General features: G+C 57.3%; 105 protein-coding genes (1 of these 105 only partly in view). 53 read left to right on the top strand and 52 right to left on the bottom strand.

Annotation, left to right across the window (positions count from 1 at the left end):
• From ACR0BU_RS19990 to parC, 3 genes are all read right to left on the bottom strand, one after another.
• On the bottom strand, positions 1-91 hold a 91-nt coding region (locus ACR0BU_RS19990), incomplete at its 3' end, for a GTP-binding protein (protein ID WP_036223564.1).
• A gap of 116 nt (positions 92-207) precedes the next feature.
• A complete protein-coding gene (locus tag ACR0BU_RS19985) occupies positions 208-795 on the bottom strand; it encodes a hypothetical protein (RefSeq protein ID WP_480738696.1) in 588 nt (195 codons plus the stop codon).
• A gap of 97 nt (positions 796-892) precedes the next feature.
• Positions 893-3,241 carry a DNA topoisomerase IV subunit A gene (parC, locus tag ACR0BU_RS19980; RefSeq protein WP_480738694.1) on the bottom strand — a complete coding sequence of 783 codons (2,349 nt, stop codon included), beginning with the start codon at positions 3,239-3,241 and terminating at the stop codon, positions 893-895.
• Positions 3,242-3,442: 201 nt separating this feature from the next.
• Here parC and ACR0BU_RS19975 point away from each other — a divergent pair, with 201 nt between their 5' ends.
• From ACR0BU_RS19975 to ACR0BU_RS19950, 6 genes are all read left to right on the top strand, one after another.
• Positions 3,443-4,072 carry an SH3 domain-containing protein gene (locus ACR0BU_RS19975; RefSeq protein ID WP_480738693.1) on the top strand — a complete coding sequence of 210 codons (630 nt, stop codon included), beginning with the start codon at positions 3,443-3,445 and terminating at the stop codon, positions 4,070-4,072.
• A 69-nt stretch (positions 4,073-4,141) separates the two neighbouring features.
• Positions 4,142-4,969 (top strand): SDR family NAD(P)-dependent oxidoreductase, encoded by an 828-nt coding sequence (locus tag ACR0BU_RS19970; protein ID WP_299083453.1) that lies wholly within the window; start codon positions 4,142-4,144, stop codon positions 4,967-4,969.
• A gap of 81 nt (positions 4,970-5,050) precedes the next feature.
• The gene (locus tag ACR0BU_RS19965; RefSeq protein ID WP_298937060.1) at positions 5,051-5,251 is read left to right on the top strand and encodes a twin transmembrane helix small protein; all 201 of its coding nucleotides are present in this window, start codon (positions 5,051-5,053) and stop codon (positions 5,249-5,251) included.
• 3 nt (positions 5,252-5,254) lie between these two features.
• Positions 5,255-5,827 carry a cob(I)yrinic acid a,c-diamide adenosyltransferase gene (locus tag ACR0BU_RS19960; protein WP_298937061.1) on the top strand — a complete coding sequence of 191 codons (573 nt, stop codon included), beginning with the start codon at positions 5,255-5,257 and terminating at the stop codon, positions 5,825-5,827.
• A gap of 200 nt (positions 5,828-6,027) precedes the next feature.
• Complete coding sequence (locus ACR0BU_RS19955; RefSeq protein WP_480738691.1) at positions 6,028-6,786, top strand: electron transfer flavoprotein subunit beta/FixA family protein; 759 nt, start codon at positions 6,028-6,030, stop codon at positions 6,784-6,786.
• Positions 6,786-7,715 (top strand): electron transfer flavoprotein subunit alpha/FixB family protein, encoded by a 930-nt coding sequence (locus tag ACR0BU_RS19950; RefSeq protein ID WP_480738690.1) that lies wholly within the window; start codon positions 6,786-6,788, stop codon positions 7,713-7,715. The genes ACR0BU_RS19955 and ACR0BU_RS19950 overlap by 1 nt, the downstream gene beginning before the upstream one ends.
• 50 nt (positions 7,716-7,765) lie before the next feature.
• Here ACR0BU_RS19950 and ACR0BU_RS19945 read toward each other — a convergent pair whose 3' ends face one another.
• On the bottom strand, positions 7,766-8,575 hold the full coding sequence (locus ACR0BU_RS19945) for a DUF6473 family protein (protein WP_480738688.1): 810 nt from the start codon (positions 8,573-8,575) through the stop codon (positions 7,766-7,768).
• A 163-nt stretch (positions 8,576-8,738) separates the two neighbouring features.
• On the opposite strand from ACR0BU_RS19945, the gene ACR0BU_RS19940 reads away from it, so the two are divergent.
• Positions 8,739-9,614, top strand: a complete 876-nt coding sequence (locus ACR0BU_RS19940) for a 3-hydroxybutyryl-CoA dehydrogenase (protein ID WP_298937065.1) — start codon at positions 8,739-8,741, stop codon at positions 9,612-9,614.
• Between the two features lie 51 nt (positions 9,615-9,665).
• Here the strand turns inward: ACR0BU_RS19940 and ACR0BU_RS19935 are convergent, their stop codons facing one another.
• From ACR0BU_RS19935 to ACR0BU_RS19900, 8 genes are read right to left on the bottom strand one after another with little or no spacing between them, the layout of a single operon-like run.
• On the bottom strand, positions 9,666-10,565 hold the full coding sequence (locus ACR0BU_RS19935) for a lysophospholipid acyltransferase family protein (protein ID WP_298937066.1): 900 nt from the start codon (positions 10,563-10,565) through the stop codon (positions 9,666-9,668).
• Between the two features lie 39 nt (positions 10,566-10,604).
• The gene (locus tag ACR0BU_RS19930; RefSeq protein ID WP_298937067.1) at positions 10,605-10,874 is read right to left on the bottom strand and encodes an HPr family phosphocarrier protein; all 270 of its coding nucleotides are present in this window, start codon (positions 10,872-10,874) and stop codon (positions 10,605-10,607) included.
• Positions 10,875-10,890: 16 nt separating this feature from the next.
• Complete coding sequence (locus tag ACR0BU_RS19925; protein ID WP_298937068.1) at positions 10,891-11,283, bottom strand: PTS sugar transporter subunit IIA; 393 nt, start codon at positions 11,281-11,283, stop codon at positions 10,891-10,893.
• Positions 11,280-12,161 carry an RNase adapter RapZ gene (gene rapZ / locus ACR0BU_RS19920; RefSeq protein ID WP_480738686.1) on the bottom strand — a complete coding sequence of 294 codons (882 nt, stop codon included), beginning with the start codon at positions 12,159-12,161 and terminating at the stop codon, positions 11,280-11,282. The genes ACR0BU_RS19925 and rapZ overlap by 4 nt, the downstream gene beginning before the upstream one ends.
• Positions 12,158-12,628, bottom strand: coding sequence for an HPr kinase/phosphorylase (locus ACR0BU_RS19915; RefSeq protein WP_480738685.1), 471 nt, complete (start codon positions 12,626-12,628; stop codon positions 12,158-12,160). The genes rapZ and ACR0BU_RS19915 overlap by 4 nt, the downstream gene beginning before the upstream one ends.
• 4 nt (positions 12,629-12,632) lie before the next feature.
• The gene (locus ACR0BU_RS19910; RefSeq protein WP_299083468.1) at positions 12,633-14,351 is read right to left on the bottom strand and encodes a sensor histidine kinase; all 1,719 of its coding nucleotides are present in this window, start codon (positions 14,349-14,351) and stop codon (positions 12,633-12,635) included.
• Positions 14,352-14,383: 32 nt separating this feature from the next.
• Entirely contained in the window at positions 14,384-15,088 is a 705-nt protein-coding gene (locus ACR0BU_RS19905) for a response regulator transcription factor (RefSeq protein ID WP_298937072.1), read from the bottom strand.
• A 21-nt stretch (positions 15,089-15,109) separates the two neighbouring features.
• Positions 15,110-15,385, bottom strand: coding sequence for a hypothetical protein (locus ACR0BU_RS19900; protein ID WP_299083471.1), 276 nt, complete (start codon positions 15,383-15,385; stop codon positions 15,110-15,112).
• A 50-nt stretch (positions 15,386-15,435) separates the two neighbouring features.
• Between ACR0BU_RS19900 and ACR0BU_RS19895 the strand changes: the two genes are divergently transcribed.
• The 3 genes from ACR0BU_RS19895 to ACR0BU_RS19885 all read left to right on the top strand — a co-directional run bounded on the left by ACR0BU_RS19895 (position 15,436) and on the right by ACR0BU_RS19885 (position 18,269).
• Positions 15,436-17,034 carry a phosphoenolpyruvate carboxykinase gene (locus tag ACR0BU_RS19895; protein ID WP_480738684.1) on the top strand — a complete coding sequence of 533 codons (1,599 nt, stop codon included), beginning with the start codon at positions 15,436-15,438 and terminating at the stop codon, positions 17,032-17,034.
• A 368-nt stretch (positions 17,035-17,402) separates the two neighbouring features.
• Positions 17,403-17,693, top strand: a complete 291-nt coding sequence (locus tag ACR0BU_RS19890) for a hypothetical protein (RefSeq protein ID WP_299083475.1) — start codon at positions 17,403-17,405, stop codon at positions 17,691-17,693.
• A gap of 33 nt (positions 17,694-17,726) precedes the next feature.
• On the top strand, positions 17,727-18,269 hold the full coding sequence (locus tag ACR0BU_RS19885) for a hypothetical protein (RefSeq protein WP_480738683.1): 543 nt from the start codon (positions 17,727-17,729) through the stop codon (positions 18,267-18,269).
• A 4-nt stretch (positions 18,270-18,273) separates the two neighbouring features.
• Here the strand turns inward: ACR0BU_RS19885 and ACR0BU_RS19880 are convergent, their stop codons facing one another.
• Positions 18,274-19,038: a sulfite exporter TauE/SafE family protein gene (locus ACR0BU_RS19880; RefSeq protein ID WP_480738681.1), complete on the bottom strand. Its 765-nt coding sequence runs from the start codon at positions 19,036-19,038 to the stop codon at positions 18,274-18,276.
• A gap of 144 nt (positions 19,039-19,182) precedes the next feature.
• Here ACR0BU_RS19880 and ACR0BU_RS19875 point away from each other — a divergent pair, with 144 nt between their 5' ends.
• Entirely contained in the window at positions 19,183-20,874 is a 1,692-nt protein-coding gene (locus ACR0BU_RS19875) for an acyl-CoA dehydrogenase family protein (protein WP_480738680.1), read from the top strand.
• A 242-nt stretch (positions 20,875-21,116) separates the two neighbouring features.
• On the opposite strand, the gene ACR0BU_RS19870 is transcribed toward ACR0BU_RS19875, so the two are convergent.
• On the bottom strand, positions 21,117-22,343 hold the full coding sequence (locus ACR0BU_RS19870; RefSeq protein WP_480738678.1) for a hypothetical protein: 1,227 nt from the start codon (positions 22,341-22,343) through the stop codon (positions 21,117-21,119).
• A 265-nt stretch (positions 22,344-22,608) separates the two neighbouring features.
• On the opposite strand from ACR0BU_RS19870, the gene ACR0BU_RS19865 reads away from it, so the two are divergent.
• Positions 22,609-23,001 carry an META domain-containing protein gene (locus ACR0BU_RS19865; RefSeq protein WP_480738677.1) on the top strand — a complete coding sequence of 131 codons (393 nt, stop codon included), beginning with the start codon at positions 22,609-22,611 and terminating at the stop codon, positions 22,999-23,001.
• On the opposite strand, the gene recO is transcribed toward ACR0BU_RS19865, so the two are convergent.
• A complete protein-coding gene (gene recO, locus ACR0BU_RS19860; protein ID WP_480738675.1) occupies positions 22,985-23,710 on the bottom strand; it encodes a DNA repair protein RecO in 726 nt (241 codons plus the stop codon). The genes ACR0BU_RS19865 and recO overlap by 17 nt on opposite strands.
• A 116-nt stretch (positions 23,711-23,826) precedes the next feature.
• Here recO and ACR0BU_RS19855 point away from each other — a divergent pair, with 116 nt between their 5' ends.
• Entirely contained in the window at positions 23,827-24,243 is a 417-nt protein-coding gene (locus tag ACR0BU_RS19855) for a hypothetical protein (protein ID WP_480738674.1), read from the top strand.
• A 48-nt stretch (positions 24,244-24,291) separates the two neighbouring features.
• Here the strand turns inward: ACR0BU_RS19855 and ACR0BU_RS19850 are convergent, their stop codons facing one another.
• Both ACR0BU_RS19850 and era read right to left on the bottom strand, forming a co-directional pair.
• On the bottom strand, positions 24,292-24,621 hold the full coding sequence (locus ACR0BU_RS19850) for a DUF1491 family protein (protein WP_480738673.1): 330 nt from the start codon (positions 24,619-24,621) through the stop codon (positions 24,292-24,294).
• Positions 24,618-25,526, bottom strand: coding sequence for a GTPase Era (gene era, locus ACR0BU_RS19845; RefSeq protein WP_298937084.1), 909 nt, complete (start codon positions 25,524-25,526; stop codon positions 24,618-24,620). Before era ends, ACR0BU_RS19850 begins: the two co-directional genes overlap by 4 nt.
• Positions 25,527-25,684: 158 nt before the next feature.
• On the opposite strand from era, the gene ACR0BU_RS19840 reads away from it, so the two are divergent.
• On the top strand, positions 25,685-27,061 hold the full coding sequence (locus ACR0BU_RS19840) for a multicopper oxidase family protein (protein WP_480738671.1): 1,377 nt from the start codon (positions 25,685-25,687) through the stop codon (positions 27,059-27,061).
• A 33-nt stretch (positions 27,062-27,094) separates the two neighbouring features.
• Here ACR0BU_RS19840 and ACR0BU_RS19835 read toward each other — a convergent pair whose 3' ends face one another.
• The 10 genes from ACR0BU_RS19835 to folK all read right to left on the bottom strand — a co-directional run bounded on the left by ACR0BU_RS19835 (position 27,095) and on the right by folK (position 35,448).
• Entirely contained in the window at positions 27,095-27,571 is a 477-nt protein-coding gene (locus ACR0BU_RS19835; RefSeq protein ID WP_480738670.1) for a hypothetical protein, read from the bottom strand.
• Between the two features lie 152 nt (positions 27,572-27,723).
• Positions 27,724-28,401 (bottom strand): ribonuclease III, encoded by a 678-nt coding sequence (gene rnc, locus ACR0BU_RS19830; protein WP_298937087.1) that lies wholly within the window; start codon positions 28,399-28,401, stop codon positions 27,724-27,726.
• Positions 28,398-29,237, bottom strand: coding sequence for a signal peptidase I (gene lepB, locus ACR0BU_RS19825; RefSeq protein WP_480738668.1), 840 nt, complete (start codon positions 29,235-29,237; stop codon positions 28,398-28,400). The genes rnc and lepB overlap by 4 nt, the downstream gene beginning before the upstream one ends.
• A gap of 59 nt (positions 29,238-29,296) precedes the next feature.
• Entirely contained in the window at positions 29,297-29,716 is a 420-nt protein-coding gene (acpS, locus tag ACR0BU_RS19820) for a holo-ACP synthase (RefSeq protein ID WP_480738667.1), read from the bottom strand.
• A 482-nt stretch (positions 29,717-30,198) separates the two neighbouring features.
• Positions 30,199-30,822 (bottom strand): LysE family translocator, encoded by a 624-nt coding sequence (locus ACR0BU_RS19815; protein WP_480738665.1) that lies wholly within the window; start codon positions 30,820-30,822, stop codon positions 30,199-30,201.
• The gene (locus tag ACR0BU_RS19810; RefSeq protein WP_298937091.1) at positions 30,819-31,565 is read right to left on the bottom strand and encodes a pyridoxine 5'-phosphate synthase; all 747 of its coding nucleotides are present in this window, start codon (positions 31,563-31,565) and stop codon (positions 30,819-30,821) included. The genes ACR0BU_RS19815 and ACR0BU_RS19810 overlap by 4 nt, the downstream gene beginning before the upstream one ends.
• Positions 31,558-32,256: a DUF2062 domain-containing protein gene (locus ACR0BU_RS19805; RefSeq protein ID WP_480738664.1), complete on the bottom strand. Its 699-nt coding sequence runs from the start codon at positions 32,254-32,256 to the stop codon at positions 31,558-31,560. The genes ACR0BU_RS19810 and ACR0BU_RS19805 overlap by 8 nt, the downstream gene beginning before the upstream one ends.
• Before the next feature lie 16 nt (positions 32,257-32,272).
• A complete protein-coding gene (locus tag ACR0BU_RS19800) occupies positions 32,273-34,405 on the bottom strand; it encodes a RelA/SpoT family protein (RefSeq protein WP_298937093.1) in 2,133 nt (710 codons plus the stop codon).
• A 25-nt stretch (positions 34,406-34,430) separates the two neighbouring features.
• Positions 34,431-34,784: a DNA-directed RNA polymerase subunit omega gene (gene rpoZ, locus ACR0BU_RS19795; protein ID WP_085824454.1), complete on the bottom strand. Its 354-nt coding sequence runs from the start codon at positions 34,782-34,784 to the stop codon at positions 34,431-34,433.
• 94 nt (positions 34,785-34,878) lie between these two features.
• A complete protein-coding gene (gene folK, locus ACR0BU_RS19790; protein WP_299083512.1) occupies positions 34,879-35,448 on the bottom strand; it encodes a 2-amino-4-hydroxy-6-hydroxymethyldihydropteridine diphosphokinase in 570 nt (189 codons plus the stop codon).
• Between the two features lie 136 nt (positions 35,449-35,584).
• Here folK and ACR0BU_RS19785 point away from each other — a divergent pair, with 136 nt between their 5' ends.
• The 7 genes from ACR0BU_RS19785 to ACR0BU_RS19755 all read left to right on the top strand — a co-directional run bounded on the left by ACR0BU_RS19785 (position 35,585) and on the right by ACR0BU_RS19755 (position 40,075).
• Positions 35,585-36,160 carry a LabA-like NYN domain-containing protein gene (locus ACR0BU_RS19785; RefSeq protein WP_120634425.1) on the top strand — a complete coding sequence of 192 codons (576 nt, stop codon included), beginning with the start codon at positions 35,585-35,587 and terminating at the stop codon, positions 36,158-36,160.
• A gap of 190 nt (positions 36,161-36,350) precedes the next feature.
• The gene (gene ispH, locus ACR0BU_RS19780) at positions 36,351-37,301 is read left to right on the top strand and encodes a 4-hydroxy-3-methylbut-2-enyl diphosphate reductase (RefSeq protein ID WP_480738662.1); all 951 of its coding nucleotides are present in this window, start codon (positions 36,351-36,353) and stop codon (positions 37,299-37,301) included.
• The gene (locus ACR0BU_RS19775; protein ID WP_480738660.1) at positions 37,298-37,750 is read left to right on the top strand and encodes a DUF3429 domain-containing protein; all 453 of its coding nucleotides are present in this window, start codon (positions 37,298-37,300) and stop codon (positions 37,748-37,750) included. Before ispH ends, ACR0BU_RS19775 begins: the two co-directional genes overlap by 4 nt.
• Positions 37,747-38,340, top strand: coding sequence for a class I SAM-dependent methyltransferase (locus tag ACR0BU_RS19770; RefSeq protein ID WP_480738658.1), 594 nt, complete (start codon positions 37,747-37,749; stop codon positions 38,338-38,340). The genes ACR0BU_RS19775 and ACR0BU_RS19770 overlap by 4 nt, the downstream gene beginning before the upstream one ends.
• Entirely contained in the window at positions 38,333-38,800 is a 468-nt protein-coding gene (gene rnhA / locus ACR0BU_RS19765) for a ribonuclease HI (RefSeq protein ID WP_120634429.1), read from the top strand. Before ACR0BU_RS19770 ends, rnhA begins: the two co-directional genes overlap by 8 nt.
• Positions 38,797-39,420, top strand: a complete 624-nt coding sequence (locus ACR0BU_RS19760) for a trimeric intracellular cation channel family protein (RefSeq protein WP_300071894.1) — start codon at positions 38,797-38,799, stop codon at positions 39,418-39,420. Before rnhA ends, ACR0BU_RS19760 begins: the two co-directional genes overlap by 4 nt.
• Positions 39,421-39,472: 52 nt before the next feature.
• On the top strand, positions 39,473-40,075 hold the full coding sequence (locus ACR0BU_RS19755; RefSeq protein WP_480738656.1) for a COG3904 family protein: 603 nt from the start codon (positions 39,473-39,475) through the stop codon (positions 40,073-40,075).
• A 10-nt stretch (positions 40,076-40,085) separates the two neighbouring features.
• Here ACR0BU_RS19755 and ACR0BU_RS19750 read toward each other — a convergent pair whose 3' ends face one another.
• From ACR0BU_RS19750 to def (ACR0BU_RS19730), 5 genes are read right to left on the bottom strand one after another with little or no spacing between them, the layout of a single operon-like run.
• Positions 40,086-40,322, bottom strand: coding sequence for a GlsB/YeaQ/YmgE family stress response membrane protein (locus tag ACR0BU_RS19750; protein WP_120634432.1), 237 nt, complete (start codon positions 40,320-40,322; stop codon positions 40,086-40,088).
• Between the two features lies 1 nt (position 40,323).
• Entirely contained in the window at positions 40,324-40,560 is a 237-nt protein-coding gene (locus tag ACR0BU_RS19745) for a hypothetical protein (protein WP_298937105.1), read from the bottom strand.
• Positions 40,561-40,566: 6 nt separating this feature from the next.
• Positions 40,567-41,481 (bottom strand): methionyl-tRNA formyltransferase, encoded by a 915-nt coding sequence (gene fmt / locus ACR0BU_RS19740; RefSeq protein ID WP_480738655.1) that lies wholly within the window; start codon positions 41,479-41,481, stop codon positions 40,567-40,569.
• Between the two features lie 23 nt (positions 41,482-41,504).
• The gene (gene def, locus ACR0BU_RS19735; RefSeq protein ID WP_299083537.1) at positions 41,505-41,999 is read right to left on the bottom strand and encodes a peptide deformylase; all 495 of its coding nucleotides are present in this window, start codon (positions 41,997-41,999) and stop codon (positions 41,505-41,507) included.
• Positions 41,996-42,514, bottom strand: a complete 519-nt coding sequence (gene def, locus ACR0BU_RS19730) for a peptide deformylase (protein ID WP_298937108.1) — start codon at positions 42,512-42,514, stop codon at positions 41,996-41,998. The genes def (ACR0BU_RS19735) and def (ACR0BU_RS19730) overlap by 4 nt, the downstream gene beginning before the upstream one ends.
• A 94-nt stretch (positions 42,515-42,608) precedes the next feature.
• Between def (ACR0BU_RS19730) and ACR0BU_RS19725 the strand changes: the two genes are divergently transcribed.
• A complete protein-coding gene (locus ACR0BU_RS19725; RefSeq protein ID WP_480738653.1) occupies positions 42,609-43,781 on the top strand; it encodes a MalY/PatB family protein in 1,173 nt (390 codons plus the stop codon).
• A 3-nt stretch (positions 43,782-43,784) separates the two neighbouring features.
• Positions 43,785-44,312 carry a L,D-transpeptidase family protein gene (locus ACR0BU_RS19720; RefSeq protein WP_299083543.1) on the top strand — a complete coding sequence of 176 codons (528 nt, stop codon included), beginning with the start codon at positions 43,785-43,787 and terminating at the stop codon, positions 44,310-44,312.
• Here ACR0BU_RS19720 and ACR0BU_RS19715 read toward each other — a convergent pair.
• Positions 44,309-44,662 carry a hypothetical protein gene (locus ACR0BU_RS19715; protein ID WP_298937111.1) on the bottom strand — a complete coding sequence of 118 codons (354 nt, stop codon included), beginning with the start codon at positions 44,660-44,662 and terminating at the stop codon, positions 44,309-44,311. The genes ACR0BU_RS19720 and ACR0BU_RS19715 overlap by 4 nt on opposite strands.
• Positions 44,663-44,873: 211 nt before the next feature.
• Here ACR0BU_RS19715 and ACR0BU_RS19710 point away from each other — a divergent pair, with 211 nt between their 5' ends.
• Positions 44,874-45,863 (top strand): glutathione S-transferase family protein, encoded by a 990-nt coding sequence (locus ACR0BU_RS19710; protein ID WP_299083546.1) that lies wholly within the window; start codon positions 44,874-44,876, stop codon positions 45,861-45,863.
• On the opposite strand, the gene ACR0BU_RS19705 is transcribed toward ACR0BU_RS19710, so the two are convergent.
• The gene (locus tag ACR0BU_RS19705; protein WP_298937113.1) at positions 45,845-46,207 is read right to left on the bottom strand and encodes a response regulator transcription factor; all 363 of its coding nucleotides are present in this window, start codon (positions 46,205-46,207) and stop codon (positions 45,845-45,847) included. The genes ACR0BU_RS19710 and ACR0BU_RS19705 overlap by 19 nt on opposite strands.
• 184 nt (positions 46,208-46,391) lie before the next feature.
• Between ACR0BU_RS19705 and ACR0BU_RS19700 the strand changes: the two genes are divergently transcribed.
• From ACR0BU_RS19700 to ACR0BU_RS19690, 3 genes are read left to right on the top strand one after another with little or no spacing between them, the layout of a single operon-like run.
• Positions 46,392-47,351 (top strand): threonine-phosphate decarboxylase, encoded by a 960-nt coding sequence (locus tag ACR0BU_RS19700; RefSeq protein WP_480738651.1) that lies wholly within the window; start codon positions 46,392-46,394, stop codon positions 47,349-47,351.
• Positions 47,348-48,268 (top strand): adenosylcobinamide-phosphate synthase CbiB, encoded by a 921-nt coding sequence (gene cbiB / locus ACR0BU_RS19695; RefSeq protein WP_480738649.1) that lies wholly within the window; start codon positions 47,348-47,350, stop codon positions 48,266-48,268. The genes ACR0BU_RS19700 and cbiB overlap by 4 nt, the downstream gene beginning before the upstream one ends.
• A gap of 14 nt (positions 48,269-48,282) precedes the next feature.
• Complete coding sequence (locus ACR0BU_RS19690; RefSeq protein ID WP_300071876.1) at positions 48,283-49,446, top strand: lytic murein transglycosylase; 1,164 nt, start codon at positions 48,283-48,285, stop codon at positions 49,444-49,446.
• 3 nt (positions 49,447-49,449) lie between these two features.
• Here the strand turns inward: ACR0BU_RS19690 and ACR0BU_RS19685 are convergent, their stop codons facing one another.
• From ACR0BU_RS19685 to ACR0BU_RS19665, 5 genes are all read right to left on the bottom strand, one after another.
• Positions 49,450-50,247 (bottom strand): class II glutamine amidotransferase, encoded by a 798-nt coding sequence (locus ACR0BU_RS19685; RefSeq protein ID WP_480738647.1) that lies wholly within the window; start codon positions 50,245-50,247, stop codon positions 49,450-49,452.
• Between the two features lie 133 nt (positions 50,248-50,380).
• The gene (locus tag ACR0BU_RS19680) at positions 50,381-50,731 is read right to left on the bottom strand and encodes a hypothetical protein (RefSeq protein WP_480738645.1); all 351 of its coding nucleotides are present in this window, start codon (positions 50,729-50,731) and stop codon (positions 50,381-50,383) included.
• A 54-nt stretch (positions 50,732-50,785) separates the two neighbouring features.
• Complete coding sequence (locus ACR0BU_RS19675) at positions 50,786-54,241, bottom strand: chromosome segregation SMC family protein (RefSeq protein WP_480738643.1); 3,456 nt, start codon at positions 54,239-54,241, stop codon at positions 50,786-50,788.
• A gap of 137 nt (positions 54,242-54,378) precedes the next feature.
• Complete coding sequence (locus tag ACR0BU_RS19670) at positions 54,379-54,786, bottom strand: hypothetical protein (protein WP_480738641.1); 408 nt, start codon at positions 54,784-54,786, stop codon at positions 54,379-54,381.
• 58 nt (positions 54,787-54,844) lie between these two features.
• The gene (locus ACR0BU_RS19665) at positions 54,845-56,044 is read right to left on the bottom strand and encodes an aminotransferase-like domain-containing protein (protein ID WP_480738640.1); all 1,200 of its coding nucleotides are present in this window, start codon (positions 56,042-56,044) and stop codon (positions 54,845-54,847) included.
• Positions 56,045-56,195: 151 nt separating this feature from the next.
• Here ACR0BU_RS19665 and ACR0BU_RS19660 point away from each other — a divergent pair, with 151 nt between their 5' ends.
• Positions 56,196-56,966 carry a FadR/GntR family transcriptional regulator gene (locus tag ACR0BU_RS19660; RefSeq protein ID WP_300071865.1) on the top strand — a complete coding sequence of 257 codons (771 nt, stop codon included), beginning with the start codon at positions 56,196-56,198 and terminating at the stop codon, positions 56,964-56,966.
• Positions 56,967-57,115: 149 nt separating this feature from the next.
• Here ACR0BU_RS19660 and ACR0BU_RS19655 read toward each other — a convergent pair whose 3' ends face one another.
• From ACR0BU_RS19655 to ACR0BU_RS19635, 5 genes are all read right to left on the bottom strand, one after another.
• Positions 57,116-57,676, bottom strand: coding sequence for a F0F1 ATP synthase subunit B (locus ACR0BU_RS19655; protein ID WP_298937123.1), 561 nt, complete (start codon positions 57,674-57,676; stop codon positions 57,116-57,118).
• Positions 57,677-57,681: 5 nt separating this feature from the next.
• Positions 57,682-58,233: a F0F1 ATP synthase subunit B' gene (locus ACR0BU_RS19650; protein WP_298937124.1), complete on the bottom strand. Its 552-nt coding sequence runs from the start codon at positions 58,231-58,233 to the stop codon at positions 57,682-57,684.
• Between the two features lie 86 nt (positions 58,234-58,319).
• Positions 58,320-58,544 carry a F0F1 ATP synthase subunit C gene (locus tag ACR0BU_RS19645; RefSeq protein ID WP_005981269.1) on the bottom strand — a complete coding sequence of 75 codons (225 nt, stop codon included), beginning with the start codon at positions 58,542-58,544 and terminating at the stop codon, positions 58,320-58,322.
• A gap of 48 nt (positions 58,545-58,592) precedes the next feature.
• Entirely contained in the window at positions 58,593-59,351 is a 759-nt protein-coding gene (locus tag ACR0BU_RS19640) for a F0F1 ATP synthase subunit A (protein WP_298937125.1), read from the bottom strand.
• Positions 59,352-59,353: 2 nt separating this feature from the next.
• Positions 59,354-59,686 (bottom strand): AtpZ/AtpI family protein, encoded by a 333-nt coding sequence (locus ACR0BU_RS19635; RefSeq protein ID WP_298937126.1) that lies wholly within the window; start codon positions 59,684-59,686, stop codon positions 59,354-59,356.
• A 232-nt stretch (positions 59,687-59,918) separates the two neighbouring features.
• Between ACR0BU_RS19635 and ACR0BU_RS19630 the strand changes: the two genes are divergently transcribed.
• The gene (locus ACR0BU_RS19630; protein ID WP_298937127.1) at positions 59,919-60,254 is read left to right on the top strand and encodes an ArsR/SmtB family transcription factor; all 336 of its coding nucleotides are present in this window, start codon (positions 59,919-59,921) and stop codon (positions 60,252-60,254) included.
• 7 nt (positions 60,255-60,261) lie between these two features.
• Here ACR0BU_RS19630 and ACR0BU_RS19625 read toward each other — a convergent pair whose 3' ends face one another.
• The 4 genes from ACR0BU_RS19625 to ACR0BU_RS19610 form a co-directional block, all read right to left on the bottom strand.
• Positions 60,262-60,675 (bottom strand): universal stress protein, encoded by a 414-nt coding sequence (locus ACR0BU_RS19625; protein ID WP_299892287.1) that lies wholly within the window; start codon positions 60,673-60,675, stop codon positions 60,262-60,264.
• 96 nt (positions 60,676-60,771) lie between these two features.
• Positions 60,772-61,050 (bottom strand): hypothetical protein, encoded by a 279-nt coding sequence (locus tag ACR0BU_RS19620; RefSeq protein WP_298937129.1) that lies wholly within the window; start codon positions 61,048-61,050, stop codon positions 60,772-60,774.
• 81 nt (positions 61,051-61,131) lie between these two features.
• Positions 61,132-62,046 carry a DMT family transporter gene (locus ACR0BU_RS19615; protein WP_480738637.1) on the bottom strand — a complete coding sequence of 305 codons (915 nt, stop codon included), beginning with the start codon at positions 62,044-62,046 and terminating at the stop codon, positions 61,132-61,134.
• Positions 62,043-62,921 carry a LysR family transcriptional regulator gene (locus tag ACR0BU_RS19610; RefSeq protein ID WP_298937131.1) on the bottom strand — a complete coding sequence of 293 codons (879 nt, stop codon included), beginning with the start codon at positions 62,919-62,921 and terminating at the stop codon, positions 62,043-62,045. Before ACR0BU_RS19610 ends, ACR0BU_RS19615 begins: the two co-directional genes overlap by 4 nt.
• Positions 62,922-63,042: 121 nt before the next feature.
• Here ACR0BU_RS19610 and ACR0BU_RS19605 point away from each other — a divergent pair, with 121 nt between their 5' ends.
• Positions 63,043-63,624 carry an FMN-dependent NADH-azoreductase gene (locus ACR0BU_RS19605; RefSeq protein ID WP_298937132.1) on the top strand — a complete coding sequence of 194 codons (582 nt, stop codon included), beginning with the start codon at positions 63,043-63,045 and terminating at the stop codon, positions 63,622-63,624.
• A 74-nt stretch (positions 63,625-63,698) separates the two neighbouring features.
• The gene (locus tag ACR0BU_RS19600) at positions 63,699-64,442 is read left to right on the top strand and encodes an aspartate/glutamate racemase family protein (RefSeq protein WP_298937133.1); all 744 of its coding nucleotides are present in this window, start codon (positions 63,699-63,701) and stop codon (positions 64,440-64,442) included.
• Positions 64,443-64,450: 8 nt separating this feature from the next.
• Here ACR0BU_RS19600 and ACR0BU_RS19595 read toward each other — a convergent pair whose 3' ends face one another.
• On the bottom strand, positions 64,451-64,981 hold the full coding sequence (locus tag ACR0BU_RS19595) for a prolyl-tRNA synthetase associated domain-containing protein (RefSeq protein ID WP_480738634.1): 531 nt from the start codon (positions 64,979-64,981) through the stop codon (positions 64,451-64,453).
• An 88-nt stretch (positions 64,982-65,069) separates the two neighbouring features.
• Between ACR0BU_RS19595 and ACR0BU_RS19590 the strand changes: the two genes are divergently transcribed.
• The 13 genes from ACR0BU_RS19590 to trmD all read left to right on the top strand — a co-directional run bounded on the left by ACR0BU_RS19590 (position 65,070) and on the right by trmD (position 73,113).
• Complete coding sequence (locus ACR0BU_RS19590) at positions 65,070-65,588, top strand: hypothetical protein (RefSeq protein ID WP_480738632.1); 519 nt, start codon at positions 65,070-65,072, stop codon at positions 65,586-65,588.
• 162 nt (positions 65,589-65,750) lie between these two features.
• A complete protein-coding gene (ffh, locus tag ACR0BU_RS19585; RefSeq protein WP_480738631.1) occupies positions 65,751-67,256 on the top strand; it encodes a signal recognition particle protein in 1,506 nt (501 codons plus the stop codon).
• Positions 67,253-67,810: a GNAT family N-acetyltransferase gene (locus tag ACR0BU_RS19580; RefSeq protein ID WP_480738629.1), complete on the top strand. Its 558-nt coding sequence runs from the start codon at positions 67,253-67,255 to the stop codon at positions 67,808-67,810. Before ffh ends, ACR0BU_RS19580 begins: the two co-directional genes overlap by 4 nt.
• Positions 67,811-67,818: 8 nt before the next feature.
• A complete protein-coding gene (locus ACR0BU_RS19575; protein WP_480738628.1) occupies positions 67,819-68,358 on the top strand; it encodes a GNAT family N-acetyltransferase in 540 nt (179 codons plus the stop codon).
• Entirely contained in the window at positions 68,355-68,882 is a 528-nt protein-coding gene (locus ACR0BU_RS19570) for a GNAT family N-acetyltransferase (RefSeq protein ID WP_480738627.1), read from the top strand. The genes ACR0BU_RS19575 and ACR0BU_RS19570 overlap by 4 nt, the downstream gene beginning before the upstream one ends.
• Positions 68,882-69,439 carry a GNAT family N-acetyltransferase gene (locus ACR0BU_RS19565; protein WP_480738626.1) on the top strand — a complete coding sequence of 186 codons (558 nt, stop codon included), beginning with the start codon at positions 68,882-68,884 and terminating at the stop codon, positions 69,437-69,439. Before ACR0BU_RS19570 ends, ACR0BU_RS19565 begins: the two co-directional genes overlap by 1 nt.
• Positions 69,436-69,732 carry a chorismate mutase gene (locus ACR0BU_RS19560; RefSeq protein ID WP_298937139.1) on the top strand — a complete coding sequence of 99 codons (297 nt, stop codon included), beginning with the start codon at positions 69,436-69,438 and terminating at the stop codon, positions 69,730-69,732. The genes ACR0BU_RS19565 and ACR0BU_RS19560 overlap by 4 nt, the downstream gene beginning before the upstream one ends.
• Positions 69,733-69,802: 70 nt before the next feature.
• Positions 69,803-70,192: a 30S ribosomal protein S16 gene (gene rpsP, locus ACR0BU_RS19555; protein ID WP_298937140.1), complete on the top strand. Its 390-nt coding sequence runs from the start codon at positions 69,803-69,805 to the stop codon at positions 70,190-70,192.
• Positions 70,193-70,204: 12 nt separating this feature from the next.
• A complete protein-coding gene (gene bluB, locus ACR0BU_RS19550; protein ID WP_480738624.1) occupies positions 70,205-70,840 on the top strand; it encodes a 5,6-dimethylbenzimidazole synthase in 636 nt (211 codons plus the stop codon).
• A gap of 6 nt (positions 70,841-70,846) precedes the next feature.
• Positions 70,847-70,996 (top strand): hypothetical protein, encoded by a 150-nt coding sequence (locus tag ACR0BU_RS19545; protein ID WP_298937142.1) that lies wholly within the window; start codon positions 70,847-70,849, stop codon positions 70,994-70,996.
• Entirely contained in the window at positions 70,989-71,492 is a 504-nt protein-coding gene (gene rimM, locus ACR0BU_RS19540) for a ribosome maturation factor RimM (protein WP_480738622.1), read from the top strand. Before ACR0BU_RS19545 ends, rimM begins: the two co-directional genes overlap by 8 nt.
• A complete protein-coding gene (locus ACR0BU_RS19535; RefSeq protein ID WP_480738620.1) occupies positions 71,492-72,307 on the top strand; it encodes a hypothetical protein in 816 nt (271 codons plus the stop codon). The genes rimM and ACR0BU_RS19535 overlap by 1 nt, the downstream gene beginning before the upstream one ends.
• Complete coding sequence (gene trmD, locus ACR0BU_RS19530) at positions 72,304-73,113, top strand: tRNA (guanosine(37)-N1)-methyltransferase TrmD (RefSeq protein ID WP_480738619.1); 810 nt, start codon at positions 72,304-72,306, stop codon at positions 73,111-73,113. Before ACR0BU_RS19535 ends, trmD begins: the two co-directional genes overlap by 4 nt.
• Before the next feature lie 115 nt (positions 73,114-73,228).
• On the opposite strand, the gene ACR0BU_RS19525 is transcribed toward trmD, so the two are convergent.
• Complete coding sequence (locus ACR0BU_RS19525; protein ID WP_298937146.1) at positions 73,229-74,032, bottom strand: glycoside hydrolase family 25 protein; 804 nt, start codon at positions 74,030-74,032, stop codon at positions 73,229-73,231.
• Between the two features lie 380 nt (positions 74,033-74,412).
• On the opposite strand from ACR0BU_RS19525, the gene rplS reads away from it, so the two are divergent.
• The 3 genes from rplS (at position 74,413) to ACR0BU_RS19510 (ending at position 76,839) form a co-directional block, all read left to right on the top strand.
• Complete coding sequence (gene rplS, locus ACR0BU_RS19520; protein ID WP_120634534.1) at positions 74,413-74,796, top strand: 50S ribosomal protein L19; 384 nt, start codon at positions 74,413-74,415, stop codon at positions 74,794-74,796.
• A gap of 11 nt (positions 74,797-74,807) precedes the next feature.
• Positions 74,808-75,029, top strand: a complete 222-nt coding sequence (gene rpmE / locus ACR0BU_RS19515; protein ID WP_170636256.1) for a 50S ribosomal protein L31 — start codon at positions 74,808-74,810, stop codon at positions 75,027-75,029.
• A 1,000-nt stretch (positions 75,030-76,029) separates the two neighbouring features.
• A complete protein-coding gene (locus ACR0BU_RS19510; RefSeq protein WP_298937147.1) occupies positions 76,030-76,839 on the top strand; it encodes a division plane positioning ATPase MipZ in 810 nt (269 codons plus the stop codon).
• On the opposite strand, the gene ACR0BU_RS19505 is transcribed toward ACR0BU_RS19510, so the two are convergent.
• Together ACR0BU_RS19505 and ACR0BU_RS19500 are read right to left on the bottom strand one after the other, a co-directional pair.
• The gene (locus ACR0BU_RS19505; RefSeq protein WP_480755756.1) at positions 76,836-78,092 is read right to left on the bottom strand and encodes an adenylate/guanylate cyclase domain-containing protein; all 1,257 of its coding nucleotides are present in this window, start codon (positions 78,090-78,092) and stop codon (positions 76,836-76,838) included. The genes ACR0BU_RS19510 and ACR0BU_RS19505 overlap by 4 nt on opposite strands.
• 39 nt (positions 78,093-78,131) lie before the next feature.
• The gene (locus ACR0BU_RS19500; RefSeq protein ID WP_480738617.1) at positions 78,132-78,584 is read right to left on the bottom strand and encodes a MarR family winged helix-turn-helix transcriptional regulator; all 453 of its coding nucleotides are present in this window, start codon (positions 78,582-78,584) and stop codon (positions 78,132-78,134) included.
• Between the two features lie 57 nt (positions 78,585-78,641).
• Between ACR0BU_RS19500 and hmgA the strand changes: the two genes are divergently transcribed.
• The 6 genes from hmgA to maiA form a co-directional block, all read left to right on the top strand.
• Positions 78,642-79,997: a homogentisate 1,2-dioxygenase gene (gene hmgA, locus ACR0BU_RS19495; protein WP_480738615.1), complete on the top strand. Its 1,356-nt coding sequence runs from the start codon at positions 78,642-78,644 to the stop codon at positions 79,995-79,997.
• 30 nt (positions 79,998-80,027) lie between these two features.
• On the top strand, positions 80,028-81,284 hold the full coding sequence (gene fahA / locus ACR0BU_RS19490) for a fumarylacetoacetase (RefSeq protein ID WP_300071829.1): 1,257 nt from the start codon (positions 80,028-80,030) through the stop codon (positions 81,282-81,284).
• A gap of 63 nt (positions 81,285-81,347) precedes the next feature.
• Complete coding sequence (locus ACR0BU_RS19485) at positions 81,348-82,298, top strand: MBL fold metallo-hydrolase (protein WP_480738613.1); 951 nt, start codon at positions 81,348-81,350, stop codon at positions 82,296-82,298.
• Between the two features lie 134 nt (positions 82,299-82,432).
• A complete protein-coding gene (locus tag ACR0BU_RS19480) occupies positions 82,433-84,043 on the top strand; it encodes an FAD-dependent oxidoreductase (protein WP_480738612.1) in 1,611 nt (536 codons plus the stop codon).
• Positions 84,044-84,048: 5 nt separating this feature from the next.
• The gene (locus ACR0BU_RS19475; RefSeq protein ID WP_480738610.1) at positions 84,049-84,246 is read left to right on the top strand and encodes a DUF2783 domain-containing protein; all 198 of its coding nucleotides are present in this window, start codon (positions 84,049-84,051) and stop codon (positions 84,244-84,246) included.
• An 11-nt stretch (positions 84,247-84,257) separates the two neighbouring features.
• Positions 84,258-84,259, top strand: partial view of a maleylacetoacetate isomerase gene (maiA, locus tag ACR0BU_RS19470; protein WP_480738608.1) — a 2-nt sliver only. Its footprint extends 637 nt past the window's final position; just 2 of its 639 coding nucleotides fall inside the window; only part of the start codon is in view: it crosses the right edge, with 2 bases visible at positions 84,258-84,259; its stop codon lies off the right edge, out of view.

Below are 84,259 nucleotides of genomic sequence, written 5' to 3'. Positions count from 1 at the left end.
CTGCGGTCAGCGTGGTCTTGCCGTGGTCAACGTGGCCAATCGTTCCAATGTTGACGTGCGGCTTATTACGCTCAAACTTTTCCTTTGCCATTCCTCAGGCGCCCTTTTGCGATTTGGGGGACCCGTGGTCCCGTAAGTTACATCTGCGCGCGCGAGATATTTGGTTCACAGGGGAAAATCAAGCACATCTGAGTGAAAAGCCGCAGCTCATGCCGGATTTTGCGCGACCTCGGCAGAATCCAGCGGCTGGATCGGGTCCGGGCGCTTGTCAAACCAGCCATTTTCCAGATGTTCTTCGGCCAACCACTCTTCGATAGCGTCAGCAACTTTCAACGAAAGTCCGCTCAACTGCTCTTCTTTGGTTCTGACCCTGCCTGATCCGATAAGAGCGGTTTCTTTAGTAGTGTCCTCCAGAACAGTGAACTGTTTTTCTTTGGCCAAGAATTTTTTCGTGTCGTAGTCGTAGACGTTCACAAGAACGATCGCAGCACTTCTTGGATTATAAATAACGATTCCCGGCGGACCTAACATGTAGCCTTCAAGGCTAATACCGACAATGTAACTTTGTGACCCCTCATACCTTCCTAAACGCAGGTCAATGGCCTGTTCTAAAGCGTCGGTCCATTCTTGTGAAGTAGCATCACGCGAAATCGGACCTTGCTTGGCCTTGTCTGCGAAGGAAACAATTTTGACGAGACGGAACTCACCCAGCGATTCAGGCTCTTCATAAACCTGCGTCTGGGTACATGCACCCATCAGGGCAAATGCGGTAATCAGAGTCAGAATGCGCAACATTTTCTCTTCTCGATAGGCCTGTTTTTATTGGGTGTAGCCCACTGATACGGTTTGTGCCAAGCCGTATCGGCGGAAATACACGTCTTCTGAAACACGATCAGGTGAATTTATAGTCTCGCGGGAACCCATACGGTGCCTTTTTCCCGACACTTGCACGTTTGGCCAGCCATGGGCTCAAGTCCGCTTCGTGCCGCGTTTTGTCTCCGCCCATGGACCATCTCAGGCCGTCTTCCCAGCTAAAGGTTGTCAGGTCAGACAGGCCGCCATCCAATTCCAGCGTGCCCTGACGTCCGCGTGCCATATTGTACTTTTGCAAGCGCACGCCTTTGCCACGGGTCATCTCGGGCAGATCCTCGATCGGGAAGACCAGAAACTTTCCGTTCTCCGAAACGACCGCCACATGGTCACCATCGACGGGCTTGCAGATCATGGCTGTTTCACTGTCTTTGACATTCAGCACCTGCTTGCCGTTGCGGGTCTGGGCGAGGACGTCATCCTCGGGCACCATGAACCCGTTGCCAGCATCCGAGGCAACCAGCAGCTTGCGCCCGGGCTTGTGGATCATGATGTCAATGATCTGCGCTTCATTTGGCAGATCGACCATCAGGCGCAGTGGTTCGCCCATACCCCGACCGCCGGGCAGGTTGGCGGCGCTGATAGTGTAGAACCGCCCGTTCGAGGCGAACACCAGCAGGCGGTCCGTCGTTTCGGCGTGGAATATGAACCGCGGGCCGTCGCCATCTTTGAACTTCAGTTCGCGGGTCAGGTCTATGTGGCCCGTCATGGCACGAATCCAGCCCATCTGAGAACAGACAACTGTGATCGGCTCCCGATCGATCATCGCCTCAAGCGGCACCTCTTCAACCTCGCCCGCTTCGGCAAATCGGGTGCGGCGGGCACCGCCTTCGTAGTCTTTGCCGAAGGTCTTTTTGGTTTCTTTCAATTGCTCGGCGATCTTGGCCCATTGCAGGGTGTCATCGGCCAACAGATCTTCGAGATTGGCCCGTTCTTCCATCAACGCGTCGCGCTCGCGGATCAACTCCATCTCTTCCAGACGACGCAGGCTGCGCAGGCGCATGTTGAGAATCGCGTCGACCTGAACCTCGGACAACTCCCCCTCGCCCAGCGCGGGAGAAACATAGTCGGCCTCGTTGGTGGCACGGACGTGGCCGATACCCCAGTTCTCACGCATCAACGCGTCTTTGGGGTCGTCGTCGTAACGGATGATATCGATCACACGGTCCAGATTCAGGAAGGCGACGATAAAGCCTTCCAACACTTCCAGCCGATGATCGATCTTGGCCATCCGGTGACGGGACCGACGCAGCAATACTTCTTGCCGGTGATCAAGGAAGGCGCGTAGCACTTCCTTCATCGAGCAGACCTTCGGCGTTACGCCGTCGATCAACACGTTCATGTTCAGGCTGAACCGCACCTCTAGATCCGAGTTGCGATAGAGCATGCCCATCAGCACCTCGGGGTCGACGTTCTTGGAACGCGGTTCAATGATCAGACGAATGTCATCAGCGGATTCGTCGCGGACGTCGGCGAGGATCGGAATTTTCTTGGTCTGGATCAGTTCCGCGATCTTTTCGATCAGCTTGGACTTCTGAACCTGATAAGGGATCTCGGTGACGATGATCTGCCACTGACCACGACCAAGATCTTCGACCTCATACTTACAACGCAGGCGGAACGAGCCGCGCCCGGTGCGATAAGCTTGTGCGATGTTTTCGGGTGGTTCGACGATGATACCGCCAGTCGGGAAATCCGGACCGGGAACATAGTTCAGCAAAGTATCGTCACGGGCATCGGGCACTTTGATCAGATGCAGACAAGCGTCACACAGTTCGGCAATATTGTGTGGCGGGATATTAGTGGCCATGCCAACCGCAATTCCGCTGGAGCCATTGGCCAGCAGGTTCGGGAATTGCGCGGGCAAAACAACCGGCTCGGTCAGCGTACCATCATAGTTGTCACGAAAATCGACGGCATCCTCGTTCAGACCCTCAAGCAAGGCCTCGGCCACGATGGTCATCCGTGCTTCGGTATAGCGCGAGGCCGCCGGATTATCGCCGTCGATATTGCCGAAGTTCCCTTGCCCATCAACCAGTGGGTAGCGAACGTTAAAATCCTGCGCAAGACGTGCCATGGCATCGTAGATCGCCGCGTCCCCGTGCGGGTGATAGTTACCCATAACATCGCCCGAAATTTTGGCTGATTTGCGGAATCCACCTGCCGCGCTGAGTCGCAATTCGCGCATCGCATAGAGGATTCGCCGGTGAACCGGTTTCAGGCCATCCCGTGCATCGGGCAACGCGCGGTGCATAATCGTGGACAGCGCATAGGTCAGATACCGTTCGCCAATTGCTCGGCGCAGCGGTTCAGCCACCTCACCCCCATTGTCGGGGGCCTCCATGTTGGGGTCGTCGATCGTGTCATTCATAGATGATGTGATACGACGCTAGGCCGCCTGGGTAAAGCAAGCAGCGCACATTTTGCTGGGGACAAGTCGCGCTTTTTGCAACAGGGGGAGGCAAGTTCCAGATTTCCCCGGTTTTTCGACTCGGCTATCAAAATATGGTAAGATTTCATCAATTGAATGGCTGCTTTTTTTTGATGTTACGATTGCCTCTGGGGGAGCGACATGACGCGCCTTATACTTGTTACCTTTGCCATGCTTGGCTGGACCTTTTACGTGATGAGCGGTGGTCCCGATTTTGAACCACGCGGAATACGCACAGCCCAACCTGATCGGGTTGCATCGGTGTCCATAGCGGCTCCGAAAAAAGTCGTTGCAGCGCCTGTTGATGAGTTGGTGACACGGACCGCATTGAAAACGACCGACATAATCCCTCCGCTTCTCGAACCTGAACCTGCTTTAAACGAGACTGAGACCAAGGCTTTGCTCTCACAGGTCGCTGCAGGTTTGAAAGCCAATCCTTCCTTGTTCAACGATGAGAATGTCACTCTGACGCTGGCGTCTTTGGAGGAGGGCGTGAGTGCAATGCAGCAGGTCGCAACGGATGCCGACCCCCAAACGCCTGCATTGCCGGAACTGGTTGAGGTGACGAAAGACATCCGCGAGGTTTCGGGGACACGGGTGAACATGCGCGACGGACCGGGAACAATTTATCCAATCATCGGCAAAGCCAGAATCGGCCAGCAGGTCGAGGTTCTTGGTGAATCGGGCACTGGCTGGTTGCGGCTTCGCGTGTTGCCCGGGCAACAGGTTGGATGGATTTCCGCCTCACTCATCAGAAAAACCGCGAACTAACGTCTGGGTGTCATTGCCCTGCGCCAAACCTCGCCATAGCTTTTGGCAAGGATGACGCTCGGGGAAAACATGCAGAAATCGATTCTAATTACTGGCTGCTCGTCTGGTATCGGTCTTGACGCAGCACACGGCATGCGTGCACGAGGTTGGCGTGTGTTTGCGTCCTGTCGCCAACAGCGCGATTGTGATCGGTTGCGGGCCCAAGGGTTCGAAAGCCCCAGAATCGACTACACGGACGCCGACAGCATTTCCTCAGGTTTTTCAGAAGTTCTCGCTGCGACGGGGGGGACTTTGGACGCTCTCTTCAACAACGGAGCACATGGATTGCCCGGCGCAGTCGAGGACGTGCCGACCGAGGGGCTAAGGTATATTTTTGAATCCAATGTCTTTGGTTGGCACGAACTGACACGTCAGGTCATTCCCGTCATGCGGGCACAGGGATATGGGCGCATCGTGCAGTGCTCATCGGTTCTGGGGTTGGTGGCCTTTCCCTGGCGAGGTGCTTATGTCGCCACCAAATACGCTATCGAAGGCCTGACCGATACCATGCGGCTGGAACTGCGCGACACCGGCATCAAAGTTGTCCTAATCGAACCTGGTCCGATCACGTCGAAACTTCGGGAAAAGGCAATTCCACTGTTCGAAAAGTTCATCGATTGGGAAAACTCGGCCCTGAAGGCAAAATACGAAACCTCGTTGCTCAATCGTTTGTATAAAGACTCGGGTCCGGATAGGTTCGAACTCCCCGCTGCGGCCGTCACCGACAAGCTGGCCCATGCCGTCGAAGCGCGAAATCCTAAATCCCGCTACTACGTAACAACCCCGACCTATATCGCCGGGTATTTACGCCGAATCCTACCCACCAAAGCCATCGACCGCATCCTTTCGGACGTCTGAGACGATTTTACCAGTTCGCTTTTTGACGGCGTGACGCTAGATGAGGCGCAATGTAACAAAAAACGCGGACGGTGACTTGTTATGGACCTATTGATGGTCGTTTTGCTACTGGCCATGGCAGCGGTTGTTGTCGTGTTGACCATGGGCATCGCGAATTTCGGCAAAAGCGGAATGGAAGCCGCAAAGAAAAGCAACAAGATGATGCGGCTGCGTATCCTCTTTCAATTCATTGCCGTAGTTCTGATCATGCTCTTCGTCTATCTGCGCGGACAAGGGGGCTAGCAAATGGTCGTTCTCAACAAGATTTACACGCGAACCGGCGATGACGGCAAAACAGCCCTGGGTAACGGTGAGCGGGTTGCGAAGTATTCCGGTCGTGTCGCCGGTTACGGCACTGTGGATGAGCTGAACGCCTTTGTCGGCGTGGCGCGTTCCGAAGCAGACGGAGATGTCGAAGCAGCGCTCTCACTTATACAAAACGACCTGTTCGACCTTGGCGCGGATCTGTGCCGTCCTGACATGGACAAGGATGCAGAGGCTGACTATCCGCCGCTCCGCATCGCTCCGGCACAGATCGACCGGCTGGAATCTGAAATCGACGTCATGAACGAAGTGCTAGAACCACTCCGCAGCTTCATTTTGCCGGGCGGCTCGCGCCTGGCCGCCCATTTGCATGTGTGCCGAACTGTATCACGTCGGGCTGAACGGTTGGTTGTGGAATTGTCTAATATGGAGCCGGTCAATCCAGTGGCGGTCAAATACCTCAACCGCCTGAGTGACTGGTTCTTTGTGGCCGCACGGTGCGCCAATGAAAACGGGACCGCAGATGTCTTGTGGGTGCCCGGAGCAAACCGCTGACGCAGGTATTGCGCTCAAAGGACATGATTGCCCAATCGATTGAAATGACCCGGTGTCAAAAACCACAAAACGCGACGTCTCAAAGCTATGACGTGACGATTTTGCTCTGTTGTGAACGCTGCAGAAACGCTATTGAGACCGGCGAGAGCATTGGTGGAGTCGCTCCGCGGCTTACCGTTTTTTGAGGAGAAAGCGCTAAAATGAAGGTACTCGTGCCTGTCAAACGCGTGATTGACTATAATGTGAAGGTTCGCGTCAAAGCGGACGGTAGCGGTGTTGATCTCGCCAATGTCAAAATGTCGATGAACCCATTCGACGAGATTGCAGTTGAAGAAGCGATCCGACTGAAAGAAGCGGGCAAGGCCGACGAGGTTGTTGCTGTTTCGATCGGCGTAAAGCAATCGCAGGAAACGCTGCGCACGGCGCTGGCCATGGGCGCAGACCGCGCCATTCTGGTGATTGCCGCTGACGACGTCCATCAGGATATTGAGCCTTTGGCCGTTGCCAAAATCCTCGCCAAAGTGGTCGAGGAAGAGCAGCCGGGCATCGTTCTGGCGGGCAAGCAGGCGATCGACAACGACATGAACGCCACCGGTCAGATGCTGTCGGCCCTGCTGGGTTGGTCGCAAGGCACCTTCGCGTCCGAGTTGGACATCGAAGGCGACAGCGCCAAGATTACCCGTGAAGTTGACGGCGGCCTGCAGACCATCAGCGTCAAGATGCCAACCATCGTAACGGTTGACCTGCGTCTGAACGAGCCGCGCTATGCGTCGCTGCCGAACATCATGAAGGCGAAGAAAAAGCCGCTGGATGAGAAAACCGCTGCCGATTGCGGCGTCGATGTCACGCCGCGTCTGGAAGTCGTCAAGACCGAAGAACCGCCGGCACGCGCCGCAGGTATCATCGTGGGCTCGGTCGATGAGCTGGTCGGGAAACTCAAAGAAGCGGGGGCTGTGTAATGGCTGTTCTTCTTCTCGCAGAGGTTAACAATGGCGAACTGGCGATGGACGCCACCGCCAAGGCCGTCAACGCTGCACAGGCATTGGGCGATGTGACTGTACTGGCCGCAGGCGGTTCCGCGTCCGCAGCCGGCGAGGCCGCTGCCAAGATCGATGGCGTGTCCAAGGTTCTGGTGGCCGAAGATGCGTCGCTGGGCCACCGCTTGGCGGAATCAACCGCAGCGCTGATCGTAGGTCTGGCTGACGGTTATGAACACATCGTCGCCCCTGCCACCACCGATGCCAAAAACGTCATGCCGCGCGTTGCCGCGTTGCTGGACGTGATGATCGTCTCGGATGCCTCCGGCGTGGTTGACGGCTCGACTTTCGAGCGTCCGATCTATGCGGGCAACGCAATCCAGACCGTGAAGTCAAACGACGCCAAGAAAGTCATCACCATCCGGACCGCAAGCTTTGACGCTGCTGGCGAAGGTGGCTCGGCTGCGGTTGAGACCATCTCGGTTGGCGACGACCCCGGACTTTCCGAATGGGTCGAGGATAAGGTTGCTGAAAGCGACCGCCCCGAACTGACCTCGGCTGGCGTGGTTGTCTCGGGCGGTCGTGGTGTCGGCTCGGAAGATGACTTCAAACTGATCGAAACGCTGGCCGACAAGCTTGGCGCCGCTGTTGGTGCCTCACGCGCGGCGGTCGACTCGGGCTATGCGCCGAACGACTGGCAGGTGGGTCAGACCGGTAAAGTGGTCGCCCCTGACCTGTATGTCGCCGTCGGCATCTCGGGCGCAATCCAGCACCTTGCTGGTATGAAGGACTCGAAAGTTATCGTCGCGATCAACAAAGACGAAGAAGCACCGATCTTCCAGGTTGCCGATTTCGGACTAGTTGCAGACCTGTTCCAGGCCGTGCCAGAGCTGACAGAAAAGCTCGGCTAAGCCAAAGCGTCGAACTGAATTTGAAGGGCCCGCCGATTGGCGGGCCTTTTTCAATTCAGATCCAGCAACACTGGCAGCACCGCATCGGCAATCGCCCTATGGCCAGAAGGACCGATCATGTGCGCTGCCATCGGCACTTGCAACGTGCCGAACAGCATATCTTCAAGCTCATCCGACTCTCCTGCCACACATACAGCTCGCTGGATGACACCGGCACAGTTAGGTCTAAGCTGATCTATCATTGCGTCCTCCACCGGTATCATTTCTTGTTCGTGCGTGTGATCACGCTGTACCCGCAGGCACAGCAGCGCGACCGGAGGTACGATGCGCCCCAGCAGCGACTGAAGGTTCCGAACCCATCCCGCGCGCAACTCCTGTGCTATTAAATCAAACCGAGCGTCTGATTTCGCGTGTAGCTTTCCTAACAGGTGGCGCACAAAATGAACTTCGGTGAAGTCCTCCTCAGGGTACAGGTCTACCAGATCCTGCATCGGTTCAAGAAATCGATCGTTTCGACGGGAATGAACACGATAAAACCGGTTCGATTGATAAGAAACGCAAGGCGCTTGCAGCACACAAAGCTGAGACCGGTTGATCAGATCCAACAACCCCTGATCCCGCGACATCGCCTCGACCCCGCAAAACAGACTGCCAAAGTTTGCACATGTCTCACCAAGTCTCGCCTCCAGCACGGCTGGGAACGGGGTTTCCACAAAACGCCCGAAGGTTTCATCCCCGCCCACGCATGCCACATATGGCTTGGCCAGCGCAGACGCCGGACCCCGGAACCAACGCTTTGATCCAGCGTATTGACACACTGCATCTTCGTGCCCGCAAGGACCCGCCTGATGATAGCTCATATCGCTCACCCAAATATTCACCCGATTGCCATATTGCTGTCTCAGGTATTGAGAAATTCCTAATGTGCGCATTTGAAGCAAATTCCGCAGGCCTGATGCCCTTGCCGCCTGCCCCGATCTGCCGATAGTGTCGCCGTAACGCGCAGGGCAAAGGCAGCTGAACATGGAAGTGAAATCGGTCGGAGTGATTGGCGCAGGCCAAATGGGCAACGGGATCGCCCATGTCTTGGCGCTGGCGGAATACGACGTTCTGCTGAACGATGTCAGCCAGGACGCGCTGGACAGCGCCATTGCCACCATCGAGGGCAATCTGGCGCGTCAGGCGTCGCGCGGCAAGATCTCTGACGACGCCATGCAAGCGGCCCTAAAGCGGATCAACACAACGCTAGAGCTGCCACAACTGGGTCAAACCGATCTGGTGATCGAGGCGGCCACCGAACGTGAGGCAATCAAGCAGGCGATATTCGAAGATATCCAGCCGCATCTCCTGCCACATACGATTTTGACGTCGAATACCTCGTCTATTTCAATCACACGCCTTGCCAGCCGCACAGACCGACCCGAGCGTTTCATGGGATTTCATTTCATGAACCCCGTCCCCGTCATGCAACTGGTCGAGCTGATCCGCGGTATTGCGACAGATGAAGAGACGTTTAAAGCCTGCAAAACCGTTGTGGATCGACTTGGCAAAACGGCCGCAAGTGCCGAAGACTTTCCCGCCTTCATCGTAAACCGCATCTTGATGCCGATGATCAACGAAGCGGTCTACACGCTTTATGAAGGCGTCGGAAACGTGCAGTCGATCGATCAATCGATGAAACTCGGCGCAAATCATCCTATGGGGCCACTAGAGCTGGCTGACTTCATTGGCCTGGACACCTGTCTGGCGATCATGAACGTCCTGCACGAAGGTCTGGCGGATACCAAATATCGACCGTGCCCGCTTTTGACCAAGTATGTCGAGGCAGGGTGGCTTGGACGCAAGACCGAACGAGGGTTCTACGACTATCGCGGCGAGCATCCTGTTCCGACGCGCTAGCATAAAGGAAACACCGTCAGCGCGGCATTTGCATCAAGACTGAGGTGGGGGTTAGGGCTTAAGCGACTTGCCCAGAGACAAAGTGTGCTGCCTGAGCCATGTCATAAAGCCGCGAGGATCGCGCTCCAGCAACTCCATGTCGCTGTCCGCAACAGGCTCTCCGATGACCGGCGATTGCGGCTTGTTGCACGAGCGCACGATTTCGTGCAGCAACAGGCCCTGTCTCAGGATGGGGGACACGCGGTTTGCGATCTGATACCAGCGAGAGTTTCTGCCGGGGAAGAAAATCGGAACCACCTGCGCGCCGGATCGTCGGATCATCTTGGCCGTAAAGACATTCCATTCCTGCTCGATCGCCGGGCCAAACCAGTCTTCCGAAGACATCACCACCCCAGACGGAAACAGCGCCACAACGCCCCCCTGTTTCAGGTGTTCCATCGCCTTGCTGCGCATTTCCAGCATCTTTGCCTGCGCTTCAGGGTCATGTGGAAACGGGACCGGGATCATGAATGACGTTGCGGCTTCGTCCAGCCCGGTCAGAACCGAACGGGTCAAAATTCGGTAATCGTTGCGAACCTGTCCGATCAATTCCGCCAGGATCATTCCGTCGACCATCCCATGCGGGTGATTGGCTACAACAACAACAGGTCCTGCCTTCGGGATGCGGGCAATTTGTTCCTGCGGCGTGGTCAGGTCGATGCCCATGATCTTAAGCGCACCGCCCCAGAACCTTTGGCCCCGATAGTATTCGTTCTTCTTCTCGAACTTATTGACCATTCGCAGAATGGTCAGCTTGCCGGTGCACCACTCGATGGCCCGAATGGCTGTTGAAGTCCAGACATCGTCGAACGAGTTCGCATAGGTCAGAGTCCTACGATCGTAGATCTCACCCTGATCTGCGGTCCCATCCACCACCGGGCTTGTCTTGGTCTCGTGCGTTGTTTCCGCCAATTCCTGGTCTTCCCGTTCTTCCTGTCCCAACGGGGCGGCTTAGAACCCCTCTCCGAACTTGTCGCTCACGAGGGTCTCCAGAGCTTCCGCCAATGCCTCAGCATCCGGTCCGGACGTCTCGACGTCAATAGTGGTTCCGCGCGATGCTGCCAACATCAAAAGGCCCATGATGCTGTCGCCGGATGCAGAAAGTCCGCCTTTCGACACCTCGGCATGCGCGTCAAAACCCTCGACCACTTCGACCAACTTGGCCGAGGCACGCGCGTGCAGGCCTTTTTCGTTTACAATTTTCAAGCTTCGGTTGGTCATTTCAGTGAATCCGGTACTAGTCCAATGTCACATTTTGCGCATTGATGTATTTCCGTCCAGCCTCCATCGCCTGCCGAACGGCTTCGGCGACCGGAAGGTGGCGGCTTTTGGCCAATTTGATCAACATTGGCAGGTTTGCACCATAAAGGATTCGACGATCCTGTGGGGCACAGGCCCGCAAGCTGAGGTTCGACGGGCTGCCACCAAAAAGATCGGTTACGATGACGACACCGTCGCCAATATCCACCTGATCGGCCGCGCGGCTGATTTCAGCCTGTTTTTCATCGCGGTCGTGATCTGCTTCGATCGCAATTGCCAAAAGGCCTGGCTGAGGCCCGACCACATGTTGCATGGCGGCCAAATACTCCTGAGCCAGCCCCCCATGCGCTACGATCACAATCCCGATCAACCCGGCCTCACATTCAACGATCGACGTTCCATCTCGCGGTGTCTAACTGCCACCTGCTGCCCCCCTTCTGCAAGAGCTTTCGCAACCGCTTCGGCCATAGCAACAGATCGGTGTTGACCGCCAGTACAACCGAACGCCACTGACAGATGCGCCTTACCTTCCGCACGAAAGGCAGGCAACAAGAGCGTCACCAAATCTACGACACGGTCAAAAAACGGTTCATAGTTTGTATCGGACTGCACATAGTGCGCCACATCCGGGTTTCGACCGTCCGCCGCACGTAACTCGGGACGCCAATACGGATTTGCCAAGAACCGGCAGTCGAAAACCATATCAAGACTGCGTGGAAGGCCGCGTTTATACGAAAAGGATTCAACGGATATCGCCAAATGACGGCCACCCTTTGGGGCAAACCATCGCTCGACCTCTTCCCGCAATTGGTGGACATTCAAGGCTGTGGTGTCGATCAACGTATCCGCAATCTCGCGAATAGGCGTCAGCAGCTCCTTTTCGGTTCGCACGCCGGTTTCCGGACCCGCGTCTTTGGACACAGGGTGCCGCCTGCGGGTTTCCGAGAAGCGACGCAGCAGGACGTCGTCACTGCAATCCAGATATAGCACCGTCAGGTCGTATTGCTTCATGCGACCCAGCTTTTCCGCCAGTTCTATGAACCCCACTGTCGAGAAATCACGGTTGCGCGCATCGATCCCCAGCGCCATGGGACGGTCGCTTTCTGCTCCATCCAACAAACGGGACAACAAGCCCATGGGCAGGTTGTCAATTGCCTCGAACCCAAGGTCTTCCAACACGTGAATTGCAGTTGAACGGCCTGCTCCGGATGGGCCGGTCACCAACACGATCTGACTTTGCGATATCATTTACTCGGCCATTCCGGGTCAACGCGTCCCATTTTCAACAATTGGATCAGAGCTGCGGGCAAATTGGGGACACCAGCGCCGCGAAGCAATGGCACAGTTTGCCCCAGTAACTGGATGGTGATCGGCTCTGGCAGGCGCGCATCTTCGGTTTGACCCAGATCGACGACATAGTGAACCGTAGCTGATCCGGCGGAGCTAGCGTGTAAAAGCCCGATTCCGCGCGCTTCAACCAAACCGCTGATGTTCTGCACGGTCATTGCTGTGACCTTTCCCCGCTCCAAACGCAGATCAACCCGGTCGTCTGCAATAAACTCTGCCCCAAAGGCCATCATTTGCAGCGTCAAAGCGGATTTTCCTGTCCCCGGGACCCCGACAACAAGAAGACCCCGACCTGCAACAGCGACACAGCTTGCATGAACGCGGGCACTGTCCTGGTTCATCGCGTCTGACAAGCTACTGGTTTTCATGAGCTTAGACTGGCAACCCCACCACAAAGCGAGCACCCAGCGGATCCGAAGTGATATCAGCCTCGGTCGGCCGGATGTTTTCGGCCCAGATCACGCCTCCATGCGCCTCGACAATCTGTTTCGAAATTGCCAGTCCCAGCCCCGAGTTGTTTCCGAAATGCTCTTCCGGCCGTTCCGAGTAGAACCGCTTGAACACTTTGGTCAAAGCCTGTTCGGGGATACCAGGGCCGGTATCTTCAACCACGACCAGAACACGGTTGTCGCGCTGGCGCACCCAAACCCGGATGGCATCGCTTTCCTCGCAGAAGGAAATCGCATTGGTGATCAGATTGACAAAGACCTGAGCCAAACGCGCTTCAAGCCCTTGAACAACAATCGGCTCGGACGGCAGGTCAGTGATATAGTCAATTCCCTGGGACCGGGCATCCTCTCCCAGATACTGACCGATGTTGCCAAGCAGTTTGAGCAGGTCAAAGGGTTGTTCTTCTTCCTTGACCAACTCGGCATCCAGACGCGACGCGTTAGAGATATCACTCACCAGTCGATCCAGCCGACGCACATCATGTTCAATCACGCCCAGCAGCTTTTCACGCTGATCGTCGCGCTTGACCATACGCATCGTGCCGACGGCAGATTGCAAGCTCGCAAGCGGGTTCTTGATTTCATGCGCCACATCAGCTGCAAACTGCTCATTTGCATCAATGCGATTGTAAAGCGCGGTCACCATGCCACGCAGAGCACGGCTGAGGCGGCCAATTTCATCGGGCCTACCACTAAGATCCGGGATCCGGATACGGCCCGGATTAACACCGGTACCCCGGTCTTTGCCCATCTCGGCAGCAGAGGCCAGATCTGCCAAAGGGTTGGCGATCGTCGAGGCAAGAACCAGGCTGAGGCCTACGGACACAAGCAAGGCAACAACAAACATCTGCAGAATGCGTTCTTGTTCCCGCCGGGCCAGTGCATCGATCTCTCCAGCAGGGCCGGAAATGGCGACGGCGCCCGCAGGAATACCTTCGTACAGGATGGGGGCGGCGGCAACGATCACCGTATCGCCCGCATCGTCCTGCACAGCCTGCACCTGATTTTGGCCCAACAATGCCTGAGGGACTATGGTCTGAACACGTTGTGCCAGGGTTGGTGCCTCTCCGGTCGAAGACCAGTTGAAAATCTGTGATATCCCAGTCCAGACAGCGTTCAACCCATCGCTGATTACGGTACTACCAGTTTGCACGTCAGAGTCTGAGCGCAGCAGAACCGGCATTTCTGATGCCGGCGGCGCGCCACGCGTCCAGCCAATCAGGGTACCATCGGCATCATAGACGAAGACTTCGCCGCCTTCGGGCAAGCTCAGGCCAGCAAGGGTGTCTTTGACATCCAAATCTCCGGCATTTTGTTGACTTTGAAGCGCGCCCTGACGCATCTGAGTTTCAAAAACGTTGCTGACCAGCTGCGCATCACCGATCAAGTTGCGCGCCGTTTGCTGGACTTGTTCCTTTCGGGAATCGTCCAGATACAGCAACCCCGTCACCAGGATTACGAGAGCAATCAGGTTGAAGGTGATAATTTTGCGAGCCAAGGGAGAGCCGCGCAGGGAAAACAAGTTCCTGCGAGATCGTTTCTCACGAAGCTCTGCCGATTCGGGGTCTTGCGGGATAACCCAGTCATCCCCCAGAACGACGTCACCGTCGCGTGGTTCTCTGGCTTGTTCGGTGTCGCGCACGGGACCCCATTACCTCTTGCAGGCGGCCGCGCCTATTCTTCGTTGTATCTGTACCCGATGCCGTACAGAGTTTCGATCGCCGAAAACTCTGAGTCAGCAGCGCGCATCTTCTTGCGCAGGCGTTTGATGTGGCTGTCGATAGTACGGTCATCCACATAGACCTGATCATCATACGCGACATCCATCAATTGGTCACGGCTTTTGACAAAGCCCGGACGCTGCGCAAGCGCTTGCAGCAAAAGGAACTCGGTGACGGTCAAAGACACATCTGCGCCTTTCCAGCTGACCGCATGACGCAGTGGGTCCATCCGCAGTTCGCCGCGCTCCATCACCTTGGTATCGCCGGTCGTGGCCACCGCGGCATCTCCGCTTGTGGCTTCCTGCCGACGCAGAAGGGCGCGGATGCGCTCGACCAACAGACGTTGTGAGAACGGCTTTTTGACATAGTCATCCGCGCCCATGCGCAGACCCAGAACCTCGTCGATCTCATCATCCTTCGAGGTCAGAAAGATCACTGGCATCTGCGTTTTCTGACGCAGACGCTGCAACAGGTCCATACCATCCATGCGCGGCATTTTGATATCGAGAACGGCCATGTCCGGCAGCTTCTTGTTGAACGCATCCAACGCCGCTTGTCCGTCATTATACGTTTCGACCTCGAAACCTTCGGCTTCAAGCGTCATGGAAACGGACGTCAGAATGTTTCTATCGTCGTCCACCAGTGCAATCTTTGACATCGGGTTCGCCCCTATTCCTGCTCACTCACGCAATAATTCGACTATTTGTAAGGTATTGTTGGCGATTTTGCGCCAGCGAATCAATCCGTAACTGCGAATCGTGCCTTTGTTGCGGCAGGGATGCGGCAAAATTGCCTTGCTTCCCGCAAAAATACGCCCGGTTCTCCGGCAGGAAATTCTTGATGGCGCTAAACCTGTACTTGGTTGCGCTAACTGCGCCAAACCGTCCTGTTCATGCCCCAAAAGACCGTGATAAGACGCGCCTATCCGCCGGTTTTCCCCGGCAAACTGCCCCAAGAGCGCAGTCGGCCCAAATCGCCGCCGCGCCGCCACAGGAGAAGAAACGCATGACATCTGGACGGGTTAACCCGCAATTCCGCCTCGAGGATCAGGGCATCGAGGGTCTGGGCAATGTCTATTACAACTTCATGGAACCGGCGCTAATCGAACAAGCTCTGAAGCGCGGCGAGGGGACGCTCGGCAATGGCGGAGCTTTTCTAGTTTCGACCGGCAAATTCACTGGTCGATCCCCCAAAGACAAGCATGTGGTCAAAACCGACAGCGTTGCAGACAGCATCTGGTGGGAAAACAACGCCGCGATGACCCCGGAAGGGTTCGACGCGCTCTATGTCGACATGGTCGAGCATATGAAGGGTCGTGACTATTTTGTGCAGGATCTCGTTGGCGGGGCCGATCCGGCTTATTCAATAAACGTGCGGATGGTCACAGAACTGGCCTGGCACAATCTGTTTATTCGTCACCTGCTACGCCGCCCGGATCGCGAAGATCTGGACGATTTCACAGCAGATTTCACCGTCATCAACTGCCCAAGCTTTCAGGCCAACCCAAAAAAGCATGGTTGCCGCAGCGAAACGGTGATTGCGATGAACTTCGATCGCAAGTTGATCCTGATTGGCGGAACCGAATATGCGGGCGAGAACAAGAAATCCGTATTCACCCTGCTGAACTACATGCTGCCCGAAAAAGGCGTGATGCCGATGCATTGCTCAGCCAATCACGCGGTTGGCAACCCGGTCGATACGGCCGTGTTCTTTGGCCTGTCCGGCACAGGCAAGACCACACTCTCTGCCGACCCCGCGCGCACTTTGATTGGGGATGACGAACATGGCTGGTCGGATCGCGGTACGTTCAACTTTGAAGGTGGCTGCTATGCCAAGACCATCAACCTGAATGCCGAGGCAGAGCCTGAGATCTACGCGACCACATCCAAATTCGGTACAGTAATCGAAAACATGGTGTTCGATCCCGAAACCAAAGAATTGGATTTCGATGACGACTCGCTGACCGCTAACATGCGTTGTGCGTATCCGCTGGAGTACATCTCGAACGCCTCCGGCAGTGCATTGGGTGGTCATCCCAAGAACATCATCATGCTGACCTGCGATGCTTTTGGTGTATTGCCTCCGATTGCGCGGCTGACCCCGGCGCAGGCGATGTATCACTTCCTGTCTGGCTTTACTTCGAAGGTCGCGGGCACCGAGCGTGGTGTTACAGAACCGCAGCCAACCTTCTCAACCTGCTTTGGCGCGCCTTTCATGCCGCGCCGCCCCGAAGCCTACGGTAACCTGCTGCGCGACAAAATCGCTCAGCACGGCGCGACCTGTTGGCTGGTCAATACCGGTTGGACCGGTGGTGCCTATGGTGTTGGCAGCCGGATGCCCATCAAAGCGACCCGCGCTTTGCTGACTGCCGCGCTGGAGGGATCGCTACGCGATGCCGAATTCCGTAAGGATGCGAATTTTGGATTTGACGTTCCTGTTTCGGTTCCCGGTGTCCCCGAAGTTCTGCTAGACCCACGTCGCACCTGGGATGATCAGGCCGCGTTCGACAAACAAGCCGAGAAGCTGGTTCAGATGTTTGCGGAGAATTTCGAACAATATGTCCCGTTTATTGACGAGGACATCAAAGCCGTCGCAATCGGTTAGAATAAAAAAAGGGGCGCTGACGCCCCTTTTTCGCTGCTGCGCGCGCCGAGCTTATGCGATCTCCTTAAAGTTGTTTAATCGCATTTGCGTGTACAAATTCGTTGTCGTGAACGATCCCTTCAGGTATTTCTTTTAGTCATTGCAACTAAAAAGCCCGGCGCAATTGCACCGGGCCAAAACTGAAAATACCTTTGGGCAGCTCATGCGCATTCACTCACAACGGCGGTTTGAGCAACCTAATCAGAAGACTAGTCTAATAGGATGGGGATAAGTGTCAATATGAGATTAGCTGAGCATTTGCCGGTTCAGCACGTTTCACATGGTCGCATGGGGTGCGATGCAAGACACTAAAAACAACGGTTATGTATATGTCAGAAATCTCGAAGCTCACAGAACTACGTAAACTGATGCAGAGCATGGAGCGTACGCTCGGTCTGGAAAAACTCTCTCCGGTTGAGCGTGATATTTATTACGCAGCGGAAGAACTGTCGAAAGCTGACCAGGAAGTGCGCACGTTTGGTCTGATCGAACACACGCTGGTCCAAAGCGTCTCACGGCCGACTTTCTTTCGCGCTTTGAAATCGCTGGTCGAACAGGGGTATCTGTCTCAAAGCGGCAGCGCGAACCGGGGGCGCTACGTCGTAAATGCCCCCCAGTGATGTTGTGCCCCGGCGCAACGGCGGCTGATCCCCGTGCGCAAGTGGGCCTCTGAAACCTTTTTCGCGTCCTTGGCGTATGTTGTCGTGTCGATCCTCACGTTCGAGGTTCTGATGCCGCTTCAGAACGTCTTCTTTCCCGAGTATCCAAGTCGCGCCAGCCTGCTGTTTCTGCCTCACGGCGTCAGGGTTCTGACGGCATGGCTATTGGGATGGCGAGCAATCTTCGCGCTATTGCCCGGGGTATTCTTGGTGTTTGCGTATCTGGGCGGATCAGATGTCTTTCTACCAAGTCGCCTGATGGCAATTGCTATTGCTGTCATAACAGCTCCGACCATCTTTTATCTGCTGAAATGGATCGGATGGGACTTGTTTCCACGCTCGGACCGGCAGCCTTGTTGGTCCTGCATTATGTGTGTCGGGGTCATAACGTCGATACTTATGTCAGGACTGACCAATCTCGCGTTTGGCAGTGCGACCGCCGAGTACGTCGCCTTTCTGATCGGAGATATCTCAGGGCTGTTCTTCCTGATGCTGGGTGTGTATTTCGCATTCCGCTTTGCAGATCGTCGCGCATAGCGCGCTATCCCATCAGGCCTCGCCGCAATAGGTTTAGGCCTGCGACAAGCAAAACAATCAACGTGGCCTTCCGAAAAACGGCCTGATCGATCCGATCCTGCAGCCGCAAACCCACCCACATACCTACCAATGCTGGTGCAACAAGTACGGCAGAGAACGGTGCTGTTTCGGGACGCAACACCCCAGATCCCAGATGCGCGATCGCCAAAGCGATCGAGCCCAACCCATAGATAACGCCCTGCGTACGCATTTGTTCCAATTTGGGGGTGCCCAAGGCCGTCAGGTAAGCAACGGTTGGAGGCCCCCAAACGCCAGACATGCCTCCGACAAAACCTGCCACGGCGCCGATGATCGCTTCGATCCTTGCTGAAGTTGCGCGCAGCGTCAGCTTAAGGCCAAGGACTTGAATCATCGCAAAGATCGAAACCGGGACGCCAATCATCAGCAGAAATGTGGACGCAGGTACCAGTGCAACCAGTTGCGCCCCGCCCAGTAGGAAAATCAGTCCAACTATCAGAAAGACGCGGAACCGCCGGATCGACGCGTAGGCAGCTTTCGTGCCTTCGCGCAGCGCCTGAAAACCGTTGGTGACCAATGTTGGTAGGATCAATCCTGCCAGAGCCAGTTCCGGAGGCAGAAACATGCTGAGCCCGGATATCATGACCATTGGCATAGCGAACCCTACTATGCCTTTGATCCAACCCGCGGCAAAAGCGACCACCAAAGACAGCGCCACGTCCAGCGGAGAGAGTATGGAAAACAATGTCATGGCTCCTAGATAGCATTCCGGTGAATTTCTGCAGCGCAAAAACGACTAAGCAACTTTTGAACTTTTTCGCGGCGTAATTCGTATTTTTGTTGCGCTGCACGTGCAGCATGATATGACCAGACGACCCAGAAAAGGACGTGATTCATGGCCCATGACGGACAGGATATGACCCAGATGACGACAGCAGCGATTTTGCCTAATCTGCTGGATTTGACACGGGCCGCTGCGCCTGCGGTCGAAGCCGTGTTTGAACAGGCTCGCAATTCTGTGCGTGACATGGTCACCGCTGATGGCCGTGTGTCTGGCGCGTTGATTGAGGCCAACCAGACAGCCGCGCATGGGCTTGCCTGGCTGGCCACCTACGCTCAATCGCTAACTCAGATGCAACGCTGGGCCGAGGCTTTGGAAGCCGACAGCAAGTTCGGCGAGACTGAGCAATTGCTTCATCAGATAGCGTTTGGTGAGTATTTGCACCAGGTTGCCGGCGGCATTCCGATGAACCAGGGTGAGCTTGTCCGCCTTCAGGATCTGGGGCTTGGCTGGGACGCCCTGTCGGGCTTCCAGTGCACCGAGGTACAGACCTTGATGGCGCAGGCCAACTCTCAGGCTGCACGCACCCGTTTGGTCGAACTGATGCAGGACCAATCCGGTGCCACCATGTTCGGCGCATCCGGTTTGGATGAAGAACTTGAGATGATCCGCGATCAGTTCCGGCGCTATGCCGTTGAAAAGGTTGAACCCTATGCACATGATTGGCACCTGAAGGACGAGTTGATCCCGATTGAAGTCATCAAAGAACTGGCCGAGATGGGTGTGTTCGGTCTGACCATCCCTGAAGAATTCGGCGGCTTTGGCCTGTCCAAAGCCTCGATGTGTGTTGTGTCCGAAGAACTGTCGCGCGGCTACATCGGCGTAGGTTCGCTGGGCACCCGGTCCGAGATCGCAGCGGAACTGATCATTGCGGGCGGCACAGACGCACAAAAGGAAAGCTGGCTTCCGAAGCTGGCCAGCGCGGAAATCCTGCCCACAGCAGTGTTTACCGAACCCAATACGGGATCTGACCTTGGCAGCTTGCGCACCCGCGCCGTCAAGGACGAGAATGGCGATTACCAGATCACCGGCAACAAGACCTGGATCACCCATGCCGCCCGCACCCACGTAATGACGCTGCTGGCGCGGACCAATCCGGACAGCGCGGACCATCGTGGATTATCGATGTTTCTTGCCGAAAAGACGCCCGGAAGCAACGAAGACCCCTTCCCGACCCCCGGCATGACCGGCGGTGAAATCGAAGTACTAGGCTATCGCGGCATGAAAGAATACGAGCTGGGTTTTGATGGCTTCAAAGTCAAAGGCGAGAACCTGCTGGGCGGCGAAGAGGGCAAAGGTTTCAAGCAATTGATGGAAACCTTTGAATCCGCCCGCATCCAAACGGCCGCCCGCGCCATTGGCGTGGCGCAAAGCGCGTTGGATATCGCCATGCAATACGCAGAAGACCGCAAGCAGTTTGGTAAGTCGCTGATCAGCTTCCCGCGTGTGTCGGGCAAGCTGGCGATGATGGCGGTGGAAATCATGATCGCACGACAGCTAACCTACTTCTCGGCCTGGGAAAAAGATAACGGGCACCGCTGTGACCTTGAGGCCGGGATGGCCAAACTTCTGGGGGCACGCGTCGCATGGGCCGCAGCGGACAATGGGTTGCAGATTCACGGTGGCAATGGATTTGCACTGGAATACAAAATCAGCCGCGTTTTATGTGACGCGCGCATCCTGAACATTTTCGAAGGGGCTGCCGAAATTCAGGCTCAGGTCATCGCACGACGTTTGCTGAGCTGATCTGAAACGGTATCCTTGTTTCCCCGACTGGACCCGGCCACGTGCCGGGTCTTTTTCTTGAATTGTACATGCGCCGAACAGTGCATCTTTCGTGTTGTAAAACTTTTTCGGGTCGGTTCCGAAATGCCTGCTGCGCAACTCAGGTTATGCTGCGCATGCAAAACGTGGGCGTTCAAAGGCGAAGGGCTAAACAAGACGTTACCTGCCCGTAAACGCAACAATCGCGGGTAAACTCCGGTGTCTTACTGACCGATCTCGACCGCATTACCACATTCGGCGATCGCCTCGACCACCACCGGCAGCATCCTATCGGCCACCAGTTTTGACCCCTCGGGCGTCAGATGGGTGTAGTCTACGTATAGCGACTTGTCCTGATGTGCAGGACCCGCGATTTGCGCAACATCTGTGAACGGGATACCTGCTTGTTCGAACAGGGCCGGAAATTCCGGGCGGGAGCGTATCATGATCTCTTCCCGGCCCGGCACGTATTTTTCGCGCGTAATCTGGGCAATCTCGCGATCCGCCGGGCTAAGGTGATCGGTATTTTCGAACACGACTTCGGGCTGAAGAAACACGTGGTAACAGAATCCATGGTAGTCGCTGAAGGCGTCCATCAACTTGTAGTTGCGTAAAAAGCCGATCTGGGCGGCCTCGGCCACTTCAGCCGGAAAATCCCGTTCCAAAGCAGCGGCGTCTCCTGAGACGTTATAGCGCGGCGCTTCGTAACGATCATAAAGGCCCTGCGTCAGTTTCGAGACCAGTTTGAACGTATAGGAGTACTCGGCTGGTGCCCGTAAGAACGCATATGTCGCAAAGAAAGGCTTTCGTTCGTTCAGGGCATCAACCATGCGGGCCGATGAATACCCATAGCTCTGGATTGGGTTCTTAACCCCGACATTGTAGAAGTCATTGTGCCCGTCCAGAAACACGATCATGTCCGGCTCGTATTCGTACAGCGTTTCATAGAAATACAAAACGTGTTGAAAACTGTGATAAGCCGCCACGCCGGCGTTGATCACTTCGATGTTTACGCCGGGCATCTCATCCTGCAGCTGCGCGCGCAGATCCTGTTCCAGGAAATGCGAAACCGTTTCCTGATTTGTCAGGGTTGGATGCTCGGGGTAGACGCTGCCTTGCGAGCCGATTGCATAGGCAGTCGACCCACCCATAAGGAAAATGCGGTATGTGTCTTGTGGCTTGGGCAGCGCGACGGACGTATCCCGCCGAAACCCCTGATCCGAGTGAATCCGTTCTCCACCCGTGTCAAAGTCGCGGCGATAATCGGGGTTCAGTTCATGCCCCCGGATCGAGGAATAGAGATGCCGTTCTGCCCGGCCGCCCAGCGCGTTGTCAAAGACATGGACTACAGCGACATAAGACAAAAGTTCGATCAGCAGGGCCAAAAAGACCACGTAGATCAGGATCATGAGGGCCTTGACGATAGGTCGGGTCTGGCCAGTTTTGCTCACGTCATCACTCTGCGTTAGGGACAAAACAATCTCCACTCATAAAAAACGCATTTCTGCGTAGATACTAAATATAAGCTACCCCAATTGGGGTAAATCAACTCAGAGAAAAAGCCGGTTGTAATGCCGGTTCACTATGTCGATTTGCGACCTTACGTCAACTATGGGCCGCGTCACGGTTCGTTGTTTCGACCTATGCCTTGACCTGGCGCGATAAGCAGGCCTAAACGCAATCACCCATTATGTCTGATCCGCAAGGTTTATCACGATGCTGCGCTTTGCCTTTTTGCTGCCTTTTTTGGGATTCGCGCAATGCGACCGGGATGAAAGCGTCGCTGCGTATGGGGCCGCAGATCAAACATGGGCGCTGCAGGAAATCGATGGCGTGCCTTATGACGCAACCGCGCTGATACGGTTTCCAGAAGAGGGCCGGATCGAAGGGAACGCGCCATGCAACACGTACAGCGCGACGTTGAACGCACCTTATCCCTGGTTCGAACTGCAGGATCTAACCGCCACTCGCGCCGCCTGTGCCGGGCTTGAGGCTGAAGGGTTCTATTTTGCTGCGTTGATGGCGATGACCCAGTCCGAAGTGTCAGGCGACGTGATGATCCTGCGCAATGAGGATGGGCACGAAATGGTGTTCAGAGCCGTCGAGTAAGCTGATCCACAAAGCGGGCGCGCGCCTCGGGCAATGGGTTATTGCCCAGCGAGGTTGCGACGCGATGTGTCAGGAAATAGCCGGTCGTCTGTAACGCTTCGATAATCTCGGCATCCGGGGCGTCGCCTTTGCCGCGCAGACACGGCGGCAGCGCAAGCAGCTTGTCCGCCCATTCCCCGGCCCCCTGGGCGCTAACGGCACGCCCGGACTTGGGTGAGACATAGATCAACCCGTCGGTCACTCCGGTCACTGCGCATGTATGCAGATCCAGACCAAACCCCAGCTCTTCCAGCAGCGCCAGTTCCCAGCGCAAGTAGGCCAGTGGCCAGATCTCATTCTGACCCAGAAGGTCCATCAACTGTTCGGTCTTATTGTAGATCGCCGGGTGCGGTTCACGTTCGGGTAGGCAAAACGCCAGCAGCGCCACCACTGCGTTCAGCCCCGCCAGCGCCAACCGTCCCGAAAACGCCGCCGCAGCGCGGGACCTGAGCGGTTCCACCTGAAACGTGCCAATATGTTCCTCAAGCCGCGCGCGCCAAAGCACATCCAACTGCGCTCCGGGCTGCAGGATCGGCGCAATCTTGCGACTGGTCCCCCCGCGCACAACACCGGCATGGCGACCGTGGCCTTCGGTAAAGACCTCAATAATCGCAGCTGTTTCGCCGTGGCGGCGAGAGGTCAGAAGGATACCGTGATCGCGCCAGTCCAAGAGCTAGACTTCCCCTAAATTCCAAACAATTCTTGGGTTTTCAACACCTTTGGGTTGCATCGCGAATTCCCGTGTGGATAACCTGTCACAGATCAAACTAAAGAACGAATAGAGACGTGGAAAGATTTAAGAAGATTTTTGGCTGGGTGTTGAAAGCCTTCGGCGCAATGGCTCTATTGTTCATCTTGTTTATCGTAGGTGTGTATTTCTTCAGTCGCCAAGAGCGAGCATTGGCGCGAGAGTTTCTTCTACTCGCAGGTCAAGAAAACTACGAATCTGCGTTCGAGTTAACGTCCAATGAAATGAGAAACGTTTATCCGCTGCAAATGTTGAAATCTCAGTTCGAAACGATACAACCGTACACAAGTGTTTCTTTCAACAACGTCCATATTGGAAGTGGTAAGACCACATTGTCTGGCACCGCCACTACGGACGAAAACTGCGTCAGCTTGATCACATTCGTTATTGAGGACGACCGAATCTCAACTTTCCAGATCGACAACCCTTGTCTCGTTGATCAAGTCGCCGCGTGATTCACAGCTTTTTAGACGCTCCCTGTTTACGTGTTTTGGAGAAGCGTGCTAGCCTAATCCCTCATCGTCGAGCAGATGCCGCCCCCGTCGATCTTCCACCTCAATAACCCACAGGTCGGGGTCAAAGCTGCGCTGGCGCTGGATGGCGGCGTCTACATCCGCCTCTGGGCCGTTGGAGAGTTCGACCCATTTGCGGTCGCCGCTCATCAGGTCGAAACTGCGTTGGAACGCCACCGCCTGACCGTCCAGCGTGTTAAGCTTGACCAGCACAGCGCCCGCGGTTTCGTCGCCATGGGTCACGACAAAGGCCGGGATGTCCTGAAATCGCAGGCGCGCCAGATAGGCATGGACCCAGAAATCAGCTGTCAGCCGCGTCATGCGTTGCCGTCTTTGAAATCCAGACCCATTTCCGAATAGCGCTCGGATTCCTCCAGCCAGTTGGGCCGGACTTTGACCTGCAGGAACAGGTGGATTTTACGGTCGAGAAACTCTTCCAGTTCCGCCCGCGCCGCTTGGCTGACCGCCTTGATCGTCTCGCCCTTTTTGCCCAGCACGATGCCTTTGTGGCCGTCGCGCATGACATAGATGATCTGGTCGATTTTGGCGGAACCGTCCTTGCGCTCTTCCCAGCTCTCGGTTTCGACCGTCAGCTGGTAGGGCAGTTCCTGATGCAGGCGCAGGGTCAGTTTCTCGCGCGTCATCTCAGCGGCGATCATGCGCAAGGGCAGATCGGCGATCTGATCTTCGGGGTAGAGCCATGGGCCTTGAGGCAGTTGCGAGGCCAGCCATTTGCGCAGGTCATCAACGCCATGGCCCTTTTCGGCTGAGATCATGAAAGTTTCAGCAAAGGGATAGCGTGTATTCAGGTCGCTGGTCAGGGCCAACAACACTTCGGATTGAACCTTGTCGATCTTGTTGATCGCCAGCGCGATTTTACGGCCCTGCCCGATCTCTTCCAGACCTTCGAGGATGCGCTCGACCCCTTCAGTGATGCCACGATGGGCCTCGACCATCAGCACGACGACATCGGCATCGGCGGCCCCGCCCCACGCGGCGGCGACCATGGCACGGTCCAGGCGGCGTCGGGGTTTGAACAGGCCGGGAGTATCGACGAAGACCAGTTGCGCGTCGCCCTCCATCGCAACACCACGGATGCGAGTACGAGTGGTTTGCACCTTATGCGTCACGATCGAGACCTTGGCCCCGACCATGCGGTTCAAAAGGGTGGATTTGCCTGCGTTGGGCTCTCCGATCAGGGCGATAAATCCGGCACGTGTGGTCATGTGTGTTGCGATCCTGTTTGCAAGTGCGCACCCCTATAGCAGAAAGGGGCTGCGGGCCAGAGGGATTTGTCGCATTGCGGCCATGCATACAAGGTGGCAGGACAGCGAAGCGCCACGCCAAAACCAGCCAGGCGACCATCCAATCCGTGAGGCGAGATATGAAACGTCGAGAGTTTCTTTTGGGCAGCGGTGCCGCTGCGGGAGCGCTGGGTCTGAGCGGGTTCGGTCTGGTGGCCGGGACGCAAGAACTGGTAATTCAGCCAGCCAGTTTTGCGCTTAGGGATCAGGTCACGGATGGCATGGTCAGCCTGTCGTCAGGCGCGCCTCCTCCGGTTCTGTATGGACGTCAGGGTGAGGTGATGCGGTTGTCGGTGCGCAATACGCTGACCGATTACACGGCGATGCATTGGCACGGGCTGCGGATCGCCAATGAGATGGACGGCGTGCCTTATCTAACCCAGGTGCCGATGGGTCAAAACGAGGTTTTTCAGTACGAATTCACGCCACCCGATGCAGGCACCTACTGGTATCACCCCCATTGCATGACGATGGAGCAGATGGCCCACGGGTTGACTGGCGTGATGGTGATTGCCGAACCCGACGACCCCGGCTTTGACAGCGAACAGGTGATCAATCTGCGCGATTTCCGGCTGGATGATGATGGCGCATTTCTACCCGCCTATACGCAACGGGGTGCGGCCCGCGCGGGAACATTTGGCAATGTCCACACCGCCAACTGGTTGCAACAGCCAGTCTATGACCACGCTGCCGGTGGGCTGGTCCGCCTGCGTGTGGTCAACACCGACACGACCCGGATTTACAAACTGCATCTTGAGGGGGCCGAGGCTCGGATCATCGCCTGGGATGGGCACCCGGCCGACGTAGAAATTCCCCTGCCCAGCGCTGACACACCGCTGCTCGTTGGCTCCGGTCAACGGGTGGATTTTGCGGTGGCGATGCCTGAAGGCGAAGGTCAGACCGTCGCGCTAATGGCGAAACTGCCGGGTCAACCGCTCCGCGCCATGGCGCGGTTGCGCGCAGTTGGCGCGACCGTTGCGCGAAATCTGCGTGACTTGAAGCCCCTACCCGTCAACCCGGTTGCAAAACCCGATCTGGCCAATGCGGAACTGCATGAGTTCGTCTTTGGCTGGACGCCTGAAGGTGGCGTTCCTAACAACGGCTTCTGTGGCTCGCTCGGTTACAATTTTTGGTCGATCAATCGCAAACCGTGGCCGGGGGATGCAGCACAGGGCGTGGGCCCTTTGGCGACGCTGGAGCTGGGCAAAACCTATGTTCTGAGGTTGCGGAATGAATCGCCAAACTTGCATCCGATCCACCTGCACGGGCTAGCCTTTGTGCCCCTGAGGTCAAATCAACGCCAATTGCCGCCCCAGATGACGGATACGATGTTGCTGCTAAAAGACGAGGTGGTCGAGATTGCCCTGGTTGCCGACAATCCGGGCGATTGGGCGTTTCATTGCCATGTGATCGAGCATCAGAAAGCCGGCCTGACCGGGTTTATTCGGGTTGTTTGAAGGGCGGATTGCGCCCCTCAAACTAATCAAGTGTCAGGTTTCCCGGCGGGTGATCAGGCGCAGGATTGCAACCAGTACGATGCCGTAAAGCACATGACCAATCAGCGCGACCCAAGTAATCCCGGTGAAGTTCAAAAACGGCGGTAGGCCCGAGAAGGTGGTAACGCCGCCGATTGCGAATACCCATAATCCGGCCCCGTAAAGCGCCGAGGCCAGGAACCAATGCACCGGACCCACTACGAGCGTCCAGATAGGTTTGAAGACATAGGCCCATCCCATCGGGTAGCCAATCAGACCCACGATGTAGAAATGGACAAAGAACCCGAGAAAGGCACTGCTTGGCAGCCCGAGGCTGGACAACAGACTCTGTGCCAGACCTTCGGGCGACAGATTTGCCCAGCCGATAGAAGGGCTAAGGACCTGGCCCCAGAAATCAAATGCCATTGTGGCGAAAAACCCGGCGATAAACAAAAGCCCGATATAGGTTACACTCAGTCTGCTTTTTTCCATTGAACCGCTCTCAATAACCTCAATTCGTAAACTCTGATCGGGCTTAGTGCGGCCGGGTCAAAGCAAGTCTGCAGTACATAAAAAGACAGCCAGATTTTGCCAGAATTATCAATGAAGTGTTACATATTTTACAATGCAGTGCCGGTCGCGCGTCAACTAAGACGTTCTAGCAAAGCCTTCGCCGCCGCCTGTTCCGCCTGCCGTTTCGATCCGGCGGTGGCCTGTGCCTCGGTGCCGTCTTGCAGGCGGGCCGCGATGGTGAAGACAGGCGCGTGGTCGGGGCCGCTGCGTTTGACTTCAACATAGCTGGGTGGCTTCTGGCCGCGGGCCTGCGCCCATTCCTGCAACGAGGTTTTGGCGTCGCGGGCGTCGGCCTCGACACTGTGGACCCGATCGCCCCAAAGGGCGAGGATCACGTCGCGCGCTGCTTCGAAATCAGCGTCGCGGTAGATGGCGGCAATCACCGCCTCCATCGCATCGCCCAACAGCGCCTGTTTGCGGCGTCCTCCCGAGAGCATCTCGGACCGGCCCAGTTTCAGCACCGCTCCCAGATCGATCTGCAAAGCCACATCGGCGCAGGCTTCCTTGCGGACCAACGCATTGAAGCGCGGGGCCAGCTGGCCTTCGGATGCCTTTTTGTCCGCCTCAAGCAAGGCGGTCGCCATCACAAGTCCCAACACTCGATCGCCCAGAAACTCCAACCGCTGATTGTCGGGCCGAGTGGACGAAGAGACTGAGCCGTGGGTCAATGCCCGCAGAAGCAACTCGGGGTTGGCGAACTCATACCCAAGCCGCTGCTGGAACGCTTTTATCTCGGCCGATAGCTTCAATTGACTGCCTTGAAGAACCGATCTCCGCGCCAGGTCCAGAAGAACAGCATCGAGCGGCCAGCGGATGAGAACATGATCCGATCGGCGCGACCGATCAGGTTTTCATATGGCACATAGCCAACCCCTCCGGCGGATTGCGGCAGGCGGCTGTCGGCAGAATTATCGCGGTTGTCGCCCATGAAGAAGTAGTTGCCTTCCGGCACGGTATAGACGCCGGTGTTGTCCGATCCCTGATTGTGGATGTTCAGAACATCGTATGAAACGCCATTGGGCAGCGTTTCGATCATGCGGGATTTCTCACAGATGCCCCCGTTCCCCACCGGGCCGTTTTCGCATCGTGGTCGCAGACCCTGAGGACCTTGCGGAGCGGCAACCTCAGTAAACACGCCATCGGGCTGCTGTGGAACCGGTGTTCCGTTCAGAATGATCTGCCCCTCTCGCACCTGAATGCGATCCCCCGGCAGGCCGATCAGCCGTTTGATGTAGTCCCGCCCGGTGACCGGGTGGCGGAACACGATCACATCGCCGCGTTCGGGATCGCCGCCCCAAATGCGCGTATTGTCTTCGCCTGGCAGCCAGCCGCAGATACCTTCCGCATCAATGTTCAGGCCGATGCTGGGCATGACCATGCTGGGGCAAGATGCGTAGGAGTAGCCATAGGCCATTTTGTTGACGAACAGGAAATCCCCAATCAACAGGGTTTGCTTCATTGATCCGGAGGGAATCCAGAATGGCTGGAAGAACAGCGTGCGGAAAACACCCGCGATCAGCAGGGCGTAGACGATGGTCTTGATCGTCTCCCAGACGGCATTTCCGGATTTGGCTTCCTCGGCCATACTGCTCTCTCCAGTCTTTGCTTGGTTGGGGTGCTACATGCGGGTCGGGTGGGGGCAAGTCAAGGCCGTGCGGCGCCATCTTGCAGTGGTCGCGCCTCGATCACGACAAAGGCCTGCGCCCAGGGGTGATCATCGGTCAGAGTGACGTGGATGATCGCCTCGTACCCGTCCGGGGTCATTTCCTTCAAACGCTCGGCAGCCCAGCCAGTCACATGCATCATCGGCTGGCCGGTGCGGAGGTTGGTGACAGACATGTCTTTCCACGCGATCCCCATGGCAAGGCCTGTGCCCAACGCCTTGGAACACGCCTCTTTCGCGGCCCAGCGCTTGGCGTAGGTGCCGGCCGTGTCGGCACGACGTTCGGCCTTGCTCTGTTCAATATCGGTGAAGACACGGTTGCGAAACCGATCGCCGAAGCGGTCAAGCGTGCCTTGGATGCGCTCAATATTTGCGAGGTCCGTGCCGATGCCGAGGATCATGTTCCCTGCTCTACTTTGCGTGAGTGCATGCTGTATCCTCGACCAACACCGAAGACAAAAGCGTAGCGGCACAAAAACAAGGAAATACCCAAACTGATCAAGAGCTCAAAGCACCATAGAACGACTTGTTCTGACAAGTGCCAACGTTGGGGTGAGACTGTCAGATTATAGAACAAAGCACAGACAAGTACTGCAAAAAAAGTGGTCAAAACCATCTTACGCGCGAGAATCCAACTCTTCTCTGGCGGGCCGCATTTGAAACCTCTACGACCGATATCAAATCCATACACCAAAGCAGCCACCACAATCGAAAAGATCAGCGAGGATAACCTTGTGGGCCATTCAAACCACAGAAATGCTCTCGCCATGTTCAGAAAGACATAGGTCATTAGAACGATGCTCAGAAACAGAGGGCGATGCAATCCAACTTGCTTGTCTCGTGAAAACAAATTCTTCACCCAAAATCCCTCAGCTAGGATCGCTTAAGACAACCGCACCGTCAGAATCTTGTAACTTGCCAACCCAAAGAACCCGGCAAAGGCGAAATCGAACCAGCGGCGGGTGCGGCGGTAGGTTTGGACCATGCGCGCGGACGAAAACAGAAAAGCGTAGCCGATGAAGATCAGCAACGATCCTGCGTAGAGTAAGCCAAAATAGCCCAGCAACATCGCGAGGCTAGCGTCATTGGGGGCGACGATGGCGTAGATCGAGCCCCAGCTGAGGATCGCCTTTGGGTTGGTCAGGTGAATGGCCGCCCCTTTGGCAAAGATGGTTGGCAGCGACCCGGTGATCGGGTTGCCCAATGCCACGTCATCCGAGGTCAGAGCGCGGCGCAGCGCCTTGAGGGCCAACCAACCCAGATAGGCAACGCCGATGTAGCGGATCACTTCGAATACCCAGACATTGGCCAGCATGATCGCCGACAGGCCCAGCGCGGCGGCAATGCCCCACGCGGCGGACCCGGCACAGATGCCCAGCGCAAAAGCCAAACCAGCGGTGCGGCCTTCATTCATGGCTGTTCCGGCGATGCCCATAGTTGCAGGACCCGGCGAGCCGCCAGCCAAGAGCCAGGCGATCCAGATCGCGACAAACCCAGAGGTGATCATGCCCGCGCCTCATCCATCAGGCGACGCATTTCGGCCATGGCCGGGGTGAGGCCCAGAAAGATCGCCTCCCCAATCAGGAAGTGGCCGATATTCAACTCGCGCACTTCGGGAAAGGCCGCAACGGGCTTGACCGTATCATAGGTCAGGCCATGGCCCGCGTGCACCTCAAGACCCAGAGAATGACCAAATGTCGACATCTCGCGCAGCGACTCCAGCTCGCGCGCGGCATCTTCCATGCGGCCCTCGGCATGAGCGTCGCAATAGGCGCCGGTATGCAGTTCAATCACCTCGGCCCCGATGCGATGGGCGGCTTCGATCTGACGCTTGTCAGCGGCGATGAAGATTGAGACGCGGCAACCAACCTCACGCAGGGGCGCGATGAAATGTGCTAGCTTGTTTTCCTCGCGCGCGACCTCCAGCCCGCCCTCGGTCGTGCGTTCCTCTCGCTTTTCGGGAACGATGCAGACAGCGTGCGGTTTGTGGCGCAGGGCGATCTTCTGCATTTCTTCAGTTGCGGCCATTTCAAAATTCAAAGGCACCGACAGAACCTCCATCAGCCCGTCGATATCGGCGTCCGAGATATGGCGGCGGTCTTCGCGCAGATGCGCTGTGATGCCGTCTGCCCCTGCTTCTTCGGCCAGTTTCGCCGCGCGCAACGGATCGGGGTATGCCCCGCCACGCGCATTGCGCACCGTCGCCACATGATCAATGTTCACGCCCAGACGAAGATGGTTGTCAGACATCACCCGATTCCTTTTTTCGGTTTTGTCCCGAACCTAGAGCGTTTGAGTCGGGAACGGCAGCCTTAGCTTCGGCCAAACGTTTGATTTGTTCGAACTTCGCCTTGATCTTGGCGCGGCGGCGATTCTGATAGGTGCGGATCAACGGCAGGCTGAGATAGCCGCAGATCAAACCTGCTATGATCCCCGGGATGACGCCGCCCACCAAATAGGGGAAAAATACATCGTCATAAAACCGGCTGAGACCATGCCAATCCGCTTCGCGTCCCGTGAACACGGCGATGCAATTGTCTTTGAGATCGCCCATTGCATCGGCAAACTTGCCCATCAGCCCATGCGTGTCGCCCTTGCGGAAACGGGTGCCCAAAAGGAAATGTCCGGTCTGCAGGCTGACGACGCCGATGGGGACGTAGGTCAGCGGATTGCCGAAGAACGTACCGCTGAGCGCCGCCAGAATATTGCCGTTCAGCAGACGCGCCAACACGGCGGCGACCACGAAATGGAGCCCGTAAAACGGGGTAAACGCAGCAAAGACCCCTGCCCCGATTCCGCGCGCGATCCGGTCAGGTGAATCCGGCAGCCGGCGAACGCGGTGTTTGACATAGTGAAAGGCGCGGGTCCAACCACCACGCGGATAGACAAATTCAGATGCGACCTGGACGGGTGAGCGTCGATCTCGGCGCTTGAAAACCACTCCTGATCACCCCTTCTCAGCCAGCCGCAACTGCGGTTTTTGCGCGGTCCCGATACCTTTCGACCGCGGCAACGTCGCTTTCAGCCTCTAGCATCAGCATCAGAGAATGAAGCTGTTCCAGATCGCGCAGTTCGACGTTGATCATCAGTCGGTAAAAATCCGGTTTCCGATCCACGAATTCGAGGTTGGAGATATTGGCCTTTTTCTCGCCTATCAATGTACAAATTCGCCCCAATACACCGGCATCGTTGCCAATGGTCAGGTCCAGCGTGGCGCCGTAGACTGCCGGGTGCGTTCCAGAGTGCCAGTGCAGATCGACCCACCGCTCGGGCTCGTTCTCGAATTCAGACAGGCGGTCGCAATCGATGGCGTGCACAACCACACCTTTGCCACGGTAGGTAATCCCCACTATGCGTTCACCCGGCACCGGTTGACAACAAGGCGCGCGATCAAAGCTCTGCCCTGGTTCCAGACCAATCACGGCGCGGCGTAACGGGATGGCATCGCCTTCATCCTTGGCGAGCTCTGGATACACCGCCTCGACCACCTCATGGGCGGTCAGTTCGGCACTGCCCAACCGGGCCAGCAGTTCCTGACGGTCCGTAAGTCGCAGATGTTTTGCTGCAGTATCCAGCGCCTTGTCGGTTGCTTTGCGCCCAACGTTCTCGAACCCAGCGCGGGCCAGTTCCTTGCCCAGTTTGATAAAACGTTCCCGATCAACTTCGCGCAGGGCACGGCGAATGGCAGTGCGAGCCTTGCCGGTCACGGCGATCTCAAGCCAACTGACCTGAGGCGTTTGCCCGTCTGCGGTAATGATATCGACCGACTGACCGTTCTTGAGCCGTGTCCACAAGGGCACGCGGATGCCATCCACTTTGGCGCCAACACAGGCATGGCCGATGCGTGTGTGAATGGCATATGCAAAGTCAATGGGTGTGGCACCACGCGGTTGCTTGACCACATCCCCTTTCGGCGTGAAGCAAAACACCTGATCCGAATACATCTCAAGCTTGACGGCCTCGAGGAAATCTTCGTGGTCTTCTTCGTTGTCGAACTGCTCGGTCAGGTTGGAAATCCACTTTGCCGGATCCACGGCAAACGGGTTTTCTGAGCGTACACCGTCGCGGTACGACCAATGCGCCGCGACCCCGGTTTCGGCCACGTCATGCATCTGACGGGTGCGGATCTGAACTTCAACCCGTTTGCCGTCACGCCCCGACACTGTGGTGTGAATCGAGCGATAGCCGTTCGATTTCGGCTGGCTTATATAGTCCTTGAACCGCCCGGGCACGGCGCGCCAGCGCTGATGGATTGCGCCGAGGGTACGATAACAGTCTTCCTCGGTCTGGGTGATGATGCGGAACCCGTAGATGTCAGACAGGCGCGAGAAGCCCTGATCTTTTTCCTGCATCTTGCGCCAGATTGAATATGGCTTTTTGGCACGCCCAAATACCTCAGCTTCGATCCCGACCTTTTCAAGTTCATGCCGCATGTCGCCGGTGATGCGATGGATCACATCGCCGGTTTCTCGTTGCAGCGTGATGAAACGGCGGATGATCGATTGGCGCCCTTCTGGATTGAGAACGCGGAACGCGAGGTCTTCAAGCTCTTCCCGCATCCATTGCATACCCATACGGCCAGCAAGTGGCGCATAGATATCCATGGTTTCACGCGCTTTGATCACCTGCTTTTCCGGTCGCATGGCCTTGATGGTGCGCATGTTGTGCAAACGGTCGGCCAGCTTGACCAGGATGACCCGCAAATCCTTGGACATGGCCATGAACAATTTGCGGAAGTTCTCGGCTTGCTTGGTCTCGCGACTGGACAGCTGCAAGTTGGTCAGTTTGGTGACACCATCGACCAGTTTGGCGACCTCTTCGCCGAACAGTTCTGACACTTTGCCATAGTTGGCTTTGGTGTCTTCGATTGTGTCGTGAAGCAGCGCGGTAATAATCGTGGCATCATCCAGACGCTGTTCGGTCAGGATGGCGGCAACGGCAACGGGATGGGTAAAATAGGGCTCGCCTGAGTGGCGGAACTGCCCGTCATGCATCTGCCGGCCAAACTCATAGGCCTTTGCGATACGATCAGCATTGGTCTTGGGGTTGTAGTTGCGGACCAGCGCAATCAGATCTTCAGCAGAAATCATCCGGTCCGCACCTTCGTCTTGGGGCTTACCCCTGGCCCTGAGCCTCCATCAATGCGCGCAGGAGCTTTTCTTCGGACATGTCGTCATCGGCAGGCTTGTCCGATTCCGCACCCATAAGCAGCGCCATCTGATCTTCTTCAGGCTCGTCAACCTCGATCTGGGTCTGGTTGGCCTCAATCAGGCGTTCGCGCAGATCATCTGCGCTTTGGGTCTCGTCGGCGATTTCACGCAGCGACACGACGGGGTTTTTATCGTTGTCACGGTCAACGGTGATCGGGCCACCGGCGGAAATCTCGCGCGCACGATGGGCGGCAAGCATTACCAGTTCGAACCGGTTTGGAACCTTGTCTACGCAATCTTCAACCGTTACGCGGGCCATCGGGCGCTCTCCGTTACTGAATCCGTGTCAGGAAGAGGTTTATCTAAGGCCGATTGCACGCCTTGACAAGCAAGAAATGCTGCAAATGCGCGGATCACAGAGGCGTGACTGAAACAACATCTTCGGCAGGCAGCATAGCGACCATCTCGGTCACTGTGCGACCTAGCACCGGATGGCGCCAATCGGGTGCCACATCCGCCATCGGAACCAGCACAAACGCCCGGTCCTGAAGACGCGGATGCGGCAGGATCAACTGATCTGGCGCTTGCTGCCGCTGATCCTGTGGTGAAAGGGTCAGCCAATGGTCAAATTCGTTACGATCGGGCAACACAGTGTCACCCCAAGCGACCAAGTCCAAATCAAGCGTGCGCATGCCCCATCGCTGTATCCGCTCGCGCCCGAATTGGAGCTCGATCTCGTGCAGAATCTGAAGCAGGTCAGCGGGTGCTTTGTTCGAACTGAGCAGGGCGGCTGCATTTACATAGTCCGGACCGGCACCAGCCGGAAAGCACGGGGTCGCAAAAAACCGGCTGACCGCACGAATCAGCACACCCTTGGCAGACAAAGCGTCCAGAGCCCTCTGAAGTGTCACTTTGGGTCCGTTTCCACTCAGATTGAGATTTGCGCCCAGCGCGAGCACGGCTTCGGGCAACGAATCGCTCATTAAACCTCCTTTGTTAACCAAATTGGACACTTGCGATACACAACAAATGCCCTAATTATAGGCTTACCAGTGCGTCCGGAATTTCACTCACTCACCAAAGTCGCGACGTGTTGGATTATACCGGAAGGGACTATTTATGTTTTATAAGGACGAACGGCTAGCGCTGTTCATTGATGGCTCGAATCTTTACGCTGCGGCAAAAGCACTCGGTTTTGATATAGACTACAAACTTCTGCGGCAGGAATTCATGCGCCGCGGCAAGTTGCTGCGAGCCTTCTACTATACTGCGCTACTGGAAAACGACGAGTATTCTCCGATCCGCCCTCTGGTTGACTGGCTGCATTACAACGGCTTCACCATGGTGACGAAACCGGCCAAAGAATACACCGACAGCATGGGGCGTCGGAAGGTCAAAGGAAACATGGATATCGAACTGACTGTCGATGCCATGGAACTAGCACCGCGCGTCGATCATATCGTGCTGTTTTCGGGTGATGGGGATTTCCGCCCGTTGATTGCAAGCCTGCAGCGTCAGGGCGTGCGTGTATCGGTCGTTTCAACCATCCGCAGCCAGCCGCCGATGATTTCGGACGAGCTGCGCCGCCAAGCCGACAACTTCATCGAGCTGGAAGACCTGCGTGACGTCGTAGGACGCCCGCCGCGCGAGATGCCGGCTGAACCGCGCAGCGTCGCAGTGGCCAGCGGCAGCTGATCTGACGATCAAAACGGGATGGGGACGAAATTCGCGCGGTCAGGACAATTGATCCTGACCGCGCTTCTTTAACTATAAACAGGTGCTCAAACATCGTCGGGCTACCATCGATTCATGTCAGATCAATGACGCGGTCCTGTCTGGACCAAGGCTGGGAAAAGACTTACCTGTGGCCTAAGGAGACAGCGACATGAGCAAGCCGCCACTGACACTTTACTTGGCCGCACCGCGCGGGTTCTGCGCAGGCGTGGACCGTGCCATCAAAATCGTCGAGATGGCCCTGCAAAAATGGGGCGCGCCGGTCTATGTGCGCCATGAGATCGTGCACAACAAATTCGTCGTTGACGGGTTGCGCGCCAAAGGTGCCGTCTTTGTCGAAGAGCTGGACGAATGCCCCAATAACCGACCGGTGATCTTTTCCGCCCACGGGGTGCCTAAATCGGTTCCCGCAGAAGCCGCTCAGCGCGAGATGATTTATGTGGACGCGACCTGCCCATTGGTCTCGAAAGTCCATGTCGAAGCACAGCGTCACGCCGATGCCGGGTTACAGATGATCATGATCGGTCACAAAGGCCATCCGGAAACGGTTGGCACGATGGGCCAGCTGCCGGATGGCGAAGTGCTGCTGGTCGAGACTGTGGACGACGTGGCCCATGTTCAGGTGCGAAACCCCGCGAAGCTCGCCTTTGTTACACAGACAACGCTATCGATCGATGACACCAAGGACATCATCGCCGCGCTTGAGGCGCGGTTCCCGGCCATTGTCGGACCGCACAAAGAAGACATCTGCTATGCAACGACCAACCGGCAGGAGGCTGTCAAAGAGGTCGCTCCAAAATCCGACGCTTTGCTCGTGGTCGGGGCCCCAAATTCATCCAACTCGCGCCGACTGGTCGAAGTCGCATCGCGCGCCGGGTGCACCTACGCGCAACTGGTTCAACGTGCGACAGAGATTGACTGGCGCGCGCTGGAAGGGATTTCGAGCATTGCGATCACAGCTGGCGCATCCGCCCCCGAAATTTTGGTAAATGAAGTCATCGAGGCTTTCAGCGATCACTACGACGTCACGGTAGAGCTGGTCGAAACCGCCGTTGAAAATGTCGAGTTCAAAGTCCCCCGTGTTTTGAGGCAACCCGCGTGAACGGGGTTCCAAAGGCGCCACTCTATCTGGGGCTGGCGGGTCTGATCCCGTTTATCTGGGGTGCGCTGACCTATCTGAACGGGGATTTGCAGGCCTGGGGTTCGAGTACATTTGGGTCCCGGTTTGTCGGGCCCTACGTCCAGCTTTTCTATGGCTCTGTGATCCTCAGCTTTATGTCCGGCGTTCTATGGGGCTTTGCGACCAAAACATCTGGCAGCAAGGCGGCGACCTGCTATGCGCTGTCGGTTCTGCCTGCGCTGTGGGCCTTTTTCATGACGAGCGGCGGGCCGGTCACTGCGGGCCTCAACCTAATTGTCGGGTTTGCCGGGCTGCTGCTGCTGGATGCGATGTTCTGGTATTGGGGCCTGGCGCCGCGCTGGTGGATAAAACTGCGTATACTGCTGACTGCAATCGTCGTTCTTTGCCTTGCTGTAGGAGTGTATCTATGAGCGATCGTGACACAATTTCCGTCTATGACGCGCAGGCCGCGCGGTACGCGGAACTGACAGATGACTCGAACAAATCTGACCGGGGCATGGATGACTTCATCGCAGCGATACCGGCTGGGGGAACAGTACTGGATATTGGCTGCGGTCCCGGCGCCTCGGCTTTGATCATGGCTGAAACGGGGCTTCAGGTCGACGCGACGGATGCCTCGGCAGAAATGGTCAAGCTGGCCTCGGCTCATAAAGGTGTTTCGGCCCGGCAGGCTAGTTTTGCTGATCTGGATGCAGACAACGCATATGATGGCGTGTGGGCTAATTTTAGCCTGTTGCACGCGCCGCGCAGTGAATTCCCGAACCATCTGGCCGCTATTCACACGTCGCTCAAACCCGGCGGCGTGTTCTTCATAGCCTTGAAACTGGGTGAAGGCGAAGGCCCCGACCGGCTGGGTCGATATTATAGCTACTACAGCGAGGACGCATTGAAGACGCATCTGCAAGACGCCGGTTTCACGGTAACCAACCAATGGCATGGCAGCGGAACAGGGTTGGACGGATCAGAGTCGGAGTGGATCAGACTGGCGGCCCATGCCTGAGCTTTTTGCCTATACGGATGGGGCCTGTTCCGGCAATCCCGGGCCTGGCGGTTGGGGTGTGTTGCTGCAGGCAAAGGACGGTGAGACCGTCCTGAAAGAGCGTGAACTGAACGGCGGCGAAGCGGAGACCACCAACAATCGAATGGAATTGCTGGCCGCGATCAGCGCGTTGGAGGCACTGGAGCGCGCCTCGAAGATCACCATTGTCACGGACAGCGCCTATGTCAAAAACGGCGTCACCGGCTGGATTTTCGGATGGAAGCGGAACGGCTGGAAAACATCGAACAAAAAGCCGGTCAAGAATGTTGATCTGTGGCAACGACTGGACGAGGCGCAATCGCGCCATGACGTCATCTGGGAGTGGGTCAAGGGCCATGCGGGCCACCCCGAGAACGAAAAGGCCGACGAACTGGCCCGTGCAGGCATGGCGCCCTTCAAGCCAAAGAAGGCGCAGGCGTGAACGGTCTTGCACTGCTGGACTATGCATCGGTTTTGGTGTTTGCGCTGACTGGCGCGTTGGTGGCCAGCCGAGCACAACTGGACTTGGTTGGATTCGCCTTTGTCGCCTGTCTGACGGCCGTTGGTGGAGGCACGGTTCGGGATGTTCTGTTGGATAGGCATCCGGTGTTCTGGGTCGGCCAACCCGACTATATCCTGATTGCCGCAGGCGCTGCAGTTCTGGTGTTCTTTACTGCGCATCTGATGGAAAGCCGGTACAACTGGCTGGTCTGGCTGGACAGTTTCGCCTTATCGATTGCGGTCGCTGCGGGCACCGGTGCCGCAATTTCGCTGGGTCAGTCCGGCGTCATCGTGGTTCTGATGGGGATCACTACAGGATGTCTCGGTGGGTTGATGCGGGACGTTGTCTGCAACGAGGTGCCTTTGGTTCTGAAACAAGGGCAGCTTTATGTCTCGTGCGCGTTGGCAGGGGCTTTGGCGGCGGTCATTGCAACAAAGCTGGGGTTGGAGACGTTGCCCGCACTGGGCGTTTGTGCGTTGATATGCTGGGCCCTTAGGGCGGGCTCGCTGCTGTTTGGATGGCAACTACCGGTCTACAAAAGCCGCCCTCCCCGGCAATAAGCCGGTGGGCATTGCGATGGAACTGCCGAAAAAACAAGGCGCGAGGTCTGAGATGAAGTCCAGGTTTCCACAGATTGCAGTCTGTCTGGCAGTGCTGGCGTCTTGCGCAGAACAGTATGCGCCAGTCAGCTTCGTCGCACAGGGCGATGAGATTATTGCAACCGGCACAATCGACGACACCACGCTGACGGCGTTTCGGGAGGTGACCTCAGACAATCCAAAGATAAGAACCCTAGTCTTGCAGCATATAGAGGGGTCACTGGACGATGATGCCAATGTTGTCTTCAGCCGCGTGGTGCACAATGCGGGATTTGACACTGTAGTACCGTCCGATGGGTTGATTGCCTCGGGTGGAACGGATTTGTTTCTGGCCGGGAACCGGCGTATTTTGCAGCCTGGCGCATGTGTCGGCGTCCACAGTTGGGCTGGTTCTGGGATCGTAGCAACCGAGCTTCCGCAGAATGATCCCGAACATGACCGGTACATCAGCTATTTCGAGGATATCGGCTTTGACGATGACTTCTACTGGTTCACGTTGGACGCCGCGCCCGCAGATAGAATTTACTGGATGAACGCCTCGGAAGCGAACAGATTTGGTATGACCACCAACGGATCGCCCCGGTTGGGCGCTGCGCCAGACTGTGACGCGCGCTAGAGACGGGTCATCAGCGTTTGATGTAGGTCTGCCAGATCCAGATCACCAGCAACGCACCCAGAATGGCGCCGACAAATCCCGACAGCCAGCCCATAACCGCCAGCAGCGTGCGCAACAGGAAGCCACCGACCAAGGCACCCACGATACCGATCAGCATGGTGGTTGGAATGTCCGCTTCGATCCGCATCAGGCGGGTGGCCAGAAATCCGGCGGCAGCGCCGATGATGATCAGGGCAACAACGGGCATCTTACCTCCTCCAATGGGTTGGCACGATGATCAGCGCACCGATAGATGAAAGTACTGCATCCAGACCGGGCGGGCCAAAGCTGATGCCAAACATGATCCGCACGAAATAGAACAGAAACGCACCACCAACACAGATGATGATGGATTGAAGGTAGCCATTGTGGGTAAAGCCCGTTTTCTCGGACACGTACCCGACGATCCCCGCGATCACTACGGTGCCCATCAGGATCATGAACATGCGGCTCTACTCCGAAAACAGGCGAGTGCCCGCCGGAATTGGCCAGCCCCGCAGGAAGGTTTCCTTATCCTGCGCGCCTTTGCCCGCCCTTTGCAAGCGCAGCAGGTCCAGAGCACCGGATCCGCAGGCAACGCGAAGCTGGTCATCCAGAACTTCGCCCGGTGCCCCCTGCCCCTCAGCAAGGCGCGACGCGAGCAGTTTGATCCGCTCGCCTTCAACCTCGGTCCATGCGCCGGGGAAAGGCGAGAGGCCGCGAATATGCCTGTCGATCAGGACAGCCGACTTCGTCCAATCGATCCGCGCCTCGGCTTTTTCGATTTTGGCGGCATAGGTCACGCCATCTTCGGATTGCGGCTGCGGTGTCAGATCTGGCAGGTGGGTCAGCGCCTCGGTGATCAGATCAGCACCAAGAATTGACAGGCGATCATGCAATTCGGCGGTGGTTTCTTCGGGTCTGATGCTGGTGGATTTGCGCAACAGCACCGGACCGGTGTCCAACCCGGCCTCCATCTGCATTATGCAGATCCCGGTTTCTGCGTCCCCTGACATGATTGCCCGATGGATCGGCGCAGCCCCGCGCCAGCGCGGCAACAGGCTGGCATGGATGTTCAGACATCCCTTTACCGGCGCATCGAGAATAACTTGGGGCAGGATCAGACCATAGGCCACAACAACGGCCACATCCGCTTTGAGATCCGCAAAGCTTGCCTGTTCTTCAGCAGATTTGAGAGAGATGGGATGGCGGACAGTCAGTCCGAGCGCATCGGCACGTGCATGGACCGGGGTCGGGCGGTCTTTCTTGCCGCGCCCGGCGGGGCGTGGTGGCTGGCAATAGACGGCGGCGATTTCGTGTCCGGCCTCAACCAGCGCATCCAGCACCGGCACCGAGAAATCCGGCGTTCCCATGAAAATTACTCGCATCCATCTCTCCGTAGGATGGGGGTTTATCCCATCTTTTTGGCTTTGCGCAGCAACATGTCGCGTTTCACCTTGCTGAGCCGGTCGAAATACATCTGACCATTCAGGTGATCAATCTGGTGTTGCACACTTGTGGCCTCGATACCGACAAAGTCCCGGCGATCCACAACGCCTTGTTCATTGAGGAATTTGACTGTCACCGCGCGGGGCCGTTTCACCTTGGCCGAAACACCGGGCAAGTTGGGGCTGGCCTCATCATGTTCGCGCAGCTCGATCGAGCTGTGCAGGATTTCGGGGTTTGCAAGACGAACGGCGCGGCCACGTTCGGTCGAGCCATCGACAACCGCAAGACGCAGCATCACCCCTATCTGAGGTGCAGCGAGACCGACACCTGGCATTGCCTCCATTGTGTCGATCATATCGTTCCAGATGGCCCTGATGTCATCGGTGACTTCGGCCACATCCTCAGCCTTGCTGCGCAAACGCTTATCCGGCCACGGCAGGCAGGTTCGGACGGTCATGAACGGGCCTGCTCACGTTTGAGCTTTTGCATCTTACGTGTGATCATCTGGCGTTTCAGCGGCTTGAGATAATCGATGAACAGTTTGCCATCCAGGTGATCAATCTCGTGCTGCACACAGGTCGACCAGAGGCCATCGAAAGTCTCCTGCTGCAGTTTCCCGTCGCGGTCAATCCACGTCACGTCAACGACCTTGGGGCGGGTCACTTCCGCATATTGATCCGGAATCGACAGGCAACCCTCCTCGTAGACATTGGTTTCGTCCGAGGAGGCAATGACTTCGGGGTTGAACATGATCAGTGGTCGGGGCGTTTCGCCCTCTTCCTTGATGCAGTCCAGAACAATCAGCCGCTCCAATACACCGATCTGAGGTGCGGCCAGCCCGATTCCCGGTGCGTCGTACATCGTCTCCAGCATGTCATCAGCCAGCGTGCGCAGCTCGTCCGACAGGTCAGCCACAGGTGCGCAGACCTTTTTCAGGCGGGGGTCGGGGTGGATCAAGATATTGCGTTTCATGAGGCTGATTTAGGACAACCCGCGCCTAGCCGCAACGCCCCCCTTGCACCTGACCGATTTACAGTTAGCTTTCGTCCGAGAAAACGGAGCAGACATGACATTCAACGACCTGATCGATCGCCGGGGAACCAACAGTTCCAAATGGGATAAGTTGGAAAGCCTATATGGCGTGTCACCCAAAGACGGGCTGGCGATGTGGACGGCGGATTCCGACTATCAAACAGCGCCCTGTGTCATCGATGCCGTCCGCAAAGCGGCCGAACACGGAGTTTTCGGATATTCCTGGATACATCCCGACTATCTGGCATCAGTTCAATGGTGGATGGGACACCGCCACAACTGGAAGATCGAAACCGATTGGGTCCTGACATCGCAAGGATTGGGCAACGCAATTGCTCTCTGTCTGGATGTATGGAGCAACCCGGGCGACGGCGTGGTCATCTTCGCCCCGGTCTACCACGAGTTTGCCCACAAGGTGAACAAGACGGGCCGCCGCGTGGTGGAATGCCCATTGGTGCGCGATGGCGAGAGCTATGGCCTTGATCTGGACGATGCTCAATCGCGATTGGACGGGTCGGAAAAGCTGTTGCTGTGGTGTTCCCCGCAGAACCCGTCAGGCCGGGTCTGGACGCCAGAGGAACTGCGCGCGGTGGCAGCGTTTGCCGAACGCAACGGGTTGATCCTTGTCTCGGATGAGATTCACCATGATCTGGTTTACCCCGGCCACACCTTCGTGCCGATGGATGCGGCCGCGCCAGATGCGCGCCCATGGACCGTCACACTGACGGCGGCGTCGAAGACATTTAACATTGCCGGTCAACGCACCGGGAACATGATCATACCGGACGCCAAACTGCGTGCCGAAATGCGACATCGCATACAAACACTGGACTATGATCCCAGCGCATTGGGTGTGGCAATGATCACCGCGGCCTATTCGCCCGAAGGTGCCCAATGGGTCGATGCGCAGATCGCACACCTGGACGCCAATAGGAAACTCTTTGACGCCACTATCGCCGAAATTCCCGGCCTGTGGTCGATGCCGCTGCAGGCGACCTATCTGGCTTGGGTCGATTTCTCTGGCACCGGAATGGACCATACTGAGTTCACGCAACGCCTGCGCGAAGACGCCCGGATTGCAACCTCACCTGGACCGGGCTTTGGCGCAGGTGGCGAGACCTTCGAACGCTTCAACCTCGCCACGCAACGCGCCCGGGTCGAAGAGGCCTGCACCCGCCTCAAAAGTGCGTTTTCTGACCTTCAGTAGGTCATGCGCTGGCTGGGTCTGATAACTTTGATTGCGGTGGCGGCCGGTGCCGCTTGGTTCGGCTGGCACCGCTATGGTCCGCGCCCTTCGGCACCTGTGATGGCCCCAGAGGCGGCGCGCGTTGATCATATACTGATCGAAAAGTCCGCGCGACGTCTCACCGCGTCGCTGGACGGAGCGGTTGTAATGCAGGTCGATATCGCGTTGGGCTTCGCGCCAGAAGGCGACAAGCAGGTAGAAGGCGATGGCAAAACGCCGGTGGGGGTATTCAAAGTGGACCGTCGCAATCCCCAAAGCGCGTATCACCTGTCGCTGGGGCTCGACTACCCTCAACCAGATGATGTGACACGTGCGCAGCAACAAGGGATAGATCCCGGCGGTGACATCTTCATCCATGGCCAGCCCAACGGTGTCGTCGGCCTGACCCTACCCGGGGATTGGACAGCAGGCTGCATCGCCATTTCAAATACCGAGATGGCCCAGCTTTGGAGGCTTACGGCCACTGGTACGACGGTTGAGATTCGCCCTTAGTCCTCGTGGCCCAGCAAAGCGATGGGCGCGTCGGGGGCGCGGTAGAAATCCAGCGGAGCTTTGTCGTGGGCGGCCGTACTGCGCTTGAATTCGTAGCGCATCTCGCCGCCCTCTTCCTCATCCGCGATGATCAGACACTGGTACAGATGATTTGCCCCGTCATACACATCGACAAGCCCGCGCAGGCGCGGCGTGGTCTCAGACTCGACTGTGAAACCGTCTTTCCACAATTTCAGGATCTTGAAGGTATTGTCGCCCATCTCCACCCGCAAACGGCTGGATTTCTTCAGTGTGGCGATTCGCGCAGCATCCAGTTCCGCGCGTATTTCCTTGGAAACATAAGTACTCATAAAACAATTCCCCCTAATCCTCTCTATTGTGGGGTTTAAGATGTAAAAATCCAGTGAACTGTTTCACAAACTTCCGCGCCACTGGCGGTTTGTTGCACAGAAATCCCGGGCGTGAATGTGCGCGTATGCAGGCGTGATGCGCGGGCGCTGGCATAGGAAGCCTTCACGCAAACGCCTATCTTGGCCGAAATCGCTGAGCGGAGGAATTGATATGGGCCTGCTGGTCGACGGAAAATGGCACGACACCTGGTATGACACCAAATCCACTGGCGGGGCGTTCAAACGCAGCGCTGCGCAGTTTCGCAACTGGCTGACCGCCGATGGCAGCTCCGGCCCCTCGGGCAAGGGTGGGTTCAAGGCGGAACCTGGGCGTTATCATCTCTACGTAAGCCATGCCTGCCCTTGGGCGCATCGCACTTTGATCTTTCGCGAGCTGAAGGGCCTCAGCGGCCTGATCTCGGTCTCGGTCGTGCATCCCGATATGCTGGACAAAGGATGGACGTTCGAGACAGACGCCCATGGCGCCACAGGTGATACGTTGTACGGTCTGGACTTTGCGCACCAAGTCTATACCAAGGCCGATCCGACCTATTCGGGCCGCGTCACCGTACCGATCCTTTGGGACAAAGATCAGGGCACCGTCGTGTCGAACGAAAGCTCGGAAATCATCCGCATGTTCAATTCGGCCTTTAACGGTATCACAGGCAATACTGATGACTACTGGCCCGAAACGATGCGCGAGGAGATTGAAGAGGTTAATGCCCGCATCTATTCCGACGTCAACAATGGGGTCTACAAATCCGGCTTTGCCACCTCGCAAGAGGCATACGACGCGGCCGTGCATCCATTGTTCGACACTCTGGACTGGTTGGAAGATCGCCTAAGCGCAAACCGCTATCTGATGGGAGATCGCCTCACCGAGGCCGATTGGCGGCTGTTCACCACTCTGATCCGTTTTGACCCGGTCTATCATCTGCATTTCAAATGCAACCTGCGGCGATTGATCGATTATCCAAACCTCTGGGCCTATACACGAGAGCTGTATCAATGGCCGGGCGTCGCAGAGACGTTAAATCTAAATCATATCGTGCGGCATTATCACTACAGCCATGACAGCATCAATCCGAACCGGATCATCCCGGTCAATCCGGTACTGGATTATATGGAGCCGCACGGGCGCGGTCAGAGGCCTGCCGCATAATGTTCCACCATAGCCGCCAGATCCTCTGGCGGCGTACCACTTTGCACATAGGCACAGGCATTGGGGCTGTGAGCAAAGATCGAGCCGTCCGAGAAGAACGTGGTGTTGGTGACAAAGATCACCCGCGCCTCGGGGCGCCGATAGCTGGCAAAATCGGCAACAGCCAAAGCGCTGCCGGTTTCCAGAACCAGATCCAGCACGATGATGTCAAAGGCTGTGCCATAGAGTGCAAGGATCGCAGCTTCTTGGCCCGGCACCAATTCGACGTCCGCACCTTGCCTTTCCAGATGTCTTTTCCAGACCTGACCTAGGTCGGGGTTACTCTCAACAATCAGAACTTTCATTTGCAACAACCTCGGCACTTGATATGGTGAATGGTGCCGACCCCTGTGAACCGTGATCCCGTGATTTCCTTAACAAAGTGTTAACGATGGTCGCAGACCCCCCTGATCACGTAGATTTGCTTGTCAAAACGGCAGAATTCCGCTTGAAGCAGTCCAAAACCAGCGTTTTGGTCAGATTGTGCAAATGAATAATGACGACTTGAACCCCCGCACACGGCGCGATCATGGCGGCGGCCTGGACAGGGCAATCAAACATTTTGGCGGAACACGGGTGGATTGGATCGATTTGTCCACCGGGATCAATCCCCACCCCTATGATGTCGCGGGGCTGCAGGCCTCTGATTGGATGGAATTGCCTGATCACGGTGCCTTTGAACGGCTGACCGACGCTGCGCGTCGTTTCTGGTCAGTCCCGGCGGACGCTGCGATTTTACCCGCGCCCGGCGCGTCAGCACTCATCGCGCGCGTTCCAGCCCTTGCCAGGGCAGGTAGCGTCCAAATCAATACGCCGACCTATAACGAACATGCAGCCGCTTTTGCCGCCCAAGGCTGGGTTGTTCAGGATACTGGCTCTGCCGAGGCGCGTGTCATTGTGCATCCCAACAACCCCGATGGCCGGCTCTGGCAGCAGACCGATGCAAACGCACCTTTGACGATCATTGATGAGAGCTTCTGCGACGTCACACCCGAAGCATCGTTGATTGGCCTGACCGAGAACCCGGGTGTGGTTGTGCTGAAAAGCTTTGGCAAATTCTGGGGCCTTGCCGGGATGCGGCTGGGGTTTGCTATTGGACGGCCCGAGTTGATTGCCCGACTTAACGATTTGACCGGGCCCTGGGCCGTTTCGGGGCCAGCTTTGCGGATCGGAACCGGAGCCCTGCTAGACACGAGTTGGGCTGAGAAAACCCGAACGCAGTTGGCACACGAAGCTGAACGGCTGGACGCCTTGCTGACGCGCAAAGGCGCGGCCGTGGTTGGCGGCACATCGCTTTTCCGTCTGTATCAGGTCGACGGCGCCGCAGATTGGCAGACCCGGCTGGCCCACGCCCATATTTGGAGCCGGGTTTTCCCCTACTCTGCAACCTACCTGCGCCTTGGTCTGCCTCCGACTGACGGGTGGCCGCGGCTGGAGGCCGCGCTTTGAGTGTGGCTCTGCTGCTGGTCTGCGCCATGTGTCTGGACGCCGCTTTAGGAGAGCCTGATTGGCTCTGGTCACGCTTACGTCACCCCGCTGTTCTGATCGGCCAAGGGATCGGGTGGCTGGAAAAGCGGCTTAATCAATCAGGGCATCGACGGACCAAAGGTGTTGCCGTCCTGATCTTGCTGGTTCTGACGGCGTACACGCTTGGCCAGTTTCTGACGTTTTTCGGATTGCTGGTCGAGATCGTTGTCTGTGCAATTCTGCTGGCGCAGAAATCGCTGGTCACACATGTTCGGGATGTGGGCGATGGGCTGCGTACGTCGCTGCCTGAAGGGCGCGCTATGGTTGCCCGCATCGTGTCCCGCGACACAACCGATATGTCCGAGGCGCAGGTCGCCCGGTCGGCTATCGAAAGCGCCGCCGAAAACCTGAGCGACGGTGTTGTTGCGCCTGCCTTCTGGTTTCTGATTGCCGGGCTGCCAGGGTTGCTGGTGTACAAGGCAGTGAACACCGCCGACAGCATGATCGGCTATCGTACTGAGCGATATCAGGAATTCGGCTGGGCCTCGGCTAGGGTAGACGATCTGCTGAACCTGATACCGGCGCGACTGACCTGCGTGATGATCGTCGCCCTGTCCGGTCAGTGGGGACGCTGGCCGGAAATTCTGGGCGACGCGCGCAGGCATATCTCGCCCAATGCGGGATGGCCCGAGGCGGCGATGGCCCGCGCCCTGAACGTAGCCTTGGCTGGCCCCCGCAGCTATGACGGGCAAATGCGCGATCTCGCCTGGGTTAATGGTGACGCCCCGCGCAACATCGGCGCATACGAGGTTTTTCGCGCATGTGACATGCTATGGAAGGTCTGGGGGCTTGCACTTGCGCTCTTGTCGGTGTGGGTTGTGATCAACCTGGTTTTCTGAAGGACCCGCCGCCCATGCGCCTTGTCTCTGGCTTTATTGCCGCCGCCCTGTTTGCCTCACCTGCTCTGTCCCAATGCGGCGGTGGCTTTAATCAGTTTGTCAAAGGACTGAAATCTGAGGCGGTGCAACAGGGGTTCGACAAATCCAGCGTGAATGCCTTTTTTAAAGGGGTTCAGCAGGATGGCAAAGTGTTGCAGGCAGATCGGGCGCAAGGAGTTTTCCAGAAACCCTTTATCGATTTCTCGCGTCGACTGATCTCACAAAACCGGATCGACCGGGGGCAGTCCATGTCCCGCAAATACGACGCGGTGTTTGACCAAATCGAATCGCAATATGGAATTTCGCGCGGCGTTCTACTGGCTTTTTGGGCGTTTGAAACGGATTACGGCGCGTTTCAGGGCGATTTCAACACGCGCAATGCGCTGGTGACCTTGGCGCATGATTGCCGCCGCCCCGAGTTGTTCCGCCCGCAGATCTTTGCCGCCGTACAGCTGTTTGAGCAGGGCGATTTTGATCCCAATCGCACAACCGGCGCCTGGGCCGGAGAGATCGGCATGGTGCAGATGCTGCCGCGCGACATTCTGGAAAATGGCGTCGATGGCGATGGTGACGGCAAAGTGTCGTTGAAAACCTCAGCTCCGGATGCGCTGATGTCGGGGGCCAAGATGCTGTCACATCTGGGGTGGCAACCCGGTCAGCCTTGGCTGCAGGAAGTGACGGTACCCGCCAAGATGGATTGGTCCTTGTCCGGCCCTGGCAAACCGCGTTCGGTATCCGACTGGCAGGCATTGGGTGTTTCGGCGCGCAGCGGATCTCTGCCCGATCTGCCAGCTTCGCTGATCCTGCCGCAGGGGCACAAGGGACCGGCCTTTCTGGCCTACCCGAATTTCAATGTCTATTTCGAATGGAACCAGAGCTTTGTCTATGTTTTGACCGCAGCGTACTTCGGGACCCGGCTGGCAGGTGCGCAGGTCTATGATGCGGGCAACCCGGCACAGGGATTGTCCGGGGCGCAGATGAAGCAGTTGCAGTCCAAGCTGCAGGCGCGTGGGTATGATGTGGGCAAGATCGACGGTATTCTAGGCGCGGGCACGCGAGCGGCGGTACAGGCCGAGCAAGCCCGGCTGGGCCTGCCCGCCGATGCTTGGCCAACCGCTGAGTTGTTGAACCAGCTATAGCGGCTAGGCGACGTCTGCGCGGCGGTGTTGCACGTTTGGTTCAAACGCGTGCGTGTTCAGGGAATTGCCGCGCGTTTCAATCGCCGTATTGGCCGGAATCTCAGTCCATTCGCCGCTGTTTGCATCCAGCGGTTCGGACGAAATGATAATACCGTCATCGCAAGTTTTGTAATGCAGGCTCGGCGCGAAACGGTCCGAGGCGTATCGGGCTGCAAACAGGCGATCCCCATCTGACCAGCAAGCCGCAAACCGAAGATAGGGAAGTGTGCCCCGTCGTCCGGCCAACGCTTCCACACGTTCGACTGCGCGTTCCATCGCTGCGATCGGTTCTGCATCCAGCCCTTCACCGTGGGCAATCAGGAAAATCGCTTCGCTTTCGGTTGCCCCAAGCCGATGCCCGTACAGATCGGCCGGGATCATCCCGTCCAGTTCCTGCCGGATACGGTCATGGCCACCAGCTTGCCCATTATGCATGAAACTCCATTTTCCGACGCCAAAGGGATGGCAGTTGTTGCGCGACGTGGCCGTACCCGTTGATGCCCGGACATGCGCCAGAAACAGATGCGATTGAGTGTGATGGGTCAGCTGTTTGAGATTAGCATCTGACCAGGCCGGGTTTGTGTCTTTATAGAAACACGGCGTCTTGCGGTCGGAATACCAGGCAAGGCCGAACCCATCCGCGTTGATCGGAGTTTTTCCGATTAGGGCATTCCGGCTTTGAATGACAAGCGATTGCTCCTGGTTCAGTACAAGTTCGTCCAGATAGCGTTTTGCGCCAACCCAAGCCAGAAATCGGCACATCAGCCTTACCTCACATGTTGTTTCAGGTTTTCAGCAATATGCCAGGCAAACGGGCGAAATAGTCACCAATTTTTGTCAGAAAATTCGCAGAATTCTATCGCTTGATAGAGCAATTGATCACTTCTTCGTCCGATTACTCGGGTCGCACCGGATACCGTTCACCCTTTGCGTTGATAAGGATCAAACGGTCGCTGCTGCGTACAAAGAGGTCACAACGGCCGAAGCCATTGCGGTATTGGATGCAGACGCTGCCATCCTCGGCAATGCTATAGGTTCCAAATACCGATTCCCCACTGGCATAGGTGTAGGAATACGCCCCACCGGCCGAAAACTTGGATTGACCATCGTCGTAAAACGTCAGCGTACGGCCTGCCAATCCGTCCAACTCTTGTGGGTTCAACGGCACATCGCCGGGTTTGGTCAGCCACTCGGCCGCCCAAAGCGGCGTTGCAACAAACATAACAAGGATGAGCAATCGGATCATACCGCTACCCTAACCCGGTCAACAGCAAAACGCGCATAACGTTGCAGTGATCGATCAGGCGACCATCTGTTCCGCTTTCTTCAGGTCGACCGAGACCAACTGGCTGACGCCCTGTTCCTGCATTGTCACCCCGAACAAACGATCCATCCGCGCCATTGTCACCGCATGGTGGGTGATGATCAGAAAGCGCGTGTCAGTCTGACGGCACATCTCATCCAGCAGGTCACAAAAGCGGGTGACGTTGGCGTCATCCAGCGGCGCATCGACCTCGTCCAGCACACAGATCGGTGCCGGGTTGGCGAGGAAGACGCCGAAGATCAGCGCCGTCGCTGTCAGTGTCTGTTCTCCACCCGAAAGCAGGCTGAGGGTCGAAAGCTTCTTGCCCGGTGGCTGGCACATGATCTCAAGCCCTGCATCCAGCGGATCATCGCTTTCGACCATGACCAGATTGGCCTCACCCCCACCGAACAGGTGCTTGAACAGCATGGCGAAGTTCGAATTCACCTGTTCAAACGCGGTTAGCAGACGCTCGCGCCCCTCGCGGTTGAGGCTGGCGATGCCGCTGCGCAGGGCCTTGATCGCCTCTTCCAGATCGGCCTTTTCGCCATTCAGCGTGTCGAATTCTTCCTGAACTTCTTTGGCGTCTTCTTCAGCGCGCAGGTTCACCGCACCCATCGCGTCGCGTTGGCGCTTGTGGCGGTTCACCTCGGATTCCAGCGCATCGGCGGCAGGCATCTGATCGGGATTCACGTCGAGCTGGTTCAGCAACTGGTTCGGAGTCAGTTGCTGATCTTCGGCAATGCGCTCTGCAGCGGCCACGACGCCTTCCTTGGCAGCGTCACAGCGTGCTTCAGCCGCAGCGCGCGCTTCGCGCGCTTCCGAGGCTAGGCGTTCAGCCTCACGCTCGGCCAGCACAACTTCGCGCTGTTGTGTTTCGGCCAAAGAAAGCTTGTCAGCAGCCTCGGCGCGGCGGGCTTCCGCGTCTTCGATCAATTCGTTCAGTTCTTCGCGCGCCTCGGCGATTTCGCCAGGAGTTGCCGTGGCCTCAGCCAGTTCCTCTTCGGAACCTTCCTTGCGTTCAGCCAGTTCCGAGATGCGCTTTTCGGCAGTTTCGAGACGATGTTTCCAACCGCTGAGATCTTTGGTGACTTCCTGGGTACGGCGGGTCCGGGCCTCGCCCTCTCGACGCAGTTCGTCATGGGACGAACGATGGGTGAGCATGGTGATCCGCGCCGCCTCGACCGTTTGTTTGATGTCTTCAACCTGAGCGCGGGCGCTGTCGAGATCGCCCAGACCCGTCAGAGACCCCTCAGCCTCGCGCAGTTGTGCGCGGGCGGCCATGGCGTCTTCTTTGTGGCGGTCTACGGCGAGCGCCAGCGTTTCCAGCTTGCCCTGCGCAAGATTGCGATCCGCCTCGGCCCGGCTTAGCACACGGGCAGTTTCCGCCACGCGTTGATCGGCGGCGCGGCGGGCTTCGCGCGCACGACGGTCAGCTTCGGTCACGTCGGCCAGCTGCTGCGACAGCGCCTCATGTGCGGCACGGGCCCCATCAGCCTGCGCCTCTGTCCTAGTCAGCTCCTGCTTCAGGGCTTCCAGCTTGTTGAGCTGTTCTAATCGCAATGCGGCGGCGCTTGGCGCATCCTCGGCCCAGGCGCGGAACCCGTCCCAGCGCCAGAGATCGCCCGAACGCGACACCAGACGCTGACCGGGTTTCAACGCGGCCTGCAGCCGCGCGCCCTGATCCGCGTCAACCAGCCCGATCTGCGCGATCCGGCGGCTGAGGCGATCAGGCCCCGAGACATGCAAGGCCAGTGGCTCCGCCCCGTCTGGCAGTGATTGGTCGGCGTCATAACCTGCCATCTGAACCCAACCGGATGGGCCGTCTCCTTCGACCAACGGCGCGCGCAGATCATCGGCCAGTGCTGCACCCAGCGCCTTTTCATAGCCGGGTGCAACACGCAGCATATCAAGCACCTGCCCGCCCTCAGCGGTATCGCGTTCCACCAATTTCGCCAGCGCCGTGGTCTCGGCCCGGATCGCGCCCAACTCGCCTTCGGCCTCAGACCGTTGCGCGCGGGCTTCGGCCTCGCGGGCTTGGGTCTCGTTGCGCAATTCATCGGCGGCGGCGAGCGCTTCATCAGCAGCTTCGGCGGCTTCACGAGCTTCTTCTTCACCCTCCTGCGCGGCCTCGAAGGCTGCGCTGGCGCGAGTCAGGGATGTCTTGGCCTCATCTACCGCAACGCGGGCCTTTTCTTCTTCAGCTTCGGATCGGGACAGCGTCTTGCGGCTGTCTTCGACCAAACGCTGTGCCGACTGGTGTCGGGCGACAAGGCGGGCCATGTCTTCGGTTTGTTGTGACAGGTGGTCTTCACGATCCTGCAAAACCGATGCCGCCTCGCGGGCGATTTCTGCAGCCTCGGTCACTTTTTCCTCGTGCCCGTCGGCCGCTTTGGCCAATTCGCGCGATTCCCATTCCAGTCGTTCGATCATCTGGCCCGCATCCCGGTTCAGACCGGTTTCGCGCTCGATATCATTACCCAGCTGCTGAATACGGTTGGTCAGGGTCTCAATCGTCTGGCGCGCCCGGGTTTCCTGATCGGTCAATGCGTCGCGCTGCACCTGCTGGCGTTGCAGCACGGCGGCGGCGATAGCCTCTTCTTCGCGCAGGGGCGGCAGGGTTTCTTCGATCTCAACCCGTTTGGCACCTGCGGCGCGTGCCTCGGCCTCGGCGCGCGAGGCTTCGGTGATCCGTTCGCGCAGCTTGTCCTCGGCCTGCTGGCGGGCCATGTCGGCCTCTTTCCAGCGACGGTATAGCAACATACCCTCGGCCTGACGCAGTTGCTCACCGATCTCACGGTAGCGGGCGGCCTGACGCGCCTGGCGGGCGAGCTGTGCCAGCTGCGTCCCCAACTGTTCCAACACGTCATCCACGCGGGTCAGATTGGATTCCGTTCCCTTCAGTTTCAGTTCCGCCTCGTGGCGTCGCTGATACAGACCTGAAATTCCTGCGGCTTCTTCAAGGATACGACGACGAGAGCGGGGTTTGGCATTGATCAACTCGGCAATGCGGTTTTGCCCCACCAATGCGGGCGAGTGCGCGCCGGTCGAGGCGTCGGCAAACAGCATCTGAACGTCGCGGGCGCGGACGTCTTTGCCATTGGTCTTGTAAGCGCTGCCCACATCGCGGGTGATGCGGCGCACAATCTCAAGCTGGTCACTGTCGTTAAAGCCTGAAGGAGCCAATCGTTCCGAGTTGTCCATGGTCAGGACAACCTCAGCAAAGTTACGGGCAGGACGCGTGGCGGCACCGGCAAAGATCACATCTTCCATTGCGCCACCACGCATGGATTTCGGGCGGTTTTCGCCCATCACCCAGCGCAGAGCTTCCAGAAGATTGGACTTGCCACAACCATTCGGACCCACAACACCGGTCAACCCGTCCGCGATAATCAGATCGGTCGGATCAACAAAGCTTTTGAAGCCGGTCAGTTTGAGTTTGCTAAAACGCAAAGGTGGTGGGTCCCATGATTCCTACGTCAAAGAAGTCTGCGCAAGGGATTGGGGCGAGTCAACGGAGATGCGCAGGATATGGGCTATTGAGCCGAGTTATCCACAACATCTTGGCTGTCTGAGCAGGATTACGCGTTTCAGTAAGGTGTGCATTCGAACACCTGGTACCCGTCATTCTTGCCGTCGCCTTCGTAAATGCCAAAGTCGATACATTCGTAATTTGGTGTCGACACGACCGTCAGCAATAACCGTTCACCTGCCTTACGATCACACCCCAACACCCCAATGGTCACCGCCGCGTCGCCCAGCACATCCAGTATCGGACAGCCCGACACCTGAGCCATAGCCAATGCCGCCCGGTCGCGAATTGGCCCGAGCCTTGGGGCGTATTGAGAGTTCATCCGCACTGCCTCGGCCAGTTCTCCACGCACACGGATGTCGAACACGCTACCGTTCACCGCCACGCGGGTTGCTGGCACGTCGCGAAAATGCGGTGTGCCCGCGGAACATGCGGCCATCAGCAGAGGGGCAAGAAACCGGATCATGCCGCAGCTTTGGGGTAATTTGGTTAACAGAACCTTTCCGGTTTTCGGGTTCCTCCTGTCAGGTTCGCAAAAGCTCTCCCAATCGGCGCACGCCTTCTCGGATTTTCTCCTCGTCGGAATTCGAAAAGCTCAACCGGATAGTGTTGGTGCCGCTTTGGTCAGGAAAGAACGCCCGCCCGGGAACAAAGGCAACTTTGACCGTGTCCAGTGCACGCGTCAGCAGATCAGCCCCGCTAACCTCTTTGGACAAAGTCACCCAGACAAACATGCCACCTTCGGGTTTGGTCCATTCCACACCTTCAGGCATGTGCTGTTCCAAGGCCGTCAGCATGGCGTCCCGCCGAGACCGATAGACGGTGCGCAATGCCGACACATGGGTGTCAAAGCAGGCCTCAGCCACCTGATGCACTGCCATCTGATTGATGGTCGCTGAATGCAGATCCGAGGCCTGCTTCAACAGAACCAGCTGCGAAATGACCGGTTTGGCTGCAACCACCCAGCCCACCCGTAATCCCGGCGACAGGGTTTTAGAGAAGCTGCCACAATAGATGGTCCTGCACGCCTTGATCGATCCCTTTCGGGACAGTTCCAATGCCAGAATTGGCGGGATCGGCGCGCCGTCATATCGAAGCGCCTGATAGGCACCATCTTCGATCACCGCGCAGTTCAGGTCTTCGGCCAGATCAAGTACGGCCTCCCGCCCCCGCAGATCGACTGTTTCACCGGTCGGGTTGGCAAAATCTGCTGAGAGATAGGCAAACTTGACGGCGCCGTCGCCGGCCGCCGCCCTGTATTCTGCAGCGCCCCGATTGCCATTGATGCTCAGTTGATCAAAACGCGGTTCATACGCATCAAACGCATTGATCGCACCAAGATAGGTGGGCCAGCCCACTAATGCTGTATCTCCGGGCGACAAGAAAAGCTTGCCCAAATAGTCCAGCGCTTGTTGAGACCCCGACGTGATCAGCACATTGTCGATGTCACACTCCACACCGATCTGCCGCATATGGTCCACCAGCCATTGGCGCAAAGGAACGTAGCCTTCGCTGATGGAGTATTGCAGCGCCTGGTCCTTGCTCTCTGATCCGAGCGCCGCTTGATACGCTTTGGCGAACTCGTCCGACGGAAAAAGCTTGGGGTCCGGGATGCCTCCGGCAAATGAAATGATGCCGGGTTGATCGAGCAGTTTCAGCAATTCGCGGATTTCCGACGCCTTCATCCGAGAGGCTCGGGTGGCAAATAGCGGGTGCAGGGACATGAGGCTCCTCCGATCTCAATTCGGGGCAGCCTAGGCAGGTGCACAACAAAGTCAACACTGCTGACCCAATGTTTCAATCGGCGTGAACCCGATCTTCTTGAATGTGTCCGGATTACGTGGTCATATGATTTGACCAATTCCGGAAATCACCATGCCTTTCCAAAAAGTTCAGACCGAAAAACTCTCTCTCGCCGTTGTCCGACAGATTGAACTGCTGATCCTGCGCGGCATTCTGAGACCGGGCGAGCGTCTGCCCTCAGAACGCGAGCTGGCCGAGCGTATGGGGGTATCGCGCCCGTCGCTACGCGAAGCGATTTCAGACCTCCAGGACCAGGGGCTGCTGACCGCCAAGGCTGGGTCCGGGATTTATGTGGCCGAGGTGCTGGGATCGGCTTTTTCACCGGCATTGATACAGTTGTTCAGCAGCCATGACGAAGCGGTGTTCGACTATCTATCGTTCCGCCGGGACATGGAAGGGTTGGCCGCCGAACGGGCCACACGGCTTGGATCCGAGAGCGATCTGAAGGTTGTTCAGACGATATTCGATAAGATGGTCGCGGCGCATGACCGAAATGCCACCGAGGAAGAGGCGCAGCTGGACGCCCAGTTTCACATGGCCATCATCGAAGCCAGCCATAACGTCGTGATGCTGCACATGATGCGGTCGATGTTCGATCTGCTGCGTCAGGGTGTATTCTATAACCGCCAGATGATGTTCCAGCAGCGCACAACGCGCGACGCCATTCTGGATCAGCACCGCGCGATCAACGATGCATTACAAGACCGCGACCCCAAAGGTGCACGTGAAGCCGTCGAGCATCACCTGGGGTTTGTCGAACGCTGTATGGCGGATCAGCAGAAAGCCGCGCGGAACGAAGCGATTGCGCAGCAGCGGTTGGATCATGAAACCGCGCAGGGCTGATACAAATAGCGCGCAACGCTGAGGCTTATCTGGTCAATGCACATCCAGATCCGGTTTGCGCAATTCGCTAAAGTGGCCGAACTCTTAAGGCAAAGAAAAACCCGAGGGCCTTAGGCTCTCGGGTCATCATCTATTTGCTGTAAGGCCGATTAGTGCAGTTTTTCACCGACATCCGCAATAGAGGCGTCGATCAGCTTATTTGCCTGCGCAGCGGTCATTTGCTTGGCCAGCACGGCGTTGGCGGCGGAAACCGCAACGGTGATGGCCTGATCGCGAACTTCCTTGACGGCCGACGCTTCAGCCGAAGCGATCTGATCCTGTGCCGCAGCCAGACGGCGGGCAATGGATTGTTCCAGGTCAACCTTGGCCTGTTCGGCAGCAAGCACGGCGTCTTCTTTGGCGGCCGCAACGATGGCGTCCGCTTGACCCTGAACTTCGCGCTGCTTGCGTTCGTACGAGGCCAGCAGACTGCGGGCTTCTTCGTGCAGGGCACGGGCTTCGTCCAGTTCGGACTTGATGCCTTCGGCACGATTGTCCAGCGCACCGCCAATCATGCCCGGTACCTTGAAGTAGAAAAGGACCGCGATGAAGACGATGAAGCCCAGCAGCACGACAAAATCGGTATTGCCAAGCGAAAAGAACGGACCACTTGCGGCCAGCGCAGGGCTGGCAGTGCCAACGGTCAGGATAAGGGCAAGAGTATTCCGCATGTCACTTATCCTTTCGTCTGCGCGTCAACGGCACCGTCGATGGCTTTGGCATCTGCCTTGCCACCCAGTGCAGTGACCAGTTCAGCTGCTGTATCCTTGGCAACCACTTGAATACTATCCAGCGCGCTGGCCCGGATGCCGGCAATTGCCTTTTCCGATTCAGCCGTTTTGGCAGCAATTTCCAAGTCTGCCATGGCAATCGCGTCATCCAGACCGGACTGGATTTCAGCGCGGGCCTCGGCAGCAATACGCTGTGCCTCGGCGCGGGCATCGGCCAACGCCTTGTTGTAGGCCTCTTCAGCTTCAACAGCCTTGGCCTTCAGGTCTTCGGCTGCAGCCAGGTCATTTGTAATGGTCCCCTGACGTTCCGCCAGGATTGCCGCGATGCGAGGCAAGGCCACGCGGGACAGGACCAGAAAGATGACGACCAGCGTAATGACCAGCCAGAAAATCTGGTTGGGGAACCAATCGAAGCAGAGCTGCGGCATACCGATGGCAGAGCCATAAGCGTCGACGCACGAGCCAGCTATTTCTTCGGCAATGGGTTCAGTCGCCATGTTGTCCTCCGTCGGAACGTTGTCTTTACAACAGGTAGGCCGCTATGGCTTGGGCCCACCTGCGCGTAAGGATCAGGTTCCGCTGGTTAGACGGCGAACATCAGCAGCAGCGAGACCAGGAATGCGAAGATCCCCAGGGCTTCTGCGAATGCGATACCGATGAACAGGGTTGCGGTCTGCGAAGCAGCCGCCGAAGGATTGCGCAGGGCGCCGGCCAGGAAGTTGCCTGCTACGTTGCCCACCCCGATTGCGGCTGCGCCGGAACCGATTGCTGCCAGGCCTGCGCCGATGTGTGCGAGATCGCCTTCCATGATATTTCTCCTTACGAATTGGAAGTTTCGATGTTTGGGTATCGGACCTTAGTGCGACGGATGCAGCGCATCCTTCAGATAAACGCAGGTCAGAATGGTGAATACGTAGGCCTGGATAAAGGACACAAGGACCTCGAGGCCGTACATTGCGGTGATCGCCAGAACGGACACGGGCGAGATCACGGCAATCGCGGCAAAGCCTGCGAACACCTTGATAACCGCGTGGCCTGCCATGACGTTACCGGCAAGACGAATAGAGTGGCTGACCGGGCGTACGAAGTACGAGATCAGCTCGATGATCGCCAGGACAGGGCGCAGCGCCAGAGGCGCGCTGGACACCCAAAACAGACCCAGGAAAGCGGCGCCGTTCTTGACGAAACCAAGGATGGTCACGGTCAGGAACACGGCCAGCGCCAACGGGATGGTCACGGCGAAATGCGATGTGGTGGTGAATGATGTCGGGATCATACCCAGGAAGTTCGCACAGACAATGAACATGAACAGCGTCATGACATAGGGAAAGTATTTGACGCCTTCCTTGCCACAAATGTCTTCCAGCATCTTGTAGATAAAGCCGTAGGCCAATTCGGCGACCGACTGCATCCGGGTCGGAACAATCGCGCGCTTCGAGGTGCTAAGAACCAACAGACCAAAGATCGCGGCAATGGCCAGGAACATCCACAGGGTCACGTTGGTGGGCGTGTACCAGGCAATCGCACCGTCGCCAAACAACGGCTTGACGATGAACTGGTCCATCGGGTGGAATACCAGGCTGCTGCCTTCTGCTGCGGTGGTCTCAGTCGCCACGTTCAGTCCCTCTCGTCCTTATCGGTGGCCTCGGCCGCCGTTTGTTTCTCTTGAGCCTGTTGTGCGCTGCGGAGCATAACCTTTACCCCGGCGACAAGACCCAGCAATGTGAACAGCACCAGAAAGATCGGGAGCGTCCCGAACAGGCTGTCGAGCCCGTATCCGATGCCAAATCCGATCCCCAGACCGGATACCATTTCGATGACCATCCGCCAGGCAAGCTCGCCCCCCGAATAGTCAGCGTCTGCGCGGGTCTCAGGCTGTTTGGCCTTTTTCGCCGCATCGATCTTGGCCTCCAGCTGCGCCATACGCTGCTTTTGGTCATCATCGGTCACGGGCGTTTTCCTCGCACAGTCTTGAAGCTAGGTGCTAAGGGCGCGCGGCCACAGAGTCAACGCCATTGACCGCCGCAATTGACGCAGCTCAACCTATTGATTCATAAATACTAAACCGACATCCAATGAAGACCACTCTGTCCAACAAGACCCCGCCGCGGCTACAAACCCGCGAAATCGTATATTCAACCAAATGGTTGACCAAACTCAGGCACTGTGGTTCAGCAAAAGCATGTCCAAAGATCTCGACACTGTATTTGCCGCCCTTGCCGATCCGACCCGCCGCGCCATCCTGGCCATGCTGCTTGAGGATGATATGGCCGTGACAGATGTGGCTGAACCGTTTGAGATATCGCTGGCCGCAATCTCAAAACATCTGGTCATCCTGACCAAGGCTGGTCTGATTTCACAGGAAAAACGCGGGCGTGTGAAATGGTGCAAGCTGGAGCCCGACGCCTTGCGGGCTGCGTCTGTCTGGATGCAGGGTTTTGGTCAATTCGAACCCGTCAACCTGGACGCGTTCGAAAGGTTTCTGGAAATTGAGCTTCCGGCAACGGACGACACCTAGGTTGGGCCTATCTAACCACGAATACCGACACCTTAGCGTGCTTGGCCAGATATCCCGCATGGCTTGAGAATATATAATCGGTGATCCGCGGCGCGTGCGTTCCCACGACGATCAGATCGGCGCCGATTTCTTCTGCGGCGCGTGTGAGATCCCCATCAACTTCGGCTGCCACGTCAACCGAATGAATGTTGCGCGTTTCTACCTGCGACCCGCTTTGTTCGGCCAGTTGGTCGGCAAACGCCGCGAGGTCCTTGGCAATCGCCGAGTCGGATTGGGTGACATCGCCGGGTTGCGTACCGGTTACACTGACTGCGGTGATCCTGGCATTCTGCCATTTGGCCACCTCTGCCGCGACCTTGGTGGCTTTGTGTACCTCTGGCGGCATATGCAGATCAACTGGGATCATGATGTGGTCGAACATAGCTTTCTCCTCTTATTCACAAGGATGGTAGAAGGGACGCTCGATAGTGGCCTTGATCTGCCTCAAGAGGTGTTGTGGCGGCAAACCCACCCGGGGTTATCCTTCCTGACTGTATTCCACGCCAAAAACAACTCCGGTCGGGCCGGCCTGACACAGCCAGGGTGCTTCGGCGCCGACGACCGAGACCGTCGTGACCGATCCGGTCGGCACCGATTGCGTCGATACGGCGGTTACGTCGCTTGCACGCACGCCGGTTTGGGCCGAGACGAGTGCCTCGCAACTGGCTTGCAAATCGGAAACGTCCGAGCTGCTTTGAGTGCCCGGTGCGCATGCGCCTAAAACAAACAGAATGGAAACGTAGTAAAGTCGGTTCATAATAAAGCCTTTAGGTCTGCGGCCAGATCAGGGGCTGGCCTTTCCTTTTGATGCTGCCAGAACCTGCCCGGAAAGCAAGTTTCAACCAGGATTACTTTGCTTAGGCGCAGAGCTTGAAATCTCGTCTTTCAGCAGCAAAAGCAAAGCGACGATCGTCAATACCACGCCAATGATGATCAGCCCTGGCGGCACACCGTTTCCTAACGCGACCTCCCACAAGATCACCCAGCTGGGCACCAGATAAGTATAAGCCATGACCTTGGCCGATGGCAGGCGCAGCGCAGAGAACTGCACCAGAACAAAGCTGGCTGCAGTGGCAAAAAAGGACAGGTACAAAAGGCCGATCCAGACAATCCCAGGTAAAGCGGCCCAATCGGTTGCAACAATATCGGACCATCCAAAAACACCAAGCAACAGACAACCGGCCAGCAATGTGCCAAAGGTGAACACCACTGCGGGCTCGCCCCGGTTCAGTTTCTGAACCATCGGTGTGTATACTGCATGCGCCGCACAACCGCAAAAGTAGATGATTTCCCCCATACCAATCTCAAAGGCCCGAAACGCCTGCCAGTCTGCGCGAAATATCACCCATAACGCGCCAACGGCGCCGACGGTGAGGGCCAAAGCCATGCGTGACGTGGTGACCTGCCGCAAAAGAAACCACCCGGCAACAGCCGACATCACCGGGGTCAGGGTGAACACCGCTGCTGCGCTGACCGGCCGCGCGGTCTTGAGGCCGTAAAACATCAGCACAAAATAGGTCGCGAACAAGCCGCCTAATATGAAGTACCGCCAGGGCGCTTGCATGGCGTCCCGTGACACCCCTGTCGTAATCAGTGCAGCAACCCCGATCACCACCGCCGCGATGGCAAATCGAACTGCGTTCAACGCGGCCGGAGCGATTTCATTGGCAATCATCGACCCAAGTGAGAAACTGCCTGCGACCAGTGCCGAGAACACCAGCATGGCCAGATGGCCACGCGCCTGTGCGCTCATGGCAGCCAGCCCTTGGCCTGTTCTTTCAGGTATTTCAAAAAGGCCTGCACCTTGGTTGTGCGATGCAAATCGACATGGGTCACAAGCCACAGCTTGCCAGACCATTCCGGTAGCGGGTCCATGACCTCTTCCAACTCGGGGAGGCGCGCCGCTTCCCATCGGGCCATGAACCCGATCCCGGCCCCGGCCCGGACTGCCTCGCCACCCGTGAAGTTGTTCGAACAGCGGAATGTGATCGCCTGGGCGGGGGCATTGGCACGCAACCACCGCGAAAACGGGGCGCGGCTGTTTTCATCATCGTTGCCGACAAAGGCGTGGTTGGCGAAATCCTCCACACCAGAAGGCTTGCCGCGCCGCGCGATATAGTCCTTGCTCGCAAACAGTCCGACCTCTTGCGGAATAAACGGCTGCACCACATTGTCGGGCTGGTCGGGGGCGGCCCCGGCCCGGATGGCGACATGCGCTTCGCCATATTCAAGCCGGAACAGGCGATCACCGGTCAAATAGCGCACGATCAAATCAGGATGGGTTCTTTGAAACTCGCTGAGTGTCGGCACAATCAAAGGGGCCAATGAGGCCAGCGAGGTTACAACCAATTCGCCCGAGACGTCATCCCCCCGACCTTTCATCCGACCGACAAGCTGGTTGAACTGATCTTCGGTGGCCTGAGCCACCCGCAACAGATCTTCTCCGGCCTCGGTCGGCGTATAGCCACGCGCGTGACGCTGGAACAGTTTGACGCCCAACCGGGCTTCGATTGCGTCGATGTGACGGATCACCGTGGCGTGGTGGACGCCCAATACTTCGGCAGCGCCGCTGACCGTTCCCATCCGCGCCACCTGATAGGCGGTTCTCACTTCGTCCCAATTATCCATGGCAGTGCCGTCTTTGTGCAATTTCTAACAGTAACTGTTGATATATCCGAGTTTTGTTCGTGAGTGCAACATTCATATTGAAGGGAAGCCAAAGACCAACCCTCTCAAAGGACGCCAAGACATGACCAAAACTATCCTTCACATCGACGCCTCGGCCCGCCGCACCGGTTCAGCAACCCGCGATCTTTCCAATCGGATCGTCAGGCACCTGGGTGCCAACCGCATCATCCGGCGTGATCTGGCCAGCCCTCTGCCGCTGCTGACCGAAGACTGGATTGCTGCAAACTTCACACCTGCCGAAGACCGCGACTCGGTACAGCGTGATCGGCTGGCCCTGTCGGACGAGTTGGTACAGGAGCTGCAGGATGCGGACACGATTGTTATCGGTTTGCCGATCTACAACTTTTCGGTGCCCGCAGCGTTCAAGGCCTGGATCGACCTTGTTGCCCGCGTCGGCCTGACATTCAGCTACAGCGAAAACGGCCCTAAAGGGTTGCTGGAAGGCAAGCGCGCCGTTCTGGCCATCGCCTCGGGCGGAACGGCTGTCGGATCCGAGGTCGACTATGCTTCGGGCTATGCCCGCCATGTGCTGGGCTTCATCGGAATCACCGATGTCGATGTCGTCGCCGCCGATCAAATGGCGCTGGACCCTGAAAACACCCTCGGCACCGCACAAAAGGCTGTAAGCGAGCTGGCCGCCTAATCCCCCTCTGGTGCTGTGCCGCCAAAACGTCCAATCTGTTCAGAGGTTTCTCTCGGCAGATTGGACGTTTTGTCATGAAAAAGATCGGAATTCTTGGGGGCGTCGGCTGGGCATCGACCGTAGACTACTACCGGGCCATCGCTGAAGGTGCGAGCAGGCACTTTGCCAAATGCGGCCACGGATCCCCGCTTCCGATCCCACAGATGACAATCGAATCTGTTGTGCAGGCCCACACGCGCGCGTTGCGAGGGATGGCCGGTGATGAAGACAGCTGGGCAGATTTCGATGCAGTGTTTCGTGCGGCTTTGCTGACTCTGGAGCGGGCCGGATGTGATTTTGGGATTATCGCATCCAATACGCCGCATGCCCGCCTGCATGCGATCCGGCGCGGTGTAACCATGCCGATCCTCAGCATTTTTGACGCGACCGCCAAAGCAACCGCCAAAACCGGGGCTGAAAAGGCGCTGGTCCTCGGCACTTCGGTGACGATGGAAGCTCGCAACTACGCTGACCGGCTTTCGGTTGAAGGTATTTCGGCAAACGAACGCTTGCCCCAGCCCGAGATCGCAAAAATGCAGTCGATGATCGATACCGATTTCTATGGCGGAGCCTCCGAGAACGCACGCGGCCGGCTGCTGGCTTATTGCAACAGGCACGCCACGCCGGGCACCGCCATCCTGCTGGCCTGTACCGAATTACCGCTGGCCTTTCCAAACCATTTGGATGATCCGGTGTTCAAGGCCGCGGGGCATCTGTTTGTTAACCCGTCCGCAGCCCATGTTGCTGCGGCCCTGACCGAAGCGCTTGAGGAAGGCTGAGCCTTAGTTCACTGCAGCCAGCCTACTTCACATTTGATTTGGTCAAAGAAGGCCATCACATCCCCACGGGCCATCGCGACAGTTCTGTCATTGACCAACGGGTGCATATTAATGACATCTGCCTGCTGCGCGGCAGCGTCCATGAAGAACCGCACGTTGTTTTGTACGCCATTTATCATCGCCAGCGGGCTGACCGCGCCGGGGCGAATACCGAGGTTCTGGAACAGGCGATCAGCTGAACCAAAAGATAGGCTTCCCACAGCAAGCTCGGCGCCCAGCGCTTTGAGTTCAATCTCGCGGCTTTGCTCCAGCGTGACCAGATAGTTCCGTTTCTTCTTGTCGCGCAGATATAGGTTCTTGAGGCGCAGGGTGCTCTCGCCGGGCACCAGAAACTGATCTTCCACACCTTTCGCATCTTCGACAGTGCGCAGCGGGACATGAGTATGCAGCCGGTAGGTCAGGCCCCAGGCATCCAGCTGCGCCAGCAGTGCGTCGGAACTGAGCGGCAATGTGTCCTGAAAAGTGGATGATGCGCCCATGGGAGCCTCCTGTTTCATGCGCTCATCGCGTATCTCGTGGGCAAATTCAAGCCACGACAACCTGCAATCTCAGTGTTAGCGTGCCGCCATGAAAGTGACGCGCAACACTCCGGACCAACTGATTCTATCCAACACGCCCTGGCTGATCGGTATCATGTTGGCGATCTTTATCCTATGCTTTGTCGGCGCAGGCCTCTTCATGGCCACCGAAGGGGGTGAGGGCGTCTGGTTCGGCATAATCTTTGCTCTGTTCGGTGGTGGGTTGGGCTTTGGCGCGTTCTGCATCTTTGTACGCCGCGTTCAGGTCATATTGGACCGCAAAAGCAATAGTATCCTGATCCGTCGCCAATCGCTCTTTGGATACGACTCTGTAGAACATGAGCTGTCGAACCTGTCTCATGCCGAGGTCGAAACCACCACCTCAACCCGCGACAGGACCACGTCCAAGATGCATCGTCCCGTTCTGATCCTGGAAAAGGGTATGAGCGCTGGTCGTCACCCGATTGTCGAAGCCTATGTCAGTGGACGCGGCGCGCAGCGGATGGTCGATGCGGTCAATGCCTGGCATCCGAAGCGCAAGGTTGACTCTGACAGCCAATCGGCCTAAAGCCCCCTCCAAACATCCGGAAGCGTTTGATCTTCCGGTCCCTTGAGTAGTTCAGGGATCGCCCCCCACCAGCGAGTTTCGCCCGTGGGGGCAATTGTGCATTTAACCGGCGTTTCCTACCTAGGAAGTGCCACAAGATAACCGGCTAAGGAGGCCGCAGGCATGTTTGAAAATCTATCCGAACGCCTCTCTGGCGTCTTTGACCGGCTGACCAAGCAAGGTGCCCTTTCCGAGGAAGACGTCAAAACCGCCCTGCGCGAGGTTCGGGTTGCCCTGCTTGAGGCCGATGTCTCGCTGCCGGTCGCGCGCGAATTCGTCAAGAAGGTGCAGGATCAGGCCACCGGTCAGGCTGTTACCAAATCGATTACCCCTGGTCAGCAGGTCGTCAAGATCGTGCATGACTCGCTGGTCGAGGTGCTGCGCGGCGAAGAGGACCCAGGCGTTCTGAAGATCGACAACCCGCCTGCCCCGATCCTGATGGTTGGCCTTCAGGGCTCGGGTAAGACGACCACGACCGGCAAGCTGGCCAAGCGCCTGAAGGAGAAAGAAGGCAAGAAGGTCCTGATGGCCTCGCTCGACGTCTATCGCCCGGCGGCGATGGATCAGTTGGCCGTGCTGGGTACTCAGGTCGGAGTCGACACCCTGCCGATCGTGCCAGGGCAGAAGCCAGTCGATATCGCCAAACGCGCCAGGCAGCAGGCAACGCTGGGCGGCTATGACGTCTATATGCTGGATACCGCAGGTCGATTGCACATCGACGAAGTGCTGATGCAGGAAGTCGAAGACGTTCGCAATGCGGTCGACCCTCGTGAAACCCTGCTGGTTGTCGATGGCCTGACCGGTCAAGTCGCCGTTGAAGTGGCCGAAGAATTCGAAGCCAAGATCGACATCTCGGGCGTGGTTCTGACCCGGATGGACGGCGACGGGCGCGGCGGTGCGGCTCTGTCGATGCGCGCGGTCACCGGCAAGCCGATCCGCTTTGTCGGTCTGGGCGAGAAGATGGACGCGCTCGAAACATTCGAGCCGGACCGGATCGCCGGTCGTATTCTGGGCATGGGAGACATCGTTGCTCTGGTCGAAAAGGCCCAGGAAACGATGGAGATGGAACAGACCGAGCGCATGATGAAGCGCATGGTCAAAGGTCAGTTCAACATGAACGACCTGAAGATGCAGCTGGAACAGATGATCCAGATGGGCGGCATGCAAGGCATGATGGGCATGATGCCGGGCATGGGCAAGATGGCCAAGCAGGTCGAAGAAGCGGGCATGGATGACAAAGTGCTCAAGCGCCAGATCGCCATGATCCAGTCGATGACCAAACGCGAACGCGCCAACCCTCAATTGTTGCAAGCGAGCCGCAAGAAGCGCATCGCGGCAGGTTCCGGCATGGAAGTCAGCGACCTCAATAAGCTGCTCAAGATGCACCGACAGATGTCGGACATGATGAAGAAGATGGGCAAGATGGGCAAAGGCAAGATGCTGAAGCAGGCCATGAAAGGCATGTTTGGCAAAGGCGGCCCCTCGCCCGAGGATATGGCAGCGGGCATGGATCCCAAGGCGATGGAACAGGCGGCCAAGGCGATGGGAGGCAAGATGCCCGGTATGCCTGGAATGGGTGGCGGCATGGCCCTGCCCCCGGGTTTGAGCGGTTTCGGAAAGAAAAAGTGACACCAGCACGCTGCACCCAGCCCCCGTCCGGAAAGGCGGCGATGGCAGCAGCGCAATATCGCGCGGCCCTGCCGGTCATTCAGACCCGGCGGCTGGTTCTGCGTGCACCCACTCTGGATGACCTGCCGGTGTGGACTTCAATCTGCAACGAGAGCTTCGGCGATACTGAGCAGGAAGCGTGGACAGAGTTTTCCTACTACACTTCCGGCTGGCTTCTGCATGGTCACGGCCTGTTTTCGGTCACGCTTAAGGAGGATGATCAGGTCGTCGGCTTCGTCATTCTCGGCCTCGAATGGGACGACCAAGAGCCGGAGCTTGGCTACATGTTCCGCACCGAACACCATATGAAAGGCTATGCGACCGAGGCTTGCACGGCTGTGCGAGATTTCGGCTTTGACCTGTTGGGATTGGGGCAATTCGTAAGCTACGTGTCACAATCGAATACCCGCTCGAACGCTCTTGCGGAACGGCTAGGCGCATTACGGGACAAGACCGCTGAAGGTGCCTTTAGCAATGATCAGCATGTCTGGCGGTATGGCGAGGCGCAGGCATGACACTCGCAATGAACATCCCCCGACTTGAAACCGAGCGCCTGATCCTGCGCGCACCTTGCGAAGCGGACGTTGCAGCCGAGGCAGAGTTCTTTGCCAGCGACGCCTCAAAATTTGTCGGCGGGCCGAAGCGCCACGACGAGACATGGCGGGCCATCGCAATGCTGCTGGGCCATTGGGCGATGCGCGGCTATGGCTTCTGGGGTGTCGAGGAAAAGGACACCGGCACATATGTCGGCCATGTCGGACTGTGGTTCCCACACAGCTGGCCCGAACCCGAGATCGGCTGGACCCTGATGAACAACGCCACCGGTAAGGGTTATGCGACCGAGGCTGCGCTGGCCGCGCGCGCGCATGCATATGACGTTCTGGGTTGGGAAACGGCGATCTCACTGATCGATCCTGATAATCTGGGCAGCAAAGCGGTTGCGGAACGCATGGGCGCACAGTTCGATTACACGTTCGAGCATCCGGCCTTTGGCACGATGAATGTCTGGCGACACCCCGCCCCGTCTGATCTGGCGAACGGCGGGGTGGAGGCCTACGCATGACCTCAGCAGCAAATCCTCAACTTGAAACTGAACGTCTGATCCTTCGTGGCCCTTCGCCTGACGATGTCGCTCCGATGTTCGAGTTCTTCAAATCCGATCACAGCCTGTTCTACGGTGGCCCAATGACGGAAGCCGAGGCGTGGCGCAAGCTGACGCTATATGCTGGGCAGTGGACTTTGTGCGGCTATGGCTTGTTCTCGATTTACCGAAAGGCCGATATGGCCATGGCTGGGATGGCCGGGCCCTATCATCCGATTGATTTTCCGGAACCCGAGATGTCATGGCTGGTTGTCGGGCCTGAATTCGAAGGGCAAGGGCTGGCACGCGAGGCTTGCCAAACCGTCCTTTCACATTTGTTCAAGGAATTGGGTTGGACCAGCGTTGTCAGCTATATCGACACCGGAAACATCCGTTCGCAGAAGCTGGCTGAGCGGCTGGGGGCATCTTTGGACCAGAACGCGGTGGTTCCGCTGGAAAACTGCATAGCCTACCGTCACAGGCCGCAGTCAGGCGAGGGGCAGTGATGCAAAGCAGCTTTGTAATCCCTCACGTCGAGACCGACCGCCTGATCCTGCGCGCGCCGCATCTGGATGATCTGCCCGCAATGACCGCATTCTTTGCGACCGAGCGCAGCTATATGGTGGGTGGTCCCAAAGACGCGTTCGAGTGCTGGAGTTCGCTGTCAAACAGGCTGGGGCATTGGGCGCTGCGCGGTTTTGGCCTGTGGCACCTGACCGAAAAGGCCAGCGGCACATTCGTGGGATGGACCGGTATGATTTACGTGCCAGGCTGGGCTGAGCCCGAGTTGGGCTGGGCGCTGATGGCAGAGGCCGAGGGCAAAGGGCTGGGGTCCGAGGCTGCGACGGCGGCACGGGATTATGCCGCGCAGCATCAGGACCTGAACGGTGTCATTTCGTACATCGCACATGCCAACGATCGCTCTCGTGTGCTGGCCAGACGCCTGGGTGCAACGCTGGAGCATGAAAACGCCGAGCTGTTGGGCAAACGCGCCCAGATCTGGCGACACCCAAAGATTGACGTGAATACCCCTGCTTTGACCGCTGAGAGGACCGGCCAATGACCAACCCCGTGACACAGGCTGCCACGCTGTTGAAAGAGCATCGCGAAAGCATCGACCGGCTGGATGCGATCCTCGTCTATACGCTGGGCGAGCGGTTCAAACACACCCAGGCCGTTGGCAAGCTCAAGGCCACACACGACCTTCCCCCGTCCGATCCGTCGCGCGAAGCCGCGCAGATCGCACGGTTAGAAGACCTGGCGAAAGAGGCCGATCTGGACCCCGATTTCGCCAAGGCTTTTCTGAACTTCATCATTCAGGAAGTCATCCGACACCACAGGAAACATCAAAAGTGAACCTTTGGTTCAACAAACACCAGAAATAACCGGACATCTTCCGGTCACGCCATTCAAAGGAGATACCACCATGGCAATGAAAATTCGTCTCGCCCGCGGCGGCTCGAAAAAGCGTCCCTTCTACCGCATCGTGGCTGCTGACAGCCGCATGCCGCGCGACGGCCGTTTCATCGAAAAGCTGGGCACCTACAACCCGCTGCTGCCGAAAGACAGCGAAGAGCGCGTAAAAATGGATGTTGAGCGCGTTCAGTACTGGCTGGATCAGGGCGCACAGCCCACCGACCGTATCGCACGTATGCTGGAAGCAGCCGGCACCCGTGACAAAGCCGAGCGCAACAACCCCAACAAGGGCACCCCGGGCAAGAAAGCTCAGGAACGTGCGGAAGAGAAGGCTGCGAAGGCTGCTGAAGCTACTGAGGCAGCCGAAGCTCCTGCCGAAGAAGCGGCTGCGGAAGAATAAGCAGGCGAGCGCGTGCAGGATCAGGCGTTCACTGACGATTTTCGCACGCAGTTCGATCTGTTGATGCGGCTCCGGCGCGATGTGCGCCGGTTTCGCACTGACGCGATAGACGAGGCAGTGCTGACGCGCTGCCTCGACGCGTTTCAATTGGCCCCCTCGGTGGGGCTGAGCGAACCCTGGCGGGTGATCCGCGTTGAAAGCTCAGAGGCACGGGCCGCAGCGCTGAAGAATTTCCAAACAGCCAACGACGCTGCCCTTCGTGGATACTCCGGTGAGAAGGCGCAGCTTTACAGCCGCCTGAAACTGACGGGCATGCAAGATGCCCCGGTGCAGCTGGCCGTCTTCTGCGACGATGCCACCAACAAAGGGCAAGGTCTGGGTGCGGGCACCATGCCCGAGATGCGGCGGTATTCCGTGGTTTCGGCCATCACCCTGTTCTGGCTGTCATTGCGGGCACAGGGGCTGGGTTTGGGATGGGTGTCCATCCTTGACCCCGACAAGATGGCCCAGGACTTGCGAGTCCCTCTTGATTGGCGACTTATCGGGTATTTCTGCGTTGGCTGGCCTGAAGAACCCTCGGAGACGCCCGAGCTTGAGCGTGTCGGCTGGGAAATCCGCGACGGCTGCCTGCCCATCGAAACGCGGTGATTGATAGTGTTTGGACTGATACGACTTCCCATCCTGCTGCTGATCGCATTTATTGTCGGCGTGTTCTTTGAACGCAGCAATCAGCGCGAGGCCTGTGCCGAGCGAGGTAAATGGCAGGACGGTGTATGTGTAACAACGGCGGGATCAAATGACTGATCTGATCTGTGTCGGCAGTATTGCGGGCTCTTACGGGGTACGCGGTGAGGTACGGCTGAAGAGCTTTTGCGCTGTGCCGGAAGATATCGAGACCTATTCCCCACTAACAGATGAGGCGGGCCAAGAGCGTTATCCTGTGGTTCTGACCCGCCCGATAAAAAACGGCTTTGCCGCCCGATTGGGTGGGATCGAGACCAAGGAACAGGCTGACGCGATCAACGGCTTGCGCCTTTATGCCAGGCGCGACCAGTTGCCGTCGCTTCCCGATGACGAATTCTACCACACCGATCTGATCGGGCTTGATGTGTATGACACAGGTGGCACGTTGCTGGGCCAGGTTAAATCCGTGCAAAACCATGGCGCGACAGATTTGCTGGAGCTTCACGGAGCGGGATTGAAATCAACGGTTCTGCTGCCCTTCACCCTGGAGGCGGTACCCACAGTCGATCTGGATCAGGGTCGTATCGTTGCTGACCCGCCCGAAGGCTTGATCTGATGCGGCGCGTCCTGCTGCATCTAGGGCTACACAAAACCGGCACCACAGCGGCGCAATCCTTTCTGTACGAAAACCGCGAGCTGATCTGGCCGCATTTCTCATTAGCCCTCCCCTATAAGACCCGCAAGGCCGGGTTGTCCGAGGCTGCTACACGCCATTCGATTTACCGTTTGGATTCAACGCTTTCAGACTTCGGAATCCGAATGAACGACTTTCTGGGCAAGCTGGATTTCGGCACCCGCCGCGGGTTGATCCTAAGCGAAGAGAATTTCTCCGGACTGCGGCCAAGCCGAAACCGCGTCGAAGGCTACGCGGCAGCGCCTGATCTTGTGGCAACTGTCGTCAGCGCTGTTCATCGTCGGTTTCTTGGGGAAGAGGTCGACATGACTGTGTATCTGTCCCTGCGACAGCGGGACAGCTGGCTTTACAGCTTGTGGGCACATGACTTGCAACACAGCCGGGTCGTGCGGGATTTTGATGAGTTCTGCGCAGATCTGGATCACTTGCCAGATCTTCAGGACACTGCGGACACCATACGCAAAAGGCTTCCATCGGTCACTGTCCAGACCGCATGGTTGGAAGACCTGCAAAAACGCCAATTCGGCCCCGGCGCGCCATTTGCTGAATTTCTGGACCTTTCGCAAAGCAAGGCCTTGCGGCTTGTAGCCCCCGATCGAACCAACTCCAGCCCGTCCAAAGAGGTACTGGCTGACCTATTGGCGCTGAACCGTTCGTCGCTGGAAGATGCGGCGCTGAACGCCCGAAAGAAAGCGGTCGTCGAAACCAGCCAGAGCGAAATGATCGGTCAAAAATGACAGAGAAGCCCACCAAATCCCACGGCCGCAAGGCGCTGCGCCCAACGCTGAAACCGCGCGAGCTGGTGACACCCACGCCAGATTTGCAAGGCGTGTGGAAGACCAAGATCATTACCCTGTTCCCGTCGGCTTTTCCCGGTGTTCTGGGTGAAAGCCTGACCGGCAAAGCCCTGCAAGAAGGGCTGTGGCAGATGGAAACCGTGGATCTGCGACAGTTTGGGATTGGCAAACACCGCAACGTTGATGACACACCCGCAGGGGGCGGCGCGGGCATGGTGCTGCGTGCCGACGTTTTAGGAGCGGCGATCGAGCATACAATGGCAGGTGTTCAGGGCAACTGGCCGCTGATCTATCTCAGCCCACGCGGACGCCGCATGGACCAGCGCATGATGCAGAACCTGGCGCGCTGCGATGGTATGACCTTGCTATGTGGCCGTTTCGAAGGTGTGGATGAACGTGTGCTCGAACACTACGGGGTCCAGGAAGTGTCGCTGGGGGACTTTGTCATGACCGGCGGGGAAATCGCTGCGCAAGCCCTGATTGACGCCACCGTTCGGCTGATCCCCGGCGTTCTGGGAAACCAAGCCTCGACCGAGGAAGAAAGCTTTTCGTCCGGTCTGCTGGAACATCCGCAATATACCCGCCCAGCCGAGTGGAACGGCCGCCCGATCCCGGACATCCTTATGTCCGGCCACCATGGGCGCATCGAAGAATGGCGTCACAACAAAGCCAAGAATATAACCCGGGAAAGAAGGCCGGACGTGTGGGAAGAATATGTTTCTTCCCAAGAGGATAACGCGGATTAGCGGTGTCGATGTGTGTCGCACCTGCAGCAGTGATCGGCGGATACACAACGAACATCCTTCTGACGGGAATCCTGATTGGCGGCGGCACGGTCGCAACCGACGACGTGCCTAAGATCTAAGAGCCGCCAGCTTTCCATTGAGCCCAGGTTTCCGGCGTGCCGTTGAACGTGTTGATATCGACCCGACCGCGCACGCCGGGCACCAAACCGGTGCCCGTGTATTGCCAGAACCGCCAAAGTGCCCGCGGGTAGACCTGACGCGGGTGACCCGCCACCGATCTGAGCCAGAACTCGGTCCGAGGTAGCCGCGCGATATCTGTGTCCTCGAAAAAGTCCACGGTGGTGTAGACGATGGGCCGGCGGCCATAGTGACGTTCCAGAATATCAAGGAACCTTTGGGCTTCGGCGCGCACCGTCGCACCGTCGGGGCGCAATGTGCAGGTTCTGGAATGCGGCGTCCACTCCATGTCTAGGACATGCGGCAGGTCGGCACCTTTCGGGACATTCTGGATAAACCAACGGGCTTGTTCCCGCGCCGGACGGCAGAAGTAATAGTAGTGATACGCCCCCCAAGGCACCCCCGCCGCCTGCGCACCACGGCGGTGGTCGTCAAACAGCGGATCGGCAACATCCCCGCCTTCCGTTGCTTTCAAAAACGCAAAGCTGACCCCCGAAGCCTTGGCTGTGCGCCAATCAATCGGCCCCTGCCAGCGCGAGACATCGAGCCCATGAACAGGGTATAGACCGGGATGTCGCCCTTCCCATTCATGTGGGTCATCGTCGCCAAAATCGGGATAGACAACCGATGGTGCTGTTCTGTCGACGCCCGGTGTGGGTTCGATCACCTGAGGTTGCGGGCCGCCACGCCCGCAAGACACAAGCACAGCACCTGCAAATGCCAGCAAAAGCGCAAATCGCATGATGTGTTCCTGTTCTAAATTTCTGCTCTTTTAATTAGCTTCAGAATGCCCAATCATGGACGTAAGGCAACGCTGCATTTTGTAAATGGCGGAATCCCACCAGCCCGTGCTGCAAATCACAGCGATTTAGTCTTGATCCTTCGCCGCAAAGCCCTTACACGACCGCAATCCGGTGCCGCTTTTTGCGACTCCGGTGTTTTGGTTTGCATCATGGCGTGACGTCCTGCTTTCTTCAGCCCGGACGCGACGTGGCGGACTACACCAAAGGAACATTCGATCTGACCTCTGGCGGGCTGTACGCAGGACCCGGTGAAGACCAAGAGCTCTCAGGCCGTGCCCAAACTTCGTGGACCAACCACGAGCATATAGGAGTAAATGCGATGGACCTGATCGCACAGCTTGAGGCGGAACAAATTGCCGCCCTGGGGAAAGACATCCCCGATTTCAAAGCCGGAGACACCATCCGTGTCGGCTATAAAGTGACCGAAGGGTCGCGCACCCGTGTGCAGAACTACGAAGGCGTCTGCATCGCGCGCAACAACGGCAATGGCATTGCCGGTTCGTTCACCGTTCGCAAGATTTCGTTTGGCGAAGGCGTGGAGCGTGTGTTCCCGCTGTTCTCGACCAACATCGACAGCATCACCGTTGTCCGCCGCGGCCGCGTTCGTCGCGCCAAACTATACTACCTGCGCTCGCGTCGTGGTAAATCCGCGCGTATCGCAGAAGTCACCAACTACAAGCCCAAGGCTGGCGCCGAGGCGTAAGGAGCGGAAAGATGAAAAAAGACATCCATCCCGATTATCACGTCATCAACGTCAAAATGACCGATGGCACCGTCGTTCAGATGAAATCCACCTGGGGCGCCGAAGGCGACCAGCTTGCTCTGGAAATCGACCCCTCTGTGCACCCCGCATGGACCGGTGGCTCGTCGCGCCTGATGGACGCCGGCGGCCGCGTGTCGAAGTTCAAAAAGAAGTACGAAGGCCTGGGTTTCTAAACCCTTTCCGTTTCGATTTCGAAAGGCCGTCCCGATGGGGCGGCCTTTTTTTGTCTCGTGGGTGGCTGCTTCGAGCCGATTCTGTCAATCCGATCTCTAAGCTGCACATACTCCCACGACAAAAACTTATGCAGATGCATTAAAGACCACGCCTCAGAGCGATTTCGAAACCAGCCCTTCATTCAGTTTACAGCGAAGACCAACGCTCGAATTCACTGATCGCGGGACAAGGCGGCCAGCAAAGTAATACCTTCAAATCGCCATAATTGAATACTTTACGCGCGCAAAGAATACAGCTAATCACCAGCTGCGAGTGGCTTTGCGTTTTGTTTGAGTACGCCGCGTGTTTTTCGGCAGCCGCTCGCACTCTTTCTCTTTGGTTCAAAAGAGCTCTTTGCTGCCCAACGGCAACGATAGCCCACCGGTGAGGTCATGGGAGACGGCAACAGTGTCCGCGCCTCGATATTTGGGAAAGATCGAAATGAAAAGTCACTTTGCATTTCGCTAACTTAGTCATGACTGAACGACTAGTTTGGGAGATTCGCTTCACTGCAGTGCATCTTACGCCGCGCATGCAAGGGTTTTTGCGTTAGAATTAGCGGCACTGCACAAGTCCGGTTTGCCTGAACCGCAGACTGCTGTGTAGGTCGGCACAGCGTGCCCAACGAGTTCCAGTATATCTGAAGAGGCGATCCTTTCTATATGCCGGATCATACCCAGCGCTCCCGCGCAAATCAGGACTTGCAGGAAGACGATCAAAACATTCAGGAACAGATGCTCTTACCCTTGTCCTGCTCGCTGAAAGCTGGTTTGGGCAGTGAATCAGGGGGCGCCTTTGGCAAATGGTTCGCTCTAACCTGCGATCCGGGCGTGGTTTTCCAAATTAGAGACTGATATTGACCCAAGGCGCCGCTTGAGGTTCTTTCCTTCCCCGCTGACACAACATATAGTGGCCCACAACAACGTGTGGACAAACACGGTACGACTTGGGAACACAAGCATGGCACATATCATTGTGGTCGGAAACGAAAAGGGCGGCGCGGGCAAATCGACCGTGTCGATGCATGTGGCCACAGCTTTGGCGCGGCTGGGACACAAGGTCAGCACACTGGACCTTGACCTGCGACAGCGCAGCTTGGGACGTTACTTTGAGAACCGGGTCAATTTTCTGAATGGCACGGACACGGGTTTGCCTAGCCCGCTTCATCACGACCTGCCCGAGATCGATGCCAGCAAGCTGAAGCCCGGCGAAAACATCTATGACCACCGGCTGTCCGCCGCCGTGGCCGAGTTGGAAAGCGACAGCGATTTCATCCTGATCGACTGCCCAGGCTCGCATACCCGCCTAAGCCAGGTAGCGCATTCGTTGGCGGATACGCTGATCACGCCACTGAATGACAGTTTCATCGATTTCGATCTGCTGGCGCGGATCGATTCAAAGGGCGAGAAGATTCTGGGCCCGTCTGTCTATTCCGAGATGGTCTGGAACGCGCGGCAATTGCGGGCACAGGCCGGGCTGAAGCCGATCGACTGGGTGGTCGTACGCAACCGGGTCGGCACCCAGCGTATGGTGAACAAGGAAAAGATGCAGCGCGCCATCGAGATGCTGTCGCAGCGCATCGGGTTTCGCGTCGCCTCGGGCTTTTCCGAACGGGTCATTTTTCGCGAGCTGTTCCCGCGCGGCCTGACTTTGCTGGATCTCAAGGATATCGGGGTCAAACAGTTGAACATCTCGAACATCGCAGCGCGGCAGGAGTTGCGCGACATGATGCGCGAGTTGAACCTGCCGGGCGTTGAGATCGACTTTTAACTTGCTGGCGTGTAGATCGTGAACAGCTCTTTGGGCTCGGACACGCCGCGCAGCATGTAACGGCCCACCGAGACAAGTTCTTGCGCACAAGGCTGTGCCGCACTGGCGACGTCGTCGGAAATCAGAATCCTTTGCCCCAACGAGCGGTGCATTCCTGCGATCCGTGCGGCCTGATTTACAGCAGGGCCGATCACCGTGAAGTCCAGACGGGTTTCTGAACCGATATTGCCATACAGAATCTCGCCAGAGTGCAGCGCCAGCGTAAAATTGGCGACTGGTTGCCCTGCAGCCTGCCGTTGGGCGTTGAGTTCGGCCATCCGAGTCTGCAGCAACGGTACAGCGGACAGGGCGGCACGGGCATCCGCGTCAATCTCTCCCACATCGAACATGGCCATCAACCCGTCGCCCATGAATTTCAGAATGTTCCCACCGCTATCGTGAACCACACGAACAGCCACCGCCAGGTAGTCATTCAGCATTTCGATAATATCCAACCCAGGCAGTTCCTCGGACAGGTTGGTGAAGCCTTCCAGATCGAAATTCCAGATCACCGCATCAATCTGCTGCAAAGAACCACGCCGGATTTCACCGGACAGGACACGCCTACCTGCATCCCGCCCCAGATAAACACGCAACAGATCGCGTGCCAGTGTCTGGTTCTTGGCGGACTTTAGCGCCAACCCCAGATGTGGCAGGACCTCGCGGATCAGGGACAGATCTGTGTCCTCAAACCCTTTTGGTGCATTGCTGGTCCACGACATCAAAACACCATCGGTAGCCTTTTGCGCCCCGTTCGGGCGCACCTGACCGGAGCTTTCAAAAGAAACACCTGTCGCATAATATTCCGTGGCACCGACCTCTCGCAGGTCATTGAGCAGGGGAAACCGACTGGATTCATTCTGCTCGTAAAGTTTCACCCGAATTTCGCCCAAATCCTCGTGCAGCAACGCATAAAGCGGGCTGCTTTGCCACTGCTCACTGGGCGTATCCGTGTTTTCGAATTTCTCGGATTCACCACCTTTGTCATGGTACCAGCTATACCCGGTTCCGCCATAGACCGGGTGCAGCGTCGACTGCGCCGCGTGAAACCGCATCAGCGGGACGCCCATCTCGACAAGTCGGGTGCAGAACTCTTCCAGCAATTCTTCTTGCCCGGCGCCTTCAAGCCCTTTGGTCACGAGCCAGTCGATCAGACTGGTCGCAGGGGCCGTCGCGGGATCGAATGACGTCATGTTTTTGTCCATATCAAGCATGTGACACATCTGGGGATGCAGCAGCAGAATTACCAGTAGTTAGTCGATCGCGGCAAGACGTCGGAGCATGCGGCGTAGCAGCGCTGCTTCGTCTGTGCTGAACAGGTTTGCCAGCTTGGCGTCATACTGTTCCGCGATCCCGCGCAACTCGTGATAAACCGTTTTACCCGCCGGTGTCAGCGTCAACCATTCCACCCGGCGGTCATCCTGATGCCGGGTCCGGGTCAAGTATCGACGTTGTTCCAGCTTGCGAACGGCGCGGCTGATTTTGGTTTTGTGGATTTTGGCACGTTCACCAATCCCTTTTGCTGTCATCTGGCCGAAAACACCTAGATGAAACAGTACCCGCCATTCAGTCCTTAGCATGCCATAGCGATTCTTATAGACCCGCTGAAAATCAAGAGAGCTTTCCTCGGCCGCCTGGTTCAGCAGGAACGGCAGGAAATGTTGCAATTCAAAATCATCTTTTTTGTCAGAGTCATTGTTTGTCATGCTTGTTAGTTACAAAAACAACTATTATTCGACAAGTAGCAAACGGAGGAACACACGATGAATCGTCCGACAAACCCACATACGATGACACAGGCCAGCACGCCTGTTGGAACCCATGCAGGCTATATGCCCGGCTTTGGCAACGACTTTGAAACCGAAGCCCTGCCCGATGCTCTGCCGCAAGGCATGAACAGCCCGCAAAAGTGCAACTATGGTCTTTATGGAGAGCAGCTGAGCGGCACCGCCTTCACTGCCAACCCGCCGGAGCGCACATGGTGTTATCGCATTCGACCCTCGGTAAAGCATTCTCACCGCTACGCAAAAATCGATCTACCTTACTGGAAATCCGCCCCCTGCATTGACCCGGACGTGATCAGTCTGGGTCAATATCGATGGGATCCGGTTCCGCATTCAGACGCCGAACTGAACTGGCTGACCGGCATGCGGACAATGACGACCGCTGGCGACGTCAACACTCAGGTCGGTATGGCCAGCCATATCTATCTGGTCACGGAATCAATGGTGGATGACTATTTCTTCTCGGCCGATTCTGAATTGCTGGTGGTTCCGCAAGAGGGCCGTCTGCGGTTCGCGACCGAATTGGGGATCATTGATCTGGAACCCAAAGAAATCGCGATCATCCCACGCGGGTTGCTTTACCGCGTCGAGGTTCTGGACGGTCCGGCGCGGGGTTTTGTTTGCGAGAATTACGGACAGAAATTCGAGTTGCCGGGGCGCGGTCCGATTGGCGCCAACTGCATGGCCAACCCCCGCGACTTCAAAGCACCCATAGCTGCCTTTGAAGATCGCGAAGCACCTTCGACCGTCACCATCAAATGGTGCGGCCAATTTCATACCACCAAGATCCCTCACAGCCCGTTGGATGTCGTCGCCTGGCACGGCAACTACACGCCCTACAAATACGACATGCGCAATTATTGCCCGGTCGGCGCGATCCTGTTTGACCATCCGGACCCGTCAATCTTTACTGTGCTCACCGCGCCTTCGGGGCAGCCGGGCACGGCGAATATCGACTTTGTCCTGTTCCGCGAACGCTGGATGGTGATGGAAGATACGTTCCGTCCACCCTGGTACCACAAAAACATCATGTCCGAGCTGATGGGCAACATTTACGGCCAGTACGACGCGAAACCTCAGGGCTTTGTTCCTGGCGGGATGAGCCTGCACAACATGATGATCCCACATGGCCCGGATAAGGAAGCCTTTGAAAAAGCGTCCAACGCCAATCTGGGCCCCGACAAGCTGGACCAGACCATGTCCTTCATGTTCGAAACCCGGTTCCCGCAGCACTTGACGCAATTTGCAGCGACCGAGGCCCCGTTGCAGGATGACTATATCGATTGCTGGACATCGCTTGAGAAGAAATTCGACGGCACACCGGGCAAGAAGTAACCGTTCTAATTTCCAAGGTTTGGAGAAAACATGCCTTTGATGAAATCCTGGGTGATCTCGGCCAACGATGCCGCGCATCCGTTTCCCCTGAATAATCTGCCCTATGGGGTCTTTTCGATCGACGACGGTGAACCCCGATGCGGCATTGCAATCGGGGACATGATCCTCGACGTCACGGCGGCAGAATCGGAAGGGGTGATCGTGCTCGCAGATGAGCCGCTGTTCGATCTGCCCTTCTGGAACCCCTTGATGGAGGAAGGGCCAGCTGTTTGGGCCGCTTTCAGAAACCGCGTGACAGCCCTTCTGGCAGACGGGGCAGAGGAGCAAAACCAGGTCGCACCCTTGCTGGTCGCGCAAAACACTGCCCAGATGCATATGCCATTCGCAGTCAGTGAATACACCGATTTCTACGCTGGCCGGCATCACGCGCAAAATGTCGGCACAATGTTCCGCGGCCCAGAAAACGCGCTGCCGCCAAACTGGCTGCACATTCCGATTGGCTATAATGGTCGGGCGTCATCTGTTGTCGTCTCGGGCACGGATATCCGCCGCCCATGGGGGCAATTGAAATCTCCAGATCAGGAATTGCCTGCGTTCCTGCCCAGCCGCCGCTTTGACATCGAGCTTGAAATGGGTGCCATCGTCGGTACGGCATCTGACGGCCCGATCACTGTGCAAGAAGCCGACGACAATATCTTTGGCTATGTCCTTCTGAACGACTGGTCTGCACGAGATATCCAAGCCTGGGAGTATCAACCGCTCGGCCCGTTCCAGGCCAAGGCAACCGCGACCTCGATCAGCCCGTGGATTGTGACCAAAGCCGCGTTGGAACCGTTCCGGTGCGAGCCGCCCGAACGCATCTTCGAGCTGCTTGATCACCTTAAGGATCGCGGCCCGATGCTGTACGACATTGATCTGTCCATTACTATGGCGCCAAAAAACAAAGAGGCGACCGTGATCGGCCAGACAAACTACAACCAGATGTACTATTCCGCAGCTCAACAACTGGCACACCACACAACCTCTGGGTGCCCGATGAATACCGGTGACCTATTGGGATCGGGCACTATTTCCGGCCCGACCAAACCCGAACGGGGCTCACTGTTGGAACTCAGCTGGGGTGGGAAAGAACCCCTGACGCTGGACACCGGTGAAACACGCAGCTTCATCGAAGATGGCGACACACTGACACTGTCTGGCGCGGCCCGTGGCGATGGTTACACAATTGGCTTTGGCGATTGCACCGGTACCATACTGCCCGCGCTGGATGACCCATTTAAGAGATAAGCACCCAATCTTCATCTTTTCCCAAATACTCCCGCCGGAGGCGGTTTCCAAAAGGATAAGTCGATGACCAAAGCATTCGCGTCCCAGGGGGACATGACTGACAAACAGACTTCATTCACCCAAGTTGGTGACGGGCTCTACGCTTTCACGGCCGAAGGCGACCCGAATTCCGGTGTCATCATCGGCGATGACAGCGTGATGATTGTCGAGGCGCAGGCCACCCCGCGCCTTGCAAATAAGGTGATCGAATGCGTGCGTTCTGTCACCGACAAGCCTATCACCCATGTCGCGCTGACCCACTACCACGCGGTGCGTGTGCTGGGGGCCAGTGCGTTTGGTGCGCAACAGATCCTCATGTCCGACATGGCCCGTGCAATGGTTGTCGAACGGGGTCAAGAAGACTGGGACAGCGAGTTCCAGCGCTTCCCACGCCTGTTCCAAGGGCATGAAAGCATTCCCGGCCTGACCTGGCCGACCACAACATTCAGCGACACGATGACCGTATATCTCGGCGACCGCCGGGTCGATCTGATGCATCTGGGCCGGGCCCACACGGCGGGCGATATCGTGATCCATGTGCCGGATCAGAACGTGATGTTCACTGGCGACATCGTCGAATACCACTCGGCCTGTTACTGCGGTGATGGTCACTTTGGCGATTGGGGCGACACGCTGGACGAGATCAAATGGTTCGATGTCGACGCGATTGCGCCGGGTCGCGGCGATGCACTGCTTGGAAAGGACATGGTGAGCGCCGCAATCGAAAACACGCGCGACTTCGTGGACAGCACATATCGCCCCGCAGCCAAAGTGGCCGCTCGTGGTGGCACCTTGAAAGAGGCGTGGGACGCAGTACGGGCCGAATGTGACCCCAAGTTTTCGGACTATGCGATCTATGAACACTGCCTGCCCTTTAACGTGTCACGCGCCTTTGACGAAGCACGGGGCATTGATACACCCCGCATCTGGACCGCCCAGCGCGATCTGGAGATGTGGGAGGCGCTTCAAGATTAAGAAAGTCAGCCGACATTGATCCAGATCGTTTTCACGAGCTCAAATCGATGAAACCATGAACTCAAGGCCGTTGGTGCACGCCGCCAGCGGAGTTGCAAAGCGACCTTTGGCGCAGCTGCTTGGGGGGAAAGCCCATGAACAAGATTTTCGAAATTCCACTTTATGCTTATGAACGCAGTCCGGATCAGGACGCCGCAACACCTGTTCGACACAAGGTGATCGTGATCGGCGCGGGGCCGGTGGGTCTGGCCGCTGCGATTGATCTGGCGCAGCAAGATGTCGAAGTTCTGGTCCTGGACGACAATGACAAAGTCAGTTTCGGAAGCCGCGCCATCTGCTTTTCCCAGCGTACGCTGGATATTGCTGATCGGCTGGGCTGCGGGCAGCGCCTACTGGACAAAGGTGTGCGCTGGGACCGTGGCAAAGTGTTTTTCGACGATCGCCAGGTCTATGATTTCAATCTGCAGCCCGACGAGGGCTTTGCCAACCCGGCCTTTATTAACCTGCAGCAATACTATGTGGAAACCTTCCTTATGGACCGGCTGCGCGCGTTGCAGGCTGAAGGCGCGCCGGTTCAAATACGCGGGCGCAACAAGGTCGAGGCTGTCGGTACCCATGAAGATCATGTCCGGTTGGAGGTCGAAACCCCGGAAGGCCCCTATACAGTCGAAGCTGACTGGCTGATTGCCTGCGACGGGGCCAATTCGCCCACACGGCGGATGCTGGGGATCGATTTTGACGGGCGTGTATTCGAAGACAATTTCCTGATCGCGGATGTGATCATGGAGGCGGACTTTCCGTCTGAACGATGGTTCTGGTTTGACCCGCCCTTTAATCGGGGCCAATCCGCGCTGTTGCACAAACAACCGGACAATGTCTGGCGCATCGACCTGCAATTAGGTTGGGATATCGACAAGGAACGCGAGAAACGCCCCGAGAACGTGATCCCCCGCCTGAAAGAGATGCTCGGCGAAGAGGTCGAGTTTCAGCTTGAATGGGTCTCGATCTACACGTTCCAATGCCGCCGCATGGAAAGCTTCAGACAAGGACGCGCGATTTTTGCCGGGGACAGTGCGCATCAGGTCAGTCCCTTTGGGGCACGGGGGGCAAACTCGGGCCTGCAGGACGTCGACAACCTGTGCTGGAAACTCAAACTCGTGCTGGATGGAGACGCCCCCGAAAGCTTGCTGGACAGTTATGATTCCGAACGCATTCAGGGCGCAGACGAGAACATTCGGAAATCCAGCCGCTCGACCGATTTCATCACGCCCAAATCCGATATGTCACGGGTGCTGAGGGATGCAGTTCTGGACCTGAGCGAGCATTTCGAATTTGCCCGTCCCATGGTGAATTCGGGACGGTTGAGCGAACCCTGTACCTACGACGGGTCCTCCCTGAATTCAGCCGATGCGCTGGATGGGCCTGCCCAAACGCGGCCCGGTTCGGCCTGTCCGGACGTACCACTAGGTGGCGATTTTCTTTTGCCCAAACTGGCCGGACAGTTCACCCTGCTGACAATTGACGCGGATGCGCCAGAGATTTTGCAGGAAGACGGGATCGAAGTCAGACGGCTGGCACTATCGGTCAAGGATGACATGACTCTGGCGCTCAAACGGCGCTATCTGGGCGATGCCCCCAGTGCGGTCTATTTGATCCGCCCGGATCAGCATGTGGCCGCACGGCGCGACACCTATGAAGAAAACGCGTTCCGGCATGCAATCCGCCGGGCCAGTGGGAAGGAGTAACCGAAATGACTGATCTGATCCTCACCCCGAATATCGATAATGCGGATGACTTCTATGCCGACCTGTTGGCGGCGCATGACGGAATAGATAAAGTCGACAGCGATGCGTTGAACGCGCGGCTGGTTCTGGTTCTGGCCAATCACATCGGCGACAACGCGGTTCTGGTCCAAGCGATCAACGCGGCACGCCTGAAGATGACTTAGCGAGGAATTGTGT

Source organism: Ruegeria sp. CK2 (assembly GCF_056536585.1).
This window is presented reverse-complemented; position numbering and strand designations above follow the sequence as displayed.

Coding starts and splice junctions, on each gene's coding strand:
- ACR0BU_RS19985 (WP_480738696.1), bottom strand. CDS start 795: ATGTTGCGCATTCTGACTCTGATTACCGCATTTGCCCTGATGGGTGCA.
- parC (WP_480738694.1), bottom strand. CDS start 3,241: ATGAATGACACGATCGACGACCCCAACATGGAGGCCCCCGACAATGGG.
- ACR0BU_RS19975 (WP_480738693.1), top strand. CDS start 3,443: ATGACGCGCCTTATACTTGTTACCTTTGCCATGCTTGGCTGGACCTTT.
- ACR0BU_RS19970 (WP_299083453.1), top strand. CDS start 4,142: ATGCAGAAATCGATTCTAATTACTGGCTGCTCGTCTGGTATCGGTCTT.
- ACR0BU_RS19965 (WP_298937060.1), top strand. CDS start 5,051: ATGGACCTATTGATGGTCGTTTTGCTACTGGCCATGGCAGCGGTTGTT.
- ACR0BU_RS19960 (WP_298937061.1), top strand. CDS start 5,255: ATGGTCGTTCTCAACAAGATTTACACGCGAACCGGCGATGACGGCAAA.
- ACR0BU_RS19955 (WP_480738691.1), top strand. CDS start 6,028: ATGAAGGTACTCGTGCCTGTCAAACGCGTGATTGACTATAATGTGAAG.
- ACR0BU_RS19950 (WP_480738690.1), top strand. CDS start 6,786: ATGGCTGTTCTTCTTCTCGCAGAGGTTAACAATGGCGAACTGGCGATG.
- ACR0BU_RS19945 (WP_480738688.1), bottom strand. CDS start 8,575: ATGAGCTATCATCAGGCGGGTCCTTGCGGGCACGAAGATGCAGTGTGT.
- ACR0BU_RS19940 (WP_298937065.1), top strand. CDS start 8,739: ATGGAAGTGAAATCGGTCGGAGTGATTGGCGCAGGCCAAATGGGCAAC.
- ACR0BU_RS19930 (WP_298937067.1), bottom strand. CDS start 10,874: ATGACCAACCGAAGCTTGAAAATTGTAAACGAAAAAGGCCTGCACGCG.
- rapZ (WP_480738686.1), bottom strand. CDS start 12,161: ATGATATCGCAAAGTCAGATCGTGTTGGTGACCGGCCCATCCGGAGCA.
- ACR0BU_RS19915 (WP_480738685.1), bottom strand. CDS start 12,628: ATGAAAACCAGTAGCTTGTCAGACGCGATGAACCAGGACAGTGCCCGC.
- ACR0BU_RS19905 (WP_298937072.1), bottom strand. CDS start 15,088: ATGTCAAAGATTGCACTGGTGGACGACGATAGAAACATTCTGACGTCC.
- ACR0BU_RS19895 (WP_480738684.1), top strand. CDS start 15,436: ATGACATCTGGACGGGTTAACCCGCAATTCCGCCTCGAGGATCAGGGC.
- ACR0BU_RS19890 (WP_299083475.1), top strand. CDS start 17,403: ATGTCAGAAATCTCGAAGCTCACAGAACTACGTAAACTGATGCAGAGC.
- ACR0BU_RS19880 (WP_480738681.1), bottom strand. CDS start 19,038: ATGACATTGTTTTCCATACTCTCTCCGCTGGACGTGGCGCTGTCTTTG.
- ACR0BU_RS19875 (WP_480738680.1), top strand. CDS start 19,183: ATGGCCCATGACGGACAGGATATGACCCAGATGACGACAGCAGCGATT.
- ACR0BU_RS19865 (WP_480738677.1), top strand. CDS start 22,609: ATGCTGCGCTTTGCCTTTTTGCTGCCTTTTTTGGGATTCGCGCAATGC.
- ACR0BU_RS19850 (WP_480738673.1), bottom strand. CDS start 24,621: ATGACGCGGCTGACAGCTGATTTCTGGGTCCATGCCTATCTGGCGCGC.
- era (WP_298937084.1), bottom strand. CDS start 25,526: ATGACCACACGTGCCGGATTTATCGCCCTGATCGGAGAGCCCAACGCA.
- ACR0BU_RS19840 (WP_480738671.1), top strand. CDS start 25,685: ATGAAACGTCGAGAGTTTCTTTTGGGCAGCGGTGCCGCTGCGGGAGCG.
- ACR0BU_RS19835 (WP_480738670.1), bottom strand. CDS start 27,571: ATGGAAAAAAGCAGACTGAGTGTAACCTATATCGGGCTTTTGTTTATC.
- lepB (WP_480738668.1), bottom strand. CDS start 29,237: ATGGCCGAGGAAGCCAAATCCGGAAATGCCGTCTGGGAGACGATCAAG.
- acpS (WP_480738667.1), bottom strand. CDS start 29,716: ATGATCCTCGGCATCGGCACGGACCTCGCAAATATTGAGCGCATCCAA.
- ACR0BU_RS19815 (WP_480738665.1), bottom strand. CDS start 30,822: ATGATCACCTCTGGGTTTGTCGCGATCTGGATCGCCTGGCTCTTGGCT.
- ACR0BU_RS19810 (WP_298937091.1), bottom strand. CDS start 31,565: ATGTCTGACAACCATCTTCGTCTGGGCGTGAACATTGATCATGTGGCG.
- ACR0BU_RS19800 (WP_298937093.1), bottom strand. CDS start 34,405: ATGATTTCTGCTGAAGATCTGATTGCGCTGGTCCGCAACTACAACCCC.
- rpoZ (WP_085824454.1), bottom strand. CDS start 34,784: ATGGCCCGCGTAACGGTTGAAGATTGCGTAGACAAGGTTCCAAACCGG.
- folK (WP_299083512.1), bottom strand. CDS start 35,448: ATGAGCGATTCGTTGCCCGAAGCCGTGCTCGCGCTGGGCGCAAATCTC.
- ACR0BU_RS19785 (WP_120634425.1), top strand. CDS start 35,585: ATGTTTTATAAGGACGAACGGCTAGCGCTGTTCATTGATGGCTCGAAT.
- ispH (WP_480738662.1), top strand. CDS start 36,351: ATGAGCAAGCCGCCACTGACACTTTACTTGGCCGCACCGCGCGGGTTC.
- ACR0BU_RS19770 (WP_480738658.1), top strand. CDS start 37,747: ATGAGCGATCGTGACACAATTTCCGTCTATGACGCGCAGGCCGCGCGG.
- rnhA (WP_120634429.1), top strand. CDS start 38,333: ATGCCTGAGCTTTTTGCCTATACGGATGGGGCCTGTTCCGGCAATCCC.
- ACR0BU_RS19755 (WP_480738656.1), top strand. CDS start 39,473: ATGAAGTCCAGGTTTCCACAGATTGCAGTCTGTCTGGCAGTGCTGGCG.
- ACR0BU_RS19750 (WP_120634432.1), bottom strand. CDS start 40,322: ATGCCCGTTGTTGCCCTGATCATCATCGGCGCTGCCGCCGGATTTCTG.
- ACR0BU_RS19745 (WP_298937105.1), bottom strand. CDS start 40,560: ATGTTCATGATCCTGATGGGCACCGTAGTGATCGCGGGGATCGTCGGG.
- fmt (WP_480738655.1), bottom strand. CDS start 41,481: ATGCGAGTAATTTTCATGGGAACGCCGGATTTCTCGGTGCCGGTGCTG.
- def (WP_299083537.1), bottom strand. CDS start 41,999: ATGACCGTCCGAACCTGCCTGCCGTGGCCGGATAAGCGTTTGCGCAGC.
- def (WP_298937108.1), bottom strand. CDS start 42,514: ATGAAACGCAATATCTTGATCCACCCCGACCCCCGCCTGAAAAAGGTC.
- ACR0BU_RS19725 (WP_480738653.1), top strand. CDS start 42,609: ATGACATTCAACGACCTGATCGATCGCCGGGGAACCAACAGTTCCAAA.
- ACR0BU_RS19720 (WP_299083543.1), top strand. CDS start 43,785: ATGCGCTGGCTGGGTCTGATAACTTTGATTGCGGTGGCGGCCGGTGCC.
- ACR0BU_RS19715 (WP_298937111.1), bottom strand. CDS start 44,662: ATGAGTACTTATGTTTCCAAGGAAATACGCGCGGAACTGGATGCTGCG.
- ACR0BU_RS19710 (WP_299083546.1), top strand. CDS start 44,874: ATGGGCCTGCTGGTCGACGGAAAATGGCACGACACCTGGTATGACACC.
- ACR0BU_RS19705 (WP_298937113.1), bottom strand. CDS start 46,207: ATGAAAGTTCTGATTGTTGAGAGTAACCCCGACCTAGGTCAGGTCTGG.
- ACR0BU_RS19700 (WP_480738651.1), top strand. CDS start 46,392: ATGAATAATGACGACTTGAACCCCCGCACACGGCGCGATCATGGCGGC.
- ACR0BU_RS19690 (WP_300071876.1), top strand. CDS start 48,283: ATGCGCCTTGTCTCTGGCTTTATTGCCGCCGCCCTGTTTGCCTCACCT.
- ACR0BU_RS19685 (WP_480738647.1), bottom strand. CDS start 50,247: ATGTGCCGATTTCTGGCTTGGGTTGGCGCAAAACGCTATCTGGACGAA.
- ACR0BU_RS19680 (WP_480738645.1), bottom strand. CDS start 50,731: ATGATCCGATTGCTCATCCTTGTTATGTTTGTTGCAACGCCGCTTTGG.
- ACR0BU_RS19670 (WP_480738641.1), bottom strand. CDS start 54,786: ATGATCCGGTTTCTTGCCCCTCTGCTGATGGCCGCATGTTCCGCGGGC.
- ACR0BU_RS19665 (WP_480738640.1), bottom strand. CDS start 56,044: ATGTCCCTGCACCCGCTATTTGCCACCCGAGCCTCTCGGATGAAGGCG.
- ACR0BU_RS19660 (WP_300071865.1), top strand. CDS start 56,196: ATGCCTTTCCAAAAAGTTCAGACCGAAAAACTCTCTCTCGCCGTTGTC.
- ACR0BU_RS19655 (WP_298937123.1), bottom strand. CDS start 57,676: ATGCGGAATACTCTTGCCCTTATCCTGACCGTTGGCACTGCCAGCCCT.
- ACR0BU_RS19650 (WP_298937124.1), bottom strand. CDS start 58,233: ATGGCGACTGAACCCATTGCCGAAGAAATAGCTGGCTCGTGCGTCGAC.
- ACR0BU_RS19645 (WP_005981269.1), bottom strand. CDS start 58,544: ATGGAAGGCGATCTCGCACACATCGGCGCAGGCCTGGCAGCAATCGGT.
- ACR0BU_RS19630 (WP_298937127.1), top strand. CDS start 59,919: ATGTCCAAAGATCTCGACACTGTATTTGCCGCCCTTGCCGATCCGACC.
- ACR0BU_RS19625 (WP_299892287.1), bottom strand. CDS start 60,675: ATGTTCGACCACATCATGATCCCAGTTGATCTGCATATGCCGCCAGAG.
- ACR0BU_RS19620 (WP_298937129.1), bottom strand. CDS start 61,050: ATGAACCGACTTTACTACGTTTCCATTCTGTTTGTTTTAGGCGCATGC.
- ACR0BU_RS19615 (WP_480738637.1), bottom strand. CDS start 62,046: ATGAGCGCACAGGCGCGTGGCCATCTGGCCATGCTGGTGTTCTCGGCA.
- ACR0BU_RS19610 (WP_298937131.1), bottom strand. CDS start 62,921: ATGGATAATTGGGACGAAGTGAGAACCGCCTATCAGGTGGCGCGGATG.
- ACR0BU_RS19605 (WP_298937132.1), top strand. CDS start 63,043: ATGACCAAAACTATCCTTCACATCGACGCCTCGGCCCGCCGCACCGGT.
- ACR0BU_RS19600 (WP_298937133.1), top strand. CDS start 63,699: ATGAAAAAGATCGGAATTCTTGGGGGCGTCGGCTGGGCATCGACCGTA.
- ACR0BU_RS19595 (WP_480738634.1), bottom strand. CDS start 64,981: ATGGGCGCATCATCCACTTTTCAGGACACATTGCCGCTCAGTTCCGAC.
- ACR0BU_RS19590 (WP_480738632.1), top strand. CDS start 65,070: ATGAAAGTGACGCGCAACACTCCGGACCAACTGATTCTATCCAACACG.
- ffh (WP_480738631.1), top strand. CDS start 65,751: ATGTTTGAAAATCTATCCGAACGCCTCTCTGGCGTCTTTGACCGGCTG.
- ACR0BU_RS19575 (WP_480738628.1), top strand. CDS start 67,819: ATGAACATCCCCCGACTTGAAACCGAGCGCCTGATCCTGCGCGCACCT.
- ACR0BU_RS19570 (WP_480738627.1), top strand. CDS start 68,355: ATGACCTCAGCAGCAAATCCTCAACTTGAAACTGAACGTCTGATCCTT.
- ACR0BU_RS19565 (WP_480738626.1), top strand. CDS start 68,882: ATGCAAAGCAGCTTTGTAATCCCTCACGTCGAGACCGACCGCCTGATC.
- ACR0BU_RS19560 (WP_298937139.1), top strand. CDS start 69,436: ATGACCAACCCCGTGACACAGGCTGCCACGCTGTTGAAAGAGCATCGC.
- rpsP (WP_298937140.1), top strand. CDS start 69,803: ATGGCAATGAAAATTCGTCTCGCCCGCGGCGGCTCGAAAAAGCGTCCC.
- rimM (WP_480738622.1), top strand. CDS start 70,989: ATGACTGATCTGATCTGTGTCGGCAGTATTGCGGGCTCTTACGGGGTA.
- ACR0BU_RS19535 (WP_480738620.1), top strand. CDS start 71,492: ATGCGGCGCGTCCTGCTGCATCTAGGGCTACACAAAACCGGCACCACA.
- trmD (WP_480738619.1), top strand. CDS start 72,304: ATGACAGAGAAGCCCACCAAATCCCACGGCCGCAAGGCGCTGCGCCCA.
- ACR0BU_RS19525 (WP_298937146.1), bottom strand. CDS start 74,032: ATGCGATTTGCGCTTTTGCTGGCATTTGCAGGTGCTGTGCTTGTGTCT.
- rplS (WP_120634534.1), top strand. CDS start 74,413: ATGGACCTGATCGCACAGCTTGAGGCGGAACAAATTGCCGCCCTGGGG.
- rpmE (WP_170636256.1), top strand. CDS start 74,808: ATGAAAAAAGACATCCATCCCGATTATCACGTCATCAACGTCAAAATG.
- ACR0BU_RS19510 (WP_298937147.1), top strand. CDS start 76,030: ATGGCACATATCATTGTGGTCGGAAACGAAAAGGGCGGCGCGGGCAAA.
- ACR0BU_RS19505 (WP_480755756.1), bottom strand. CDS start 78,092: ATGCTTGATATGGACAAAAACATGACGTCATTCGATCCCGCGACGGCC.
- ACR0BU_RS19500 (WP_480738617.1), bottom strand. CDS start 78,584: ATGACAAACAATGACTCTGACAAAAAAGATGATTTTGAATTGCAACAT.
- hmgA (WP_480738615.1), top strand. CDS start 78,642: ATGAATCGTCCGACAAACCCACATACGATGACACAGGCCAGCACGCCT.
- fahA (WP_300071829.1), top strand. CDS start 80,028: ATGCCTTTGATGAAATCCTGGGTGATCTCGGCCAACGATGCCGCGCAT.
- ACR0BU_RS19485 (WP_480738613.1), top strand. CDS start 81,348: ATGACCAAAGCATTCGCGTCCCAGGGGGACATGACTGACAAACAGACT.
- ACR0BU_RS19480 (WP_480738612.1), top strand. CDS start 82,433: ATGAACAAGATTTTCGAAATTCCACTTTATGCTTATGAACGCAGTCCG.
- ACR0BU_RS19475 (WP_480738610.1), top strand. CDS start 84,049: ATGACTGATCTGATCCTCACCCCGAATATCGATAATGCGGATGACTTC.